Source organism: Clostridium sp. 'deep sea' (assembly GCF_014931565.1).
Taxonomy (GTDB): Bacteria; Bacillota; UBA994; order PWPR01; family PWPR01.
Genome location: NZ_CP063353.1, coordinates 3,460,287 through 3,575,629, shown reverse-complemented (window position 1 = coordinate 3,575,629; position 115,343 = coordinate 3,460,287). Strand labels below are relative to the sequence as shown.

The window sequence follows — 115,343 nt, the reverse complement described above, 5'->3', positions numbered from 1 at the left end:
AAACAAGTATGAAGATAATGCCTACAATTTTGGCCATCTCATACCATATTTTTAGACTAATTGATTTAAACCGTTTATTCATGTTTTTACTCCACTTTTAAGATATAACCGTAACCATAAATTGATGATAAAGGTAGTTCAGGAACCTTTTTGCGTAAACGTTTTATGGTATCATCTACTACTCGCTCTGATCCAAAATAGTCTGCTCCCCAAACTTTATCTATAATTTGGGTACGGCTAATAGCTAATCCTTTATTTATAACTAGGTAGTTTAATATATCAAATTCTTTTACAGTTAATTGAATCTCTTTATCATTGCTATTTATGGTTCTATTTTGCCTGTTAAAATTACATGTTCCTATCTTTAAAATGGTATTTTCTTTGGGTAATCGCTCTTTTTGTAATATTCTATTAACCCTAAGTACTAGTTCTCTGGGTAAAAAAGGCTTAGGTAAATAGTCATCGCTGCCCATTTCTAAACCAATAACTCTATCTAACTCGGCACTTCGAGCTGACATAAAAATTACAGGGATGTTTGCGGAGAGCTTTTTAATTTCATTAATTAACGAATATCCATCTATTCCAGGCAACATAATATCTAAAATCCATAAATCTGGTTTATCTTTAATATGATTTTTGGCTTGTAAACCATCTTCAAAAGAGGTAACTTGATAACCAGCATCTTTTAAGTATGATACTAGTAAATCTCTTAAAGCTTTTTCATCTTCTACTAAATATATTTTACTCAATTCATTCACCACCTTGTTTAGACTTATAAAAGGCTTTATATGATACATTTATTATACCTTGTTAAGTGTAGTTTTCACCATCAACTACTTTATTTTCGTATTTTATTATTTAAATATTATTTACTTTAAATATTTGACTTTGATTATTACACTTAGAGTTATTTTGCCTTGTATAGTATTATTAATATTGCCTATGTTCATTTTACCTGTTAAAACTACCTAAATCACGTTTTACTCATGTGATAATTAAGTGATTTTTATGGTTTTTATACATTAAAATGAGAGCCTTAAACAAGTGCTCTCATTAATAGACTTTTTAATTATAATATAAATAGTTTATTATGGAAAAAACATAGCTAGTATATATTAAAAAACATAATTAGGGTTTATAGTTTCGGCAATAAACACAAGTCATTATTGAGTATATCTTGTAGCCTACTATAGTTTTCATTGCAGTATTGCATTAACTTAGCAAGCTCAAACAATAATTTTTTTTCATTAGTTGATAAGTTTTTAGTAGCCTCATTATAGCTTGTTTTTCCGCTCCAATAAAGTTTATTAGTAATTGGGGTTTTGGGATTATACCAGTATTCAGCTTTGCATAAACAAAGTAAATCTAGGTTTAAATACATTATAATATATGAAAATCCCCAATTATCATCACAACCAAACTTTAAGGCATCCTTTTTACCTGATAAACAATCTAAATATACATTGGCAACATAGCAAAACTCACTTTTATCAAAATCTATTTTGAGAAAATCAGCATCCAATAATACCCACCTTTGCTGCTGTTTAATATAACACTCACAAATAAAATGATCTATATTAATTTCTTTAACAATATAGGGAGCAAAACCTGCTCGTGCTCTTGCAGGTATACCTTTATGTCTCAATATTGATGTTAATAAAAGGGTAAAACCCCTACAGGTAACAATTACTTTTTCATTATTTGCTCTAGCATTAACTAAGCTGGTATTGTTCTTTTTTGCTAATTTTTTTAAAATATCAAATACTGTTTTTGGTTCGTTATTCCATATTTCAGTTTCATTAACATTGATATCTGAATATTTTGAAAGCTTAGAAGGATGGATTAAGAGGTTGTTAACTATTTTAACTATACTACAAATATCGTTTGGAATATCACTGTATAAATAAGCATATTGGTGAGGATTTGTATAGGTTGTTTGCTTTATATAGTTGCTAATAAATGTATTCATATAAGCTCCTAACTAAAGATATTTTTTTTATAATAATCAATAAAAATATATTAGTCAACAATAAATATACTTTAAAATACTGTGTAACAACAGCATTGTTAAAGCTATATTTATTTTCGAAATTAAAATTAATTTGAACTATAAGTAATTTATTACATATAAGAAAAATCTAATTTAAAATAGGATTTAAAGAATATTAAAATGTTACCGAAATATTTTGTAGTGAATAATAGTAAATTTTTTGTTTAGGGAGGAAGTTAATGAATATTACAGCAGTTTCAAGCTCAAATAAATTCTGTTATTCTACAGATAATAATATAAAAATACTTGAAAAGCAGAAAATGCAGTTGCAAAAGCAGCTAAAACAAGTTAATGAAAGTAAAATGGACCCAAAAATAAAGCAGGAGAAAATCAAAGCTATACAAGAGCAAATTGAGTCAATTGAAACACAAATTCAGCAACAAAGTAAAAATAAAGTAAAATGCAATTCTAGTGAATCAAAAACAGTAAATATCTCTAATAATGAGAAGAAACAAATACAAAGAGTAGGAACTGTAGCAGATATAAATTCAGCACATATGCTTTCTGCAGTATCAGGATACTCATATTTACAAACTATGGGTAAGGTACGCACAGAATTAAAGAACAAGCTGAGGATTGCAACCAGTAGCGGTAAATATCCAGCAGCTGGTCAAAGCATTGAAGAGAAAATTGATAATCTCGAAGATAGTATTATTAAAAAATCTAATAAAATAAATAATGATTTAAGAAAAACTGCCAAGAAAGTGGAAAAAACAGCAAATCAAGATCTTAAAAATACGGAAACAGCTAAAATCAATAATAACGATAAAGATGAAGTCAAAAAGAAAGTTAATGGTACTGAAAATACTGATAACCAAACAATAAAGCCTGTTGCCAATAACAAAGTAGCTACTCAAAGAAAAAATTCTGTTAAACAGACATCAAAAATTGATATACTAATATAAGATTACTGTAAAAAAACAAGGTTAGGGTAAATTTTGCACTTTTTAAGTAGCACTTTTACCTTAACCTTTTATTTTTTTAAATTTATTTTAATGGTCTCAAATATTTTAAATTGATAATAAGCCTATTGCTTCTCTTTTTTCTGATAATTTTTCATGAGCCTCTTTTAATTTTTTAATTATGTTTATTTCTTGTGGACATTGTTTTTCACAGGCACCACACTCTATACATTGGCTAACATCTGTTTTATTAGCAATCATTTCGTTTTGATAATACTGATTATCTATGTGGTTAGGAGCTACTGAAATTTTATTATATAGGCTTAGTATTTTAGGTATGTTAATGTTTTGCGGGCATGGCAAACAGTATTTACAGGTAGTGCATGGAACAGCATAGCTTTTTAAAAATGCCGTTTTTATATTTTGCAGTAGTTGTTGCTCTTTAATGTTTATGACATTAGTTTCAGCCTTGCTAAATATTTTAATATTATCTTTAAGTTGCTCTATATTGCTAACTCCACTTAATACAACCGAAACCTCGGGCATATTATACAAGTACCTAAAACCCCATTCTGCTATTGAGCGTTTTACAGGAAAGCTATTTATTAAGTCATGTACTTTTTGAGGAGCATATTTAACAAGGTTTCCACCCCTAAGTGGTGACATTATTGAAGTGGGCATATTATAGTTTTGGCTAACATATTTTAACCCTTTAACCCCAGCTTGAATGTCGGTATCTAATAAACCTACTTGCAAAGTCATTAACTGAAAACTATGGTTATCTATTACTTGTTTAAGGTGTTCAAAAGAGCCATGTACTGAACAACCATGGTATCTTATTTTGCCTTTTTTCTTCATGGATTCGAAGAACTTTTTATAGTTTAGCTTTGCTACTTTATGGTATTTTTTAGCATCAATATTATGAATTAAGTAAATATCTATGTAGTCTGTTTGTAGTTTTTTAAGCTCTATGTCTAGGTATTTTTCGAGGTCTTCATACTTTTCACAACTAGCTAAGGGTGATTTTGTTACTAATATGGCTTTATCTCTATAGCCATTTGTAAGTGCTTTACCAACAATTTCTTCGCTATTGCCATAGTAATAAGCTGTATCTAGGTAATTAACTCCGTTATCTAAGGCATACCTTATAAGCTTTATAGCAGATTGCTCTCCATCATCAATGAATCTGACACATCCTAATCCAAATCTTGACGCCTTTAAACCAGTAGCACCTAAGGTAACATACTTCATGTATTTTCCCTCCTATATTAGACACTAGTTACATATAGTAACTAACTTAATTATATTTTATATTGTTTTAACACACAATAAGTTAACTAAAATAATAAAAATCACTAATCTTATTTGCAAAACAGTATTAATAGCTTTTTAAATAAAATTAAGGGCAAAACATTTTACCAATATATTTTACCCTTAGTTCTTATTTATTTTATTTAGTGATTCAGAGAATTATTTAAAAAATTGTGTAATTAGTTTATTTAATTTCTCAAAGTGATTATAAGGTATGTCATGGCCAGCATTATTTATTTCTATAAAGTTACTCGATAACTCTTGAGCTGATTGTTTTACAACCTTAACCTCATTAGCACCTACTAATACCCTTGTTTTTTCATTATTTACTTTACCAAACTTAAAACTCATATTTTCTTTATAAATATTTTTTAATGATTTATAGCTTAAAAATTTTGAGGTTACAAAATAATTTTCAAATAACTCTTGTTTAATATTAAGTTGGCTAGCATTTAATTTGGCATACCATTTATATTTAACAAAAGGCATTGAGAGCTTTATAAAAGGCTTTAGGATTTGGTACATCAGTTTATTTGGCTTATTTAGGGTGCTTATAATTATGGCTTTTTCTATTAACAACTGCTGCTGAGCTAGTAAGCTAATTTGAGCCCCTAGGCTAAAGCCAACAAGGTATACTTTAGCTGTACAATGGTCTTGCATAAGTTCTTTAAGCCTGTTTATTTCTGTTTGCATGTTAACAAAGTGTTTATTATCTGCTGTATGGCCAAGATAGTCGAAGGTAATTAGTTGATAATCTTTAAGGTTTTTTATTTGTTTAGTCCACATCCACTGACCTACTCCTGCTCCATTTAAAAAAATTATTGTATCACTTTTTTTTTTATTGTATATAGAATAATTCATTAAATTACCTCCTCATAACCCCAAACTTTAAGACCTCTACAAGCATATCTAATTTAGCTAAAATATCTTCAATTGTATTTGTGTTTTTAATGCTAGCGTTAATACCTGTACTTATCCACTCATAAATCTCTAACATTTGCTGTTTTGAGTAGTGATAGTTTTTAAAATTTATCCCTTTGAGCAATTGATTATGATAATTTTTTAATACCTCATTTTTTAAGCCAATCACTCTTTTGTAAACCACTGCCGAGTAGTCAGTTAAGCCGTTTAAAATAAAGTTATATACGTGTTCATTTTGCTGATAGTATAACAAACTTAAGTGTGCTAACTCTTTAATTCGCTCTAAAAAATCTGTTGTTTTTGCATTTAAGTTATCTGCTTGATAGCTTACTAGCTCGTTAAGGTATTTTTGATATAAATATAAATATAAATCCTCTTTTGAGTTTATATACTTAAACAAACCTCCTTTAGAGATTCCACTTTGTTTAACTATATTATTAAGCGATGCTTCATAATAAAAGTGAGCTGAAAACTCTGCTAAAACTGTTTTTTCGATTTTTTGTCTTTTGCTTTCTGCTATTACAAAATACTGTTTTTTCAATTACTTCACACCCCCAAAGAGACCACGCAGTCTCTACAACAAAGAATACTACTAATTTACTTGTTAGTCAAGCAAAGTCTTTAAAAAAAACAAAAGCCCCTCTTTAAGCAGAGTGAGCCTTTATCTTTATGTTTATGTATTTATTTACTTCCACAAATTTTACATACTTTTTGACCATCTGCATCGGTCCACATTAGTTTTACCCCAGTTCTATTACATACTGGGCATTTTCCTCTCCATCCTGGAGTTTTTTTAATATTTTTACCTCTATTAGTTTTACCCATAGTGTCCTCCTAATAGTTTTTTTACTAACAACTAATGTTGTTAATAATTTTTAAAAATATATCATTATTAAGCAAATTAATCAAGCTACCTCATTATTATGTAAATTTTTGTAACACAATATTAATATTATGATGTTTAAGTTACTGTAATGGTTATTATTATTAATTCTATACTGCTGTATTGACTAGAATAAGCTTAGTTAATTATATATTTTATTAATTTTTTTAATATGATACTTAAGATACACGCTATTAATAGTACTTTGTTTTAGTTGTTTTAGTTGTTTTACTGCTATTTATGACAATAAGTAAACCAGAACTTACTACCGATAGTATAACGGTAGAAAATTTACTCAAAGTACTAATAATAAACCATTATAATGGTAAAATTTATGATAAAATAATAACTGATAATACATAAAAGGAGTTTATTTAAGTGAAAAAACTATTGTCATTTATTATAGTTATGATATTAGTAATGAGTTTAACAATAACAGCTTTTGCCCAAATAAATACAAATGAAGCAACTAAAATAACCGAAGATCAGGCTATAATTAAGGCAATTAATTTTATTAAAACAGGCTGGAATTATAGTATTAATAGAGATGAAAAGGTAACTATAAATTATAAAAAAAGCTATTTAAATATTAAAAATGATACATGGGATATTAACTGGACTATAAAAAATGATTTACATACCTTATATTTAAAAGTAGTAGTAAATACTTTAACAGGAAGTATTGAAAGGGCTGTATTTGATAAGCACCCCATAGTTAACTGTAATACTCAAGAAAAATGTAATATTACTACTTTAACTGAAGCCAAAGATATTGCAGACAATTTTTTTAAAAAAGTAAATTACAGTATTTATAAACAAACTAAATATAAAAATTATGTTTTAGACGAAGCGTACAATGATTTACTTAACTATAATTTTGCCTATTTAAGACAATATAATGGTAAATGGGTGGTAAGCAATGAGGTATTGATTGAAGTTAATGCAAACACAAAAGAGGTTACTAGTTATTCTTGTTGTTGGGATAACAAGGCTGTACTAAAGCCTATTAAGAACAATATGTCTAAAGATACAGTTAAAGCTTTAATAGAAAAGAGTTTAAACTTACAGCCCAGATACAAACTTGTAAACAATAAAGCTGTTACTACTAATAAAGATTATATTGTAACTTATTCTACAACTTTACCAAATGCCTATGCTATTGATGCTGAAAAAGGCGTTCTTATTGATGAAAACGGTACAATACGAAACTATGAAGCAAGTTTAGATATAAGTAAGCAACAAAAAGAACAACTTTTTACAGAAGTAGCGATAACTAATGCCACAGAACCAACCAAAAAAGAGGTAGCTAATTACTTTATTAACAACTACTTAAAATATTTTTATGGCAGTAATTTTAAGGTTATTAGTACTAACTATGTTGGTAAAAAAAATGTTTTATTAAAACAACTATGGCATAGTGAATTTATATTTACTAAAAATGATGAGAATATTACAGGTGACATATATATAGATGCTTTAACTTCGCAATTGCTATATGTTTTACTTGATAATCCACCAAATATTGAACTAAATGATGTCCAATGGAGTAGTTGTTATAATAAAGCGCTAGAGGTTGTGTCTAAATTTTATCCTCAAAAATTTAAAGAACTAAACTGCCAACAATCTTTAATTAATAAAGATCATGGTGTTTTTACTTTTACTAATATTATTAATGGAATTGAATATCCCTATAATGAAATAAGCATATTTATTAACCCAAAGGATTTAACTGTTTTTGCTTTTACTTGTAATTGGAATGATGCTGAGAAATTGCCTAATAAAAATATAATTACAGCAAAAGAAGCCTTTGAAAGATACCTAGAAGACTATAATTATGAGTTATGTTATGCCAAAGTTAATACCAGTAAAAATATAGATAAACCTACCTATGAGTACAGATTGGTTTATAGAATGCCTCAAAATTATTATTTTAGTAACATCGTTGATGCTGTAGATGGATCACTTCTAGACTTTAATGCCTTATCAACTAGATTAATAGAGGTTCATAAAAACATTAGCAGAGCACAAGCAGTAACAGCAGTTGTAAATAAACTTAAATCTGCATTAAGCAATAACATAGCAGAACTTGAGGAACCTCTATTTTTAGACATAAGTAGAGATACTAAGTATTACCAAGAACTAAAGTTTGCTGTTAACTATGGTTTAATAGATAATAAGGTTGTTGACTTTAACGGTAATGAAGATATTACTAGAATAGAATTAGCAGAGCTTATTATAAGAGCCTTAAAGTATGAAAAAATAGCTAAGGTAAGTAGTTTGTACAAGGTCTCTTTTACAGACAGTAAATTAATCGCTAAAGACTGTTTAGGTTATGCCGCTTTTTGTGATGCCTTAGGTATTATTAAGTCAGAGAATAAAAGATTTATGCCTAATAATCCAGTGAGTGATGCAGAATTAGCAATTGCCTTATGTTACTTATATTATTATTATGAGTAGGTTATATTTTAACTAAATAAGTAAATAAATATTAAAGAGGACTTAGCTTGCAGTTTATTGCTTTGACCTCTTTTTGATATTAGCTATTTATTTAATTTTATTAGCTAATTTTAGATTACTAACTAACATGCTCTCTTTGACACAGACTTAATAAAGGACAGTTAGTACATTTTGGGGTTTTAAAGCAAAACTCTGTAGCGTGTTTTACAATTAATGCGTGATATTCATTATATTTATATAAATCTGGAGCAATACTTTGCTGAAATAAATTTTGAATTTCATTATACTCGTTTGGCAGTTTAAACCCTAACCTAGTTAAGAGCCTTTTTGTATAGGTATCTATAATAAATGAAGGCTTTTTTAAGGCATAGGTTAATATGCAGTCGGCTGTTTCTTTACCTACTCCAAAGATACTTAAAAGCTCTGTACGTAACTGAAGAGTTGTTTTATGTTTTGTGTTTAAAATATTAAAGTCATACTGCTCAAACCAGTCAGTTAAAGCCTTTAGCTTTTTAGCTTTTTGATTATAATAGCCGCTGGGTTTAATGGTTTGGGCTAAGTCATTTATACTAAGTTGTTTTATTAATTGGGCTGTTAGCTCTTGTTTAAAATTACTGATGGCTTTTTCAACATTACTCCAACTAGTATTTTGAGTTAAAATGGCTCCTACCATTACCTCATAGCTATTTTTAGCAGGCCACCAATTAAGAGGGCCGTAATGCTGTAGTAATACATCATATACCTCATTAAGCTTTTCAGTATTTAGTAACTTTTGCTTAATTGTTAGTCCGTGGGCGTATCCTGTTAGTTTGCCGTTGCTACCAATAACCCTATGGCAAGGAATAATTATTGCTAGCGGATTTTTGCCATTAGCTGCCCCAACAGCCCGCGAAGCTTTAGCATTGCCTATGTTGATAGCTAGTTGTTTATAACTAATAGTTTGGCCATATGGTATTTTTAATAACTCTTGCCAAACCTGTTTTTGAAACTCTGTGCCTTGGGGGTTTAGTTTTAAGGTAAAGTGCTTGCGATTACCAGCTAAATATTGTAAAACTTGCTGCTTAACCTCGGTAAAATAATTATTGTTTAGTTGCCATCTTTTACTTAGCGTAAATTTACTGTTAGTTTGATTAGTCTTGAGATGAAGCATTTGTAGTCCTTGCTCATCTCCTACAGCTATAACCTCACTTATAGGGGTGTTAAATATTGAATAATACACTGCTTATTCCTCCATTTTACTAGCATAGTTCCATAAACATAGGGTTGCATAGGCTCTATATGGACGCCATTTTTCTGCTATTTGTAATATTTGTTTTTGGCTTAATTTATGCTGGCTTGGGCTTAAGGCCTTAATTACCCATAAATCACTTGCCGGAAAGGCGTCTACCATAGCTAAAGCTCGCATAGCTACATAGTTAGCGGTCCAGTTGCCTATTCCTTTAACGCTAGTAAATTCATTTATAAACTGATTGTAAGGCTGACTCATTTCTAAAGTAAAAACACCTTTTATTAATGCCTGTGTTGCCGCCATTAGGGTTTGTTGTCTGGTTTTAGTTAAGCCTATATTTGTAATATCTGTAGTTAAAAGCTCTTGAGGCTTAGGAAAAAAGTGACTAAGTGAATTAGGATAATTTGTTGTTGTAATGTTGACTTTTTTTACTAACCTACCTGCTAACGTGGTTGCTGCCTTAACTGTAATTTGCTGACCTAATATAGCCCTTATTACAACCTCATAGGCATTAATAGATACAGGCAAATTAGGTATTTGATTGTTAATTAAACCTTGCTTTAAGATTGGGTCTTTGCTGAAAATTGACCTAATAACACTAAAGTTTGTATATAAATCAAATAACCTCTTTACCTTATTTACTATTGGCATATATACCTTTATATTATCAGTAACAATTTTTAGCTCTAAGGCAGATTTTGCAGGATTATTTGTTACTGTAAAATAACCCTTGATGTTATTTAATCTAAAGGTACGTGAATAGCTATTATTAGTGACCTGTTCAACCCCACTTATAGCTCTTAACTTTAGGTAGCTAAGTATTTGATTGAAGTCAAATGGTTTTTGGTATTTTAGATATAAAACATTATTCTGTGGTACATTGCTACTACTTGTTTTGTTTTTAGTATCAGTTGGGGTTACCCCAAATATATTTTTATAAACCGCATTGAACTGCCTAATAGAGCCAAAGCCGGCCGCAAAGGCAATATTTGTAATAGATAACTGTGAGTTACTTAGCAGCTTTTTGGCAAAAATAGCACGGTGGTATAAAGCAACCTTAACCGGTGGTAGCCCAATGTTTTGGTTAAATAGCTTACGTAATTGGCGATCAGAGATATAAAACTTTTTTGCTAAATCTACCACAGAATTAAAGTTTAAGTAACCATCGTATATTAGTTTAAGCGCTTCGCTTACTATTTTACTTCCATCAATATTACTATTATAATAGTCAACATTTAAATCAGGTCTACAACGATAACAGGGTCTATAGCCTTTATTTAAGGCAGAAAAAATACTGGTAAAGTACTCTACATTGTGTTCTTTAGCTATAGGAGAAGGGCATGATGGACGACAAAACACACCAGTTGTTTTTACAGCAAAATAAAACTTACCATCAAAGTTTTTATCTTTAGTTACTCTGGCTTGCTGATAGCTTTTAATACTACTCATACAATTCCCCCTAACTCTTTTATATAATATAATAATAACTTTTATAGTGCCAGTTTTATAGCGGTTTTCGGATACTGCTTTGAAAAATAGGTATGTAAATAATAAAAACTCACTCATTTTTTATGATGAGTGAGTTTTTATTATTTATTTAACTTGCTATTTTAATATCTTTATTAAACGATAAATTTTTAAACTCCTTATAAACAAATAATGCTGTGATTATAAACGCTATTGTGTCAGCTATTGGTCCTGCTAATAATATTCCTTTAAATTTGTAGAAGTGAGCTAAGATTATTATTAAAGGCATTAATAACAGTACCTGTCGTAATAAGCTAAGCAATAACGACTGCTTGGGCTTACCCATAGCTAAAAAACACGATGATCCTACAAATTGTAAGCCAAGTAAAGGCATGCCTAGTAAAAATAATTTAAACATTTTTGTGCCAACTACAACAAGCTGAGGATCGTTTTTACTAAACAATAACATAATAGACTTAGAGCATATAAAGATTAAAATATAGCCAAGAGTTGTTATAATAGATGCCCAAGCACTTGCTAACTTTACAACCTGTTTAACTCTATTTGCCTTGGCTGCCCCATAATTATAACCTAAAATAGGTTGCAAACCCTGATTAATTCCGTAAATAGGCATTAACAATAACATTGATGTGGTTGTAACTACACCCATGGCTGAAACTGCGATATCACCCTGATACATGCCTAGCCATTTGTTAAGAACAATAGTTACCACACTAGCAGCTAGCTGTGATAAAAAAGGAGCTAATCCTATAACAATTGTTTTAATACTACGGTTAATATTTAATTTACAGTTATGAATACTAAGCTTTAACTTACTGTTGCCTCTTGTAAAATAGCATAAAACTAAAATAGCAGTAAGGCTTTGGGCAATAACTGTACCAATAGCTGCTCCTCTTATTCCTAAATGCATTACAAAAATGAAAAATGGAGTAAGAATAATATTGGTAACTGCGCCTGTTAACATTATTGCCATAGACCTTTTAGGATTTCCATCTGCTCTAATACAGTGATTTAATCCTGAGCCAATTCCTTGAAAAAGCGAACCACTTAAAATTATCTGCAAATACTGCTTTGCATAAGGAAATACCTCACTACTTGCACCAAATAATTTTAAAATATTATTAATATTTAAATAGCAAATTACTGAAAATGCTATAGATATAATTGTAATTAAAACTAGGCTATTATTTAAAATATGCTCAGACTCTGCCATATTTTTTTTACCTAAATTAATAGATATTAAGGTTACTGAGCCAATTCCTACTAAAAGCGTTAAGCCCACAATAATATTCATGATTGGAAAACAGAATGTTACACCAGCTATTCCTAAAGTGGCTACTCCCCTACCTATACAAACTCGATCTACAACGTTGTATAAGGCATTGACTAACATAGCAATAATTGCTGGCATAGAATACCTAAATAACAGCTTTGATACTTTCTCTTGCTCTAGTTTTAAACAATGATTCATAAAATAAATCTCCTTTTATATTGTTTCAATAAAAGAAGTTAACTGCTTAAGATTATTAATCGCTCTTAAGATTTCTTTTTCCTCCACGTTTTTAAGCATTTTACTGAGCTCATTTTCGTACAAGGTTAGTTTAGCGTTTGTATATTCAAGACCTTGTTGAGTTAGTTCAAGCCATCTTTTTCTTCTGTCATCTTTATCTGAAATACGCTTTATTAAGTTAACTTCTTCTAATGAATCTAATAGACTAGTAAGTGCACCTTTACTTAAATCCATACTCTTACCTAAGTCTTTTTGAATAACTCTGCGATATTTTTTTATAACAAATAAAGCCTTTTTTTGATTTTTATTGCACAGTGGTTCATCATTATTGTCTACAGTAAAAATGTGACCAATTCTGTGATGGTAAAGCGTTATATACTCAAAAAAGAGCTGATTTAACTGCCCTACATGATCTTTGTTCATGATTTTACCTCCTGCTTCGTTTGCAACGTAATAGTTTAATTTTAAACTGTTTAAAATTGAACTATTACAGAATAATACAATAAGTACAACAAGTCAATTAAAACTTTAAAACAAATATAAGGATACTACATTACATAGCATCCTTATATATCACTATTAAAATAGCTTATTTTAAGGCAATATAAATATCTATAGTTTGATTATTCATATCTTCGTTATCGTAGTGATATACCTCAAAATCACAAGTAAACTTTCTGTTTAACTGCATTTGCCAAATCTCCTGCCAAGCCTTCATAAGATCGTTTACAGGGTGGCCTTTAATTGTAAATTTGCCATACTTGCCAGCTGGAATGGTAATAGCATTAAGCTCTGGATTTTTATTTTTAGTTACTTCACAACCGCATAGAAAGGTATAAGAGCCTAGTGCATCTGATTCATAATTTGCATAAAGACCAATGCCTAAACTTGTAATTTTGTTATTAATAGAATTCATAATACTCTCATCAAAAAACCTTTGCCAAGTGTTACCTATTACAAATGCTTCTTCTTCACTATTATCAGCTTTTACTGCTAATCCTACAATTTGCATTTCAGTTAAAGTTATAAGCTCATATTTCATATAATTTACCTCTTCAATTAATTTATACTCGAGTAGATAGAGTATATCAAAGCAAATAAGACATCACTCTGTCATATTATGCTTAATTAGTAATTGAGAGAATTTTTTTGCCGTTAAAATTTCATTGGTCTCAAACTTACCATTGAAGTAAATTGCATAAGATGTAAATGGATTAGGAGAATTTTGAGCCTTAAGGTAACTACTAAACTTAATATCTTTAAACAAAATACTGTGATTTTGGGCAATTTTTTTAATAATATTAACATACATCTCTGAATGAGGGCACTGATTAGAGTAATAAACAACTACACCTTGTTTTTGCACAGATGGCTGTTTTACGCATGGTTTAAAACGGGGAACTTGAGATATATTATTCAATGGTAAATACAAAAGTTCATAATAGGGTTTTGCTGTATCACATATCTTAAAACCTTTGTATTTTAAAAAACTTGGATCAGATAAAAACGGCTTTTTTTTAGTTGATGAGAGAGTCACTAAGCCAGCCTTACCCTTAGCTTTAGCATCTGTAATACACTCAGACAAAAGTTGATTAGCATAACCCTGCTTTTTATACTTACCAGATACCCATAAACAATTTATATACATATAATTATCTGCTTCAACAGGTGCAAAAGCTTTTTCGGCAGGAATATATTCAATAAAAACTTTGCCTCTTACTGCTAGCTTTTTAAAAATTAAACCATCACCAAATCTCTCTCGAAGCCAATTCTTTTTTAGCTCAGCTCTTGTATCAGACTCTGAAATTGCACAACAGATATGCTCAGAACTAATATTATAAGAATCAACAGTAATAATCTCCATATATTATCGCCTCCTTCATAACATTAATATTACTACATTGTACTTGACACAAGTGTGTCATATTAACGGGGTCAGGCTAGAAACTAGTAATTTACTTATTAACTATTTTCGATATTGCATGATGAGAAATACCCAAATAATCAGCCAATTCTACTTGCTTCATCGCCTTATTTTTTATTACTTCAATAACAAATTCATTTCTAATATTCCTCAAATCAGGTTTGTAATGTTTTCCCTTTAAAACATCACAATCAATATTATATTTTTCCTCAAACTCACTTTTTATCTTATTAAAAAATTTGGTTATATAAAATCTTTCATTCAAGTCGATATCATAATCTTTAACATTTAATAAATAATCTAACTCAGCTAAAGGCTTAATATCATCGTTCATTTGCATAAATCTTAAATATCTTTTAATCGCCTTATCTTTGTTACTATCAAGCAAAGATAAAGCTTCATCTATACTACATAGTGATGCAATACCAGTACTATACTCTTTATGGCTACTAAACATATAATTAATGTCACTTATTTGTGCTTTAACTGGATTATTATGTATGTACTTAATAAGTACTAATAGGTATTCATCTTTATCAACTAGGATACTCTTATATCTCTGCTCAAAAACATGACCACTTCTATTATATTTTTTATTGTAGTATGCAGTATAGGTTTGCTGTATAAGTTGCATAACTTTACCTAACGGAACTTCAGAAACCTGCATTAACAAATGACAATGGTTGTCCATAATTGCATATGCAAAAATTTTAGCATTATATTTACTTATGTATTTTTGAATGCGCTTTATGTATTGGTGTTTATCTTCGTTATTTAATAAAATATTATCTTTATTATTGCCTCTTGTAATAACATGATATAGGGCTCCATTATAGTGAAGCCGTTGTCTGCGTGCCATAATACACCTCCTGTAGTTAATATTACATACAATATTATATCACAAAATACGTGTTTCTAGCCTGACCCCAAAGTAGAAACTGCAAAAAAAGCAACCTAACATTATTCATGCTAAATTGCTTTTTATTCTAAAAATGTTTTATTACATAAGCACCTTTTTGACAGTTTAAATGGTCTGCTATTGATTGGCATTTGGCTTTTAGTAAATAGTAGATTCGGGGATCGTGTAGGTCGCTCAGGGTTTCATAGTTTGCTTGACCTTTGCAAATTATTAGATCTGCGCTGTTAAATGTTTGTATAAACTCTTCAGAACAGAGCTCTAAGATCGTACCCTGTGCTTCTGCACCATTGTGTATTACTTTTACTAAATCTGTCATGCCTACATCTATAGCATCTTGCATAGTGGCATCATTTACTATTGCAGCGCCTTTTACTACGTAAGTTATCTTATGTTTTGGCATTTGATTTACTAGCAGTTTATCAAAAACTATTTCTCCTGAGTTATCACATAGTATAAGGATGTTTTCTGCTTTATTAACAGCATTATGCAATTCCTGAATACTGTTACATGCTATCTCAGACTCTAGGCTTTGTTGAATTGAATCGTAAATACCCTGTTTTTTTAGAGTTATACCTAAGCCAAAGTCAATTATATTGCCTGCAATTGCGAGTCTACAGGCTGTATCAAAAGGGTTATCACTCTTAGTAACCATTTTTGGCAAATCAAGTTCATAACAAAGGTCTTCTGCTATTTTGTTATATTTTATTTTTAGTTCTTTATAGGGGTCTTGGTTTCCTGTTATTTGTTTAGCATATTTATGGATATGTCGTGCTAAATACGGAGCTGTTTCATTAAATGTTATGTCGCATAGTTGCTCTAAGGTCTTTTTGATTATTTTTTGTTGCAGTTCTTTTTTATTGCTCATAAGTTCAGCTACTTCGACTGACTGACGAACAAGGCAAGGTATACATTCATGGCATATCTTCATTTTTTCCTCGTATCTGTTTAAATGATAGAATAAACTTTTTTGTTATTTTATACTTTATACAGTTTTAATATAGCACAAGTATTCTATTTATGTAAGAACGAGATTCTTACACCTAGACCGCATATTGTCTATTTTAGGTCTTAATTTATTTATAAAGTTTTTTGATAATAAAAGTGTGTTTTTGTGTTTAAAATAAAATAAAGGTTCACCCAATTCAGAAGTGAACCCTTAAATTTATATTTAGTATAGTTTTATTTTATAAACAGCCATACGCCTAAGGCAATAAATCCGGTACCCCAAATGTAAAAGAAGATGTTTGTTCCTGTGTTTCCTAATACCTTTACAAAGGCTTGGATTTTGCCTATGCCCCATAGTTTGGGGGGCTTAGTTATTGTGAGGAAATATACAAATAATCCATAAATCACACATAACAGACCTAACAGTACCTTAATCTTCATAGTGACCTCCTTACTCAAAACCCTTTCGTATTTTTGGCGATAATATAAGGTAAACTACACCTGTTATTGCCACTATTAATCCTGTGTACAGTAATATGTTTTGCCAACTAGCTGTATATGATAATACTGCATTGTTGCCTTTATATGCCCAGTAAAATGGGCTCCAATAAAAGAACTTTTGCCACTTAGAAGCTAACAGTTCAATCGCAACTACGGATGCCGCTAGTGGCAGAAATATTAGTTTTACCCCAGCAGCAGCACTCATAATATCGTCATTTCGAATACCTTCTATAAAACCAATTAACATACTCAGTAATGAGGATGAAGCAATTAATAATATTGCCTGACCTATGTTTACATTACTAAATCCGGTAATTAGTAGCACAGCTATACTACCGATAATTGGTACTAAAATACCCATTAAGCTTTTACCTAGTATAAACTGCATTCTAGATACTGTTGTAACCTGTACAGCTTTAAGGGTGCGGTCAGTTTTTTCTTCTACTATATTAAAGGCAATTAACATACCTCCTAAGGCAGCTGTAAACATCATAATAACGTTTACTAAAACCTTTTTGAGGGGAGGAACAGTTCTGCCAAAGTCCCTTATTTCAGCATTTGTATCTTCTAAACTTATGCCCAAGTCATAAAAAGATTTTAAGACTTTAGCGTATTCTACTACTTCTGCACCTTCATTACCCTGAGTTAAAATATAGCCCCCATTTTCTGCTGGCATAAATCCAACAATGCTATCTCTTTTTTCTACTCTACGCTGCATACTTTCTACATCTTTAAAGAGCTCTACTTTGGCAAAGTTTTTATAATACTCCACTTGGGCCGCATTATCGCCCTCTACTAGTGCTATATTGATTGTTGTATCATTAATTCCTGGCGCAAAAATATTTACTGCAATAGCTGCTAATATTGGAAATACAATTATATATAGCGCCATAAAGTCTCTTAAGTTAACTTTTAAATCACGTAAAAATACGTTCCATATATTCTTTAGCATAATTACCCTCCTACACCGTTAAGGTCTTTTTATAGCGTTTATTAGCTAATAAGAATAGTAGAAAACCACTAACAAAAAAACCTGCTGAGGCAAGTAATACATAAGATGTACTTCCGTTTATCATTATTTCTTTAAAGCCTTGTATCATAGGGTAAGTTGGAATAAACTTTACCCAAACTGGCTGCCAACTGGCTATAAAGTACGAGAAGCTAGGCACTATTAATAACATCATTAGGGTATACATTGTTCCAAATGACTGCATGATATTATCGTAAAAGCTTGCTAATAATAAACCCAATGATGAGGCAAAAAAGCCTGTTGTTAATAAAAATATAATTAGCAATAAATAGTTAGGTTGTAAGCCCATTATTGGTACAACAACAATTAAAGAAGATATAATTGTTGTAAATAATATTACGCCTACTTTACTCAATAAATACTGCCATACAGATGAAGCTGTTACAGCATAGGCCTTAATAACTCCCTCTTTTTTGTCTAAAAAGATATAAGCTGCAATTATAAAAAATCCCATTAAACTACCATTAAACACTAGTAAAGATGGCACTGAGTTTTGTCTGTCATTTAGTATTTTCACTTGGGTGTTAAGGGCAACAACTTTTTGCTGATCCATGTGTTCTTTTAATGCTTCTAGATCCTTTACATGTAAAAGCTGTAAGGCATTTTTGTACCTTTCTGACTCATAACCCTGAGTATAATATCTATAAATCAGTTGCCCTTGCTCATTTGTTGTTACTACAGCACCAAGCTTATTTTTGTCTTTTGCTATCTGCTGTATTGCCTGCTCTGTTTCGAGCAGATAGGTTATTTTTTCTTCGTCTTGATAGAGCTTAGCCTTGTATACCTGTTTGCCACTCTTTATCTCTACATCTTCTAACTTATGATCTAAATCATGCTCAATAGCTCTTTGCATAAAAGCCTCATGAAGTGGGGCTGGTAATTCAAGCGCTACATACTCTGTTGTAGATGAGGTTATTTGCTCTGGTACGGCAAACATTAAAACTACTAGTATAATAAGTGCCATAAATAATTCTATATAAAAGTAAAATCCTTTTGAGGCTAGTTTAAGCTCTTTTTTAAAACTATGCCATAGTTTCATTTTATACGAGCTCCCTTCCTGTCACCTTTATAAAGATTTCTTCTAATGTGGCTTCTTTACTATGCATTGTTTGGATAGAATATTTGTCTATTATTTGTTTAAGAAGCATCTTATCGTTGGCTTCAATTGTAGACAATGATTGTTTTACTACCTGGTTATCTTTTATATACTCAACATCAACAAATTTTTCTCCATATTGCAGTTTAAGACTTTTGGGTGAATCAATTAGTTTTAATTCACCATCTACAATAAAGGCTACTCTATCGCACAGCTCATCAGCAATATGCATATTGTGGGTAGTTAAAAATATTGTTACTCCTTGTTTGTTCTGCTCTCTTATAATCTCTTTTATTTCAGATGCTATAGCAGGGTCTAAACCTGTTGTGGGCTCATCTAAGAACCATAACTTTGGGTTATTAATCATTGATCTAGCAAAGGTTAAACGATGTTTCATACCTTTTGAAAAATCACCGGCTTTAATATTCTCTTTACCATTAAGTCCCACCATTTTTAATAAATCTAAGGGGTTACGGGTTGGCACATCAAACAGCTTACGATAAAACTCTAGGTTCTCTTTAGCTGTCATTTTGTTATATACATTAGATTGTTCAAAAGACATTCCGATTTTGTTAAACATTTTACGTTGTATGTTACGCATGTCATAGCCAGCCACCTCAACCTTACCTTGTTGTAACTGTAGCAAACCTGTTAAAACTCCTTGGGTAGTAGACTTGCCTGCTCCCGATGGTCCCAAAAAACCAAATACCTCACCCTTTGCAACCTCAAAACTTACATCTTTAACAGCATAGTTCTTGTCATTAGCATATGAATGATACAAGTTCTTAACTTTAATCATCACTTTTACCTCCTGTTTGTTTTCCTATCCCGTTTTTAATAAAGTCAATAAATAAATCTACAGTCTCCATTATGTCCCCATCATAATCACTTATAACCATTTCTGTATTTTTTACTACATCAAAGTAATACTCTATGGTTGCAATGTTTAAGGCAGTTATAATATAGCTTACAAACTTTGTATCAATATTAGCTCTTACATTTCCCTGCTTAATGGAATTATTGAGCATGCTTTCTATAAAACTATAGGCATATTTAATTGTGTCGGCTACAGCTTCTTTATATACTGGATGGTCCTTGTTTTTTAGTATTTGATTCCCCAAATAGGCTGCGGCTGAGTTCTCAGCTCCAAATCGCAGTCCACTTATATACATTTCTCTTAATAATACAAAAAAATCTAGCTTATAAGGGTTTTGTAACTTAGGTGAAATATATTTTAGTTTTTTATCAGTAAGTCTTTTTAAAAGGTGTTTAAACAAGTCTTTTTTATCTTCGAAGTATTGATAAAAGCTACCCTTAGCTATTTTGCAGTTTTTTACTATTCGATTTACACTAGCTTTATCATAACCATATTCAACAAACTCATGAGTAGCGATATCTTCAATTAAAAATCTTTTATCTTCTGGCAAATTGTAAAATGTGTCTTTAGGCATTATGTCACCTTAATTCATTATATTTTAGTAGTTAATAGCATATGACTTTAAGGTCATGTGACTTTTGAGTCATGTGACTTTATAGTCACATTATAAGCATATTTGCTACTTATGTCAATAGTCTTATACAAAACAGCTAAAAACACTACTTGTTAACACACTAATATGCTTTATTACTACAATATCTTCATATTAATCCATAATTTTATTGAAGTGATTTAGTAAGTAATTTATAATATACTATATAATTATATGAGGTTGTTTAGTTGTAATATTGCATTTTTTTGGGAACAAATTAAGCAATTTATTAGTCTAAACGTAGTTAAATCTGAATTTAATTGGGTTCATTAAGAGAAAAAATAAAGGAGTCTATTATGAAAAAGTGTTTATCTTTTATATTAATTGTTGCTTTAGTTACCGGCACTATGTTAGTAGCTAGTGCTGCTAATGATACTGTTTTAACAGATATAACTAAGGATCAAGCTGTATCTTCAGTACTTAAGTGCCTAAGAAGCGGCTGGAATGTAAACCTTAATGCTAAGCAGTACCAACCTACTATTAAATTAGTTGCAAATTCAGCTCAATTAGTAAACAATGAGATTGATGTGCGCTGGAATTATACTGAAAACGACACTAAAACTATTGTTCATGCAACTGTTGATGGTGTTACCGGTTTTGTTAACAAAATATTTTATGAGAATTATTTCGTAAACTCTGAAGATAAAAACAAAATATTTACTGCTATGAGTGATAGTGAGGCTCAGAAAATAGCTGAAGATTTTGTTAAAAAGGTTTTTCCCACTAAGTTTAAAGATTTAGAGTTGGTTTCTAGCAAAGTTAGTGCTGGTTATAATGCTATTAATTATGAGTATGTTTTTTATCGTAAACTTAATGGAGCTTATGTTAATAATAATTACATCAGTGTTAGTGTATCTAGTGATAATAAACAAGTAGCTGGTTACACAAGTAAATGGTATGAAAATATAAAGTTTGAGAACAAAAAAGGTATTATTAATAAATACCAGGCCCTAAAAAATGTTAAAGAAAGTATTCCTATAAACTTAAGATACTTTCCTATAATAAGAATTAATGATTATACTACTAAAACTTATTTGCCAATTTATAGCACAACAAGCTTAAATGGCTATGCTTTAAATGCTAAAACAGGTGAAATTATTGATCATGAATGGAAAAAGGCACAACAAACTGAGGTTTTTGATATTACAGCTGAAAAAAGAGCTGAAATTACTAAAGTTAAAAGCCAGTTAAAACAAAATGAGCAACCAATTTCAAAAGAGCGTGCCACTGAGGTTGTTACTGATTACATTGAAGGTATTTACGGACAAGGATACCAAGTAACAGAGTTAACTCTGATAGATAATTCTGACGATAATTTTGCCAATGTAATGTATGAGTGGAATGCATCATTTAAAAAAGAGAACGCCAAAGGCAAATTACATATTAATGCCTTAACAGAGCGCCTACTTTTAGCAAGTGTTAATAACATTGAACTAAATCCTGAAGATATAAAGAGTACAAGCCAAGAGGCTTATAATAAAGCTATAGAGGTAATTAAAGAATATTATCCAGACAAAATTAATGATATTGAAACAAAAATTGAATTAGTAGAACACAAAAATAATCAGTTTGTTTTCACCAGAAAAGTTAATGGAGTTCTTTATCATTACAATGGTGTTGCCATATTATTTGATAAAAACAATACAAATATAAGGTACATTGATATGACTTGGGATAAAAATCCGCCTGAATATTCAGATACTCTAATAAATGAATCAGTTGCAGTTAAAAATTACTTTGAAAACTATAAACCTGAGCTGTACTACGTTTTATACAATACAACACCTGAAAGTGAACAAAAATCTTTTGAAATGCGTTTAGTATATAATTTACCCAATAGCTACTATGATAACTTTATGGTAGATGCAACTAATGGTCAGCTATTAACCCGTAATTTAACCAAAATTGACAGTAATCATAGTACCAACTTTATTAAAGATCAATATATTACAAAATACGATGCTGTAAAATCGCTTTTAGGATTTAAAGAATATTATGTAGGTAAATTAAATAATAGTGAAAATATAGAGTTAAAGTTTACTGATATTGGTGAAAACAGTAGCTATTATGCTATGTTACAAAATGCTTGTCAATTAGGCATGGTAGATAACACCGAAACAGCCTTTAACGGGCAAAGTTTTATAACTAGAACAGAGTTAGCTAAAATGATGATTAAGTTATTAGGTTATGATAGATTTGCAGAACTACAAAATATTTATAAACTATCATTTGCAGACAGTGGTAAGATAAATAAAGATGATTATGGATATATTGCTTTAGCCGTTGGATTTGGTTTATTACAGCCTGAGAATAATAATTTAAATACTGAAGATTATGTTAACAAACTAGACTTATTAATTGCATCTTATAATTTAGAAAATCAATTTAAAAAATAGTTAAAAAACTCGCTCTAGGAGCGAGTTTTTTTATTTTAACTAACTATGCTTTGCCAATACTTAAAGAAATTTTCATAACCTTTTTGGTATAACTCAGTAATATCTCCACCACCATTAAGATAGTCAACAATTGTGAACAAACCACTAATAGATATGTATTTGCTCCAATATGAACCAGAATTACCGTCAATTAAATTTTGCTGAGTTATTTCAGACTTTAATACTTCTTTAAGGGTGTTATATACTTGTTGTTTATATTGCACATATTGTTTATCACTATGTAAATCTTTTAATTTTAAAAACGATACATAGTGGGCAAAACCCTCATCAAAGAGCATTTGTTTTAATACTTCTTTGCTGTTTAAATTGCAGTTATAAAGCTGAAAATCTCGGTGGATAAGCGTATGAGCTACTTCATGAGTTATAATTCCATTTATAACATGTGCTGGGTTAGTTATATTAATTAACCTTTCAACATCAAATACCATTACATTATTACCACTTTGATCTTTCCTAACAAAGGCATCATATGGTTCTGGGGCTCCTACTATTAACATAGCTATTTGCTCAGTTGTTGAGTTTAATCTATCGCCAAATAGAGCTGTCCATACTTCATTATTTGTTGGCTCAAAGTTTTTTAATTTTTTACTTATTAAAGAACGATTATTTATTATTTTATTAAGATGTTTTAGTGGTGGATCTGCAAATAAATGTTTCCCCTCAACAATTTTATTAAAAATCCAATGTTTTTCGATTTCAACTGTTGACTTAGTACGTATGTATTCATCTATAAGTGTGGTATCTAATAACATAGTTTCTCCTTTCTGTACTTATTTAAAATGTTTACTTAATTCTATCATTAATTTTAATTAATACAAAAAGATTATGAGATTATTAATAAATTTTATTGCAAGTTAATTGAGGGGCTGATATGGTCACTACAAAAAATAAAATTTAACCATCTAAAGCCATAAGCTTAACTATTTTTTGAGGGATTTCTATGCCAGTAGCATAACAAAAAGCTACAATTTGTCCTACATGCATTTGTTCATGACTTATCATTGCAGAAAAGTGCTGAACAATATTCCAAGGTTCCCCATGCCATATTATAGTTTTTGATTCACTACAACATTCAAGTAACTGTAATAGTTGATTGTCTAGTTTACTCATTTTTGTTATTAAACCCAATTTTGATACATCTTCTACAGGTAAAATATTAAACTGCATTTTACCACTATTAATAGCATTAAGATAACATTGCTGTATTTGAATTAGTTCAATACATTGTTTTCTAATAGTGTTTAAATATTTCCTAGGAAATAATTTGTCGAGATCTGTATTACTAACTAAGTTTATAAAGTCTTTTACTATTTCTCTACCATAGTTCCAGTTATTTAACAAAGCTTGTAGTGATTTAATCATAATTAATCCTCCAGTATTTACTTTAAGATAATTATACAAAACTAACTACGACACCATTATGTCATAGTATTATTTATTTTTATTTAAGCCACATTGTAGCCTATTAAAAAATTCCTGTTTTACCCACTCAGGCTTTAGTATTTTTATAAACGGTACAAGACTTAAAAATAAGCTGTACAGCCACTCGTCTACAGGGTATGCTATATTAATTAATATTTTGTCTTTAACTATTTTACAGTTTTTATAGCTAAAATAATCTGGTATTCTTGCTAACATACATTTATCTAACTCTAATTGTATAGTGGTATTAGCTCTTTTTGAATCCATATTATTATGCCAAGGCAACTCTTCTTCTGTTTGATAAGGTAAGCTTTGTTTATTAAACTGCTCACTTATGACAGTACAATCTACAATTCTATTTATTTTAAAAACCCTATAGTGCTCACGTAAAAAACAATAGCCATAGATGTACCAAGCTGAACCCATCATAACTATTGTTTGAGGTGCTATAGTTCTTGTTGTTTTTTTTAAGTTTGAATCAATATAGGTTAGTTTTAATTTTAACTCATTCTCTAAAGCTGTGGTTAATTTTTGTAGTAAATGATTAAAGTGCTTTTCATCAACATGAGGATTCAGCTTTATAACTACTTTGTTTTGATTATGGTTATTAGGATACAAAACACTAAGCTTGTTAAATAAAGATTTCATTTCTTGATTAGGCACTGTACTTGATAAAGCTTTTAAAAATGCCACTAAAGTTGTAGCCTCATTTTTGTTTAAAAAGCTCTTATCAATTTTATAGTTCTTTAATAACTCGTATCCACCAGTTTTACCAACAGTAGCAAAAATAGGAATACCAGCCATGCAAAGACTATCTATATCTCGTTGAATGGTTCGTACTGAAACATTAAAATAATTAGCTAATTTGGTAGCAGTTATTTTATTTTCATTTATAAGCATCATTAAGATTTCAATTAATCTATCTATTTTCAAAATAATTACTTCCTAATTCTACATATCTACTCTATTATTACATTATTTATCAATTTACAATACTCTGTTACTACAGCTCTAGCTAAACACACAGCTGAATCTATAATATTAATACTACTGTTATTATTTTTTATAACACTTAAATCTGTACATCCCAATACAATATTAGTTACCCCAGTATCCGTAATATCTTTTATAAGTTTATTCCAGCTAACTAAAATATTCTGTTCACTTTCTTTGTTTTTTATCATATAAATTATCTTATTGACCTCTAACTGCCAATTTGGTAGAAATACAAATTCACAATTTTTTGCTTGAATACCCTGCTGATATAAATTACTTGCAATAGTAGACTCTGTTGCTAATACTGTAACCTTGCTGTTCTTGGGAATATGTTTCATAGTCTCATTAACTATGTGAAGTACCTTTGCAGAACATTCATTTTTAATACTAGTAAAATATTTATGAGCTGTATTACATGGAATTGCTATTATGTCTACATTAAATGAATTTAGTCGAATGGCACCATCTATAATAGATTTTTTAAGTTGGTCATTATCAATTTCTCTATCTACATAAAATGGAGTTGGTAGAGAATAGATTATGATATGAGGATAATCTATATCGTATTTAGCACTGTATTGCTTTTGACACTCATCTAAAACTAATTCTAAAAATGGGGTGGTGGATCTAGGACCCATACCAGCTAATATTCCAATACTTATATTTCTCATAGTGATCTCTCCTTAATTTTCTACAATAAGTATACCAAATTTAAATAGTTATTTTCTTTTACAATATTTCTTAATAAAAATACTACAGTTGTCTCAAAGCAACCACTGTAGTATTTTTATTTAATTAGTAAAAAGTACAACTTTTAGTTATATTTTTTATTCTTTTTTGTCTTTTTTTCTCTTTCCGCTTTTCTCTCTATTAAGCGATTTGCTTCTCTTACTAGTTTTTTATATCTTATATATCTATCTTGTGATAATGTATTATTATTTAAGGCTTCTTTTATAGCACAGCCAGCTTCGTTTTTATGACTGCAATTTTTATATTTACAGCTTTTTTCAAGTAACATTATATCTTTAAACAGATATCTTAAATCACTTATTTCCAGCCACAGCTGTAATTCCTTTATGCCAGGCATGTCAATTATCATACAGTTATTCTCCAAAAAAAACATTTCTCTATGGGTAGTAGTGTGTTTACCTTTTCCTGAAGAACTACTTAAAGCTTTGGTTTTTTGCACTTCTTTACTGCTTAAATAGTTTAGTAATGTAGATTTACCAACACCAGAAGAGCCTATTAAAGCAATAGTATAGTAGGGCTTTAAATAACTATTTAGATTATTTACTCCTGCACCAGTAATTGAGCTTACAGCATAAACAGCTAACTCCCTGTCTATAGCGTTAACTTTATTAACATAACTTTGGTAATCTTGGCATAAATCTCGCTTAGTAAGTATGATAACTGGATGTAAATTTGAGCTTTTAGCCAATAAAATGTAGCGTTCTAATCTTGCTATGTTGAAGTTTTGATCTAAAGCCACCAGAATTAATACATAGTTAATGTTTGCCGCCATAACCTGCTCTTCTGTAATTCCCCCATCAATTACTCCTTTATATAACTTTCTGCCTCCTGATATTGGCATTTTTCTTGAAAATTTATTTTTTCTTTTTAGTACTTTATTAATGCTAAGATAATCATTATTTTGTACCTTGCAAAACTCAACATAGTCTCCTACTACCGGGTAGTCTTTTGGTGCTTGTATGTTATGAATAAACTTACCAGTAAGTTTAGCTTTTTGCTTTCCGTATGTTGTTAATAAACCATATATTGTTCCTTTGCATGAGATAATGCGTGCAATATTTTCACAATTATTGTTACACTGATTAGTAAAAAATTCTCTTATAACAGTGTTAATAATATTTTTATTCATATAATCCTCCGAAATTTCTTTTAAAATATAAAAATCGCAAAGCAAGTTGCGATTCGTTCATTAGTTAGGTGCAAAATAAATTACACCTTTAGTTTTAAAAGTGTTCAATGAGCGATAATGCTTTGTTATAGTTTCTTTATTCTATTAGTAAATAATCACCATTAATTTACTTTTGTAAGTTGCCATATCACTCACTCCCTTCGGATGTTCTAAAAATATTATACAAGATATTATGGATTATTTAAACTAAACTTCCATTAAACATTTATCTGTTAACAATATTATATAAGAACAGCAAAATAGATAGGTGCCATATTTAGATTTCCATCTTTGTGTCCTTAGAGTTCTTAGTGTTTTCAAAAAATATTAATAGAAAATCACTTAAGAAGGTCTCCTCTTTTAATCATGATAAAACATCTGCTTTATTTCGGGCTTCTTTATGTCCTTGTTGAATAGCTTTATGTTGCTCTTCTGCTGTAAATCCAGTTTTATCTACCAGTATTTCATGAATATGTTTTATGCCCAAAAATCTAAATATGTCTTTTAAATATATTCCGCCATGATTAATTTTTCTTTCAATTAGCCAGGGAATAGGCCCTCCTGAAGATTGAACATAGAACAATACTCTTTTTTTATCATTAAGCAAACCACCAATATTATCTTTTTCCATTTTAATTGTGATATCTTTTTGAATTATACAATCTAAATATTTTTTTAGAGCAGCTGGAAATAGTAAACTCCACATTGGAGCTACTACAATATAGTAGTCAGCATTTTTAAATTCAGTTGCTAAATTTTTAATAGTATCTACATCTTTTTTTTGATTCTTTGTTAGTTTATCGTATTCACCCATACTTACTACTGAATTTCTGCCCTGAAAATACTCATAGCGTAATTCTGGTAGTTTCATTTCATATATATCCAGTTCTTTAACCGTAATATCAGTGTTTTTAGCTAAAATAGAGTTTAATAGCTCTCTGGCAACAGTTTTACTAGCAGAAAGCTCTTCTGGCTTTGAATGACAGGTTATGTATAAAAGCGTTTTCATTTAATCACCTCAATAGCTAGTGTTTCATAAAACAGCTTTTATTATTACTTAATTAAACTAATACTCCCCTTAAAACAAGCAACGTAATAATATATGTTATTATTTTATTTATAATTAAAGGGTTGCTTATATAGGCAACCCTTAACATCATTATAAAACATTTTGAACAGGATAATATTTGGCTACTGTCATACCAAAATAGGTTGGTACTTGGTAGGATAAAAATTCACCCTTCATAGGAACTATTTTTGTTGCTCCATATAATATCAGCATTTGCCAAAGGCTATCGGGCTTAGCATTTGCAACAAAGTTTAAATCCATGTTAACTAACTCAGCTAGCTTGTTTTGCTTAATTAACTCTGATATTTTATCATCATATTGTTTAGCTGCTTCATGGTAACCAAAGCTTGCATGTTCTTCATCGTGGCAATGGGCCTGATCAGCACTTGCTATTAAAGCAACATTTTTATTACTTTTTATAATTTGCTCGGCAATAATTTCACCTAATCTTACTAAATCAGTTAAAGCTATATCTCTGGTTGGACCTATTACAACTATCTCTGGCTGATAGCTTTCATCTTGACAAAACCAAAGTGGTATAAAGGTTCCCCAATCCATATTTATGTTTGAGCCAATACCACTTAAGGAACCATAGTTGCAACCTACCGAGGCTATATTTTCTGCTGTAGCTTGCTCAAGTATTTTTAGTGACAAATCCTTATCACATTTATAAGATAAACTAACAGTATTATTATTAGCACTTAAACTACCTCTACAGTATGCTGTAGTGTAAATAGCATTAAAGTCTTTAAGCCTCATGCCATGAGGTGTTAAAACTACAATAGTATCTGGTTTAGTACTCATTATGTGATTCCCTAAGTTTATCATTGCATCTCTAGTTGGTTTAAATAGCTCTAGCTCTTTACCAGCAATTTCAGCTATGATTGATGATCCGTGCGGAGCAATACCTGCGCTCACTAATTTACCCATATTAGACCTCTCCTATTTATCTTTAATATCCACTTTAAATTCTCTGTTAAAATCCATAAACCTTTTTAATCTTTGTATCTACTCAGTTATATATGTGATTTATAAACTTATTAGTTATAGATATAGAATAATAATTTGATTTATCTAGTACAATTCAATCGCAGTTCCTTTATAAGTTTTTTATGTTTATTACTTTTTTATCTTGACAGTTTATTGATGTATTTGTTATGCTTTTAAATGATAATAATTATCATTATTAATATTTTTTTTATCACAATGTATGCCTAGCATACAAAAGGAGAACTTTATGAAGAAACTAGTAGTTATCTTAACTTTATTGGTGTTTTTAGTCGGTTGTAGTAACAGTGATATTAAAACTGCGGATAATATCAGAGAAGTAGTAGATTGTAGCGGACATAGTGTTGCTATACCAAACAAAGAGATAGAAAGAATTGTAATATCATCTCCACCATTGCTAACAATGGTGGATGCTTTATTGAATGAACAAGAAAAAATTGTTGGAATACACCCCTTTACTCTAATAAATGCTAATCAGCAATTATTAAAGTTGAAAATAAGTAATGTAGAAGAAAAAAATCGCACATACATTAAAGGATTTAATATTGATGTAGAAAAACTGATGAATTTGAATCCAGATATTGTCTTTTGTTATGGAGAGCAGCAAAGAAAAGGCCTAGAAAATTTAAATATACCGGTAGTAGATTTTTATATGGCAGGAGAAAAAAACGCTGCAACAATAGTAAAACAGTGGGAAAAAACTATCTGTGAAGTATTAAATATAACACCAAAGTTTTCTATACTAAAAGAGGTTGAAGAAGCAGAGAAATTACAGGTTAAGGACAATGATAATAAAAAAAATGCCTTAATTATTTTTAATAATACAGGTAGCAAATTAACGGTAAGTGGTAGCAATACCTTTGGTGCATATTGGCTAAAGTATGCTGGTATTAACAATGTCGCAAAGGATATTGAAGGAGAAAAAGAAGTAAACATGGAGCAAATATATAAATGGCAACCAGATGAAATATATGTTTATATGGGTCCTGGTGCAAAAAAATATAAAGATAATTTTAAGGCTCAAGATTGGAGCAGAGTAAACGCTGTTAAAAATAATAAAATATATGATATCCCCCTTGGCTTATACAGTTGGGTTGCGCCAGGCATAGATACACCACTTATGATGAAATGGGTATTATTAGAGGATAAAAAAGATAGTGACTTTGAAAAGGTAGTTAAAGAACACTATAAGAGATGTTACAAAATTGAGATTGATGATAAATTAGTAAAAGCAGTGTTAAATCCAAAAAAAGGTAAGTAATATTATGAAAAAAAATCGAGCTTTTTCTATTATTGTTCCAGTCTGCATATTAGCTTTAGCATTTGCTTCATTAACCATTGGAAAGTATTCGATGTCATGAAATGAAATACTTGATAGCTTTAAGTATATCTTCAAAGATAAAAGTGAGATGCCTAATTATGCATTTGTTTTGCTCTCAATAAGATTACCAAGGGTATTAATGGCATTGCTTATTGGAAGTAGTTTAGCTGTTTCCGGTGCAAGTATGCAATCACTTTTAAGAAATCCACTTGCTAGCCCTAAGATTTTAGGTGTATTCTCTGGCTCTGCTTTTGGCATAGCTCTTGGATTAGTATTATTTCATAATTCTTTATATGCCTATATTTTAGGATTTATTTTAGGCATATTGGCTGTATGGCTAACTTATAGAATTGCTAATAAAGCCATAAATAATTCGATATTAGTTCTGCTTTTATCGGGTATGGCTGTCGATGGTATGTTTACAGCGCTTTTAGCGTTGGTTCAGTATAATGCAAATGTGGAAACAGAGTTGCCTTCCATAGTCTATTGGCTTATGGGTAGCTTATCTGGAGTTACCATGGATAATGTAAAGTGGGTAGCTGTTCCTATTATTATATGTGTTAGTATACTATATTTAATGAGATGGAAATTAAATATTTTAAGTATCTCAGACGAAGAAGCTATCTCAATGGGTTTAAATCTTAAAGTATACAAAGCACTCATAATTGTAATTGTTACAATACTTTCAGCAATCTCTGTTTCTGTTTGCGGTATCATTGGCTGGATTGGCTTAATTGCTCCTCATGTAGCCAGACTTATTTTTGGCAGTGATCATCGAAAATTGATTCCAGCCTGTATTGCTCTTGGTGCAATTTATTTATTATTAATAGATACAAGTTGTAGAAGCTTATTTAAAACAGAAATACCACTATCAATTTTAACGGCATTAGTGGGAGTACCATTTTTAATATATCTTATTAAACGTAGAATGGGGGCAATAAAATGATATTATCAATTAGAAATGGTTGTTTTTCACACGGTAATACTAAAATATTAGAAGATATCAACCTAGAAGTAAAAACTGGTGAATTACTCACTATTCTTGGCCCAAATGGTGCTGGGAAAACAACTCTATTAAAGTGTTTATTGGGCTTTTATAAATGGACAAAAGGTGCAACTTATCTTAATCTTAAAGAAATAAGTAATATAAAATACCTTTGGAAAACTATTAGCTACGTACCTCAAGCTAAAGAAATTCCTTTTAATTATACGGTTGAAGATATGATACTAATTGGCAGAAATCCTCACATAGGGTACTTTGGCAAACCTAAAAAAAGTGATTACTTAGCTGTAGAACGGGTATTAGATTTATTAGATATAAGTAGTAAAAGATATTCTTTTATGTATCAATTAAGTGGCGGACAAAAACAAATAGTACTGATTGCTAGAGCTTTGGTATCTGATCCCCAAATAATTATTTTAGATGAACCAGAGCTTAACTTGGATTTAGCTAATCAAGACAAAATCTTTTCTACTATAAGAAGACTAGCAGATGAAGAAAATATAGTATGTATAGTCAACACTCATTTGCCCTTTAATGCTATTAAATATAGTGATAATTCATTATTATTAAAAAAAGATTTAACAAGTATTTATGGCAAAACAAAGGATATAGTTACCTTAAATAAGCTAGTAGATATTTACGGTTTACCAAAAGATTATTATAACATTGGATATAATTATCGCAGTCTTATTATGCCTGCAACTTAAAATAATATTTTTTGAAAGAGGAAGAAATAATGAACACAATGATGGATTACTATAAAAAATTACACGATTATAAAGAAATACAATTATTGATTGCTGCACTTAATCTTAAGGTTTTTTCTTATATGGAAGAGGCTATAACTGCCAAGCAAATTGCTGAAAAATTAAATTATAACTCCAGAAATTTAGCACTTTTTTTAGATGCCTTAGCTTCTATAGGGTTAATTGAAAAAAGCAAAAACGTATACAAAAATACTGCTGCTAGTAATAAAATGTTAAATGAAAATAGTGAGCTATATATTGGTGATGGAATTTTGTTCAAAAAAACCATGATGTCTTTAGACGATGTTGAAAATAAAGTTAAAGATGGTCCTGCTACTAATTTAAAAGATGGTGCAGAACTATATGACTTTTATGAGTTAGCAAGAGTAACTAGAAATGAAATGTATTATGGAAGAGTACAAGAAATCATAAATTTACTAAGTAACTTGTATAATAAAGATGATCATTTTAAACTCTTAGATTTAGGCGGAGGCTCAGGAACCTTAGCTCTTGAGGTAGCAAAACATTTTAAAAATAGTAGAGTTGTTGTATTCGAACATGAAATAGTTGCTAAACTACCTCAGCAATTAATTAAAGAAGAGAATTTAAGTAAACAAGCAGATGTAATGATAGGTGATTTTAATAAAGATGATATTGGTAATAATTATGATTTTATTATTGCTGCAGGTATAATGGATTTTGCAAGCCAGTATTTAGATAATGTAACTTGTAAACTAAATAAAAGTTTAAATAGTAATGGCTATTTATATGTTATTACTCATGGAGTATCCCAAGACTATTTATCACCAACCCAATCTATTATTGGTTGGCTCTCAGGAAGATTAGCTGGTTCGGACTTATTGTGTGATGAAAAAACTATTTTAGCAAGCATCTTAAATAATGACTTTAAGGAAATTAACATGCCAAGTACTAAAGATCGATTCAATAAGTATTTATTTCAAAAGCAGTAGTGAAATGCTATAATTAGGTTATGAAAGATAAAGCAAATTATATATTGAAGAATTTTGTTCAGCTTGTTGAGAGTGCTGCAAATGGAAAAAAGAAAGTATTAGACTTTGGCGATGGTATGGTATTTCATAGAAGAGAAATACACATTATTAAGGTTATTGGAGATTTTCCCGGTATATATTTATCTGAAATAGCCCAAAGATTTAATGTTACAAGGGCAGTAATATGGAAAGCCTTAAAAAAGCTAGAGGCTAGAAAGCTTGTTTATAAATGTTCTTATGAAGGTGACAAAAAGAAACAAAGCATTTATTTAACTGAACAAGGTCAAAAAGCCTATTACGCTCACCATAAGTTTCATGAAGAAAATGATGCACAAATTTTTAACTATCTCTTAGCGTTATCAGAACATGATTTAAATACCATAAGTCATTTTGTTAAATTAGCAAAAGATATGGTTAAAAATCATATGTAAGTAGAATAAAAAATATCAAAAGCACACTGCAATACATAGCCAGTGTGCTTTTAAACTTATTATATTTTTTATTTAAGTATCATAACTGTAAAGGGTCTTAACAGAGAGTTGTCTTGTTTATAAAATTGCATTTGTTTTTTAAAACCAACATTTTCATAAACTCTAATAGCTCTTGTATTAAAACTAGCTACAGTTAAACGAATTTTAGTATGTCCTAGTTCTTGTGCAAACTTTATTGCATTTGAAAAAAAGTTATATCCATAACCCTTACCACATAACTCAGGCTTTAAACCAATACCTATATCAATATAGCTACTATCTGCATAGGCATTAACCTCATTACCAGCAGGAACTTGCGCTGATTTTCCATAACAATAAAAGCCTATTAAATCGTTATTATTATTTACGGCAAAATAATTATTTGATAAAATTTCTTCAACCTCATTATCACTACCACTGCCATTGTAAATATTATAGGGTTCATTATACTGCCACTCTGTAATTTTTTTTGCTTGGGCATTGCTTATTTCACTAATTTCAAGTTTCATTTTGTTTTTATAACTCCTAAGCCTGTCTCTCTAATCTCATTAAGTTCTGTTGCGGATAAAACACCATTATTATAAAGGTTTAAGTATTCTTGTGAAACACTTTGATTAAATATTAACATGTCATCTGTATTTATAGTTATAGGTATACCATTTTCATGCAGTATACTTATGGGGTGTTCTCTATAGCTATTTACCAAACTTAACATTACATTACTTGTAGGGCAAATGTTAAGCTGAATTTTGTTATCTGCTAAAAAGTTCATAACCTTTTGAGAATTTACAGCTGCTATACCGTGTTGTACTTGATTAAGGTCTAAGGCCTCTACTACATTTTTAACTGATAGTGCATCACTAAATTCACCTATATGAGCTTTGCGTATTAAGTTATGTTGTTTAGCTTTTTTATATATACTTTTAAATTCATCCACTGCTATATTTTCATCACCTATTAAATCAATAGACTTAAAAAAGTTGTATGATAATAATTGCTCAAAAATTTCCTCCATTTCAACAATATTTTGCGTACGAGATAAACTTAACTCTGGTATAAAATTTATTTCAGGAGCTATTCGCTGGTGGATATGTTTTATGTCATTTATATAATCTTTATAACTATTATTGTAATGTATACTGTCGGCTAAACCAAAACTCAAAACTAAAGTTTGTACACCATCATCTAAAGCATGTAAAAATGCTGCTTCAATTCTATTAACAAATCCATGTAAACCTTTACAGTGTAATTTAATATTGGCTTCATACCAACTTTGCATATCAGTTAAATTAGTGAATTTTTTAGGTAAATTTGCTAAAACTTCTTCACTGTTTTTTAAAACATACTTTATATTACCACCTCTTGTAGCATGGTTGTGTAAATCACTTTTGGGTATTTGTTTAAGCGTTGCTAAATCATTATTTTGCAAACTGTTAATAAACTTTGATTTCATCTTAGATGTTCACTTCTCCAATCCTTGTAGCTTTATAACTACATACTAAGTTTTTACCCCAAAACTCACTTCTTAAATCAAATATTAGTAAATTTTTTAGTCTTATGTAAATGCTATTCTACAACTAGAGAGCATTGTTTCTTTTCCACCCTATTCAAATTGTTATTAGTGTAATAACATATATGTTCATAAATATTATTTTCATTTAACATATAAGGCAAAAAAGAAGGAATATTATTAACTACCCCTGTATTACGTGGGTTTAAAATCCAAGAAAGAGATTTCCAATCTAAAATACCCTCTGGGGTTTTTATAGGGGTTTTATAGTTTACATTCTCTGCTATTTCTGCAATATAAGAATACATACCTCCATGATACTTGTCGTCATAAATCCAAGTAACTAAACCCTTAAATACAACATTATTTATTTTTAAACCTGTTTCTTCATATATTTCTCTTATAATGCACTGCCTTGCTGTTTCATTTTCTTCTATATGTCCCCCTACTCCATTCCAGCGGCCCATCCAGCTTGGTTTTTCTCTGTTTAAAAGCAGTATTTTATCTCCTTGCTTTATAAAGCAGATTGTATATTTTATCATAATGGTTAATCCTTTACTCCTACTTTTTTTACTTTAATCCAATAGTTCAATTTTACAATAAAAAGCCTTAAAAGTAAACGTTTGTTTGCATGGATAATTACTATAATATAATGATTTTTATATGATAAATAAAAAAACAGCTGCTACATTACCAAAAATAAAAATGATAGTGAAACAGCATATAAAAAAAACTATAATTGCTCTTTTCAGCCTATTTAGTGAATATATAATCAAAACCGTTTTTAAAAACTCTTTTGTAGTTTAATTATCAAATAGGTTGGTGTATTTATAAATCCTGTGTATCTTGTAGGTGTATCTATACTCCATTGTTTGGGTGGTTCAGGTTCACTTACAGATATAATATTTAAATTAACGTTTATAGCGTTATTAACATAATCAGCAAATGTATGATGATAGCTTATACTTAGGTAGTTTTTAATATTGTCATTAAATTCTATCCAAGGTTGAACATAGGCTCTTAGCTCTTTATTTAAATACCTCACCTGCCAATCATCATCTTTTGGAAACTCATTGTTTTGAGCTAGCGGATAATGTGATGTATATATCGGATGTATCACAGATAAAATGCAAACTCCATTTAGTACTAAAACTCGTTGTATTTCACTCATTATTTTGTTTAACTGAGGCAAATAATGAAGTGTAGTAGATGAAAATACTAAATCATAACTATTATCTTCTAATATAGATAAGTTCTCTATATCTGCCGTAAGAAACTCAACTTTTGACTGTTTCGTATTAGCTATCTCTTTAGCTTTATTCAACATTTGCTGAGACAAATCTATTGCAGTAATTTTTCTTGGATTTAATGATTCAAGTAAAAAGCTAAATCGTCCTGAACCACAGCCTAAGTCTAATATTTTTTTATTCTGTATATTTGGCAATAGCTGCTTAATTGATGGCCATTCTATAGCTAAGCTATAAGAGCTGGGCTTATTAGTAAACTGCTCATAAGCATCAACCATGCTATTCCAATTTTTTTCTATTTTCTTTTTCATGTTAATCACCCATTTTATTGTTTACACTATTATATAATTTATTTTAGATGTTCAGTAAACCTAATCAAGCCATAAATAAAATAGTTTTATACCAATATCCAAAATAGTATCTATGCAACAATTTTATTACAATACTAATACATAGTAATATCTATTCATCTTTTATTAGATACTTAATTAAAATATCACCAGATGATGTCTGTATATTTATTTTATTATCTGCACTTATAACAGTGCCGTTAAGCACATCATCTTCCTGTTTACCCTGGGTTAGGATTGGAAAATCACATACTATATTACCAGAACTAACTTTAGCAGCTAAGTTAAACTCAGCAGTATTTGGCAAGTTAATTGTCACATCACCAGACGTAGCCTCAATAGCAATTTCATTATCAAACTCTGAATAATTAAACTCAATATCAGCTGATGATCCTTCACCGCATATATCACCCCTAAATTTCTCTATTTTTATATCACCAGATGTAACACCATACTTAAATGTATCTGTTGTTAATTCATTAGCTGTCAACATACCCGATGATGCTGAAAAATCAAAGCTGTTTGCATCTACTTTGTCTATTGTGGTATCACCAGAGCTGATAGCTAGACTGAGTTTATTGCTTGTGATATTTTGTAAGCTACTATCCCCCGATGATAAATCTAACGCTAGATTATCTAAAGTAAAATCTTTAATTGTTATATCACCAGATGATGTAGTAAGATCCATGCTTTGGACATAGTTTTTAGGAATATGAATATCTAATTTAAAATCTATGCTTCTTAAACCACTTAGCTTGTTAAAGTCTATTAATATTTCTAAACAATCATCTACCTTATTAACTTTTAATTGATGTTTTACATTTTTAGACTTTTCTCCTGTTAATTTAATTAGAATATTATCTCTATCATCAGCAACTAAGTTTATATTTGTACAAATCACATCAACTTTTATTAAATCGAATATGCCAGTCACATCATTTACTGTTTCATCTACACTTACCATTTCATATTCACCAAACAAATCTATGTTACAACCAACCAATATGACAATCATAAATAAACTAGCTATTATTACTTTTATTCTACTCTTCATAAATTTAATCTCCACTAAACATATATTAATTTATATTAAAGCCTATATAATATACTACCATAAGCTCAAACATTACACATTAATATACATTAAGTATTACTGCTTTTTAATAAATTACTTTATAGGGTATTGGGATTAAATCAGATGTATAAACTATAGTAAACATTGCAAATATATTTATTTTATAATGAATATTGATTTATGGATATAAGTTATCTATAATCAAAATAATATAATAAATAAAATCCTATTTATCATTAAAGAAGGTGTGTATATGAACCAAATCAACGCAAACATCTTAGAAATCTCTAACAAAAACATGTCTCATAAACATGCTTATGCCCAAATAGTAATCCCCTTAGAGTCTAATGTTTACATTCAAACTAATTATGGAGCATTCACCATAGATAATAAGTCACTTGGTTTTATACCACCTAACTGTTTTCATGACTTTAGAAGTGAAGCTGGTGAAAAATCTTTAGTAATAGACATTCCAATGAGCATGATTAAAAAAAGTGATCTTGAAAAATTCAAGGCAAGTAGCAAGGTTTTAATAAACGAAAGTATGTCTTTATTAATTAGGCTTATTATGTTAGAGATAGATAACAAAACAAACCCCTCTACAATTAAATACCTATATTTTTTCTTGTACGATAAGATTATTGAGCGTAATATTTCAAAATCTATAGACTATATTAATAAACATTATAATGAAGATTTAAATATAAATAAGCTTGCTGAAATTGAACATTATAATGTTAACTATTATTCAGAATGGTTTAAAAAACAAGAGTCTATGAACCCCAAAGACTATATTCAAAAGTTGCGCATAGAAAAGGCTAAAGAACTTTTACTTACAACAAAATATAGTATAAGCGAAATATCTAATCAGGTTGGTTACAGCCATAGTTCATCTTTTTGTAGGGTTTTTAAAATTATTGAAAAAATGTCTCCAACTGAATATCGCAAAAAATATAAGCTAAGTCGAGATTAATTTATTTAATCTCGACTTTTACTAATTGTTAATAATGTAAATATACTTTAATACTTATTTTTCAAAAAGTTTCTTTGTTTGAATTTATTTCGATATATACTAAATTAAAAGCATTAATATTTTTCATGTCAATAACTAATATGGTGTAAATTTCATTAATTATTAATTAAATACTGTCAACAATTCCAAAACATAATATAATTCTATAAATTTCTTAAATAAAATTGCTTAATGATATTGCTACTGGGAAACGGCTAATAAGCACCTGTATTTTTGTATAGATAAATAATTATTGCTGCTATATAATCTTGGGTGATTTAGTTTGTTTAGGAGGTGTCACATGAAAAACAGAAAATTAAAAGAAGCCATTTATACACTATTATTTATTACGTTAATAGGGCTCTTTGTTGGGTATTTAAGTGTGAATATGGGTGTAGCAAATTTATTTTCATCTCTTATGAAAACAGCACATACACTGCTTCTTGATACAGCTTTATATATACTAGCTATCTCTGTTATTATGGGAGCCTTAGGGAACCTAGCAAATGAATTTGGCTTAGTAAAAATCTTTAACCGCATATTTGCCCCGTTAATGAAACCACTGTATAACCTTCCGGGGGCTTCATCGCTTGGTATTGTAACTACTTATTTATCTGATAACCCTGCCATTATAACTCTAGCCAATGACGAAAATTATTTAGAATACTTTACCGAAGATGAAGTGCCAACGCTATGTAATTTAGGAACATCATTTGGAATGGGACTAATATTAACCACTTTTATGATGGGTTTTGGTTTTTTTAATGAGGCCTTAATTGGTAATATTGGTGCTATAATAGGTAGTATCTTTAGTGTTAGAATTATGGCACACTTAATACAGAAAAGAAGAAACAAAAAAAATCCTACCACTATTAAACACACCAACAAGATTAAAAAAACAGAAGATGAGCAATACTCTGATGATTCATTTTTTATTCGCTTTATGACAGCTATGCTTGAGGGTGGTAAAAGTGGTGTGCAAATGGGCATTGCTATAATACCTGGTTTATTATTTGTTTGTACAATAATCATGATGTTAACCTTTGGCCCTGCTGATCCAACTGTAGGATACCAAGGTTTAGCCTTTGAGGGTGTAGCCCTGCTACCTAAGATTGGCAATTTATTTTCACCAATTTTAACTCCTTTGTTTGGTTTCACTAGCCCAGAGGCAATTTCTTTTCCAATTACTTCTTTGGGTGCTGTAGGAGCAGCTATTAGCTTAGTACCTAAGTTTTTAGAGTTAAACCTTATTGGTGGCAACGATATTGCAGTATTTACAGCAATGGGAATGTGCTGGAGTGGTTATTTAAGTACCCATGTTGGCATGATGGATGCCCTAAAAAGACGAGAATTAATTTCATCAGCCTTAATTAGTCACACAATTGGGGGATTAGTTGCTGGTATTACTGCTCATTTTATATATATGTTAATTGTTTAAATCTATAATCGCATGTGCATGATTTTGATTTTGTTTTCAACTGTTCTTTTTGATTTAAGAGACTTAACATAGGTACCTATCGTAGGGGTGAAGCTGGTCTTCGCCTTTTTTATTTGAGGTATTAATACAGGCGAACACAAGGTTCGCCCCTACAAAGTTGTGAGTAATCGTAATCTTTTAATCTATTAGGTTTTGCTTGCTACGCCTTAGCATTTATTTTGAGAAAAGCTACTATTGTAGGGAATGTGCCTCTGTGCCATTCCTTCGTATGTTATTTATTTCATATTGTAATTGAGTTAATAAACTAAGTTCAGTTACAGATATTTTTTGGCTTATATTGCTAATCTCTTTTAAAATGTTTTTGTTAGCTGTTTGGTAGAGTTGCCACATTAGTTCTGATATGATATTCCACTTCTTTGCTTCTTGCTTATAGCTATAACCTAAGTTCTGAATAACAGTGCTATTTAAGAGGGCGGCACTCTCAACTAAAAAGTCTGCAAACATCTCTCTAAACATACCCCCACCTGTACCACCATCGGCACTTATTTGAAAGTAATTGTTTATTCCAGCTAATTTCAATTTCTCTATCTTAAATTTATTCCACGTTAGTACTTCTTTACTGAATTTATTAATGCCATTAATACCTAATAACTTGGCAGGTGCCTTAAGCATTTTGTTGCAAGTTAAAGTAATTGAGGTTACTACACTTTGCTCAGTAACACCTTTAAAATCAGTTAAATCTATATCTAGGTATTTATTGTTAGCAGGAAACGGTCTATATTTACTGTTTCGAGCTTTAGCTAACTCATTGTAGCTTACTAAATGAAAATCGCTTTTAATAGGCTGTTTTGGAGTTCTTATCGCAAAATTTGAGTTATCTCTGTCACTTATATAGTAGTGTTGTTTTTCATCATCATAGCCAAATAATACTACTGCATGTCCTCCAAAGTGACTCTCTTTATTTAGGTTTAGGTATTTTAAATAAGCCATGTCCACATAGATTATAACTGGTTTATTATTGTTAATTATCTGTTTAGTTTTTTTAACTGCATTTGCATTACTAGTACTTGATTTACACTTTATTTTAATGTTTAAGTTATCTGCTAGCATTTTTTCGAATACAAAGGGTTTGTTTCTACCTGATATCATAGGAAAGCTTGCTAAATTTAAATAAACAAAATCAAGACCACAGCCTAAACCAAACAACATTTCCTCAGATATAAAACAATTGTAATAATCAAAGATTTGTTTTAAGGCTGTAGTAACACAGTGTTTGCCACCTAATGTTTTAAAATTATCAACTATTTTTTTCATTTATATCACCCAAAAAAATTTAACACATATAACATGACAGCTATATGTCGCCTTTGTAATTTATAATATTAATTAAGATAAACAACCCGTTAAGCAACTCACTATTCTAATAATTTCCCTAAATAAAAAGAACCCTAAATAGGTTCCTCTAAAAAATATGTTAAGAACTACTTACATCATTTGCTCTTATTATTTCAGCACGTTTTATATGTTTATTAAGGTACCTCATTTTACTTTTTTCATTTCTCATTCGAATGGCATTTTCAGGGCACAAATTTGTACATGCCAAACAATAATCACACTTATGTAAAAACTGAACAGTTCTATTAACAATAATGTTGTTTACTGGGCAAACCATTTCACAAACTCTGCAACTATTACAATTATCGGTCACATAAAAATGTTTGTCATAGCTACCCTGCCGTTTTGTAAACCAGCTGTAAACTACTTTAGTAATAAAATTAACAATAAAGTTACTGCTAGGTTTTTTAGTTTTGCCCCTTAGTACATCTCTAACAATCGTTATTATTTTATCATTAATTTTGTTTTCATCTTTTTTTTCTAGTTCTTTTTCTATTTTAAATAGTGGAATAAAATTATCTACCATTTTCACTTTGTTAATATACTTAATATCTATATTATTTTTAAGGGCAAGTTGTTTAAGCATATTATAGGTTCCCATTACACTACTACCGTAAGTAATTATCACAAAAACATAATCACTAGTTAGCTTTGCCTTAGATAAAAACTCTTTTACAATACGTGGAACTCCACCAAAATAGCATGGAAAAATAAGGCCTATTTTATCATCTTGGTATGTTAGTTTGCTGTTATTAAGCTCACTGGGTATTGAGTATAAATTGGCTTTAAATGTTTTAGCTACATATAAGCTGTTACCAGTTGCTGTAAAGTAAAATATCTTCATAATGCTCCCCCCTCTACTATCAGTATAACAAAAACAATTAGCAATATATGTAAAATGCTCATAAAACCGAGGGGTGCAAAAAAACAGCCTGCCCAATGTTTAAACTATCTATTCTTTTTTATTTATAACTAACTACCTTATTTTTACCTTCTTCTTTAGCCTGATATAAAGCTTTATCAGCATCAGCTATTATACAATTAGTGCTAACCTGCTCTTTGGGAATACATCTGTAGCCAATACTTACAGTTAAATTTAACTGATCATTAGGTATACTAAATACATGATTTTCAACACTTTTGAGAATTTCATCACAGAGTAGTTGGGTTTCGCTAATATCGTTTACAGATGAGATTACATAGAACTCGTCCCCTCCATATCTTCCTAAACGAGCCCTACCTTTAACTACAGTTGAAACAACAATTGCAAGCTCTTTTAGAATAGCATCTCCAGCAATATGCCCATATTTATCGTTAATATGTTTAAAATGATCTATATCTAACATCACAAAAGAGAGCATTTTTTTACTTGTATTTTTTAATTCCTTATCAATTATCTCTTGACAAGCACTATGATTACAAACACCTGTTAAACCATCTTTAAAAGATCTGTTTTTTAAGGTAATAAGATGTTTGCGATGCTTTAAAGCAGAAGCAACTCTTGCTAATACCTCTATGTCATCTATCGGCTTTTTAATGTAATCATATGCTCCAACCTCTAGTGCTTTTTTAAGGGCTCTACTTTCTACCCGTGCAGTAACCATAATAATAGGTATGCCTACTGTTTCACTAGATTTCTGCAGTGTTTCACATACACTATAGCCATCTAACTTAGGCATCATTATATCTAGTAGTACAAGATCTGGTTGAATATTAAAAGCTTTTTTTATAGCTTCTTCCCCATCGTAAGCTCGATAGGTTTCATAACCTTCATCTTGTAATATATCCTCTAATAGTCTTATATTATTCTTATGATCATCAACTATCAGTATTCGTTCATTCATAATATATACTCCTCATCCTCTAGCTATTTGTTTATTTCCAATAAAATTTGAGGTATTATATCTTCTATATTTAATCCAGATTTTCTTAATATTAAATCTGCCGCATCCTCTAACTGCTGTTTTTCTTTATCACTTAAGTCTTTCGCCGTAATAACTATTACTACTATGTCATCAAGTAACCTATTTTTCTTTAAATACTCCAGTACTTCAAATCCATTATATTTTGGCATCATTATATCTAGCAATAAAATGGCTGGTTTCTTTTCTTTAATTTTTTGAATTGCAATTTCACCATCACTAGCACTCCTAATATCTGTAACATAATCACTAAGTACTTGTTCTGCTAGACTCACAAAATTATCATCATCATCTGCTATTAAAATGTCCCTTTGAAAATCATTTAACAGGTCAACTTTATTTATGGCCTCTATTAGCTCTTCTCTTAACACTGGCTTAACTAAGTAGTTATCTGCTTTAAGATGATAAGCAATTTTCCTTTCATTAAGCACTGAAACCATAATCACAGCTATATTTCTAAGTTTATCACTAGATTTAATATGGGCTAAAATATCCCATCCATCTTTATTGGGAAGCATTATATCCAGTAAAACTGCCTTTGGCATAATTTCTTCAATAACTCCTATTACATCTTCTTTGCCAGTCAAATAAGTTACATTGTTGTTTTCTTTATCAAAATACTGTTTATACAGCTTATGCATAGCTAAATCATCATCTACACAAACAATTTTGTTATTTGTAAACTTATAGGCTCTGTCAATAATTATGTTTTCAACGTTTTGCTCTGTATTCTTTTTGTATACTTTTGGTAACACAACCGTAAACTCACTACCAACGTTTTCTTCACTATTAACAAATATTGATCCTTGTAATAAAGTAGTCATTTTTTTCGTAATAGATAAACCTAAACCTGTACCCCCAACTTTTCTGGTGTAAGAGCCATCTACCTGCCTAAACTCATCAAAGATATTTTGGATATCTTTGTTAGAAATACCTATTCCTTCGTCTATCACTTTTATAATTAATTTATCATTTTGCTCTGTTACACTAACTATAATCGTACCTTTCTCAGAATATTTAAAGGCATTACTAATTAAATTAAGTAGAATTTGTTTTACCTTTGTTCTATCAGATAGAATAGGTATATTGTCGCTATACAGCTCTCTTTCATAGTTTAAAGTGCTATTTTCTAAGGTTATATTAAACATATTACTGATTTCATCTATAACACTTACTAAGTTGAAGCTCTCAATGTAGGTATCCATGCGGTGTGCCTCAATTTTTGAGTAGTCTAGTAAATTGTTAATTAACTCTAAAAGATGCTCTGCTTCACTCATAACTATAGCAAGGTTTTCATACTGAACTTTTGGTAAATTATCTTTAGTTTTCTTCATTACTCGACGGGTGAAACCAATAATAGAGTTTAGAGGGGTACGTAATTCATGCGACATATTTGCTAAAAACTGACTCTTTAATTTATTTGCTTCAGCTGCATTTTTCTTCTCTTCTTTAAGCTGTATAATTAACTTGTTGAAGCGTTGTTCTCGCTCCACAATTTTAGTTTGCATTTCATTTATGGCAATCACCAAATCATTAAGCTCATTATCTTCAATAATTTCTATCGGCTGAGCCTCTTTTAGTTGAGGGTTGTTGTTTGAGAAGTTTTCTACACTTTTAATAATTACATTTAAAGGTTGAATAAATTGCAAGCTCATCAGAAACGACAAACATATGCCTAATGTATATACTACAAAAGCTATTAATATAACAATTTTAACTAATGAAGTATATGACACCATTGCCACTTCATAATCCGACTCAACTATTACACCTATATTTAAAGAGTAAATCCACTCATAAGATCCAAATACGTGAATATTAAAAATATCATCATAAGTTCCTGATCCTTGAGATTTTGATTTAAGGGCTGTAATAGCGGTTGAGTTTCTTTGTAGTTTATTTGGGACTTTTTTAGCCATTAGCTCATTATAATAATTTGTGCTCACTATATTATGCATTTCATCAAGCAAAAATACCTTATTATTATTTTTATTAGTAAAATTTTCTATTATTTTTTCCATTTTACTAATAGCAATTGCACCAAATAATACATGCCTAGTGTTGTCACTAAGATTTATTGGTTCAGCAATAATCATTATTGAATCACCATTTCTTTTACTAACCAAAAAACCACTAACAGAGGATATGTTGTTCATACCATTTTTAAAATAATCACGGTCTTTTAAATTTATGGCATTCATATCTTCAGTTAAGTTACTATTTACAATTATGCCCTCTTTATTGATAATGCCAAAGCTTCTAAAATTATCTTGATTAAGAAATTGCTCATATAGATAATTTTGTATTTTAGCAGACTTAATTTCTGAGGTGTTGTATTCTTCTAGTGATATTACATAAGACTTAATTTCTTGTATTCTATTAGATAAATACCTCCTTAGGTCACCCACTACTTGCTCTTTAGAAAGTACAGTATGTTGCAGCACTTGCTTTTCTAATGATTGCTTAGTTATTACCGTAATTGCAGATAAAATAACTGTAAACATAAAGGTAATTAAAACAATAAAATATAAGAATTGTCTTCTAAATATTTTTGTTTTAATAAGCTCTAACATTCTCATCCCTCACTAGCAATTTATTTCTATTAGATATTTATATTAATAGTTTTAGATATAGTAAGCTATATGGTAATATATTGAATGACCACAATAATATATATCGTAGTATACTATCGTATTGTTTTAATAAATTCTTTACTTAAATATGAAATTATTCTTAAAATAATTAATGTTTTTTTGCTATTTTAAAATAACATAAAGAATATTGCTAATATAAGGAATATGATATAAAAATTTATTATATATAGTATATGAGGTCTAGAGTGAGTATATTAGTATAACAACATCATGATCACTTACATTTTTTGCTAAAGAATACCTTAATTACTTTGTTAATAATTTTATAATATTTAGTAATGTAATCGTTTATACAGCAAAAACTAGGGGCATAACTGCTATAGTTAAAAAAAGAGGTGATATTTTGGAGAAACATGAAGCACAAATAGCTGTTATAGAGGCAGCTAAAATACTTTTAGAAAAAGTATTAGTAACTAATACAGGCGGCAATGTTAGTTTAAAAATCAATGAAGATTACTTTGCAATTACCCCAAGTGGTAGGGATTACGAAACCCTTTCAGTTAACGATATAGTTGTTGTAAATATACATACTCTAGAATATGAAGGAGACCTAAAGCCTTCATTTGAATGCAAACTACATGCTGCATTGTACAAACTTAAGCCCCAGATTAGAGCAATTATTCATAGCCATTCTATATATGCAAGTATTGTAAGTGTAGCTCATAAAGAGGTACCTTGTATGTCTGATAAAATGTTAAGTTTTATCGGCAGTAAAATACCCATAACAAAATATGCTGTCTCAAGCTCTAAAAAACTTATTCATAACACCATAACTGCTATTGGTAATAAAAATGCAGTTATTTTAGCTAATCATGGAGCTTTTTGTGTGGGCACAGATATGAATATAGCAATTGATACATGTTATATAATGGAGCAGTCCTGTAAAGACTTTATTAACAGCTATAAGGAGGTAAAATAATGAACACCTCTAACGGTAAACAGGAGATTTTAAAATACATTAAGCTTTTAAAAGAAATAGGTTTATTTAAAAATAAGCTAGGCTGTATAAGCCTTAGAGTAGATGAAGATAATATATTAATATCACCGTGTATTGAGAATAAATACTTTACATTAGATGATATAAAAATTGTTTCTAAAAGCAATGTTTGCAAAAATATTGCTACTGAAGAGTTAGAGATTCATAGAAATATCTATAAGTATAGAAAAGATATAAATGCAATTATTCATTTATTTAGCGATTATGTTTTGCAAAGTAGCTGTAATAATGAAAACATTCCTCCAGTTTTAGAGGATATGGCTCAAGTTATAGGACCAACTATAAATATTAGTAATAAACAGGCACTAAACGTGGTTAAGTGTTTAAAAGGTAGATCTGCTGTTTTAGTAAATGCAGAAGGTGGTTTATGTACAGGTAAATCCTTACATGAGGCTTATTTAACTTGCCAGATATTAGAAAAATCCTGTACAGTGTTTAACGAGTCCAAAAAAATAGGCGGAGCAAAACCCATTAATAATGCTATAGCCTTTGCTATGCATCAAGTGTATTTACGTAAGTCTAATAAAAGAAAACTATAATCATAAAATTATTTAGTTATTTTCACTAAATATTATTATAGTAGGCACTACAGCATACAACAAATATCCACTACTTAGTTATATGTTCTCATAAAAATAGGAATAATGAAGTTGAAAGGTTTTTAATAAATCTATAAAATTATTTATAAGTAAGTTTAGGGGTGAAAATAGTGAAAAAGACAAAAAAGCAGAGTATTAAAATTGCTGTTGCTCAGGTAGCTCCAGTAATAATGAATAAAACTGAATCTATCAAAAAAACTGTATCAATAATAAGACAAGCTGCTAAACAAGGTGCAGAATTAATTGTATTCCCTGAGTCTTATATACCCGCTTATCCTCGTGGATTTTCATTTGGCATGGTTGTTGGTAGCAGAACTATGGAAGGTCGTGAAGACTGGAAACGTTATTATGATAACTCAGTTCTGGTTCCTAGTGATGATACTGATATTATTGCAGAGGTAGCCAAAGAAACTGGTGTTTTTGTATCATTAGGTATTACTGAACGTGATGAAAATAATTACACTCTTTACTGCACAAATCTTTTTTTTGATCCTGTAGTAGGTTTAATAGGCAAACATCGCAAACTAAAGCCTACCGGAACAGAGAGATGTATTTGGGGTGAAGGTGATGCTAGTACCTTAACAACTATTGATACTGAATACGGAGTTCTTGGCTCACTGATATGCTGGGAAAACTATATGCCTCTTGCAAGAACTGCTATGTATAAAAAAGGGGTAAGTATCTATATAGCACCTACAGCTGACTCACGAGAACAGTGGCAAGCAACAATGAAACACATAGCCCTTGAAGGCAGATGTTTTGTAATAGGATGTAACCAATTTGTTACAAAGGATATGTATCCAACTGACTTAAAGTGTTACAATGAGCTACAAAAAGAGCCAGAATTAATGTGTGCTGGTGGAAGTTGTATTGTTAGTCCTTTTGGAGAATATGTAGCAGGCCCTATTTGGAATAAAGAAGATATTCTTTACGCAGAGCTTGACCTTAATTTAGTTGTTTTGAGTAGAGTTGATTTTGATCCCTGTGGTCACTATAGTAGGCCAGATGTATTTGAGTTAAAGATTAATCACTAAATTATATCTAAAAAAAATCCTATATCTCAAAAAAAAGGACTTGTGTCCTTTTTTTATTTTTATATATGTATATACTATAAATAGACCCTTAAGGGAGGCTAGCAATGAAAAGATTTATTTGTAGTCAAAAAATTTTTGATTACTTACATGAGTTTAATTTATTGGAGCACTTTAGTAAAGAACTTATTAATAATATGGAGCTTTTTATTTATCAAAAAGGTGAGCTTATTTGCAAAAAGCACACTGAATTAACCCATATTTTTTTTCTGGTAAGGGGCAAACTAAAAACCTATAACCTTTATGATAACGGTAAATCTCTGTTACTAAAGTTTAACTACCCATTAAGTGTATTTGGAGATGTTGAATTATTTTCTCATCATAAAGTTCATTGTAGTGTAGAAGCAATGTGTAAATCTACTTTAATTGCCATAGAAGTTAGTAAGGTAAGAAAAATAGCTGGTACTGATTATAAGTTTTTAAGGCTTATTTTGCAGAATGTTTGTGATAAATTACACGGTACATCTAGTTCAGCATCTTTAAATCTGCTATACTCTCTAAAAACAAGAATTGCTAGCTATTTATTATCTATGAGTAATAGTTGCCAAAGTAATGAATTAGTATTTACTATACCTAAATCAATCGAGCTCGCTCAGCTTTTAGGCACAAGCTACAGGCATTTAAATAGAACACTAAAAGAACTTATTACTAGCAATATCATATGTAAAGATAATAAACAAATTACTATTTTAGATTTAAACAAATTAACAGAGTTAGCTAAAGGTAACATCTACGAGACCTAATAGAAATGGAGACTAGCGATGCCTGGAATACTATACCCCTTACTTGCAGGAATTTTTATTGCCCTACAAACAGTTTTTAATGCCCGCATTAGTGAAAAAATAGGGCTTTGGGAAACAACTACTTATGTTCATATTGTTGGACTTATTGTTGCTGCAAGCCTAATGTTTATTTTTGGAAAAGGCAGTTTAGGTAAATTAAACGAAGTTAATAGACTATATTTAATATCTGGTGCATTTGGGGTAGTTATAGTTTATAGCATTGCCAAGGGTACTTCTCTAGTAGGAGTTTCTTTATCTATTTCAGTGCTTTTAATATCACAATTGCTGGTAGCTACTTTAATTGATATTTTTGGTTTATTTGGTACTGAGGCTATTAAACTACATTTTACTAAGCCATTAGGTTTAGTTTTAATGATTGCAGGTTTAATAATTTTTAAACTAAAGGGTTAAAAAAGCTTGGCTCGGTTTGTGCCAAGCTTTTTTATAAATAGCTACCTAAACTTATTAATAAACATTATTGTAAACAACAAAATAAATACGCACAAATAAATTAATATTATTAAGTTAAAACCCTTACTTAGTTCATGTTGAGATTTATAGAACTCTTTATGACCTAGGTTTTTACGCTTGGGCAGAATTGGTATCAATAAAGATAATAATATTACATTAGCAAATAACATTAATTCATCATATCTTAATAGGCCACTTGAGTTAGCAAATATCTTTAGTTCTAATACAACACTAACTGTTGCAATAACACTAATGATAACAGATAAGTAAAGCATAAAATTTGCTAAAGTTTTATTACGAATATTTAATCGAAAGCCAAGGTTAACTAAATCTAAATAATATAATACTATTGCAATTATACAAGTAAATTCTAAAGCAGTAATAACTGAATAAATACTCACTATTACAATATTATTTAACAAGCAATAAAAGAGATAAATAACGGTACCAACTATAGCTATTAATACTGCTGACCTAAGAGCATTTGCGAAAGCCTGTTGCTGTAATTCATCTTTTTCCATTAGTAAATGCATTAAAAATACTGCGATTATTAATGACATAATTAAGGGTTGTGCAGATTGCAAGTTTTGTAAAATTGCCATTAATCATTCTCCTCCTCTAGTGGTTCAAATACTTCATCTACTGTTTTATTAAAGTAGTTTGCTAATGCAAAGGCTAACTTCAATGATGGATTAAAGGTTCCACGCTCAATCTCCAAGATAGTTCCTCTATTCACCCCTATATCTAAAGCCAAATCATTTTGGGTTAAGTTACGCTCTGCTCTTAAGGCTTTAATTTTTGTTTTAAATAGTTTTTTACGTTTAACCAATTTATCTCACCTCGCCAAACAATAATAACATCATTGTTGTATATAGTCAACATTTTGTTTGTTATATGCAACATTAAAATCTTATATCAAAAGTACTTGTACTAATTTATGTTTACAACAACAATAGATTTTAAATATTATTTTATAAGAGTAAGGAAAAAATGATTTTTAAACTATAATGTTATAAATATTGTTTTCTTTTTGCAAAAGGGCCTTAATCTCACCAATTTCAAAGAGCAGTACTTTATCATTTTGCTGTTTAGGTTCATTTTTCATTTTAAAAGATACCTTTTTGATTTTAGCGAAATTAGTATTATGTTCACAGATTATAACACCCTTTAGTACAAGCTCTTGGTTACCAGCTTTAATCATTAAAAAGTGTTTATGTAATATTTTATTATTTCGTGAGACAATATTCATAGGGTCATAACCACGCAACTCTATATTTCCACTAATATTAACTGTATAACCCTGTTGTTCATTAAACATGTTAAAGTTATCTTCTTGCTTTTGTTTATAATTTTTTATTATTAATTCCGCACAATCTTTGTTTTCATTTATCAGTTCACTTGGTTTAGGACAGTAGTATTTAAGCAATAAATCATATAATAATATGTTAGTACTCTGAAACTCTTGCTGCCAATCTCCAGCTATTTCATCTAGTAATAAACAAATAAACATCCCGGTAGCATACAAACCTTTTCTAAAATGTTTAATAATATCTTTTGGTTTATATAATTTATTCCACATAAAACTTGCAAGATGATCTTTAGTATTGCCACTTATCATTTTTAAGGCTTTATACTCTACAAAACTAGCAGTGCCTTCATGACTTTCAATAGTTAAATCATATAAAATATCTTCCCTATTTAGGGATATTCGTTTAGATCTACATACAATAAATGAGTTAATGTAGTTTTGTTTTAGCTTGTTATCTGTTTCCATTACTGCTTGATATAAAAATTGCCTTTCCATTAACATTAACTTAACTACTTCTTTAGTAAATGTATATGTAGCTGCTTTTAACTCATTGGCATAGTCCTTTTTGCAAAATACACTCTGATAACCGTGAAATAACTCATGCACAATGCTAGCAAATAGTCTATCAAAATTTGCATTATGACTAAGAGTATTTAAATTCCATATTCCTAGGTATTCGTTATTATATAAAATACAGGTGTTACCGTAATGCTGTGGATTCCACTCAATCTCTTTCACTAAGGATTTATCTTCACATGTACTGCTTAAATAACCTTTGTTTTCCTTATATAAAGCAAACCTAGTTATATTGAACCCTTTCCAAATTTTATTTAGTTTTTCTAAAGTAATTTGCTCACTTATTTTCTCTACTAGCCTTTTTATATCATTATCGTTGTTAATATCCATTACAATCCTCCTTTAATTTTGGTTAATTTTAGTATATATATAATAAATACCTATATCAATATTTTTTATGTTATTAAATTTATTGAATTAATAACCAAAATTAAGCAATATGTTACTAGTTTAAAAAATCACTAATTTAGTGATCTTTGGGTTTTGCTAACTTATTAAACTTTGCTAACCATGCTTCTTCTCCAAGTTCTTTTAACAGATACTGATTATTTATTAAATCCTGACCTAGCTTAAGCCAAGTAGATGCAAATTTTTTAAATCTACTACAAGGAAATATATTACATTGATAACAATAGCTTAAACCTTTTTTTTCTATACAACAAACATAAATACCTTTACATTTTCTAATCCTGCAATGTTCAGTAGCCCCAGCACAAGAGTTTTTTTCTCGTATATAATTTGCACATGTTCCACAGTATATACCACAAGGGGGTATATATCCTACATAATCACTCACTTAATCACCTCTTATTTTAGAATTAAACTAAACATAGATTAGTAAAAACAACACTATTAGAGTTTTAAAAGCATAATACAACTTATAAAGCGATTTAACACGAATAATTACTATTATATTAACTATAAGTGATTATAGTTTTAATGTCTACACAAGCCTTTAAAACACAAACCAGCAAGTATAATACTCACTGGTTAATTAACTATGTTTATTGTTTTGTTATTTTCCAACCACTTGCTTGTTCTCTTTTTTTCCAATAATCAAAATACTGACCTTTATTATTCATTAACTGTTGATGATTACCCTTTTCAATAATTCTACCTTTTTCTAATACTAATATTTGGTTAGACTTTTTAATTGTTGATAATCTGTGAGCAATAACAATAAGTGTTTTATTTTTTACTAACTCGTCAACAGCCTGCTGAATATATTTTTCATTATAAGGATCAACATTAGCGGTAGCTTCATCTAGAAGAATTATTGGAGCATCTTTTAATATAGCCCTGGCTATTGAAATTCTTTGTTTTTCTCCTCCTGAAAAATTTGATCCTGCTTCATTGATAACTGTATGGTATCCATGCTCTAGTTGGGTTATAAAATCATGGCAGCGTGCTTTTTTACAGGCTTCTATTACCTCACTCATGCTGGCATTAGCTTTACCAAACTTAATATTATTTAGTATAGTGTCATTAAATAAATAAACATTTTGAAATACGATACTGATATTTTTAAGTAAACTATCGCAGGTTAATGTTTTTATGTTAACATCACCAATCTTAATTTCTCCATGTTCAATATCCCAAAATCTTGCTATTAAGTTTGTTATGGTTGTTTTTCCACAACCCGAATGCCCCACTAAAGCTGTCATGCTTTTTTCAGCAACCTTAAAGCTTAAATTATTTAAAACATTTGTTTTATCATACGCAAAGCTTACATTATGAAACTCTATATCAAAGTTATTCAATTTTGTATCTGTACCATCTTTATCAATAACTTTTATGTTCTCTATTTCACTGTATCTATCAAGGCAGGCATCCATAATCCTAATAAACCCGGTAAGTACACCTATTGCTTGAAAAGGCTGATAAACTTTAAATATAAAAATTAGCAAAACTAAGATTATAGGTAATGATATTTGCTTATTTATATACAAATATATTGATGTTAATATAGTTAAGCCTATACCAATAGCAAATAATATATCACAAAGGGTATTAGGGTAAATAATTTTTTTTTCGAACTCAATGTATTTATCTCTTACTCTCTTAAAAACAGATTTTGTATGACTCAACCTATCTCCAACTAAGTTAAATGCTTTTATAACAGACATTCCTTGTAGATATTCTAGTACAGCATCTACAAGCTCACCCTGAGTATCCTGCCTTTTACGTGAGTATCTATTTCCTGTTTTTTGTAAATTTATTAGTATTACTATAACAGGTATAGTTATACTTATGGCTACTAGTGAAACTCGATAATCTAGGTAGAACATAAATATAACACTAATTAAAATTCCTGCAAAAGAGTTTATTACTTTATCGAGATTGCTCATAGAATACATTTCTACAAAAGTTAAATCAGAAGTTATTATGGACGATATATCTCCGATATTTCCATTGCTGTAATATCCCATTGCAATACGTTTAAAATGATTGCCCAGCTTTATTCTCTCTTCACAAAATATTTTGTAGCCAGATGCACTTTGAAAATGGTAAATTAATAAACGTAAAAGGTACTGTGTAACTAAAGCTATAAAAATTAATAAAGCACATTTATTAATATAATTAAGGCTCAAAATATGTTCATTTGCCTTATTTAGTACTCTTACAAGAATCATTAATGTAACTACTAATGGTATATTTATAAACATACTTTCTAAAAAACTAAAGATAAAAGCTAGCTTAATATTTTTAGCATGTTTAGGTGATAACTGAAGTATTCTTTTAATAACTCTCAACATTATTTTTCACCTCCATTAACAGACATAGACCAATCTTTAGTGGCTATATGGGCGTTCCACATTCTTTTGTATAGAGGAGATTTGGCTAAGAGTTGCTCATGAGAGCCTTTAGCAACTACATCACCTTTATCTATTACTAAAATTTGATTAGCATCTACTATAGTGGATAAGCGGTGAGCAATTACTATTAAAGTTTTATTACTAATAAGTTTATTTATTGCCTCCTGTATTTTGTCTTCATTTTCGGGATCAGTAAATGATGTTGCTTCATCTAATACTATAATTGAAGTATTTTTTAGCAAGGCTCTGGCAATAGATATTCTTTGTTTTTGTCCACCACTTAATTTATTTCCTGCGTCACCAACATTGGTATTGTATCCTTGTGGTAACTCGGTAATAAACTCATGACATTGAGCTATTTTAGCAGCCTCAATAACCTCTTCATCAGTGGCATCTGTCCTACCAATTCTAATGTTTTGTTTAATAGTAGTGTTAAAGAGGTAAATATCCTGAGATACGTAACTTATATGTTTATTTAGCTCACTAATTGAGAGGTGAGCAATATTAATATCTCCAATGCAAATTTCGCCTTCATTAACATCCCAAAACCTATTAAGTAACTTAGCTATAGTTGACTTACCAGATCCTGATTCACCAACTAAAGCTGTAACTTCATTTTCTTTTGCTTCAAAACATATATTATTAAGAACATTTAATGAGTCATAGGCAAAACTTACATCCTTAAATTTCACATTATAATTAGATATTTCATGATCACTGCGCTGTGATTTAAACTGCTTTATACTTAAAATTTCACTAATATTATTTTCTTTTTCACTAATGATATGTAAATTATCAAGGTGCTCAGAAAGCTTAATTATAGGTGTAGTTAAACCCATTGATAAGAGAATTATTAAAACATAATTACTAATTGCTAAGCTTGCCTGCGAATATAGAAATGCCCCAAAGGGTACCACAAAAGCTAAAGTACTGGGTAATATTACAGCATAAGCTGCCATATAGGGCCATGAGTACCTATGCCACTCTAGGGCATAATCTCTATAACGTTTAACTGAGTCAGTATACTTGCTAAAAGAGAATGTTGTTTGGTTAAAGGTTTTTATTACTTGCATACCGTTAATATACTCTACTATGGTGGAGTTCATATCATTAGTAGCTTCAAAATACTTTTTTGTTTTTTTGGTGCTATCTTTCATCATTAGCTTATAAAAAAAATAGCCTATTGGAATAGTTGCCAATGAAACTAAACCCATTTTAATATTTAAAATAAATATAAATACTAATGTAAAGGCAGGTGCTAAAAAGTTTGAGATTACCTCAGGAATCATATGTGCAAGCATTATTTCCATAGATTCAATATCATCTACAAATACATTTTTGAGGTTGCCTATAGTTCTTTTTTTAATTTCTCCCATAGGTACATTAGCCAAAGTTGAAGTAAGCTTATTACGCATTTCCATTAAAATATCATACGCACACTCATGTGAAAAAATTGTAGATTTTGCAAATAAAATTGATTTTAAAATTAAACAGCAACTAATAGCTATGCATAATAATAAAAAATTATAGATATTACTATAGCTTTTATTAATAAGCATAATGATTATTTTATGTACTAATAAATAAGGAACAATGCCCATAATAACACTTAAGGTTGCACATAAAACTGAAACTATAATTTTATTTTGATATTCTTTTGCATAAGAATATATTCGTTTTAACTTTTGCATTATAACTTTCTCTCCTTTATCATTTATATAGTACTTTTCTTAGTAGGCTATCTCAACCCGAACAGGAATAGTAAAACCCCAATATGGGATAAGCATGTATTATAATATTGACGTAGCAAAATTATACTGTTACAATCACATTAGTTAATTGATAACAATTATCAATTAACTAATAATTAAGATAAAGGTGGATATTTTATGCAACAATATGTATTTTTGAATCCTGATGACCACCAATCAATGAACTTTTCTAAGTTGTTAACTAAATCAAACCATAGGAGTAAGTACTATAAATTTAATAATTCTTCAGGGGCAGGAGTTTCTGAGCATATCCGCTTCGACAATGGAATTGATATTTTTTTACACAATATGATGTTAAAAAATAATTTTGAGTATAAATATACCCTTAAGTACTATAATTACGAAATAGTTTACTGTTATGAGGGAAGCTCTGTAGGTGGAGATTGTGATACTAGTGACACCTATTCACTTAATGCCGGAGATATTAAATTTTTGAAAAACGGCTGTTATAATAGGTGGGAAAAATTCAGTAACTCTAGCAATTGGAAATCTGTTTCTGTTTGTTTTAGCGAGCAGTTTTTTAGTCATTTATTAAATGCCAATAAAGATGTTACAGATACAGTTACCCAAGATATCATAGATTCTTTATTAGATAACATTATGATAGATGTTAATTCTCCCGACATTAAAATTGCTTTTAATCAAATTATAAATAATAACATGCCTTCTAACTCTAATAGTAGGTTATTATACTTACAGAGTAAATCGATTGAAATTATATCGTTATTTATTGAAAATAAGCTATTAACAAAAGCTGCCTGTAAGAATATTATTTGTTTAAAAACAGAAGATATAGAAAAAATAAAGTATGCCAAAGAGGTTATAACTAATAACTATGTAGATCCTTTATCTGTTGAGCAATTAGCTAAATATGTAGAGTTAAATTCTTACAAACTAAAGGTTGGATTTAAAAAGATATATCATACTACTATTTATGGTTATATTAGAAACCTGAGAATGATAAAAGCTAAAGAGTATTTAGAGTCTGGTGAAAAAAGTGTTATAGAAGTGGCTAACTTAGTTGGTTATGCAAACCCTAGTCATTTTTCAGCGGCTTTTAAAAAAAAGTATGGTATCAATCCTAGTGAGTTAAAAAGCAAGTATTATTTTAGTAGACTTTAGTTTATAGCTATTTTACTTTAATAATAATACTTTAAGTTTAATACAACAAAGGGTCAATCAGTAAAATAATAAATTTCCTGACTGACCCCTGTAGAGATATATTCATTACTTTAGAACTATATTTCTCAGGTATAACTCCCTTGTTTGATCTTCAAAAATATAATCACTAATTTTGTTGCTATTAAAAACTATACTATCTTTTGTATATGATATTGGTAAGTTTATGGCACTTTTGTGCAGGGTTTTTAATATAAAGCTATAACACTCTTGTATCTCAGTTTTATTTATTGTATTAAATATTTTTGTTATACTCTTATCTAGCTCTGGCTTTTCTTTTAACCCCTGCTGAGCTGGATTGTCTGCACTATAATTAAGCATTGGACTTAAAAATGTATGTGGGTCGTAAGGAATACCGTAAGTATCGTTTACTGTTGCCTGAAACTGTCCTTCTAAGGCTTTACCATACCAAGCCATCACCTCTAAACCGGTAACTTTAACTTCAAATCCAATCTTTCTCAGCTGATTAGCTACTGCCTGACAAATGTCTTCTTCGGCACCCCAACCAGTTCTAAATAGTATCTCAAAGCTTAGCTTTTCACCATTCTTTTTAAAAAAATTATCTTTACTATCCTTAGTATATCCAGCCTCTGTTAAGAGTTGCAGAGCTTTTTTTTCATTGTAATCATATGGTATTGTAGACACATTACAATACGGCAAATCTTTATTGAGTATGTAGTCGGCTTTATCTTCTAAACCATATAATAAGTTGCTGCAAATTATTTCTTTATTGATAGCATGCTGAACTGCTAAACGCACATTAAGATCATTAAAGGGCTCTTTTGTTGAATTAAATAGAATATTTCTGGTGCAAAACACAGCATTAGAAACCTTAGTGTTAAAGCCCTGCTTATTTTTAAAATCTACAAAGGAATCCTGAGATAAATTTTTTTGACCATAAATAATGTCAATTTCACCTAGCTGTAGTGCCAACATTCTTGATTCGAGATCTGGTAAAATCTTAACTGTAAACTTATCAACATGGGGGCAGTCACCCCAATAATTTTCATTCTTTATAAAGGTATAATATTTACCTTGCTCAAAGCTCTCTATTAGGTAGGGGCCAGTACCCATAGTTTGAGTATTTACAATCTCTAAAACTTGATTATTTTTAAAACAACTTGGTGACATAATTGCCATAGGACAACTTACCGTAAAATCTTGTAATGCAACTATATAAGGGCTATCATAAACAAACTCAACCTCATATTCACTAATAACATTAATTTTCTGTAGTTTTGAGACCCCTGCAAACCAAGACATTTGCTCACCTATTGTTTTTTTCATTACCTCAAAATGTGTTTTAACAGCTGTGGCATTAAAATCACAACCATCAGAAAACTTAACATTTTCACGAAGCTTAAAGGTTATTTTATTTTCATTAACTTGCCAAGATTCTGCTAACCATGGTTTCACCCCATCTTTATCATAGATAACTAATGTTTCATAAATGTTAGCTGTATAATGAAATAAACTAGAATTATCGTCTCCTGATATTATGTTAAATCCACCAGTAAAATCTGCACAGTCACCTATAGTAATCTCTTTTGGCTGGTTATTGTCAGTTGGTATAGTTTGCTGACATCCTACTGCAACAACCATTATAATTAAAATTAATAATGTAAAACTAGTTTTTCTTTTCATCTTTAACTCCTCTATGTTTTTTATTTAATAATTCCTTGTATATCCTACTATATGCATAAGCAGAAGATGCTCTTGCTAACCTTTGAGCATAACTACTAGTAAAATCGTTAAGCATTTTGGCATTAGTTCTCTTTTCTACAAATCTACCACTTCTCATTACGATTATGTTTTGAGACATATAGAGCGCTACATCTAAATCATGTGTAATAAATAAGTAGGTACTTTTACTATTTTGCTGTAGGTTTTTTAGTAAATCTAGAATGTTTTTTTTTCGGGTAGAATCAATGCCACTTACAGCTTCATCAAAAATAATTAGCTCTGGATTTGTTGCAATAGCTCTAGCAATACATATTCTTTTTTGCTCTCCTCCACTAAACTGATGGGGATATTTATTTATGCTTTTAACTGGTAGCCCCACAGTAGTAACTAAATACTCTATTTTCTCTCGCTCTAACTTTTTGGGTAATTTCTCAAAGTTTCTTATTGGTTCAGCGAGACTCTCAGATATTGTTAAGCGAGGATTAAGGGAGCTGTAGCTATCCTGAAAAACAAACTGCACCTTTTGTCTAAATGCCCTTAGCTGTTTTTTATTAAACTTCCAGATGTTAAAATTATTAAAACTTATTACCCCCTTACTTGGTTTTTCTAGTCTTAAAATTAGCTTGGCTAATACTGTTTTTCCTGCCCCACTTTCACCAATTAAGCTATAACAGCAATTTTTATTAAGCTTTAAGGTAATGTCATGGAGTGCAGTAGTTTTTACTTTTTTTCTATTGCTGTCTTTCGAGTTATAAAATTTATAAACATTTTCAATTTCTATCATTCATTATTCCTCACTATGAAGAAGTTTGGCATTAAGTAATTTCTTAGTATAAGGATTTTTAGGACTTAAAATAATATGCTCTAGTGAACCCTGCTCAACTATCTGGCCTTTATACATCACTAAAATTTCATCTGCTAGCTGGGTAATTACCCCAATGTCATGAGAGATAATAATTAGGCTATTATTCGATGCCTTACGCTTTTTTAATTCTTCAATAATAATAAACTGATTTTCGGTATCAAGTGCAGTTGTTGCTTCATCTGCAATAATAATTTGAGGATTTAGCATAAAGGTTAAAACTATCATAATTCGCTGCAACATTCCGCCACTCAACATATGCGGATAACTGTTTAAAATTCTTTCAGTATCTGCTAAATTAAGTTGCTTTAGTTCCTCAGAAAACTGTACAATTATTTCCGCTTTTGATAGCTGTTTGTGCTGACATAATGTTTCAGTAATTTGATTTTTTATTCTATAAGCAGGATCAAATGCGGTGTGTGGGTTTTGCATTATAAGCGCAATTTTAGAGCCTCTAATATTTTGCATTTGTTTTTCATTTAACTGCAAAATATTTTGGTTATTATAATTAATACAACCTGTTGCTATTAAATTATTAAAAGATAAAAGGTTAAGAATTGCTTTGCAAATTAGGGTTTTACCACTACCACTTTCACCAACTATTCCTAAAGTTTTTCCGTGTTTCAACTCAAAATTTATATTATTTACAAGCTCAATTTTATTACCTGATTTAATGTTTAGGTTTTTCACCTTTAATACTGTATTATTAATGTTTTTCATACTTCACCTTACTATCTATAGCATTAATGTCTCTTAATGCTTCACCAAAAATATTAAAGCCAATTGCAGTAAAGAATATACAAAAGCCAGGATATAGAGCCATATAAGGCTTACTATAAATAAACTTTTTTGCAATACTTATCATTGATCCCCACTCAGGTAGACTACTATCTACCCCTAATCCTAAAAATGAAAAAGATGATATCATAATAATAATATCGCTTATACTTAGGCTAAAAAAAACAACTAAAGAAGGCATAATATTAGGAATAATATGCTTTATTATTATTTTAAAATTACTACTTCCTGAAATTTTAGCAGCCAAAATATACTTTTTGTGACTCTCCGCTAAAACAAAGCTACGAACAATTTTTGCATTCCAAAACCATAAAGCAAAAACTATGGCAATAATTAAATTGGCAATGCTTTTACCAAGTGAACCAACTAAGGTTAACACTATAATCATAGGTGGAAACGCCATACCTATGTCACAGATAGCCACAAATACTTGGTCAACTATACCCTTGTAATAGGCAGCAATTGTTCCGGTTATAATACTCAATATTGCTGTTAAAATCAAAACAGGTATTGCAATTCCTATGGAATAACGTGTTCCATAAATCAACCTAGTATAATTGCATCTACCTAATTGATCCCCTCCTAATGGATAATTCATGGATCTTTTGGCAAACCTCATACTTAGGTCTCCCTGAACAGGACTATTAGGGCTTATCAGTGGGGCAATAATCATAACTATTATTACAATGCCTATCATTATTAACCCAACTAAAGCTTGTTTATTATTTATTATTTGTTTTAGCATTTGTTATCACCATGGCTTACCATTTGAGGATTAAGCATTATGTTAATTAAGTCTGCTACTAAGTTGAAAACTACAAAAACCACTGCCATTAAAAATACAAAGGCATTGATTACTGGTAAATCACGAGCTAAAATTGCCTTAAGCAAATAATTGCCTAAACCATTCCAGGAAAATACCTGCTCTACTATGGCAGTACCTGCAACCATATAGCCAATAGTTTGTCCAAATACAGTGATTACAGGGGCTAAAGAGTTTTTTAAGACATGTTTATATATTATTTTATTTTGTGATATGCCTCGGGCTCTTAAATAAGTGACATAATCAGTATTCATATTTTCTAACATTGTGGCTCTTAACAACCTAATACTTGAAGCAATTGTAGGTGTAGCTAAAGTGATAGCAGGTAAGTATACACTAGTGGTTTTAGTTATATTTAAGATGGGAACCACTTTAAACACAACTGCAAACAGATATAACAAGATAAATCCCAGCCAAAAGCTAGGTATTGATATTCCTAACAAAGATACAATTCTAATACATTTATCTACTAAGCTATTTTTATAAATAACACATATTATTGCTAAAGGTATTGATAAAGATACACACAAAAACATTGTAAAAGACACCAGTTTTACCGTAAGTGGTGTTAGCTTTTTAACTTCGGTAATTACAGACTTATTAGTAACTAACGAGGTACCAAAGTCTGCCTTAGTTATTTTTGAAACCCAAGTAAAATACTGAGCAATTATAGGCTTATTTAGACCCATTTCTTCCCGTATTGTAGCAATTTGCTCATTGCTAGCAATTTTACTATTTCGACGAGCAAAGGCTTCAGCGGGATCAATAGGAGATATATTTGCTAATATAAATGATAGAATAGTAGCTCCTATTATTACAAAAATTAGTGATATTAATCTTTTTCGCAAATACACTCTCATTTGATGTACCCCATTTCGAATGGATTATACAGCTTATTGATAATTGTTATCAACCCCCATAAGTATTTTAAGTAACAGCTAAGGTATTTATTGATATATATAAAAAAAACTCTGCAAGAGAGTTTTTTTGGCAAACTTAGTTTTTATATACCATATTCATGTAGCTATAAGTATGAAAATAACATATTTTTTAATCATAATTATCTAAGGCTTAAATCTAACATATAATAATTATTTAACTTAATTTCTCTATCTTTAATAAGCTGTAAAGGCTGTGAGAATATTGGTCCATCTATAACAGCAGTATGAAACTCACCATTTTCACCACACGGGTCTATTGCTAAATCTTCGAATTCTTTAATTAATTCTTTTGTAAACTCTCTGCCTAGGTATTCTTTAGCAATGTAATCTGTATTAACCGTAACTACAATTGATTTAAAGCCCTTATCTATAAATTGCTCTATTATACTTCTACGATTTTCTTGCCATAAAGGATGCAACACCTTTATATTAGTATGGTTGCAGGCATTAACCACCCACTGGCGGTGATCCTCTATATCTATATCACCAAAAACTCCAGCCTTAACATTAAGGCTTTCAAGCTCTGTCATAGCTTGTTTAAATTCATGTTCATAATTGTTCCAAGTAGCTTTTTTAGATATAAGCTTCATATTAAGCAATTCAGCATATCTAGCCATAATTTCCGGTTTTAAGCCATGACTTCGTGAGCGAGCACCGTCTTCTTGAAACATGGTAAACAAATATTTCAGTTGATATCCTTGTTGCATAGCTTTATACATTGCTAAACAGGAGTCTTTACCTCCACTCCAGGAGCAAAATGCTATTTTATTCATAATTAAATTCCTCTTTACTTAGATTTTTGCTTTTCTATTTTAATTTACCGCGGCAATCAACTGTTATTTTTTCTACCACTACACTATTAGATACTAAATAAGCGTTTTCATGTAAATTTACAACTGGACAAATGTGATTGGGAATAATCTCTAGTTTATCTCCTACCTTAAGTTTACTACGCATTTCTTTACTGTATATTATGGTATGTTCATCAAACACCTTATTTACTTTAATATCCTTATATCCTTTAATAATTCCTAAACCTGCAGTTTTAGTAATTCCTGTACTTCTTGTTTGAGTAGTTAAAGCCTTTGCGCCTGCATCGGCAATAATTCTTTCATTTGTTGGTAAACTTATTACTGTTACTAAAACTGAAGCTGCACAATGGTTGGTGGTTTTTAAAGCATTGGCTTGAGCAGCATCCATAAATATATAAGTTCCGGGTCTTATTTCAGTTATGCCTTTAAGTATAGGAAAATTAAACATTAATGAAGGTGTAGAACCAATACTAATGGTTTGTAAATTAAACCCAAATTGAGTGGCAATATTTGCAAAATTGAGGGTTCGTTTTTGACTGTTTAGATGGATTTGTTTACACTGTTCTATTGAAGAAGCTGAATAGGAATTGCCATCATGAGAGAATATTCCCTTAAGGTAAATATTGTTGCATATGTTAATGTGATTAAGCAACTCTATAAAATACAATTCAGATATAACCCCAGAACGATTTTCTCCTACTTCAATTTCAATTAATACTTCTGCCTGTTTATCACAATCAGCAAATACTTTTTCAATCATATTTACCTGTTCAATGCTATCTATGCCAAAAGATATTTTTGTATTATCTGCTAACTTTTTTATGCGATTGAGTTTAAGTTCTCCAACTATTTCATTGGCTATAAAAATATCTTTGAGACCTTTGTTAGCCATAACTTCTGCCTCACCAACTTTAGCAACAGTAATACCTTTAGCGCCAATACTCTCTTGTAATAAGGCTAATCTGGACATTTTATGTGTTTTAGTATGGGGTCTTAAGTTAACTTTATTTATATTGGCATAACGTTGCATATTATTTAAGTTACTTAACATGACATCTTTATCTATTATTAAACAGGGTGTATCTAGCTCTTTGTATATCATATTTACTCCTATCAAACTTTTATAGATTTAATATTAAGAGAGCCAGATACTAAACATCAAAATGTTGTTTAATCCGACTCTTAATCATGTATTATCTTGTTCCTATGTAATTATAGAACTTATCGTAAACTGTAACATCTATAACTTTGGCATTATGGCTTGCAGGTAAAGCATACCTATAAACATCCATAAATACCTGCTCGTTAGAAATATCTTTTACTATATCTTGACCATTAATTGATATTTTATAATAAGCAATATTTTCATTTGTATTTTTACCATATACTACTAATGTATGGGGTTGATTTGAGTTTGGCACTTTTAAATATTTTTTACTTAACTCAAAAGACGTTTTATCGCTGGCAACATACTCAAATTTATTATAGAACATTTTTTTTGTATATACCGCAAAACCCACAGAGCTGTTTATTTTAGATGAAAAAGAGAAATACTTTTCGTTTCCAATATCCTCAACCTCTTCTATATTAATTATGGTATTTTCATATAGTTGGATATTGCGCTTTATATCTTCTAGAGCTATATATTTATTTCCTACCATATAGTAAATAAAAACTAAAGATACTATTACTGCAAAAAACAAGCTAAAGTAAATATATTTTTTCAAGTTACCACTCCCAATTCTTTAACCTGCATATTTATAGATTATAATCTACTATATTATATAGCAGTTTTACGTTAACTTATAACATAATTAGTACATTATGTACACTCTTTATTACATTATTATCTTCAGTTAACTCAAGCAATAAATATCACCTAAAAGCTATGCTGTATTATCTAACATGTATCCATTCAGTACCATAAGCCCTCATAACCTTAAAGGGGTTGTTTTTAGTTTTATCAAACACAATTAAAAATAAATCTTTAGCGGTATGTCCATAATAAATTAAGTTATCAATATTAGTAAATTCATTACCATTATCGTCTTCATCTCTAATGGCCAATATGCAATTATCTTTTTCGCTAATTGAATAGATAAGATAGTTATTTTTTTGTTTACTTACTACAAAATTCACGTTTAGATCAACTTCTATTTCGGTAATCTCACCCTCAATATTAGTATTTATTTTTCTTGTATAAACTTCCTTGTTCTCAGCTAAATCTCTCTTTATTAATTCTTGGCTTTCTTTATTTTGCAAATAAATATATAAATGTTCTTTATTACTAGGATACTCCCTTTCTGCATAAGCAGAGATAAACTCAAGGTTTTCTAAACTCTGTGAATTTATAAACTCTAGGGTACTAAGATTAAACTGATAAAGAACATTGTTTTCATCTATAAATGATGTTATATAGTTATTATTTTTATAATAAGCTCCTACAACTTGCAGAGTACTTAGTTTAAAATTATTATTGAATTTTACGGCCTTTTTTACCTCTTTATAATCTGCTGAATTCTCCAATAACATTAGCATATTTTTATCATAATCTATTAATATACTTGCTAAATAATTAGATATGTCTACATAAAATAAGTTAGTACTGCATTGTTCACTAAAATCAAAAGAGCTATATTTTCGTTCTTCACTAGAGTTAACCTTATCGATATCCTCTAATGAGAAACTTATTAATTCACCATTTTTAGTTAATAACTGCCAATTACTAAATAACAGCGGATTCTTTACTTTGGCAGTAAAGTCTAAAGAACTCAAAGTATTCTCTTTAAATTTAAACCTATAACTCTCTAATTCCTTTTGTTCTGTATAGGTGTTTTTGCTAAACCAGCTACTACTATTTAAACTACAGCCTGTAATTAAAAACGCTTTTAATACAATTATTATTACTATTTTCTTCATAAAGACACCTTGCTTTACCCTAATTTAAGTATTTGCTGCGCATACTCTCTAATTTCTTTTGTTTTAATATTTGATTCAGAGTTAACTAATAATTCTTCAGCAGTAACTACTCCATCTGCAATCCTTGTCAGCAATTCTATAGTAGGTAAGTGATTAGCCTTTACCAAAAACTCTGCACAAGCATATAGATACTGCCATTTATGGGTTTTAACCAACTCAGCAGCTATGGTAATTAGCTGTGGACTTGTGTTAAAATTGGTGTTTTTGTTATTAAATGAACTTAATAAAACTGCCTTGAAATTATTGTCATTTATTTTATATACAATAATATCGTCATAAATAAAAGACTTTAAAGTACTAGTATTTGTAATAGTTATAAACTGTGATTTTACTAACTCACCTTCTTTTTTAAACTCTAATATGGTTTTTTTATTACTATTATCAACTACTTTAATATCTGTATGAATATCTAAAAAATATTGAGTTTTATATTTTAAAGTAAAAATATCATTATTTTCAGTACTACATATTATTTTTCCTGTCACAGAATTATCTAAAAAATTAATTTTAGCTGTTCTACAACCAATAAGTATAGCTATAAACACAAGTATTATTATACATGAATGTTTTTTATTAGGCATTTTTACTGGCCTTTTTATGAAGTGAATAAAACTGCCTACCTCCAATTTTTATCATTAAGTGGCCTTCTCTTTTGGTTGAATCTTTTAATTCGGTTATGGGGTACAGAACTACTTCGGGTTCAGTTAATTCTATTTGCTTTTGAACTGCATTCCTTAATTCATATTGATTATCGTTACCTAACTCATATTCTTCGAATTGTCCACCCTCTAAAACAATTTTTTTAGTAATTGTTAGTTGCATTAAGTTTTCATGTACAATTTGCCAAGTTCCTTCTAAACTTATTAATCTATTTTCTAAATCATACTCACTTGTTTCGTACTTGAATTCGCCATTAGAAAACAAGGTATACATTTCCCCATCACCAGCTGCAATACCTGGTGAATCATTCCAGGTTCCTACTATATTTTCAGTTAAAGAACTAGCTATTCTATTACTGTAACTTTGCTGATTATAAACATATTGTCCTGTGGCAAATCCTACACTTAATGCTGCAAGTATAATAACTATAGTCATTAATATATTTCTTTTTTTCATTTAACTGCTAAACCCCTTTTTTGATTGTTTATTTATAATATTTAGTATAATACTATATTAAAAATTTGGCAAAAATATACTAGTTTATTTTTACCCTTTAAATATACTACATAAACAAAAAAGCAAATAATAACAATAGTAAAAAATTTAGTAGGTAAAATCATAAACAGTTTATATATGTCTTTACACATTAGTATTTTTAATATACAATGTAACGCAATATCACATGACTGGCGGAATTGTGGCGTTTACCACAAGGGAGTGTGAATAATAAGAATGCCGACCGCCTGGGCTTTAAGCTCAGGTGGTTTTTTGTTTCCTGAGCTTAACATCAAAATAGGAGGTATTTTGAATGTTAGCAGAAGCATGGAGATTTTTTAAACAAGGTAAATGGAATACTGAAATAAATGTTAGGGATTTTATTCAGTTAAACTACTGCCCCTACAATGGCAATGAGGATTTTTTGCAAAAGGCCACCAGTAAAACCAAAAATTTATTAAATAAGCTAGTAACTTTACAGCAAAAAGAGCAAAAACAAGGGGTATTAGATATTGATTTAGCTAACCTTTCTGGAATAAATAACTTTAGTGCAGGTTATCTTGATAAACAAAATGAGCTCATTGTGGGTTTACAAACAGACACAGCTTTAAAAAGAATGATAAATGCCTATGGTGGAGTTCGTATGGTAAAAAGTGCTTTAATCGCATATGGATACACTGATAAAAACAATTTGCTTAAAAATTTTAGCAAGTATCGTAAAAGCCATAACGACGGGGTTTTTGATGTATATAGTCCTTTAACTCGCAAGGCTAGATCTGTGGGATTGTTAACTGGGCTTCCTGATGCTTATGGCAGGGGTAGAATAATTGGAGACTATCGCAGAATAGCATTATATGGGCTAGATTATTTAATTCGTGAAAAATTAACTAACTTTAATTTAATAACTTCGCCAATGAATGAATTTAATATTAGGTTAAAAGAAGAAATTACAGAGCAAATTAAAGCACTTAGGGCAATAAAAGAAATGGCCTTGAAATACAAAATAGATATTTCTAAGCCAGCAACAAATGCTCAAGATGCAATTCAGTACTTGTACTTTGGTTATTTAGCTGCTGTAAAAGAAAACAATGGGGCTGCCATGTCACTGGGAAGAGTAAGCACATTTTTAGACATCTATATAGAAAGAGATTTAGCGCAAGAGTTAATAAGAGAAGAATACGCCCAAGAGCTAATTGACCAGTTTGTTTTAAAATTAAGAGCAATTCGCCATTTACGAACCCCAGAGTATAATGAACTATTTGCCGGAGATCCTAACTGGATTACAGAGTCTATTGGCGGTATAGGACTAGATGGCAGACATTTAATTACCAAAACCTCCTATCGGTTTATTCATAGCTTAACAAATTTAGCTGCTGCTCCAGAGCCTAATATTACTGTTTTGTGGGCTAAACAATTACCTGTAAACTTTAAACAATATTGCTGTAGTATGAGTATTAAAACCTCATCCATACAGTATGAGAACGATGATATTATGAGACCGATTTATGGTGATGATTATGCCATTGCTTGCTGTATTTCAGCCATGAAAATAGGTAAAGAAATGCAATTTTTTGGGGCACGTTGCAATATTGCTAAGGCTTTACTTTATGCTATTAATGGTGGCGTAGATGAAAAAACAGGTGAAAAAATAATTGATGGTATATCAAACCTAAGTAATAACAGTCTTAAATATGAAGATGTACTAAGAAACTATAAAAAAGTTTTAGCTAAAGTAGCAAAAATATATGTAGATACAATGAATATAATTCATTACATGCATGATAAGTACGCCTACGAAGCAAGTCAAATGGCCTTACATGATATAGATATTAATAGATATATGGCCTTTGGGGTTGCTGGTTTATCTATTGTAGCAGACAGCTTAAGTGCCATAAAATATGCCCAAGTAACTGCAATTACAAAAAACAATATTGCAGTTGATTTTGAGGTTAAAGGAAGCTTTCCTACTTATGGAAATGACGATGATAGAGTAGATTTTATTGCCAAGGAAATACTTGAATTGTTCATAAAAGAACTCCGAAAACATAAAACCTATCGAGATGCAAAACATACTTTATCGGTATTAACTATAACCTCAAACATTGTTTATGGTAAAAAAACAGGTTCAACACCAGATGGCAGAAAGTTGGGCGAACCCTTTGCTCCAGGAGCTAACCCTATGCATGGGCGTGACAATAGTGGGGCTTTAGCTAGCCTAAACTCAGTTGCAAAACTAAGTTACAAAGGGGTTTGCGAAGATGGTATCTCTAATACCTTTACTATAGTGCCACAGGCAATAGGAAAAAAGCTAAGGCATCAAATAGCTAATTTACAGGCAATTTTAGATGGCTACTTTAGTTTAAAGGGTCACCATTTAAATGTTAATGTAATAGATAGAGATATTTTGCAAGATGCCATGGATAACCCTCAAAAGTATCCTAACCTTACCATTAGAGTCTCGGGTTATGCTGTTAAATTTAATAGACTAACCCATGAACAGCAAATGGATATTATCAAAAGAACTTTTCACAGCAAAATGTAAGGTAAAAAAGAGATGGGTAGAATTCATTCCATAGAAACCTTAGGTACTCTTGACGGGCCTGGTATTAGAATGGTTGTTTTTTTTCAGGGCTGTACTCTGCGTTGTTTGTATTGCCATAACCCAGATACATGGCAATTTAATAGCGGTCATAAGATCACTTGTGATTTTATTGTAAATAAAGCCTTAAACCTAAAACCCTACTTTAGTAATTGTGGTGGCATAACCTTTTCGGGAGGCGAACCATTGGCACAGCCTAAATTCTTGCTTAAGTGTTTAAAAAAGTGTAAAGAAAAAGGTTTACACACAGCAATAGATACAAGTGGAGTTGGCTTTGGCAACTATGAGGAAATCCTCGAGTACTGTGATTTAATCATTTTAGATATAAAACATGAAGATGCAAATACCTATAAACAAATAACCAATCACAGCATAACTGAATACCTTAGCTTTAAAGAAGCTGTTATAAAAAGTAATAAAAAACTATGGCTAAAACATGTTGTAGTTCCTAAGCTAACCGACTCAATAACTCACATTGAATGTTTGGCTAAAGAAATAAATAGCTTTAATAAAAGTAATATAGAAAAGGTTGAGTTATTGGCATATCATTCCTTAGGCGTATATAAATATCAAGAATTAAATATTCCTTATAGTTTAAACACGATTAATGACATGAACTTGAATAAGCTAAATAAACTCCAGAAAATATTAAATGAGTTGATTTAGTACAATTTACACTTAAAACCCTGTTGCCAAAACCATGTAGTATAATGCTTTTGGCAACTTATTTTTATACTATATTTTTGGATTGTCTTGCTCTTTTTTGAGATACTTTAATTCACCATTAAGTATCGCTCTAAATTCTTTAGTTGTTTTAAAATGATCTGTAAATTGTAAACCTTCTTTTGAACTATATTTTGGATTATAATTAGGAGGATTTTGGGCTTGAATATACTGGGTTATTGTCTCTAATTGAGCTATAGCCTTTATGAATATTGCCTCTTTAGTTTCTGCTTTGTTGTATTCTTTCCATAAATCAATTACTTTTTTAGAAGATGCAATGGGTAAATAGCTAGCTATTTTATGAATGTTTCGTAACTCGTTCTTATATTTTAGCGTGTCTTTGTCTTGATTTTTAGCAGTATACTCTTCACAATAAAGTTGACCTAAGTCCTGAACTAAACTAAGCTCAAGCACTCGACTAATATTTAAATCTTTTTCTGATTGAGCTAGAACGTAGGCCATTACAGCTACTCTCCAAGAATGTTCAGCCAGACTTTCTTGTTTTCCATCGCTTGTATAAGTATTTAGCATGCGGTTTTTCATTTGCTCTAAATCTTTAACCAATAAATAGAGATTAAACATTTTTTCAGTCTGCATTATATTCCCCCTACTCCAAATTACTTACTATACTTATTTAAATGTAAAAATTCGCTAACCTCTTTGCGTTTTGGAGCAACAGGTTGCTGTGCAGGCTGCCCAACAGGTATTATAGCTGCAATTTGAATATCTCCACTAATATTTAAGATTTCAGCAGCTCTTTTATTATCATACGATCCCACAATAACACTACCTAAACCCATTTCATGTAATTTTAAAGATAGGTTTTGGCATGCCATACCTAAATCAAACATAGCCCATGTACCAACATTGTTCCAAGAGTTACCTTTATAAAAACCAGATTTTGTAGTATCATAACAAGCTACTAAAATTAAGGAGCTAGTAAGTGATGCTTTACTTGCAGGATTTTTTGCATAACATTCTTCTACTAATTGTTTCATTAACCCTTTATCTCTAATAGCTATAAAGTGCCAGCACTGCGTATTTGCCCAAGATGGCGCAAAACGTACAGCTTGCATAGCTTCATTTAACTGTTCATCTGTTACATAATAATTAGTAAATTTGCGAATGCTTCTTCGCTGTTTAATGGCATTATCTAAGTTCATTTTGAGTTACCTCCTAGGTTAATTATTTATTAATTAATAGCAGTATATTACTTATAAACTAAGTATACCATTTAGCAATAGTTTGTGATAAGAGAATCTTAATAATAAACTAAACAACCAGCAAATTAGTATGCTGGTTGTTTTATTTGTAGTTATTTCTAATCTTTTATTTTTAGCTTATAATAATCTAAAACTTGGTTAAGCTTTTTTTGCTGACTTGAGCTGAGTTTAAAATCTTTATAATAATCATCACCAGAGAATCTAAACTTCACCTCTTTTGCGTTAGCTATTTTTTTTAAGTTATCATAACAAGGATCAGTAATAGATATCCACTCTTGTACACCGCTTAAGCTAACTTCCTCTACTTTATCTTCAAAATAATCAAAAGTAATAGTAAATCTCTCTTCATCTGCTTTTACATCAATTTTATTAAAAAATACCCAATCAGATATACTAAACCCTGTTGTGAGACAAAGCCAATATTTACTGTCTCGTTCTCCTACATAGGTATAAAATGTGAAATAATCTATTGTTTTAGATGTATTCTTAGCATAATGCCATGTAATATTGCTCATTTCATCATAGTTACTAACTATATTACTTTCTATATGTTCAGCTAACTTAGCTAAATACTGTTCTTTAAGTTCTTTTATTTCTTTACTTTGTTTAAATTTTAATGCTTCATTTAATCCCTCTACAGCCAGTTTATACTCTTTTGAATCATATAATTCTTTAGCTCGTTTAACATATCTTTGAGAAACTACACTATTGAATTGGGGAATTAACTCTGCCATAATATCTTGAGCGTTGTTATAATTCAACTTATCATCAATAAGTACCTTGTTAAAGTTTTCTATGGCATTGTCAATAACTAATTGCTTTTTAGCTAATTCCTTTACATCAGCTATTTGACTATAGTATTCTTGACCTTTAATAAAGTATTCATTAGATTCTTTAATACTATTTATTATTATATTATTTAGATTTATGTAGTCTTTTAATTCATCAACTCTAGTTAATTTTTCTAGTAAGTCAATTGCTTCTTGATATGATCCTTTATCTAAAAAGACTTGAACTTGCTCATCAATCTTTAGTTTAAACTCATCAACAGTTTTGCTGTTGAGGTTTTCAAATAGTTGCGGTAGTTCACTAGGGTTGTTTTCAACTAAGTTCATAGTCATTTCTAAATACTCTGCTTGAGATGTACATCCAGCAACACTAAACATAAGTAAAAAAGTAAAAATACAAGCCAAAACCTGTTTGAATTTCATATAGTTTTCTCCCTTGTTTTTAACAAATTATAAATATATCAACTATAATAGTTGTTTTTTAGCTGATTATTTTATTTATAATATGTTGTATAAAAAATAATCTAAAATCTATTATATTCCTATAAAATTTTATATCAACTATTTTTTAAAGAAAGTTCACTTTTCAAACATAAACCAGTTAAAAACTGGTTTCTTAATAATCTATAATGTTATTTTTAGTTTAACACCTATATAATTATTTTGAAAACAATGCTACTAGTTAGTTTTTTATTTATATTACTGTTATAGGTATTTTCTACATTAAAAACTGCAAGGCTATCGTAGAATAATTGCTTTCACTATATTCCTGATCGCCGTAAATACCTATAATTTTACTAAATCCCTGTTTAAACCAAAAATTAAGGGCTGGCCAATTCTTTAAATACACTGCTAAACCAATTCTTTGCGCACCTTTTTCTTTGGCTTCTTTAATAATATTATTAAAACACTCTTTGCCATAACCAGCTTTTCGATATTTTTTAGCTATTATCATCATACCTATCCATAATGTATGTTCATTAGGATAACCCATATAATAATCATAATAACCAATAATTTTGTTGCTATCTTCATCAATAATAACTTTAATAGTGTAGTTATCTTTTGAGGCACCCTCAATTGGCGGTAAATCACCTTCGGTTACACATTTATAAATATAGTTTGGTTTAAAACCCTGCCCTCCCATAAGCTTATAATCACTCCAAGAGTAAGCTATGTTAGTTAAAATCTCACAGTCATTTATACCAGCAATTTTATAGCTTAATCTTTTATTCATACAAAACCCTCCAAACATAAATCTATTAATATTAAAACATAAGTAATGTTTGTTTGATTATAACATGATTTTTAGTAGTTTTAAAGATGTATAATAATATTGCCTACAAGTTGATTTTAAATTAAGTTTTATATTGCTGTATTTTAGTCAATTATCAAATTAATTTATATTTTAATAATAGTAAATAATTAGGTAGTAGTAATTTATGATATAATTATTTATCAATAACTGCTTTCAAATTAAGTGAAGGAGATTATATATAATGGCAGTAATAGGTATAGACTTAGGTACAACTAATAGCTTAGTTGCTTGTTATAAAAATAACAATGTAGAGATTATACCCAATTCGTTAGGTGATAATTTAACTCCATCTGTTGTTAGTATTTTAGAATCAGGAGAGGTTGTTGTGGGCAAGGTCGCTAAAGAGCTCTCAGTTAATAACCCAAAACATTCAGCTAAAGAGTTTAAACGTTTTATGGGAACCAATAAAAAGTATTATTTGGGTGATAAAGAATTTAGTGCCATAGATTTATCTGCATTAGTACTAAAATCGCTGGTAATTGATGCTGAAAACTACCTAAACGAGCCTGTTGAGCAGGCTGTAATAAGTGTTCCAGCTTACTTTAATGAGCAACAACGCAAAGCTACTATCCAAGCTGCTTTAATAGCTGGCATAAAGGTAAAAAGATTAATTAATGAACCAACTGCTGCTGCAACAGCTTATCACTTACATAAATCTAAAAATGATAAAACAGTTGTTATAGTAGACTTAGGTGGTGGAACGTTTGATGTTTCCATATTAGAGATATTTGAGTCTATTTTAGAGGTGAGGGCAGTAGCTGGTGACAACTACTTAGGTGGTCAAGATTTTGATAAAGCATTAATGAATTATATTTGCACTAAAATTAATGTGCCAAAAAATTCTTTAACAACATATGAAAAAGCAAAGCTTAAATTTTTAGCTGAACGTTGCAAAATGCAATTAAGTGATAATAACACAGCTACATTTAATATTTGCATAAATGACACAGAACATAATACTATAATTTCTAAAGACGAGTTTAATAATGTTATTAAAAATATAATGTTAAAAATGAAGTTACCTTTAAAAAAAGCTATTAGAGATGCCCATATAAAACTAGATTACATAGATGAAATTATTATGGTTGGTGGTTCAACTAAAATTCCTGCTGTCAAAAATTTTTTAGCAACATTGTTTGCAAGACTTCCTTTATGTTACTTAAACCCTGATGAAGTTATTGTTAGGGGGGCAGCTATACTTGCTGCAATGAATGCTCATAATGAGGAATTAAAAGACATAGTTTTAACAGATGTTTGTCCCTTTACCTTAGGAATAGCAGTAGCTCAAGCCATAACACCCAATGAATATAAAACAGGTGTATTTTCACCAATTATTGAACGCAACACTATAGTACCATGTAGTTATTCACACAGCTATGTAACTACTAGAGATAATCAAGAATCTATTAATGTAGTTGTGTATCAGGGTGAAAGTAGAATGGTTTCTGACAATCTTAAACTAGGTAAAATAAGCATTAAAGTTCCACCGCTACCAAGTGGATTAGCAGAAGTTGGTGTAAGGTTTACCTACGATATTAATGGAATATTAGAGGTTGAGGTTACATCTACTAATACAGGTGAAGTAAAAAAAGAGATATTACTAAACAAAAACAATTTATCACAACAAGACATAGAAAAACATCTAAAATTAATTGAAAGCTTAAAATTGCACCCCAAAGATCAAGATGAAAATTTATTGCTAATAGCTAAAGGTAATCGTTATTATGAAACAACCTTAGGAGAATTACGTAATCAAATAACCTTTGAAATATCTTTATTTGAGTCGGCTCTAGAGAGTCAAAATCGTACCATAATAAAGGAAGCCAAACAACGCTTGTTAGAATTTTATGAGTTTGTGGAGGATCAGTACTAATGGATAGCAATAAAAAATGGTGGGAAACTCTTAATATAAAAAATGATGCTAGCCAAAAAGAAATTAAAAAGGCCTATGCTTTGTTAATAAAAGAGGCTAATAATAATGATAACCATACTTTAATGTTAGAAATTCAGCAGGCTTATACTGAAGCTAAAAAACACCTTAAACATCAAATTAAAAACAATAGTTCTGTAGCAGAGAATGGAATTGATGTAAGTAATAGCTTGCAGTCCGAACTTCAGTATAAACAAACAGAACCTAGTATTCAGTACCCTAACTTTAGCAGTTACCTTAGTTTACCTACCTATGAAGGATGCAAAAAGATTTTAGATAAGGTATATTGTGATTTTTCAAAACGTAGTAAAGTAGCTGAATGGCATGAGCTCTTTAATAGCTTAACTTTGCATGAAGAAACTATTGTTGATGCCTTTGCAAGCTCTTATTTTGGTAAAAACTATTGCATAAGTATTGCAGTTTGGCAGTATTTAAATGAACACTTTTTATTAGAAGATACTAATACAACCTATGTAACTTTAGTAAACTATCCATTATATGATGATATTATTAGTTTTAAACATCTTGATAATTTATCATATCAAAAAAGTGAAGAGTTTTATCAGTGTTGGCTTAATGCCTACTTGCTTTTTTTAGAATGTGATTATTTAGCAGTTATTAATAATTGCAATAAAGCTTTAGAGCTTAATAATAACCCAAATCTTTATAAGCTTAAGCTAATGAGTGAATATGAGCTAGAGCTGTATGACGAGTGTTTACAAAGCTGCCAAATATTTAAGGCTTTTAATGTGGATAATGATGTTTTAAGATATGAAGCAAATATAATGTATAAAAAAAAGGAGCTTAAAAGAGCCTTAAAAACTTATAAAGCTTTAGCTAAAAAGAGTAAAAAATCAATTTTCGCAACTAGAGGAAAATTAAAATGTTACCTTGCAAGTAAACGATTTATAAGTACTTTTATTGCTAATTTTAATTACAAACATGCTCTTACAGACCTTGAAATAGAATATAAATTAGCATCTCCTTTACAAAAGTTACTTATAAAGTTAGGTTATAAAAAACTATATAACTGGATTTACGTAATAAGAAATGTTGCTCTTGCAATATTAGTATTAATTGGCTTATTTGCTGCTTTAGCAGCAGGGGCTGTTGTTTTTATAGTTTCAATACCATTATTAATTATTGGCGTATTTGTTTACGCCTTTGTGCATGCTATTATAGAAACCAGAGCAGAAAAGAGAATGAAAAATGAACAATAAAACTCAACTTTGGGCGTTATATTTAGGTTCCTTGTCTGCTTTTGGTCCTAAATTCGACATGATGACCATAAAAAAACATAAAGGATTTTGGAAAAAAATTAATAATGCTTCGTTTAAACTACCTAAAGCTATTATTTGCGGAGTTCCAGAAGACAACATAGAAAAGTTAAACGAGTTTACTAAAAATAGCGTTTATGAATACGTACTTAACTTTAACAAAGTAACAGATAAACTGAGTTTACTATACAAGGTTAACAACTTAGTTTATAACCCCCCTCAACATTTAGTTAAAAAAATACAGCAATATAAAATAATGAACTACGATAAAAGAGAACAATTAATAAAAGATACAGATGATAAAAACGTTAAAGAATACTTGTCTTTAATGTTTGCTAATCTGGATAGCATACCTAAAAACAATGTATATGCTTATTATTTAGCTAATGCCATTACCCTGTGTCGCTTAGCAGCAGTGCTAAATATTATTTCTATTGATGAAACACTGCAAAATGTTAATGAAATAGCCAAAATAGCCTTTTCAAAATATAACAATTATGAAGAGTTTGCCTTAGCAGCTCGAATTGGATACTCAATGCATAAAACCGAAATGTCCCTAAAAAATGAATACTATAGTTTTTATGTGAATACAAATATCATTATTGACCTAAAATGTTTAGTTTGGAATCATATTAAGTGGCCTGAGCACTTAAATTGATACTTTTATTTATAATAAGGGGTTGTTGTATATTAGCAGAAATAAAAAAGCTAATGTAATAGACTATTTACAATAAAAAAACAACTGTGTTTTCTTATAAATTTCAATACAAAATTTGAAAGTCCAAAAATTCATCTTTTAAGCAATGAGCTAGTAAAGACACTTACTAATTTCATTGCTTTTATATCTAAACATATTAATAAATGATTAATGACTTTAATTAAATACATTTATAAAAAATATTCTGTACACCTCAGCATATTTGTATAGTTAATTAATTATTTAAATATTTATTGTAAAGTCTCATTCCATGTAATGTATACCTTACCTATTAAAATCCAATTACCATAATCTTAAGCGCATTATACATTTTTATTTTTATAATATAAGTTAAGTAGCGGGTTGTTTTTTGTAGTCATTATGGAATAATTCAAGTAAATCAACTGAAAGGACTTATATATGAATAGTTTTTTTTATAAATTGGATAAAAGTAAACAGCAAAATATTATAAATGCATCTCTAACTGTTTTTGCTAATAAAAGCTATAAACATGCCCTTACTGATGATATAGCTAACAAGGCTGGAATAGCTAAAGGTTCCCTTTTTCATTATTTTAAGAATAAACAATGCCTTTACCTACATATATACAGATATTGTCTTAAAACTTTAAATGCTGATGTTAAAAACATGTTTAATTTTAATAATACTGATTTTTTTGATTTAGCTAAACAAGGAATGATTATCAAAATTAAATTGTACAAAAAATACCCCAAACTATATCAGTTTATAAAAAGAGCTAATGAGGAACAAAATTTAAAGGTAGCTACCGAAATATGCAAGATAAACATAACAAATAACAGCAATTATGTAGAGCAAATTTATAAAAATGCGGATTACAGTAAATTTAAACCTGAGACAGATATAGGGTTACTATTTAGAATGATTGACTGGTGCGGAAAAGGTATCATAGATTCTAGCTATTATAAAAACTATACACTAGATAAGATGTATGCTGAATCTACAAAAATACTAAACTATATTAAACAAGCTACTTATCAACTACAATATTTATAAGATGGAGGTTTATATGAGATTTTTAAAGTTTGGTAACATCAACAATAAAGCAATAATTTTGATACATGGATATGGAATTTCTTGGAAAATGTGGCAAAAATACATAGACCGCTTAAAAACAGACTATTATGTAATTGTCCCTATTTTACAAGGTCACGATTTAGATAATAATACTACCTTTACATCCGTACAACATTCTGCCTCTAAAATTGCAGATTATGTTTTAGCTAGTTACGGAAAGCAGGTATATGCAATTTGCGGAGCCTCACTTGGAGGAACAATTGCTATTGATATATTAGTTCAAAATAAATTAAAGGTTATTCATGCAATTATAGATTGTGGTCCTGTTGTAAAAATGAGCAAAATAGTTTTAAGTTATGGAATAAAGACAAGGCTTAAGCAAATATCAAAAATAAAAAAAAATCCCCAATATATTAAACAACTTCTTAGTAAAACCTTTTACTCAGATATACTCATTAATGAGATTATAAAAATTGGACAAAACATGAGCGAGCAATCCTGTAAAAATGCTCATTTATCTGTCTTTAACTATTACCTACCAAAATCTTTTGCCAACTGCAAAACACATATAGCGTACTGGTATGGCTCTAAAGAATGGTTTTGGGGTAAAAAGTATGCTAATGCTATTTTAGCACTTAAGCCTACTACCAATATAAGGGTTTTTACTGGCAAAAAACATTGTGAGATGTGTATTTCGAATACTCACTTATATCTACAGGAAATAAAAGTATTTTTAGAAAATAAATATTAGCTGCATATAAAAGGTCATATATGTTATAACTTAAAGGGGCTGTTACATTGGTAGGTTCAAGAACTACTAATGTGATAGCCAAATCAATTCTATAACAAAACAGGGTCTGCCTTTTCTGTAACTACTGCCCAAAAAATTCTGTTATATTAGTCATATAATCTACAATTTTTATGCCAAAAGGGCATCTTTCTACACATTTATAACATTTTATGCAATCGGATGCTTTATGTTTAAGATTAAAATAGTGGTTGGCAATATAATTATGTTTACCCTCACTGACTCTTGCTATGTCATAGTATTTTATAACAGCGGCTATATCAATATGTTGTGGACAAGGTAAACAATGATTACAATACATGCAGTTTAGTTTATCTTTTTGAAAACTAGAACTAGCCAAGGCATCAAAAACATTAGTATGATTTTTTATTATATTATAGTACTGTTTAAGATTAGCTACTTCATTTACATTTTTACAGCCCACCATAGCTGTTGTAACAGCAGTATTGCTTAAACAGTATTCAATACATTGCTGTACACTTAAGGGGATTTGAAAAGGTGATAACTGTTTATTTAATAACATTCCTCCACCTAAAGGCTTCATAGCTACTAAAGCTATCTCTTTTTCTAAACATAAATCATAGAGCTTTTGCCTTTCTACTTGCATTGTATACCAATTATTAACTGCGTGTTTTTCCTTATCAAAGATATCAAAAATATTTTGGCTTTTAGGCATTAAATCAAAAGCAGGATTAATGGGGAACATTAAACAGTCTATAAGTCCACTATTTATAGCAGTAATTGCTACATCTATATTATGAGTACTTAAACCTATTAAGTGTATTACTTTTGACTTTTTTAAAGATAAAGCATATTTAGCAATAGAGCCATCTAATATTATCTGCAACTCTTCTAGCCTATCAACAAAATGCAAATAGCCTATATCCACATAGTCTGTTTTCATTCTTGTTAAAAAATCATCAAAAAAACTTTTAACACTATTCAAATCTCTTGATACCGCTGGTTGATTATTGTTTATTACTGCTCCTAAATGTCCTTGAATTACAATGTCTTTTCTTCTTCCAGCAAGAGCATTACCAATATTACTTCTGACACTTGCTTCTGCCATAAAAATATCTAAAAAATTTATTCCACTATTAATAGCTGTGTCAACTATATTTTTAACCTCTTTATATTGCAAACCTACTAGGTGTTCACAGCCAAGTCCTATTTCACTAACTTTTATGCCAGTATTTCCTAATATATTATACTTAATAATAGTAACCCCCTGTTTTTTATTGGTAGTAAAATAGTGCCTAAAACACTGTACGACCAATTATAAAACCAATAATTAATAGTATAGAGTAAATATTAGCTTTAAACTAAACAAATCATAGGCGGTTTTTATTTTCTTTAAGCCATAACTTTAAATTTATCTGAAAATAACCTAATTGCTTGCTCATCAATATTTAAGATATTCTGTTTAGTACTCATTACTGGTTCTTTAGGATTATGTTTAGCAGCAGTTTTCATAATTAACTTAACTAAGTTTCTTTGAATAAAGCCCATATCACTATATCTTATTTCTCCACCAAAGCTATTTTTGACAATAGCAATCTCTGTAAGCTCATGCGGAAAAGCGTTATTAAGTTGCTGTAAACCTCCCGTATGTTTCATACAGCTAATAAACAAACCTATTTTTTTGCTTTGCAAAACACCCAAATTACTAACACAAAACTCCTTTACTTCTTTTAACAAACTACCAGCATATACTGGGCTACCAATAATAATATTTTTATAATTATTTATATCTATAATGGCACTCTGCTTAAGGTTGATTACGGTAACATCAGCTCCTAAATCTTTTACCAGCTTATCAACACATTTTTTTGTTGCGCCATGTTTAGTAGCATAAAGTATTAATGTTTTCACTTTAATTCTCCGTTTCATTATTTAAGATTTTTAGCTTATTAACTAGCTTATTAAATGCTGTGTACATTACATTAAGCTCTTCTACACTTAAATCTTCAAATAAAGCCAGTATAAACTGCTGATCTTTGTTTTTACGATTACTCCAATACTGCTCATATTCTTTTGTTAGTTTTAAGGCAGTTATTCTACTATCGTCTTTTTGCTTAACAAATTGCAGGTAGTTATTTTTATGCAACTTTAATGCTAGCTGTTTTACATTTTGGCGGGAGCTACCCATCGCTTCTGCAACCTCACTTAATGAAGGATTATTGTCCAAAAACTGAGAGACAATTACAGTTAAAAACCACTGTTTTGTAGTAATGTTACCCTGCAAATGTTTGTCGCCTATAGTTTGTAGCTTATTGGCAAGTAAAAAAATAGTACCAAACAAGAACTTTTTTTGTTCTAAGTCATTCATAAAATCACCCCTAGTATAAGTAGAACTATTATATATATACGTAATATATTACTGTTTACTTAATTTGTCAATAAAAAAGCAAAAACAATATTAATAATTTTAAAAAGCTTGTTTAGTGCTTTATAATGTTTATAAATGTTTTTACTAGGTAAACAGTGTTATAAGCTAACAGTTATAATTTTATTCTTTACCACTCAATGTTTTTTACAATAAACTTATAGTTTAAGCTAAAGGAAGGATGTATAATTATGCCTAAAATTTTTAATAAGGATTCAGTAGAATACCAAATCAACCAAAAAAGATGTGCTGACTTTTCATGGATGTCGGCTGGTAATTTAGCCAAATTAGTTAATGCTAAACACTTAAATTTTAGTATTCGTTGTCTTAATTCTGATAAATTTTCTTACCCCTATCATTATCATCATAATGCAGAAGAAATGTTTGTTATTTTAAGTGGAAAAGCCCAATTACGTACTACTACAGGCATAACTGAAATTTCGCAAGGGGATATTGTTTTTTTTGAAATGGGAGAAACTAGTGCTCATCAACTGTATAATCACAGCGATGAATCTTGCGTTTTTTTAGATATTTGTACTAACATGGGTTTTGATTTATGTGAATACCCTGATTCAGGTAAAATGGCTAACTTAAGTACCAAGCAAGTATTGCAAAACGGTAAAGAAGTTGATTATTTTAAAGATGAAGATAAAGTGAGAGAAATATGGAGTAATCTTAAAAGTTAACAAAGGAGCAGATAAAAAATAGTTATTAAATATCAGCTAGAACATTTTGATGAACGGTACGGAGACACATTCACTATTTATAATTGTTGTTATCTTAACGATTCAGTTGAATACTTAGCTAATGTGTATAAATTACAATTCTATAAAAAAAGACAGCCAGCAATTTAAAAAATCTATTTTCCTACTATCTCCTTTGCTAATGGCCTCTTAAATCAAAGAAGGTAGGGTATCCGCTATCACTAATTACTACATAGTATAAGTTATCATAACTAGATTCATTTTTTATACAGTTAAACACTAATTCACCATGCTCTAAATACATACTGTTCAGTTTGTAACTATTGGTTTTAACAACATCAACATTTACAGAATATCTACTTTTTTTAGCATTTTTAAACTTTATATTACTAAAAAACTGTTGTAATTCTAGCAAGGATAACTCAGATTTAATTAAAGCACAGCTTAAAAAGTCCATACCATTACCATTACCTGTTAGTTTTCCGCAAATACTATTAATATTTAAAATACTTGTATGATTTGGTAGTTTGATATCCTCTATTTGCGTGCTAAACCTATTTAAAACAACATTATTAATAAGTGGCGTAACAAAAAAGGCGGATATGAATAAACATATTAGCACTCCTATAGTAATACCTACTATTGTCTTTGTTTTCATAATAAGCTCCTATTTCAGTTTTATAATGGTTCATCAACACTTTACCTAAAAATGTTGTTCTAGTTGTTTAGTATAACAAAGTTAACCTAAATGTAAAGGAAAAACTATTTCATTTAATTTAGGTATTATTGTTGAATTATTTTTGTATTTATTGTAAAATATTAGTGTTAAATCTATTTTCAAGAAGCAAAAAAACCATAATGCATTAATATTCGATTTCCCTTAATCTTATTATATTTTAATTTTTTTCTATCTCAACTCTTCTTAACACATTACTCAATGGCTTGTTTATTAACAAGCCTATTTTTTTTAGTAATAGCGAAATTAATCCTTGACACACCTTTATATTTGTGTTATGATGCTCGATGTTATGTTAATAAGAAGTTAGTAAGGACACAGAGTATTAATTTTTTGCATTTAATCTTATCGTTTTATTCAAAATTATATGTACTTTTCATTTTATATGAAGTAAGCCCCACTCTTTTCACAGATGAATTTCCTTAAAACTCGCTTAACTTAATAGTAATTAGCCCGTTAACTTTAACAGGTTTATTTATTAATGCCTATAGGTGTTCTATAGGTATGGTTCAAGTTTATTTTAATGAGAGGATGTGAAAATATGAACCAAGAATTATTAGTGGCTTTAATAGGACTCTTTTTGATAACATCATTTACAAATGTGTTAGCCACTCTAAAAACTATCTTAATGTCTAAAAAAATTATGAATCCTGTTTATATAGTAGTATTTATTGATGCCATGATATTTGCAACAGTTGTTACTAAGGTAACTAGCTCAAATGGAATTCACTTTACAATAGCTTATGCCCTTGGTAAAACCCTTGGTGTTTTTATAGGTAACAAGTTTGAAGAGCGTTTAGCTTTGGGAATTTTAGAAGTAGATATCTTTGTAAAAAATAAAAACAAAATGATTGCTATTGCTGAAATGTTAAGGACTGAGGGTTACTCGGTTAATAACTACTTAGCACGGGGAATTAATGGCGACAGAAGATATAAAATTGAAGCAGTTATAAAAAGAAAAGAGTTTAAAAACTTAGAGCAAATAATACATGACTGTGGTGTAAGTGAGCCAACTTTAAAGGTTAAAAACGTTAGTAAAGTTAATGGCAAACTTACTGTAAGTAGAGCTAAGTAAAACTAAACTTTATACATCATATTAAACTGATTGCCTAAAGCAATAATGATTCTTAAAATATATGTGTTACATATTATACTTTTTCTCATATTGCATAAGTTGATTAAGTTACTAAAGCTTAAGTAGTTTAATATTAAGTGCGGATTTTTAATATAACTCTATAAATATTGGTTACAATAAACAAAAGTTATGCTTCAAACTACACATTACAGGATAGTTTGAAGTATAACCTTAAAAAAGAAATTGCCATAGTCTCCTCATATCCTAAATATGAATCTTAAAATTCTCAAACTCGAATATTCCCTCGCCCTGTTTTAGCTTATTTTGTTTTTGTATATTGCAAAAAGCCTCCTGAACTTCTGTTATTAAACTTACGGGTATGTTAAGGTCATTATGAGCAGGTAGTATTTTGACTACATCCTTATATTTTAGTAGCTTTTCCACAGATTCTTTAAATTTTAGCGGATTAGTAGTAGGATAAAACGCATATAAAGTTCCTTTATAAATTAAGTCTCCTGTAAATAATAACTGGTATTTTTTATCATAAAAACACATATGACCTGGCGAGTGACCTGGGGTATGAATAACCTCTATTTCTCTATTTCCTAAATCTATTAGGTCTTGATTCTCTAGTACATTATTTGGCTCTCCTGAAAATACTACATACTTATTTATGTTAAAACCTGTAGGTAATTCAGTTACACCTTTTACTACCATTTCTTTTACTGCATTTAGGGGTACCCCTATTCCTTTAGTAATCCATTTATATTCATCTTTATGTACATAAATATACTCAAACTCATGATGATTGCCAATATGGTCCCAATGCATATGGGTAGCAACTACTCTAATAGGTAAATCTGTTAGTTTACTAATTTCATCTTTTATGCTAGCAATACCTATACCAGTATCTATTAGTAAGGCAAATTCATTGCCTATTAATAAGTAAGAATGGACCTGCTCCCAGTGTTTATATTCGCTTATTGCATATGTTTTTTCATTAATTTTATCAACTGTAAACCAGCTCATTGTGACTCTCCTCCCAAATGTTTGTGTTAGCCTAGGCTTGCTAATATTTTATGTTTATAATTCAGTATATCTCAATGATAAAATTGACGCAATTTAATTTAATTAGGTATAATTAAGCCCAGAAAGTATTAGGTGATGAAATGGATAAACGTGAATTTATAGTAAAAACAGCTGCTTGTTTAATACATGAGCATGGCTATAATAATGTAGGTATTAAAAGTATTTTAGAAAAGGTATCTATACCTAAGGGCTCTTTTTATTATTATTTTAAGAGTAAAGAAGAGCTTGGTTTAGCAGTTATAGATTATTATATTAATGATATTATACTACTTACCAGCAATGCAGATAAATCCATACAGGGTATTTACAATTTGTTTAATTTATTGTTTAAAAGATTTATTAATAATCAATTAAAAAAAGGTTGCCCTATAGGTAATCTTATCCTAGAACTAGCTGATGAAAATGAGTGTTTTCGATTAAAGTTATTGCAGTGGTATAGGGTACTAGAATGCTTTATAGAAGGTATCTTAATAAATAATAATATAAAATCTTCTCACAATAAAGCTAAAGCTATTATAGCAGCATTTGAGGGAACAGTTTTATTAGCAAAACTAGAAAAGGATATTAGTCATGTAGAGGCTTTTAATAATTACATGTTTAAGGCTATATTAAACAGTTAATTGTTTATAGCCTTTTTTACTTGAAGTATATAACTAATATCCTACCCAACCTATTATCTGTTATATGCTATTATAATATATTTATTGTTTAAATCCTGCTCTAATTTTTTTATTTTGTTTAAATCGTTGACACTTAGGTTAGCTAGTTTAACATTTTTATCATTAAGCATTATATAACACCCCTCTAAATAAGGCTAAATTTAGTTAATTTTATAACTATCTTTAATAGTATTAACATCTTACGCATAATTATATATTAAAAAAATATTTTAATAATAGACCAATTATTTAGGATGATTGTATGAAAAGATCTAGCTTTGTTTTAGGTTCGTTTATAGTTGCTCTCTCTAGTGTTTTAATTAGAATTATTAGCTTTGGTTATCAGGTATTTTTAATACGCTCAATAGGGGCTGAAGGCATTGGCATTTTTCATATGATATTGCCTATTTTTATGATTGCATTAACAATAACCAACTCTGGATTACCAACAGCTATCTCCAGACTGGCCTCAAAAAGTAAAGCAAGTAATGATGATTATTACATAAGAAGATCCTTTAGCATAGCTATATCTTTTGTTTTTATACTATGTATTATTGTAAGTTCTGTTTTGCTCTTAGGCGCTAAAAATATAAGTTTGTTTATGTTTGGTAATAAAAAATATAGTTCACTTATTATTCTATTAATGCCTGCTGTACTATTTGTTTCTGCTAACTCCCTCTTTCGTGGTTTATTGTACGGACTAAATAAAATGCTAATTGCCAGTATATCGGAGTTTATTGAGCATATAACACGTTTTATTAGTGTAATTTTATTAGTAGTGTTTATTATTCCTAACAACTCTAGTAACTTAATAAATGTAGCGTTTATAGGCATTAGTATTGGTGATTTTTTTGCACTTTTGTACCTCTATAAAAATTACAAAAAGACCTACCCCAGTAGGTATAAGATTATATCCAGAAAAATAAGCTATTTTGCAGTTATCAAAAGCTTAGTTTTATCTTCTATTCCACTAACTCTTATTAGTGTAAGTAGACTAATCAGTCAATCTGTCACAGCAAAGATGCTGCCAGCTATGCTTATAAAATCAGGCTTTACAGCTGTATTTGCTACTGAAACTTTTGGCAGAATTATGGGCATGACAATGCCTATTATCTTTGCCCCTTTTATGTTTACATCTGCTATTGTAATTAATTTAATACCAAGCCTAACACATCAAGCTGAGCAAAAAAATACTACTGCTATAAAAAGAGACATAAAAATAGCCAATCGTTTAATATTGGCTATTACCATACCCTTAGCATTATTAATTTTTATATTCAGTAACGATATTGGTACATTTTTATTTAATGATATTTACGTTGGATCTTATATTAAATATCTTAGTTTAAGCACAGTTTTTTTATCTGTAAATCATATATCTTTTGGCATTTTATATGGTTTGCAAAAGGGTAAATTTGCTACTTTAAATAGGCTTATAGGTACTATTATATTGCTTGTTTCTATTTTTGTTTTGGTTCCTAATCCCCAGTACAATATTTATGGTTTTATTTATGGTTTTACCGCATCAGCTGTCGTAACATTTATCTTAGACAAAATAATTATTAAAATCTCATTTAAAAATTAGCGTATTATTAACTTTATTCTCATTTTTTAATGTGTGTAACATTTTAACTTACACTTCACAATGCATTTTTTGCTCAGCTTCATACCAAACTACATTAAAGCTTTTACCTTTACCGCAAAATACCGAAGACGAACTATACTCTCTATCGGCCTCTTTACTATAATTTATTGCTTTTATTACCTGCTCACTATTATGGCAAACATCATAACCACCAAAAACTAACCGAATCATGGCCTTACCGTTAGTAAATGACCTAAGTTGCAAAGGATAATCCATAAAACAGGCTACTGGTGCTCTTCCTATAATAAGGGCAGTATTATTTAAAACTTGTGGAGACTCAAACTCTCCATTACGCTTTTGAATATCAGCTAATACCCTACCCATATCATTATTACTAACCTTAATTTTAAAATGATAATATGGCTCCAAAAGTACATTATCTGCTTTTTCTAAACCCTGCCTTAGTGCCCTAAGAGTTGCTTGTTTTAAATCTCCACCACTGGTATGTTCTTGATGTATTTTTCCTGTTAATAAAGTTATTTCAACATCAGTTAGTGGACTTCCAGCTAATAAAGCCCTATGGCTTTTTTCTAATAGGTGTTGTTTTACAAGGTTTTGACTACCTATATTAAGTTTATCTATATGACAATTACTCTTAAATAAAATACCACTATTTCTTTTCCCAGCTTTAATTTGTAAATGTATTTCAGCATAATGACGATAAGGTTCATAGTGTCCATAACCTATAACTAAATTAGAGATTGTCTCTTTATACAGTATTTGAGGCTTTTCGAAGGTAATTAATAAGTTAAATCTTTTTTCTATTATTCGTTGTAATACCTCTAGTTGAATAGGACCCATAACTTGTATACTTAACTCTTGTAGCTGTTCACTCCACTGTACATTTAAAGAGGGATCTTCTTCATTCAGTAAATTAAAAATTTCAATAACTTGTTTACTGTTTACTGATAAGTCATAACTAACTCTCGACTTTAAGGTTGGCTGAATTTTATCACTGTTAGTATTATTTTTAATATTACCAATAATTAACCCTGGATAACTACGGTTTAAACCTGTAACAGCAACAAGTTGTCCTGCTGTTGCTTGGCTTTTATTTAGATATTTTTTACCATTATACTCTCTAATTGAGGTCACTTTGTCATTAAACTTTAGCTTATCCTTGCTATAGTTAATTTCATTTCTTACAGCAAGTTTTCCACTCATAATTTTTAGGTGTGTTACTTTGGCATTGTTGTTATCGTGGCTTATTTTAAAAACCCTACAGCTAAAGCTTGTATTACTGTTATATTTACTATTTGCAAGTTTTGTGACTGTGTCAAAAAACTCTTTTACACCTATATCTTTTAAGGCTGACCCACTTTGGCATATATGAATTTCGTTATTTGCAATTAATTCACTTATTTTATTATGCCAAATTTCTTTACTAAAGTTGTTTTCACTATAAAGATCTAAAAGCTGTTCATTATACATAGCTGAAAATTCAAAGAGGTTTTTATCATTAAGATTATTTATAAAACAAACATCTTGGCTTAAATTATCATGTATTTCTTGTATAACTTTATTTATATTTGCTCCAGCTCTATCTATTTTATTAATAAAGAAAAAAATTGGTATTTTATGTTTTTTTAGTAAGTAAAAAACTGTTTCAGTATGACCTTGTACACCCTCTACAGCACTTAAAATTATTATGGCATAATCCATTATTTTAATAGCTCTTTCCATTTCAGTAGAAAAATCTATATGACCTGGGGTATCAACAAGGTAATAACTATTGTTGTTGTATTTAATTACTGCTTGCTCAGTAAAAATTGTTATTCCTCTGTTTTTTTCTATTTCATGGTTATCTAAAAAAGAGCTCTGAAAGTCTACCCTCCCCTTGTTTGTGATTGTATTGGTATAATAAAGTAGTGACTCAGAAAATGTTGTTTTACCTGCATCAACATGAGCCAAAACTCCAATTGTTATATTCATTTTAACTCCTGTTTAGTTAATAAGGCACTTAACTGTTCAACTGAATCAACCAGGTAAGTTGGTGAGCATTGTGTTATTTCTGGCAATGAGCCATAACCATAACTAACTGCTATGCAGTCTATTTTATTATTAATAGCACCTAACATATCATATTTACGATCACCAATCATTACAACGTCTTTTAAATTTTGAACATCTAATTGTTTTAGGGTGTGATTTATGATTTTAGTTTTGCTAGACCTTGAACCATCTAAATTGCTGCCCACAATTATCCTAAAGTAAGTGTTTAATTTAAAATGATTTAACACTCTCTCAGCAAATACGGTAGGTTTTGAGGTTGATACTGCAACTATTTTATTTTTTTCATTAAGTTGCTTTAACAGCTTAGCTATTCCTGGGTATAATTTGTTTTCAAATATACCAGTATCTTTAAAATATTCACGGTAATAATCAATTGCTTGATATGCCTGTTTTTCGTTAAAGTTGTAAAACTGCATAAAGCTATCTTTAAGTGGTGGACCTATAAATTTTTCTAAGTTATCTAAATTAGAGACGTCTATACTAAACTTTTTTAGAGCATGCTGAACTGATTTTGTGATACCAACCTTGGGATCTGTTAAGGTTCCATCTAAATCAAATAAAATATATTTGTAACTCATAGCTTCTCCTTATTACTCAGTTTTTCACTTTTAATATATCACATATTTCTCTATAACAGTTATTAATATTAGTCTAGGAGCAGAATTTTATTTACTATACTGCGTAAGCTTTATAAATATTTAGCTAAAGAAAAGTAACACAGCTGATTAACTAAAGCCAAAGCTCATATAAAGCTTTGGCTTTAGTTTTTAACCTTATTTAGGTATCCATATTAACTTTCACCGTTAATAAGCTACTGAGGCTTAGTTTTTCGTACTGGCATCCATAGTTCACATTCGTAGTTATCACAAGAGGTGTTTCCTGGTGGAAATACTAACAATTCATAATCTAAAATTTGCTCATAATTACTGTTTGGTAACCATTCAGTTGTAATCTTTGCCCAAACTGCAGATATAGGGTGTAAGTTATCTGTTAGTTTACCTTTTGCTGTAAATACAGCCCAAATACCTGCAGGTATTTTACATGTTTGCAAGTCATCATAATGATTTTCATCTTGTTCAGCGCCTATTGCTATTACTGATTGACAGTTTTTGTTGTATTTAGTAAAGCCCATTTGCCACATAGGGGATCTGTAAAGCTTATACTTAGCCAGCTTTTTATCGATATCCTTTCCTAAAAACTCATCCCAAATCTGCCATTCTTCTTTCATCGCTTCTTTCCAACTAATAGCCTGTTTTCCGGTAGTTTCATTAAGTACTTCATTAATGGTTTTGCTTTTGCATGTACTTACTACTCCCACTAAGTTAAAGCTTTCTTTTTCAACAATTCGATATTTCATATTGCTTACTCCTTCAACAGATATTTTAAAGGATATACGAGTATATGATTTTAGGCTAAGACCTTTGGTTCGTGCTAAAGTAGGAGTTACACCATGCATATTTTGAAAAGCACGTGTAAAAGAATCAGGAGAGTTATAACCATATTTAAAAGCAATATTAATTACTTTTTCATTACTAGCTAATACATCTAAGCCAGCAAGGGTTAATCTCCTTCTGCGGATATACTCAGATAATGAGATGCCTGTAATATAAGAAAATACTCTAGCAAACTGATTTCTAGAACAGTAGGCAATTTTAGCTATCTCATCGTAATCTATATCGTTGAGTAGATTTTGCTCTACATAATCTATAACTCCTTTAATCCTGCTTAACATATTACTCACTCCTTTAATCACATAGTACAATATCTGTTTGTTAAAAACCCTACAAGAATAATCTTTTAGTGCATGTTTAAGTTTTTAATTATTATAAAGGTGGGTCTTAAAAAGCCCACCTGATACAAAACATAATTATATTTTAACTGCCCAAAAAATTGATCTTGGTAATTTATGTTGATATGGCTCACAGTTATAGTTACCGTAATGATTTATAATTCTAAAGCCATTTTTTAGTAACCAGCCCTGAACTTCTGCTGTGCTAACAGGATGTTTTTGCTGAATATAGCTGCACTCTATTACCTCTTTATTAGGCTTTACTACTTTACAATACCTCTCAAACTTGCAAATACGTTTTTTAACATTAAAACTAATTAACTTACGAGTAGATTCTATAATAGAACCATCTTGAGCTGTTCCGCAAATAGACCTATGAGTTATACCAGTATCCTGCCAGTTTTTTGCTAAATCACCTTCCATATGATCATTATCTACATATAAGTAACCACCAGCTTTAAGGCTTTTTGCAGCTTTCTTTATACAACTTTCTTGCTCAACTGGTGTAGCCAGTTCATAAAAACAGTTACATGCTAGTAATACCAAATCAAAACCTACCGGCCATTGTTCTTGTATAACATCTTGGCATATTAATTCTACTTTATCATTTATATTTAACTTAACTATTTTGAGCTTAAACCAATCTAACATACCTTTTGCTTTGTCTAAACCTGTTACAACATGTTCATCTAAGGCTAAGGGTATTGATATCCTTCCTGTGCCACAAAAAGGCTCTAGTATTTTATATTTATTATTCTTTATAAGCTTTTTCAGCAAAATAACATCTTTTGTGCCTGTTTCTATTTGGTCGTAAATATCAGCTATATAGGTTTCTACATCATACATATTATTTCTCATTAAGATCCTCCTAAAATATTAACACCTCACTATAATTAACATTATATTTTCTTATTAATCATTCACTATTCTATTTAGGTTGTAGAAAAAATTTTCTGGTAATGTATGCGTAATAAATAGCTAACGGACTAACAATAATTAGTTGTTTAGCTAATCCTAGAGTATTAGGTATTAATACTCCTAAAATACATGCAAAAATAATTATTAACATATCGCTAAGAATTACCTTAATTGTTTTATTTTCATCTTGAACCAAAGTGTTTTTTATAAGTAACAAACATCCTCCTATAAATGCTACTGCAATCCAAAGTGTTTTCGGATGTTGTACGTTTGATACCGGTATGCAAAAAAAACCTAAAATAGATGCAAAGCTTGTTAAATATGATATAACAACTAACATTGGTATTTTAAATTTTATACTTTCTTGTTGTAACGTTTCGGCTTTAATCACATCACTACTTACTAATTCTTCAACTGATATATTAAAAATTTTCGCAATTTTTAGTAAATTATTTGTTTCTGGCTTAGATAATCCGTTTTCCCATTTGGAAACTACCTGCCTACTTATACCTAATAACTCTGCTAGATTTTCTTGAGATATTTTATGTTGTTTTCTTAATTGTTTTAACTTTTGAGATATATTAATCACTCTCACCTCCATACTTATTGTAGTGATATTTGTAGTTGTTTACTACCAACCACAAAAAAAATTTTGTCAACTAGAGGTTGCAATCTTAAAATATATTATATTTATATACTTTTAGTACTAAACTCTCTGTTAGTGTTTCTTTTTCTATATAACCGCGGTGTTAATAAAGTATAGCTTTTAAAGACCTTAGAGAAATATGCGCTATCTTTAATTCCCACACTTACAGCAATATCTGTAATACTAAGGTTTGTGTTTATCAGTAAACTTTGAGCTTTATAAACTCTTCTTTGGTTAATATAATTAACAGGTGATATTCCTAAATATAATTTAAATTGTTTTATAAAGTAATTAGGATGAAAGTGCACTTGTTTAGCTAAAAAGCTTATTTTTAAATCTTCAGCTAAATGTTCTTCAATGTATAACATAATATGATTGATCCAACTAGATGATTGTGTTAAATTTATATTTAAATCAATTTCATTGTTATCTAACATAAATGCTAATAAATTTAGCAAAATTGCTTTAATTTTTAGGCTTGAACTTAGCTGATTACTTTTATTAAGTTTATAAATAGCCTTAAACATATTACTTATTTTTGTAAACTGTTTAACATTAAGCTGCAATATAAAAGGCAATTTTAAAATATCAAAGAGATTTAGCTCACCTATTTCAGCAGTAAAATGACACCAGTACTTTGTAAAATAATTTTTATTAACGCAAGAATAAGATTGCAGTATATTAGCAGGCATATATATTAGCTGAAATTTTTGGGGGTATATTTCAACATCACCAATTTTTAACCAACCTTCTCCACTCTCAATAAGGTAAAGCTTGTTGAAACTAGGAATGTAATTTATATCTCTCCAATCCTCATTAACAGTTAAATAACCACCTGTTAAAAAGTTAACTTTAATATTATCTAGGTATTTTTTAATTAAAGCTTGGTTCATAAGAACACCCCCTTAGTTATTTTATCATAAGCTAAAGGGGTGTTAGGTTTAATTTATAATTAATTATTTCAAAAATACCTCTATTACAGGAACCTCCACATTTGGTTTACGAACAGGTAGTTCAAGAGATACTGTATTTTTACCCGTTTGAGGTGTTAACATAGGGTAACTATCTTGAACTAGTTGGTTAAACTGCACCTCTGAGGCATCATTAAGTAGCTGAGCATATTCAATTTTACCAGCCATATTATCTAGGTGCAGGTATTTAAAAGGCCAGCTAAATAAATGAACATACAGCCTATTTTTTTGCGCATTATAGGTTAAGCGACAATCCTCTGGACAAGTATATTCTGGGGGAGCTTGAGTACAGCCATAAATTGCTCTATTATGGCGTTTCATCCACTCACCAATGCCTTTTAGCCTACTAATAGCTCTTTCATCAAACTCTCCTCTACCAGTTGGCCCTACATTTAATAGCAAGTTTCCACCTTTAGAAACTGAATCAATTAACATTTTAATTAACATTTCTACACTTTTCCAAGAGTATTCATCTCTATAATATCCCCAAGATCCACTAAAGGTTTGGCAGGCCTCCCACACTACGGGCTTACCATTAACTTTTAACCATTCTCGAGGCTGATATTGCTCTGGGGTTTTAAGGTCTTGGTCAATCTCTAAACGATCATTTAGTATTATATTAGGTTGTAACTCTCTTACTAATTCTATGAGCTTTTCACTCTGCCATACCTCTTTACCTTTACCCTTAAAACCTTCTTTAGGGTCAATAGAGAAATCAAACCACATAATATCTATAGGACCAAACTTACTTAATAGTTCTTTAGTTTGATTATGTAAATATTCAGCATATCTTGTTAGATTTCTATTAATATCGTTGGCTTTATATTGTGAATTATCTCTCATAGGGTGATATATGTCTGCTGTATAATCTTCATGATACCAATCTAATAAAGAGTGATAAAAACCTACTTTTAATCCTTCATTTCTAAAACTCTCTACCATTGGTTTTAATAAATCTTTACCATAGGCAGTATTTGTTGATTTGTACTTAGTATACTTGCTATCCCATAAACAAAATCCTTCATGGTGTTTAGTGGTCACTACAAAGTACTTCATACCAGCATTTTTAGCTAATTTAGCCCAAAGTTTGGGGTCATATAAGTCTGGATCAAAGTGTTTAAAGTATTTATTATACTGCTCTTTAGAGATTTTTTCGTAACTCTGAACCCACTCATGACGTGCTGCTAAAGCATATAAACCCCAGTGGATAAACATTCCAAATCGATCTTGGGTAAACCACGAAGTATCACCCGGTGTTTTAGTTGGAACAAACATCTTATTACCTCCATTTAACTTGTAGTAAGTATCTATAATTATAAAAGATTATTAAAATTATTACCTGTAATTTATTAAGCTTTTATTGGAAAATAATAAGATGAATTTTTATTAGTCTCAAATTTAATATAAATAGTTTATAACCCTAGTTAAAGCTTTAAAAATCAAATTCAATATTAATAATGTAATATTTTATGCAACTTAATAGCTTTACTAGCTCTAATTTTGGGTTTTCAAATAACTATTTAAACTTATAACAATTATAAGTTTAAGTTTTTTGCTTATTTAAGCAGTTTATACATCTCATACTGTGAAAACTGCTCAAACTTCATATTAAGTTTATTGCAGAATGTATGTAATAGTGAATTGTTGGCATAAAAGGCTCTCCAGGTTTTACTATTTAAATCTATTGCAGACTTTTTAAGCAATGCCTTAGCAATGCCCTGCAATCTATAATTTGGATGTACCCATATATATATTATTCGATCTTTAGTAGCAACTAATCCCGCAATAATTTTATTGTTTTGTTTATAACAATAGTATTTAGCAGGAGATTCTTTAAAATAGGTGAACTGTCCTTGCCAAGGTAAGTGACTAAAATCTACTTTTCGTAGTTTTAGTATTTCATTATAGCTACTATCTTCAATTTTGTTATAGATATCTACATTTACATCTTTAAAGGGTGAATCAGTTAATTCTAATTTACGGTAGGTTAAGTTATATATTATTTCGTAATTTAATTTTTTATAAAACTTTATAGCCCTATCGTTATTACTGAGCACTTCTAAAAATAGCTGTTTGCAATTAAGCTCTTTTGCTAATTGCTCATGATGTTGCATTAAATCTTTAGCAACTCCTGTTCCTCTTTCACATGCAACAACCGCCATACCACCACATCTTAGGGTTTTTAAACACTCTCCTGTCTTTATACCACCTAACACTATACCTACTAGTTTATTGTTTTTTAGTGCTATAAAAGAGTATTTTCTATCGTTACCTTCTGCTCCAAAGAATCTATTTATAAATGTTGGCTTGTCCATATTAAATTTTATTATGTAATCACTAAAGCCCTCACGAAAAGCCTCAAAAATTTGCTGATCGCTTACCTCTGAACATTTTTTTATGATATGCATTATTTTTGCCTCCTTAAGTTGCTGAGAAATACTTCACAAATAACATCTATTTGCTGATCGGTTATTGGTCTACAAAATGGTCCCGAAACTAACGCAACTCCAATAATTGTACTTACTATACAATAGGTAACTAAATCTAAATTAATATCTTTTATAAAAACTCCTTTAGTAATGCCATTGTTTATTAACTGAAAAAAGTCTTGTTTAAAAGCAATTCGTCTTTTATTAATTATTTGCTCTATTTTAGGATTTTGGCGGGGTAGTGACCAAAACTCTGAGGATAAACATATCCAGTTACGGTATTCAGTATTTTGGAAAGGTTTTAATCTCATATACAAGTAATCTTTAAAGGCTTGTTCGGGATGGTTATTAAAATCTATTCTTTTTATCAGGTCATATTCCATAAAATCAAAACGTTCTTCTAGTGCTAAAAAAATTTCGATTTTATTTTTAAAGTAGTAAGCTATTTCTTGCCTACTGACATTAGCTGCTTGCATTAAGTCACGTAAACTTGCGGATGAATAACTTTTTTGTGAAAATACTATGTAGGCTTTATCTAGTATGTGGTTTTTAAGCTTTGATTTTTTTCTATATAATTCTTCTTGCATCTTCTCCCCCCTAAATTTTATTGTTGCTACAGCCATTGTAACATTTACCACAATAGTAGGACAATAGCTAGATATGGGTGAAATAGAAAGCCCTAAATAATTATTTTATTGTTAAATATTAAAAGAAATCGCCTATAGCGACTCCTCTTAACATTATTTTAGTAAATACTTATATATTATGTTAGTATTTCTGCACCGGTTTCAGTTATTAAAATTGTATGCTCCCACTGAGCAGATAACGATTTATCATGTGTTACCACAGTCCAATTATCCTTTAAGGTGTCGCACCAAGGCAAACCTTCATTAATCATTGGCTCCACAGTTATTGTCATGCCAGGTAATAATATCATTAGCTTTTCATTGGCATTAAAATGGGGAATGAATGGCTCTTCATGAAACTCTAACCCTATACCATGACCGCCATAGTCTTGTACAACAGAAAAACCAAGTGAATTTGCATGTTTTTGAATTGCTTTACCAATATTATTTATGGGCTGATAAGGTTTAGCATTTTCAATGCCTAAATACAAACACTCTTTAGTACATTCAATTAGTTTTTTTGCTGTTGGAATAACATCTCCGACCATATATGTTCTACTTGCATCAGAAAAATAGCCTCCAAGAATAGTAGATATATCTACATTAATTATATCACCATTTTTAAGTACTGTATTTCCAGGTATTCCATGACAAATTACTTCGTTTATTGATGTACAACAACTCTTAGGATAACCGTTGTAGTTTAAGGGAGCTGGAATTGCCCCATTTGCAAGGGTATAGTCATATACAAATTTATCTATTTCTTGAGTTGTAATACCTGCAGTTATTTTACTCTGTAGGTTATCTAATATACTTGTAGTAATAACAGCACTTTTTCTAATTCCTGCAATTTGCTCTTTAGTTTTTATTAGTGCTGTTGGTGGTAAAATGTATCCCTCTCTCACTAAGGCACTTAAAACGCTATCTTTTTCTATATGACAGTGTTTATACTTTTTACCACTACCGCACCAACAAAAATCATTTCTATTTAATAACATATTACTTTCACCACTTAACTGATTTTAGTTATTTGGTATCCTACCTCTCTCTTTAAGTAATTATTAAGTTATTGTATTTTTATTAGTATATTCCATTTGCATGTTAACGTAAACCATTTAATCTTATTTAACTTAATGATTTTACGATATAAAATATATGCATATGATATTATTAATATTTTTAGCTATATAAATAGGAACGCATTATGATTATATGCGTTCCAAATAACTATTTAATTTCTTTTGTTAACTCAGCCAAATACTCTTTTTCTGGAGTACTTAAGTATGGAGCAAGATTATTATAGACCTGATTATGGTAATTATTTAACCAACTTAATTCTTCTTTGCTTAATAATTCTGGCAATACAGGTTTAGTATCTATAGGAGTCATTGAGATGGTTTCTAATTTATAAAACTCTCCAAACTCTGTTTTTTGATGCTCTGCAACTAACACTGTATTTTCTATTCTTATACCATGACGGTTATCTTTATAAACACCTGGTTCATTGGTAATAATCATACCTAGTTTTAAAGCAACGTTATTTTGACCACATCTTATGCTATGGGGGCCTTCATGTACACCTAGTAAAAATCCAACGCCATGACCTGTACCACATTTATAGTCTAATCCATTGTCCCACATAGGTTTACGGGCTAATATATCTAAGTGTGGTCCACAAGCACCCCTTAAAAATTTAGCCATTGCTAAGCCAATATGAGACTTAAGAGTAATTGTATAATCAAATTTTTGCTCATCACTTAGCTCTCCTAAAGCATAAGTACGAGTAATATCAGTAGTGCCATCGTAGTATTGACCACCTGAGTCTAGTAATAAAAATCCGTTAGGTTTAAGGTATGAAAAATTTTGCTGTGTTGCAGAGTAATGCATCATTGCAGCATTGCTTCCATAACCAGCTATAGTATTAAAGCTTTCTCCTATATAAAGGTCTTGCTCGGCTCTTAATTCTTTAACTTTTTGGGCTACACTTAGCTCTGTTAAATTGCCACTGTTTACGTTTTCTAAAAGCCATTTATGAAACTTAAACATAGCAACACCATCTTTAATATGACAATTGCGAAGGTTTTTAATTTCTGTTTCATTTTTAACAGCTTTTAATCTGGTTGCAATGTCACCTTTTGCAACAGTTTTAACAGTGTTTTGTAACGCCTTAATCAGTGATACACTGGTGTACGCTGGAGAATAAAGAATTTTATTTACACTAAGTCCATTAAGGAATGGCTGAATATCTTCGTACCTATGAATAGTAACCCCATCATTAATTAAACTAGTTAAAATACTCTCGGGAACTTTACTTTTATTAATAAATAAGTGGCTTTCATTTTGGGTTATTAAAGCATAAGAGATTACTACCGGGTTATACTTAACATCATCTGCTCTAATATTAAAAATCCAACAAATATCATCGAGGTTTGGCACTAAGTAAGCATCTGCTACCAATTTACTCATTTCTTGGAGTATTTCTTTTAGTTTATCTGTATAAGATTTTCCAGCATACTTAAGCTCTAACGCAAAAACCTGAGTAGCTGGAATGTCAGTTCTGTTGTGCCAAATAGGGCTTATTAGATCATGCTCATAAGAGATTTTTAGGTTTTTTAGTGCAAAAGCTTTATTAAAATTATCATAACTCTTCATCGACATTACATTACCATCAAAGCCAACACATTGCCCCTCTGCTAAATTATCTGTAATCCATTTACTAATAGTAGGTACACCTTGCAAACCCTGCTTAATTAGCTCATATTCGCTTCCTTCTAGCTGCTTTAAGGCCTGTACATGGTATCTTCCATCTGTCCACAATAGGGCTTTATTTTGAGTTATAACAGCCGTGCCAGCCGAGCCAGTAAATCCTGTTATCCACTCTCTGCTTTTCCAATGATTTGCCACATATTCTGATTGGTGGGCGTCAAAACTAGGTATTATGTAACAATCAATATTTTTTTCTTTCATAAGAGATCTTAATTTTGCAACTCTTTGATTAATCATTTTTACCCTCCTGGATTTCTTTTCTCTATGACTATTATGGTAATAATATGGTTAAAGTGCAATAGTTATTTTTAAAGATATTATTATTATTTAAATAAAATGAATATATTTTGAATATTATAAGAAAAACTGGCTCAAAGTAAATTACTTACTTTGAGCCAGTTTTAGGCGGAGGAAATAATCGAAAATAAATTATTTCCAAAAGAATAAACTAGTTAGGATCTGTAGCACACAAAAACTCTGTATTGACACTGTAATTTCTTAAATTATTAAACTCTTTTTTTACTAATACAATTACTGCAAGTATTATTACAAAGTCTATCAAAAAGGTTCCATAATAAACCCACTGAATTCCAAACATTCTTGGCAATATCATCATTACTGGTACATAAAATATTAGCTGACGAGCAATACCAATAATAGCTGCTGGTTTACCTTTATTAATTGCAGGATAAAAAGTCATCATCATAAACATTACTGGTAGTATTGGCAAGAGCATCATGTGCACCCTAAAGTATAATAACGAGGCAGCATCAAATACTCGTGAAGTAAACATTAAACCCAGTACTGCTTTGGGGGCTGCCATAATAATAAGCCAAAATGGTAACATCATTACAGTAGCGCCAATTGCAAATATTTTAAAGCTCTTAATAACCCTGCCGTATTTTTTGGCTCCATAGTTGATACCTATAACAGGTTGTAGAGCTCTCATAAGTCCAAAAACTGGAGTTAAGAGCAAAGTAAAGATTCTATAAATTGCCCCATAAAGAGCTAAGTCGTATGTAGTACCTATTCTGGATATGGCATTAAATACTACTATGGCTTGTATAATACTCATTACAGACATAATAAGAGATGGGATTCCCATAGATAAAATATCTTTTATAACTTTTTTGTCTTTTTTTATAGCAAAGGCATCAGTTTCAAAGGAAGCTTTACCCCTCTTAAAGTAGTATAAACCTACTACTGTATAAACTAACATACCAAGATTTGTACCCCAAGCGGCACCCTCTACACCCATGCCCAGAATTACAATAAAGATATAGTTGGCAATAACATTTACAACTAAACCAAAGCCCATTATAACAGCGGCAGATTTCATTTTACCCTCAGCACGAACAATCATGTTTCCGGCTAAGCCATGTACCCAAAATAAGGTACCAATTACGGTAATTCTAAAATAGGCATTTCCTAAGGCTAATATTTCGCCTGTTCCACCCATTACTCTAACCAACGATTTAGAGAATAACAAAGCCAATATAATATAAACTATGCTAACTAAAATGCTAAGATAATTTACATTTCCTAATAGCTTTTTTTGAGTTTCTTTATCGTTTGCCCCTAGAGCAATACTAAGAGCTGAACCAGCACCTACACCTATTAGTGAACCCAAACCTAAGGTTAATTGAGATAAGGGATACGCCAGCGATACACCCGCTAAAGCAGATTCGCCTACAAATCTACCTACAAATATGGCATCAAATACTGTATTTAACCCGTATAAAACCATTGCAATAACAGCTGGCCATGATATATTAATCATTACCTTCCACAGGTTATTATTTAATATCATTTTCTTTTGCTTATCTTTATTGTTCATGTATTCACACTCCTATTAAGTATATTCTGTTTGATAATCTTATTGATAATTATTATCAATATATACATTGAGTTCATTATAATATATATGCTAAGCAAATACTCTTCCATTTGGTTGAAAACTACTCCAAAAAGGGCACAAATAAATTTTAGTAAATTTATTTGTGCCCTTGGTTTGTATGAATGAAACTTTTTAATAGTAAGAGATTATAGAAAGGTTTTACAGATTAGCTTTAGTCTTAAATTTTTAGTTGTTATCCATTCCCATTTATCGTTTTATCGTTTTTCAAACAGGATTCATGTGAGTAGATATAATATATTCTCCAATCTAATGAATACTTGTCATAAACGACACGTATTACTTAATACATAAGTTTATTTACTCATAATAACCCATACCTAAATGATCAACACAATGAGCATCAGATCCATATACTTTAGGAATAGTGTACTTATCTGCTAGTTCTAAAAATAAGCCACTTGGATAGGTTTCTCCGCAATAAGGCTTACGTAAACCTGTCATATTATAGTCTATTTCATAGTTATGTTGTTTTAACTCTACCATTACTTTTTCTAGTAATGTTTTGTTAGTATAATTGTAAGGAACCTTTTTATTAAAAATGCGAATTAATGTTGGGTGTGCTATTCTTTTAGGTTTATGAGGGCCTAAATTTACTTTTATAGATTTCAGCATGGTATCAAAATACTTATCATAAAGCTCTCTTACCCCTCCTAACATATCAGCTAGTTGCATAAACCTTTGTGGAGACTCATCTAGGCAGTAAAACTCTCCCTTAATTTTTAAAAAATGAATAGCTAATAAACCATCTTCACAACCATATTCATTTAACAGGGTCTTAGTAAACTCTTCATAGCCTTCAAGAAAATGTTCTGTAAATGTTATTTCTTGTAGTCCTATTTTTAAGGCTTTTTCTATATACATTTCATAGCTATCTTTACTGCCATGGGGGCAGATAGGGCTATGAACATGTCCATCTTTTACTACTTTTTTGTTCATATTACTATTCTCCCTTGTTAATTAGCTCTTGTTGTATTTTATTGTTATAAAACTCTGTTAAGCTACTATATTGATTAAGGGCATCTCTACCAGCCTCACTTAGCTCATATTGTCCCCTTTTAATTCTTGTGTACCAGCCATAAAAATTCATATTAAGAATAGACAAGGTTTTACTTCCGGTCCCTATATTTCTGAGCTGTTTTGGAGATAAAACTCCAAGCTGTTTTAAACAGCAGGCGATATGTAAGCAGTTTTCTTTATAAGCAGTCATTAATTTTTTGCCTTTGCTACCACCTACATTATAGTTATTGTTTCTACCACTTACTTCGCAGATAATACTATTCTTTTTCCGTTGAGATAACCTCTTACTTTGTTTTCTGTTAAAGGGCTTAGGGTGGTGAATTACTTGAACTAAGGGTTTTTCAGCTGTAAAAGACACCACAATTACACCCAGCTCGAGTCTACGGGTTAAATACAGCTTGTCTTTCCATTCTCTGTAGTAGGTTTTTTTAGGGCGAGGCACAGCTAGGTAAACCAAGTCTGTTAAACGTTGTCTTTTGGCACCTTGTATTAAAAGCTTCATGTTTAAGGATTTTTTAAGTTCAATCACAATTAACTCATTATCTTTTACAGCAGTAACATCTAAAGTTTTTACCTCACCATCTACTTTATAACCAAGCTCGGTAAAGTAATTGTAAATTGGTAAATATAAATCTGTTTCTTTTATGTTCATTTTTTTATCCTAATTTTAATTGTAGTTATAGTATGTTAAACATTTAAACCTATTGTGTAAAAGCAAAAGACCTTACCTAAACAACATAGCTACAAACATAACCATTTTTGCTGTACTAGCTATAAATAACTTTACATTTAATATTAACATATATTATCTAAAGTGATAATAGCCTGTAAAATACATAGCTTGCCCTCTTTATAAAATAACAAGTTAAAGTCCACAATAATATAATAAGTTATTAATTTGGTCTTATAAAACTAAACCAATCCTAAACTTTAATACTACTATTCCAAAAATCAGTAACTAATTTTTTTATGTTTGAGCCATCTGTTACATACCTAGCGTATTTCCATTCTGGAGGAAATAGTTTTTGGTAATAATTATGGGCAAATCTGGTATCTATTAAAATAACAATCCCTGTGTCGGTACTGGTTCTTATCACTCTGCCAGCTGCTTGCAGCACTTTATTCATCCCAGGATACATATAGGAGTATTGAAATCCTGTGCCATATTCTTTATCAAAATGTTGCTTTATTAAGTTGCGCTCTAAACACAGTGAAGGTAACCCTACACCAACAATAATAGCTCCACTTAACTTCTCGCCTTTTAAATCAATTCCTTCGCTAAACATGCCCCCCAAAACTACAAAGGCAACTAAGCTATGCTCTAGGTTTTCATTAAAAGCATTTATAAACTCTTCTTTTTCGTATTCGTTAAGATACCTCTCCTGCACCATTACCTCTATACTTTCATTTACTTGTTGAATATATAATTCATAAACGTCTAACATATATTTATAAGAAGGAAAGAATACTAAATAGTTTCCTTTTTTATTATTCACAGCACTGTGTATAGTGTTAACAACTTGTTGATAAGTGTGCTCTCTATCTTGATACTTTGTGGATATTCCTTGGTTCACTACTAAACAAAGATTACTAGCATTAAAGGGAGCTGCTAGACTCAAGCCATAACTATTTTCATCACCACCTAATATTTTAACAAAGTAGTTTATAGGCGTAAGGGTAGCAGAAAACAATACAGCTGAGCTGGCATTATTAAGGTAGTTTTTAAGGTTATTTGAGGGGTCTAGGCAAAACAATCTCATTATAAGCTCGTCTTGTATTTTTTCATATATGGTTACATAACGCTCATCATATAGCTCTATTTTCTTTAAAAAATCATAACAGTCAAAATAAAACTCTAATAATGCATCAAGATGTTGCCAATCTACTAACTGCGCAAAAATTTTTTCGGTTCTATGAATAACACCTCTCACTAAATCCACAAACTCTTCGTTATAATTCTGCTCAACAATTGTACTTGTAGTTTCACATACTTTTCTCTGTTCTATTAACAGCTTGTTCATTTTATTTAGGTATTTATATAGAAACTTATCTTTATCTTTTAGCTTCTTTTTTTGCTCTAAAATAGCTTTTTTTGATATTGAACTTGAGTACATACTGCGAGCTCTATCAACTAAATTATGCGCCTCATCTATTAAAAATATATAGTTATTGTCTCCATCATAAAACCAGCCATTTCCTTCAACAAAATAACGCTTTAAAACAGCGCTTGGGTCAAAGGCATAGTTATAATCACAAATAATACAATCGCAATATAGTGATAAATCTAGCGTTAATTCATACGGACATACAGTAAAAAGCTCAGCATACTGCTGTATAACATCTCTATTATAGTGATTGGTGTATTTTAGTAAAGCCAATAAAGCCTCATTTACTCTATCAAAGTGTCCTTTAGCATACTTACAATACTCTGCATCGCATTTTCGTTCACAGTTTAAACAAACTTTATCTTTAGCTGTAATAACAATTCGCCTCATAACTAACCCATGCTGTTCAAGTAAATAAAATGCCTTTTCAGCAACATCTCTACCTATTGTTTTGGCCGTTAAATAAAATATCTTACCATTTTGTTTGGCCAGTGATTTAACCGCAGGAAAAATAGTTGCCATTGTTTTACCAATACCTGTTGGGGCACGTACAAAGAGTTTTTCTTGCATAAGAATAACTTTATAAACACTACTAACTAGTTTTTTTTGCCCTTTACGATATGAGCCAAACGGAAAAACCAACTGCTTAATGCTTTGTTCTTTTAGACAGTTATACTCCAGTTGCAGCTTAGCAAACACTAAGTAACTCTCTAGCGCTTTTCCTACAAACTCTCGTAGCTCGCTTACCTCGTATTGTTTATTGAACTGTTTTGTTTCATAATTATTTAACTCTACATAAGTTAATTGAACTATTATTTGGTTTAAGTCATTTTGCAAAGCATACATTAGGGCATAAACTTTGCACTGCGCCCAGTGTAATAAACTATAGTCTTCTGTTATTTCGGCTAAATCTATTGCCACAGATTTAATCTCAGTTATAGTAGGTATGTTATCTTTAAAAATTCCATCAATTCTGCCATTTAACTCGATATTAGTGTTTTCTATTGTAAATTCATGTTTAATGGTTATCTCCGACTCAAAATTTATATACTCATTTTTAAATCTTTTTTGAATTTTTTGATGGGCTTTAATGCCATCTACGGCTCTATTGTTGCTTAAAAATACTGATTTTATATCACCAGACTTAAAGGCAAATTGCACAAAATCACCAACAGAAATTTTAATTTTATTATTTATCATTTTTACACACCTACGAAAATATGTTTGCTTTTATTGTAACATAATATTAATTATTACTCTATTTTATAAACATAGCTTTATTGGCTTTAGGAAGTTCTTAAGTTTTTAAAGCCTGACCCCATTTATTTAATAAATAAAAAGCCCTAAGAATATTCTTAAGACTTTTTTGCTATCTTTATTAAGTTATTTTACTTAAACTTGCTAAAGAAATTATACATTATTATATATGAATGTTCATAACTTAAATGTTGTTTCGGAGCAAACTTATTGTCACCTACTCCATTCATTATTTTATTTGAGGCAACAAAGTTAACACCAGATTTTGCCCATGTAAACATTTCATTTTCATCTGTAAAGTTCATATTCTGAGAGCTTGTCTCTAGTTCTAAAGTATTTGCCACATTTAAGAGAATAGCAGCTGCTTGTTCTCTAGTTATTAAAGCATCTGGATCAAATAGTTTATTGCCTACCCCACCCATTATTTTTAAGCTTTTAAGATTAAATATACGTTTATCGGAGCAATCATAGTAGGGATAGTTAGACCTTGTACGTTCTTGTACACTACCATCGGCAGCGGGAACACCCGACAAGCTTCCACACATATACCATGCTACCGAAACACCTTTTTCTTCACAGTACTCTTTAAGGCTTTTACCTGTTTGTTTTTCTATTAAGTTTGCTACCAATAAAGCAAAATCTTCCCGAGTTATATCTTTGTGATATAATGCTAAAAATCTATTATCATCTGGTATAATGCCAGCCTCTTTTGCTTCATTACAGGTATTAACAGCATAACTATGTGGAGCTTGTGGAGTTATTGCTCCCCATATATTGGTTAAAGTAGCTGGTGTTACACTCTTAGTAGTTTTTACTAACACCTTATTCAATAACTCTATCTTTTTAAGTAGTGGCATGTCTGGTTTTTCCAAATAATGTTTACGAAAACCCCAATTATTGTTTTCTGATAACGCCTCAAAAAGTGTTGCAAAATCCTCAAAGTAGTTTGTTAAACTATATCTTCTTATAAAGTAATCATCATGTTTATCCGACCACTCATCTTCATTGTATTCTAAGCCATCATTTATGCTTGTCCATTCACTTTTAAGTTTATCAAAACCATATTTAGCATGTAGATACTTATGTACATAGTGTCCCATTTCATGGGCTATTACCCAGTCACCAAACTTACTTGTGATGTCGGGGTAATAATATAAGGTTACTCTATTGCCTTTATCTGAAAAAGCTCCACCTAGTCTTGTTTGTTTGTAAACAAATTTCACATAGGTGTTTATGCCTTTAGATTTATAGTATGAGGTTATTTCTTTTATTAAACCCTCTGGAAAAGTTCCATACATTCTCTCTATCATGCTTAAAGCATGTTGCTCTTTTAAAAAGCCCTTTTCAATACTAATTTTAAGCCCATATTTTTCCTCTAAACTGGCTTTACTAATACTAGGAAATTTGGGTTCATAATTATCGTCTGTACTAACTTTATCTTCAAATTTTTTGCCTAAGAGCTTTGTTTCAGCACCTTTTTTTATATCATTCATAAGTCTTCTGGCTTCGGTTTTTGATACAATTTGAATATAGGTCATATCCTGAGGATAGTGTGATAAAGGTAAAAAAACTGTTGCTACATAACTTTTACCCTTATGATGGCTCAATTTTAATTCTGAAAAATCCACAGGTTCATCTTTACTAACAAAATGGTCAAAGTCTTTATTTACATAAAACTCTCCATATTCAATCCAGCCATTTTTATGTATGCTTTTTGTAGTAGAGCTACTATATCTCTTTTCGTATTTAGAGACTTCTGTAAAACCAGTTGACATTTCAGTATCTTTAAAAGTCTTGTCGGGAACTAAACCTAAAAACTCAACCTTAATTGATCCACCATCTACTATAGGGATGATACACTTTTTATTATCATGCTCTTCTTCTTTAATATATGTATTTACCTTCCCATCAGATACCTGAGTACCAACAACCCCTGTAAGTGTTATTCTGTATTTTTGAACATCTCCCCAATTACTAACAATTCCTTCCCACACAAGTGTGGCATATTCATCTTGTTTTGCCATCGCTACATTGGGAACAAGTAAAACTAATAATACTATAAACGCAATTATTCTCTTCATGAATATAACTCCTATTTATTTTTTTTAATAAAGCTATATAGGATTCTGTATGTCTCCACCTAACGCAACAGTGTAATAATTCTTTATTTTTTAACGCAAAGGTATTATATTAAAATTATCCAAAGTTCTATATTTTCATTTTTACTTAGTCCCTCCATACTTAGCTCTTTGATTCACAGATATATATACCACTAATACATTAATCCTAAACATGATTAGCTATTATTTTATCATCTAAATTGTCTTATTCTATTATACTATAATTAGCTACAAATCATATTATTAAAGAATTAAGATAGTCTTTTAAAATATAGTATTTCTCAAAGCTATCATTATTAGATAAACCATAGTGTATACATATTCCAGTATCTATTAATGCAATATCAGCAATGATTTCACTAGCAGATCTCTTATTTGTAAAATAATTATTTGCCTGTGCTTTAATCACAATTTGCATTGCTTTATTGAATATTAACTCAGTTGCTCTGGCTTTAGGCTTTTTACGCATGATAATTTGTTTACCTAAGGCAGTTTTTAAATATGATTTTCCTCCTATCTCTTTAATTAGTTCATTTTTCTGTTGAATAAGATAAAGTAGTTGCTCATCTGCTTCAAGTTTCTCATTTATATTATTAATTAAGTTTTGATATGGCTGAAGAAAGATATCTGCTGCATTGAGTACTACATCTTCTTTGGAGTCATAGTATACATAAAAAGTTCCTGCACTTACACCAGCTTTGTTTACAATTTGCATTATTTTTATTTCTTCATATGCATGTTCTTTTAAAAGTTGAAATGTGGCATTGAATATTTTTTTCTTAGTTTCTATAGCCTGAAGTTCTTTTTTAGTTGGTTTTTTCAATACTCAGAAATCCTTTCTTTTTTTAGTACATAAAATAATTTTTACTATTATAAATCTAATAATTTAAGTAATAACATAATACCTTAAAAATAAGATTAATCATATATATAATTGCTTATCATAACTATTTAAATTCTCTTATTGACATAATGAAACTTTTTCAATATTATTATGTTGAAAAAGTTTCATAATAACAATTACTACAATAAGGCTAAAGAGGGTGAATATAATGTTTGGTAATTTAAAAGAACTTCCCATTCCTAATGGTAAGTATAATGTTGGCATAACTCAAATTGATTTTGTAGACAAAAGCAGAAAAACTGTTTTTGGTTTTAAAAATGAAGGTGTTAGAAAAATTCCTGTTAAATTTTTTTATCCAGCTGATAGTATTAAAGGTAACACTAGCGCACCATATACTTTTCCAGAGGCAATTGAGCCCTTAAAAAAAATGACTCTAGGATTATTGAGCAAAAAAATAACAAAAACTAAAACCCATTGTTATAAAAATGTTGCAGTATCAAACAAGCAAAAAAATTTCCCTGTTGTTTTTTATAATCACGGTTATTCATCATATGCTATGCAAGATACTACTTTGTGCTCAAACTTAGCAAGCTCAGGATTCATCGTGGTGTCACTTGCTCATCCTTATGAATCAAGTGCTCTTAAATATTTAGATGGAAGCATAATAAAGATACATAAAAGTCATCTTAAGAATTTAACAAAGTCTCCAAAAGGCTATAAAAAATATATAAAATCAGTTTTTAAAAAAAATTGCACTTACTCTAACAAAGAGGCTATGGAGATTGCTGAGGTTTTGTTTAAAAAGTATAATTGTAAACTATCTAATCATGTAAAAATATGGGTGGATGATTCCATATTTATTGCAAATGAACTCGAAAAGCTAAATACAGGCATTATTGAATCTGTATTTAAAAATAAACTTAAACTAAATCTGGGATTTGCAATAACTGGACAGTCATTTGGAGGTTCGGTTGCTGCTCAAACATGTTTAGTTGATAACAGGTTTAAATGTGGCATAAACATTGATGGAGGCACTTATGGAGATTATCTATATAAAGACTTAAAAAAACCTTTTATGGTTATCGGTACTAATATTATGCGAGATACTTCAAGAACTACCTATATCTATAATTCAGAAGATAGCTATATGGTATTAATTAGTGATACAGCTCACTACGGTTTTTCTGATGCTTTATTTACTTGCAGACAGTTAAATATTTTAAATGTACTGGGAAAAAGAGATAAATTTGAATTTCATAATATATATAGCCAATACCATTTAAACTTCTTTAAAAAGTATTTGCTTAAAAATAATACTGTTAATTTAAATAACTTAAATTATAAAGGTGTAGAGTTTTATTATAAAAAGAATAGCAAAATTTAAGAGTCAATCTATCAAGTATTAAACTAATAAGGGGTCACAACCCAAAAAGTTAATTCGGTTTATGACCCTAAAATTATTCCATAGCCATTCTTAACATTAAGTATTCTTTATCTCTATTGCTTTTTAGCTTTCTAAAGCTCTTAGAATGTGTTAGTAATGTATTAAGTAATAAGTCTATTTTTTTCTTGAGAGCACTGCAATTTTTACCCACAAGGTTACATTGATATCCTGTTACAGAGATTTCAGATAACAGCTCTACAACGGTAGCAAAATCCTCAGCATAATTTGTTAAACTATACTTACGTACAAAGTACTGCTTATGTTGGCTTGTCCAATTCTTTATACCGTATTTTAAGCCGTTATTTAAGTTAATCCATTCGTTTTTTAATTTTTCAGAACCATGCAGGTCATTTAGGTATTTATGTACTAAATGGCCGAGTTCATGACCAATCACCCATTCTCCAAATTGGTCTTTGCTTTGAGGATAGTAGTAAAGAATTATTTCTTTGCCATTAAAATAAAAACTACCACTAACCATAGACTCTTTATTTAAAAACTTTACATAGGTTTTTATACCACAATTTTTGTAGTAAGTAGTAATTTCTTTTATTAAGCCTTTTGGAAATGATGAATATATTTCATTTAACATTTGCAGTAAGTCATCATATTCACATGGTTTATGTTGTGCAGATATTTGTAAGCCAAATTTTGCTTCTATAATTGACTGATGTAATAAACAATAACGAGCCTGTTCTTCACTAATGTTATGCAAAACTATACCTTTTGTAAGCATTATTTTCTCCAACTCTATGTATGCAAAAATACTTACTGCTTTTTTTATCTTGTATACAGTATTTTTTATTAACCTAAAAAAGTATAAATAGTAAACATGTTTATGTCAAACATAAAAACTTTATTATTAGCATTTTACATAAAATAGTTAAGGTAATTATTGTACTTTTAGCTCACATGTTAAAATTATCAAGATTTTTTGGCAAGTTTATTATTTTTAAATTTATTTTCATTTTCTCTTTTAAACTCACTATATCCCATATAAACAATCCACACATATGCTAAAGTTTTAGGAATCATCAAAGCACCAACCCAGCTTATAGTTTTAGCCCATAAAACTACAGGAATATAAAATCCAAAAGACAACACAATTGCTAACCACATAAATTTAAATTGACTATCGTTTTGGCGATTAGATTCAATATAAAACAGGATAAGAATAATAAATCCCATAATTGCAAAAGGTAGGTTACGATATATACCCCAACTAACAGGCTGAAAATAATTAAGCCAATCATTTTGAGGCAAAAAGCATATTAAAATTCTAACAATAGCTAATAAATAAATAGTATTTGATAATATTTTTTTACCAGTAATTTTATAACGCATTCTCCAAACTAAATATAGCATAACATAAAAAACTGTCATCGATATTGACGTAATAAATTTACCCACTCCTAAGGCAACTGCATTGGCTTCAAGTCCAGTTGTAAATAAAGCATAAGATCTTGGTATAAGATGAAACGCGTCTCCTGTACCTAAAACAATAGCCATGATTGCAAAAAGTCTATCTGTTTTATTGAACTTAGATTTTTTAAACATAATAATACCAAGAGATAGTACTGATGTAAGGTATGCTACATTAAAGATTGTTTCCATTATTGCTTGCATTGGCTTTTCTCCACTTTTATAATATTTGTTATGCTCTCTAATTATACTTTCATGTGTAATATTACACACATGAGTGTAATTGATAAATTAATTATAATGATGTAAAGTAGTTTTGTAAAGTTTTTTATTATTAAATTAAAGAGAGGTTATTATGAAACCATTAAATAGAACTGAGAAAAGAAAGCAAGAAACAAAAGATGATATCATAAATGCAGCTATAGAATTACTTAAGAACACAAATTCTACGGATCTAAAATTAGAGAGGGTCGCAGAAAAAGCTGATGTAACCAGAAAAACGATCTATAATCACTTTTCAAGTAAAGAGAAGCTACTCAGTGATATAATTAATCCTATGTTAGAGTATTGTATTGAATGTGTTAGAGAAATTAATGCAGAGAAAATTACAATTAACGATATCGCAAATTTATGCCTTAAAATATACCGAAAATATGGTTCAAAACTTAACTTAATGTATAACATTAATTTTAATAACTTAAAAATTTCTTATGATCTTCATAAAAAATATACAATCTTATTTATTGACCTTTTTAAAAGAATTGAAGACTTAAATTATCATAAAGTGAATCATAAAAATGCAGCTTTTATTGTATTTAAAATGTTTGTACCATTATTAAATAGCCTTAGTAACTTAGATGATTACGAAAGTTTATTCAATAATGCATTATGTGGTCTTTTAAAAGGTCTCGAATAATACATCTTTAATTTTATTTAGTAACTATACCTACATATCCAATAGCTTGTTGCATATGCAGGTTAACAGTAATATAAAACAAAGTATGTTACTTTTATTATTTATCCAGTTACTAAAGTATAGAATTAAAAGCAGCTATGGCAACCTCAATTTGTTCATCATCTGGCTCCTTTGTTGTAAAATACTGAAAACAAATCCCCAATTTATTTACAAACCTTGTTAGCTTATTATTGTACTTATAAACTAGTTTAAACACCTCATATGAAACTCCAGCTACAAGAGGAACAAGCAATAGCCTAATTAAAATATTGATAAATATATTATGCCAACCTGTTACAGAGAATAATAGTATGCTAATGATTATTATTAAAAACAAAAAAGATGTGCCACAACGAACATGTTTTGTACTATATTTTTTTACATTGTTTATGGTTAAAGCATCTTTGTTTTCATAACAATGTATTACCTTATGTTCAGCACCATGGTACATCCATACTCTTTTAATGTCTTTTAAAAATGATGTTAACACTAAGTAGCCGATAAATATACTTAGTTTAATTATTCCCTCTAAGATATTATTTAGTAATACATTATGGGGTATTTTAAATAGGCTCACTATAAGATTAGGCAATAACATAAACAAAGCTATACTAAATAACAAAGACACTGTAACAGTAAGATATAAAAATGTAGTTAATCTACTCTTATTCTTTGCTTGAGTAAAGCTTTCATCTGCCTGTTCAGCTGAATACATTATGGCCTTTACCCCTAACACATTAATATTAAAAAACTCCACCATACCACGTAATATTGGTATTTTTGCGAATTTATTTTTTTTAACTCGTTTCTTGGTAACTTCTATTTCTCCGCTTTGTTTACGAATTGCTATTGAGTAGTTTTGAGGACCTTTAATCATTAAACCTTCTATTAATGCTTGTCCACCATAGTTTATTTTGCTCATGAAACATTACTCCTTGTTAGTTTACTTTAATTTTTAAAAATAGAATAGCTAATAAAATTATAAATACTATAATTAAACCAGTAACAACTGGATATTGATCATTTCTTTTC

Annotated in this window: 111 protein-coding genes, 2 pseudogenes and 1 riboswitch (1 of these 114 only partly in view); of the genes and pseudogenes, 30 read left to right on the top strand and 83 right to left on the bottom strand. The window is 29.9% G+C overall.

Translation table 11 applies throughout. The features are described 5' to 3' along the window. The 3 genes from IMX26_RS16525 to IMX26_RS16515 all read right to left on the bottom strand — a co-directional run. A protein-coding gene (locus IMX26_RS16525; protein WP_195159460.1) for a HAMP domain-containing sensor histidine kinase crosses the window boundary here: on the bottom strand, nucleotides 1-82 show its 5' end (the start). 1,256 nt of this gene lie to the left of the window's left edge; the window shows 82 of its 1,338 coding nt (coding positions 1-82); it begins with the start codon at nucleotides 80-82; its stop codon lies off the left edge, out of view. A 4-nt stretch (nucleotides 83-86) separates the two neighbouring features. Further along, complete coding sequence (locus IMX26_RS16520; protein ID WP_195159459.1) at nucleotides 87-749, bottom strand: response regulator transcription factor; 663 nt, start codon at nucleotides 747-749, stop codon at nucleotides 87-89. Between the two features lie 386 nt (nucleotides 750-1,135). Next, on the bottom strand, nucleotides 1,136-1,969 hold the full coding sequence (locus IMX26_RS16515; RefSeq protein ID WP_195159458.1) for a transglutaminase-like domain-containing protein: 834 nt from the start codon (nucleotides 1,967-1,969) through the stop codon (nucleotides 1,136-1,138). A gap of 260 nt (nucleotides 1,970-2,229) precedes the next feature. Between IMX26_RS16515 and IMX26_RS16510 the strand changes: the two genes are divergently transcribed. After that, nucleotides 2,230-2,955: a FlxA-like family protein gene (locus tag IMX26_RS16510; RefSeq protein WP_195159457.1), complete on the top strand. Its 726-nt coding sequence runs from the start codon at nucleotides 2,230-2,232 to the stop codon at nucleotides 2,953-2,955. A 105-nt stretch (nucleotides 2,956-3,060) separates the two neighbouring features. Here IMX26_RS16510 and IMX26_RS16505 read toward each other — a convergent pair whose 3' ends face one another. The 4 genes from IMX26_RS16505 to IMX26_RS16490 all read right to left on the bottom strand — a co-directional run bounded on the left by IMX26_RS16505 (nucleotide 3,061) and on the right by IMX26_RS16490 (nucleotide 6,009). Further along, on the bottom strand, nucleotides 3,061-4,203 hold the full coding sequence (locus IMX26_RS16505; protein ID WP_195159456.1) for an aldo/keto reductase: 1,143 nt from the start codon (nucleotides 4,201-4,203) through the stop codon (nucleotides 3,061-3,063). A 219-nt stretch (nucleotides 4,204-4,422) separates the two neighbouring features. Further along, entirely contained in the window at nucleotides 4,423-5,124 is a 702-nt protein-coding gene (locus tag IMX26_RS16500) for an alpha/beta fold hydrolase (protein WP_195159455.1), read from the bottom strand. Nucleotides 5,125-5,128: 4 nt separating this feature from the next. Continuing rightward, entirely contained in the window at nucleotides 5,129-5,725 is a 597-nt protein-coding gene (locus tag IMX26_RS16495; RefSeq protein WP_195159454.1) for a TetR/AcrR family transcriptional regulator, read from the bottom strand. Between the two features lie 140 nt (nucleotides 5,726-5,865). Continuing rightward, nucleotides 5,866-6,009: a hypothetical protein gene (locus IMX26_RS16490; protein WP_195159453.1), complete on the bottom strand. Its 144-nt coding sequence runs from the start codon at nucleotides 6,007-6,009 to the stop codon at nucleotides 5,866-5,868. 298 nt (nucleotides 6,010-6,307) lie between these two features. On the opposite strand from IMX26_RS16490, the gene IMX26_RS18220 reads away from it, so the two are divergent. Then, complete coding sequence (locus tag IMX26_RS18220) at nucleotides 6,308-6,430, top strand: hypothetical protein (RefSeq protein ID WP_279324870.1); 123 nt, start codon at nucleotides 6,308-6,310, stop codon at nucleotides 6,428-6,430. Nucleotides 6,431-6,445: 15 nt separating this feature from the next. Next, complete coding sequence (locus tag IMX26_RS16485) at nucleotides 6,446-8,524, top strand: YcdB/YcdC domain-containing protein (protein WP_195159452.1); 2,079 nt, start codon at nucleotides 6,446-6,448, stop codon at nucleotides 8,522-8,524. Nucleotides 8,525-8,642: 118 nt separating this feature from the next. Here the strand turns inward: IMX26_RS16485 and IMX26_RS17995 are convergent. From IMX26_RS17995 to IMX26_RS16420, 14 genes and pseudogenes are all read right to left on the bottom strand, one after another. Further along, nucleotides 8,643-9,182 (bottom strand): annotated as a pseudogene (locus IMX26_RS17995) (endonuclease); the annotation flags it as partial. An 87-nt stretch (nucleotides 9,183-9,269) separates the two neighbouring features. After that, nucleotides 9,270-9,743: pseudogene (locus tag IMX26_RS17990) on the bottom strand (methylated-DNA--[protein]-cysteine S-methyltransferase); the annotation flags it as partial. Between the two features lie 3 nt (nucleotides 9,744-9,746). Continuing rightward, a complete protein-coding gene (locus IMX26_RS16475) occupies nucleotides 9,747-11,201 on the bottom strand; it encodes an AlkA N-terminal domain-containing protein (protein ID WP_195159451.1) in 1,455 nt (484 codons plus the stop codon). A gap of 148 nt (nucleotides 11,202-11,349) precedes the next feature. Continuing rightward, nucleotides 11,350-12,711 carry an MATE family efflux transporter gene (locus IMX26_RS16470; RefSeq protein WP_195159450.1) on the bottom strand — a complete coding sequence of 454 codons (1,362 nt, stop codon included), beginning with the start codon at nucleotides 12,709-12,711 and terminating at the stop codon, nucleotides 11,350-11,352. A gap of 15 nt (nucleotides 12,712-12,726) precedes the next feature. Continuing rightward, a complete protein-coding gene (locus IMX26_RS16465; protein ID WP_195159449.1) occupies nucleotides 12,727-13,173 on the bottom strand; it encodes a MarR family winged helix-turn-helix transcriptional regulator in 447 nt (148 codons plus the stop codon). A 166-nt stretch (nucleotides 13,174-13,339) separates the two neighbouring features. Then, nucleotides 13,340-13,792 (bottom strand): GyrI-like domain-containing protein, encoded by a 453-nt coding sequence (locus tag IMX26_RS16460; RefSeq protein ID WP_195159448.1) that lies wholly within the window; start codon nucleotides 13,790-13,792, stop codon nucleotides 13,340-13,342. Between the two features lie 63 nt (nucleotides 13,793-13,855). Then, on the bottom strand, nucleotides 13,856-14,614 hold the full coding sequence (locus tag IMX26_RS16455) for a GNAT family N-acetyltransferase (RefSeq protein ID WP_195159447.1): 759 nt from the start codon (nucleotides 14,612-14,614) through the stop codon (nucleotides 13,856-13,858). Nucleotides 14,615-14,705: 91 nt separating this feature from the next. After that, nucleotides 14,706-15,533 carry a transposase gene (locus IMX26_RS16450; RefSeq protein WP_195159446.1) on the bottom strand — a complete coding sequence of 276 codons (828 nt, stop codon included), beginning with the start codon at nucleotides 15,531-15,533 and terminating at the stop codon, nucleotides 14,706-14,708. A 127-nt stretch (nucleotides 15,534-15,660) separates the two neighbouring features. Continuing rightward, nucleotides 15,661-16,521, bottom strand: a complete 861-nt coding sequence (locus IMX26_RS16445) for an ARMT1-like domain-containing protein (protein ID WP_195159445.1) — start codon at nucleotides 16,519-16,521, stop codon at nucleotides 15,661-15,663. 251 nt (nucleotides 16,522-16,772) lie between these two features. Continuing rightward, nucleotides 16,773-16,979, bottom strand: coding sequence for a hypothetical protein (locus IMX26_RS16440; RefSeq protein ID WP_195159444.1), 207 nt, complete (start codon nucleotides 16,977-16,979; stop codon nucleotides 16,773-16,775). Between the two features lie 10 nt (nucleotides 16,980-16,989). Then, nucleotides 16,990-17,991, bottom strand: a complete 1,002-nt coding sequence (locus tag IMX26_RS16435) for an ABC transporter permease (protein ID WP_195159443.1) — start codon at nucleotides 17,989-17,991, stop codon at nucleotides 16,990-16,992. A gap of 10 nt (nucleotides 17,992-18,001) precedes the next feature. Then, entirely contained in the window at nucleotides 18,002-19,108 is a 1,107-nt protein-coding gene (locus IMX26_RS16430; RefSeq protein WP_195159442.1) for an ABC transporter permease, read from the bottom strand. A 1-nt stretch (nucleotide 19,109) separates the two neighbouring features. After that, nucleotides 19,110-19,964 (bottom strand): ABC transporter ATP-binding protein, encoded by an 855-nt coding sequence (locus IMX26_RS16425; protein ID WP_195159441.1) that lies wholly within the window; start codon nucleotides 19,962-19,964, stop codon nucleotides 19,110-19,112. Next, entirely contained in the window at nucleotides 19,957-20,616 is a 660-nt protein-coding gene (locus IMX26_RS16420; protein WP_195159440.1) for a TetR/AcrR family transcriptional regulator, read from the bottom strand. The genes IMX26_RS16425 and IMX26_RS16420 overlap by 8 nt, the downstream gene beginning before the upstream one ends. 374 nt (nucleotides 20,617-20,990) lie before the next feature. Here IMX26_RS16420 and IMX26_RS16415 point away from each other — a divergent pair, with 374 nt between their 5' ends. Continuing rightward, a complete protein-coding gene (locus IMX26_RS16415; RefSeq protein ID WP_195159439.1) occupies nucleotides 20,991-23,090 on the top strand; it encodes a YcdB/YcdC domain-containing protein in 2,100 nt (699 codons plus the stop codon). A gap of 35 nt (nucleotides 23,091-23,125) precedes the next feature. Here IMX26_RS16415 and IMX26_RS16410 read toward each other — a convergent pair whose 3' ends face one another. The 7 genes from IMX26_RS16410 to IMX26_RS16380 form a co-directional block, all read right to left on the bottom strand. Next, the gene (locus IMX26_RS16410) at nucleotides 23,126-23,902 is read right to left on the bottom strand and encodes a hypothetical protein (RefSeq protein WP_195159438.1); all 777 of its coding nucleotides are present in this window, start codon (nucleotides 23,900-23,902) and stop codon (nucleotides 23,126-23,128) included. Nucleotides 23,903-24,044: 142 nt separating this feature from the next. Next, nucleotides 24,045-24,512: a hypothetical protein gene (locus IMX26_RS16405; RefSeq protein ID WP_195159437.1), complete on the bottom strand. Its 468-nt coding sequence runs from the start codon at nucleotides 24,510-24,512 to the stop codon at nucleotides 24,045-24,047. A 69-nt stretch (nucleotides 24,513-24,581) separates the two neighbouring features. After that, complete coding sequence (locus IMX26_RS16400) at nucleotides 24,582-25,505, bottom strand: YafY family protein (RefSeq protein ID WP_195159436.1); 924 nt, start codon at nucleotides 25,503-25,505, stop codon at nucleotides 24,582-24,584. A 26-nt stretch (nucleotides 25,506-25,531) separates the two neighbouring features. Continuing rightward, nucleotides 25,532-26,239, bottom strand: a complete 708-nt coding sequence (locus IMX26_RS16395; RefSeq protein WP_195159435.1) for an amino acid racemase — start codon at nucleotides 26,237-26,239, stop codon at nucleotides 25,532-25,534. Between the two features lie 143 nt (nucleotides 26,240-26,382). After that, nucleotides 26,383-27,447, bottom strand: a complete 1,065-nt coding sequence (rsgA, locus tag IMX26_RS16390; RefSeq protein WP_195159434.1) for a ribosome small subunit-dependent GTPase A — start codon at nucleotides 27,445-27,447, stop codon at nucleotides 26,383-26,385. A gap of 403 nt (nucleotides 27,448-27,850) precedes the next feature. Further along, on the bottom strand, nucleotides 27,851-28,495 hold the full coding sequence (locus IMX26_RS16385) for an NAD(P)H-dependent oxidoreductase (protein ID WP_195159433.1): 645 nt from the start codon (nucleotides 28,493-28,495) through the stop codon (nucleotides 27,851-27,853). A 150-nt stretch (nucleotides 28,496-28,645) separates the two neighbouring features. After that, on the bottom strand, nucleotides 28,646-29,485 hold the full coding sequence (locus IMX26_RS16380; RefSeq protein WP_195159432.1) for a hypothetical protein: 840 nt from the start codon (nucleotides 29,483-29,485) through the stop codon (nucleotides 28,646-28,648). Nucleotides 29,486-29,792: 307 nt separating this feature from the next. Between IMX26_RS16380 and IMX26_RS16375 the strand changes: the two genes are divergently transcribed. From IMX26_RS16375 to IMX26_RS16355, 5 genes are all read left to right on the top strand, one after another. After that, nucleotides 29,793-30,824, top strand: a complete 1,032-nt coding sequence (locus tag IMX26_RS16375) for an ABC transporter substrate-binding protein (RefSeq protein WP_195159431.1) — start codon at nucleotides 29,793-29,795, stop codon at nucleotides 30,822-30,824. Nucleotides 30,825-30,930: 106 nt separating this feature from the next. Next, nucleotides 30,931-31,830, top strand: a complete 900-nt coding sequence (locus tag IMX26_RS16370; protein ID WP_347707915.1) for an iron ABC transporter permease — start codon at nucleotides 30,931-30,933, stop codon at nucleotides 31,828-31,830. Beyond that, nucleotides 31,827-32,594, top strand: a complete 768-nt coding sequence (locus tag IMX26_RS16365) for an ABC transporter ATP-binding protein (RefSeq protein ID WP_195159429.1) — start codon at nucleotides 31,827-31,829, stop codon at nucleotides 32,592-32,594. The genes IMX26_RS16370 and IMX26_RS16365 overlap by 4 nt, the downstream gene beginning before the upstream one ends. Nucleotides 32,595-32,623: 29 nt before the next feature. Continuing rightward, nucleotides 32,624-33,604 (top strand): class I SAM-dependent methyltransferase, encoded by a 981-nt coding sequence (locus IMX26_RS16360; protein WP_195159428.1) that lies wholly within the window; start codon nucleotides 32,624-32,626, stop codon nucleotides 33,602-33,604. Nucleotides 33,605-33,648: 44 nt separating this feature from the next. Then, the gene (locus IMX26_RS16355; protein ID WP_243259200.1) at nucleotides 33,649-34,074 is read left to right on the top strand and encodes a MarR family transcriptional regulator; all 426 of its coding nucleotides are present in this window, start codon (nucleotides 33,649-33,651) and stop codon (nucleotides 34,072-34,074) included. 68 nt (nucleotides 34,075-34,142) lie between these two features. Here IMX26_RS16355 and IMX26_RS16350 read toward each other — a convergent pair whose 3' ends face one another. The 5 genes from IMX26_RS16350 to IMX26_RS16330 form a co-directional block, all read right to left on the bottom strand. Beyond that, the gene (locus tag IMX26_RS16350) at nucleotides 34,143-34,622 is read right to left on the bottom strand and encodes a GNAT family protein (protein WP_195159426.1); all 480 of its coding nucleotides are present in this window, start codon (nucleotides 34,620-34,622) and stop codon (nucleotides 34,143-34,145) included. After that, nucleotides 34,619-35,566, bottom strand: a complete 948-nt coding sequence (locus IMX26_RS16345; protein WP_195159425.1) for an adenosine deaminase — start codon at nucleotides 35,564-35,566, stop codon at nucleotides 34,619-34,621. The genes IMX26_RS16350 and IMX26_RS16345 overlap by 4 nt, the downstream gene beginning before the upstream one ends. Before the next feature lie 113 nt (nucleotides 35,567-35,679). Then, nucleotides 35,680-36,165: an 8-oxo-dGTP diphosphatase gene (locus tag IMX26_RS16340; RefSeq protein ID WP_195159424.1), complete on the bottom strand. Its 486-nt coding sequence runs from the start codon at nucleotides 36,163-36,165 to the stop codon at nucleotides 35,680-35,682. Nucleotides 36,166-36,407: 242 nt separating this feature from the next. Further along, on the bottom strand, nucleotides 36,408-37,181 hold the full coding sequence (locus IMX26_RS16335; protein WP_195159423.1) for a class I SAM-dependent methyltransferase: 774 nt from the start codon (nucleotides 37,179-37,181) through the stop codon (nucleotides 36,408-36,410). Nucleotides 37,182-37,332: 151 nt separating this feature from the next. Beyond that, entirely contained in the window at nucleotides 37,333-38,274 is a 942-nt protein-coding gene (locus tag IMX26_RS16330) for a DUF4097 family beta strand repeat-containing protein (RefSeq protein WP_195159422.1), read from the bottom strand. A gap of 274 nt (nucleotides 38,275-38,548) precedes the next feature. On the opposite strand from IMX26_RS16330, the gene IMX26_RS16325 reads away from it, so the two are divergent. Together IMX26_RS16325 and IMX26_RS16320 are read left to right on the top strand one after the other, a co-directional pair. Next, nucleotides 38,549-39,268: an AraC family transcriptional regulator gene (locus IMX26_RS16325; protein WP_195159421.1), complete on the top strand. Its 720-nt coding sequence runs from the start codon at nucleotides 38,549-38,551 to the stop codon at nucleotides 39,266-39,268. Nucleotides 39,269-39,608: 340 nt separating this feature from the next. Continuing rightward, on the top strand, nucleotides 39,609-40,745 hold the full coding sequence (locus IMX26_RS16320) for a hypothetical protein (protein ID WP_195159420.1): 1,137 nt from the start codon (nucleotides 39,609-39,611) through the stop codon (nucleotides 40,743-40,745). Nucleotides 40,746-40,976: 231 nt separating this feature from the next. Here the strand turns inward: IMX26_RS16320 and IMX26_RS16315 are convergent, their stop codons facing one another. The 4 genes from IMX26_RS16315 to IMX26_RS16300 form a co-directional block, all read right to left on the bottom strand. Next, the gene (locus tag IMX26_RS16315; protein WP_195159419.1) at nucleotides 40,977-42,059 is read right to left on the bottom strand and encodes a BtrH N-terminal domain-containing protein; all 1,083 of its coding nucleotides are present in this window, start codon (nucleotides 42,057-42,059) and stop codon (nucleotides 40,977-40,979) included. 160 nt (nucleotides 42,060-42,219) lie between these two features. Continuing rightward, on the bottom strand, nucleotides 42,220-42,984 hold the full coding sequence (locus IMX26_RS16310) for an EFR1 family ferrodoxin (protein WP_195159418.1): 765 nt from the start codon (nucleotides 42,982-42,984) through the stop codon (nucleotides 42,220-42,222). A gap of 118 nt (nucleotides 42,985-43,102) precedes the next feature. Continuing rightward, nucleotides 43,103-43,984, bottom strand: coding sequence for a diguanylate cyclase (locus IMX26_RS16305; protein ID WP_195159417.1), 882 nt, complete (start codon nucleotides 43,982-43,984; stop codon nucleotides 43,103-43,105). A 23-nt stretch (nucleotides 43,985-44,007) separates the two neighbouring features. Next, a complete protein-coding gene (locus tag IMX26_RS16300) occupies nucleotides 44,008-46,635 on the bottom strand; it encodes a response regulator (RefSeq protein WP_195159416.1) in 2,628 nt (875 codons plus the stop codon). A 424-nt stretch (nucleotides 46,636-47,059) separates the two neighbouring features. On the opposite strand from IMX26_RS16300, the gene IMX26_RS16295 reads away from it, so the two are divergent. The 5 genes from IMX26_RS16295 to IMX26_RS16275 all read left to right on the top strand — a co-directional run bounded on the left by IMX26_RS16295 (nucleotide 47,060) and on the right by IMX26_RS16275 (nucleotide 50,596). After that, nucleotides 47,060-47,635, top strand: coding sequence for a class II aldolase/adducin family protein (locus tag IMX26_RS16295; protein WP_195159415.1), 576 nt, complete (start codon nucleotides 47,060-47,062; stop codon nucleotides 47,633-47,635). After that, entirely contained in the window at nucleotides 47,635-48,252 is a 618-nt protein-coding gene (locus IMX26_RS16290; protein ID WP_195159414.1) for a class II aldolase/adducin family protein, read from the top strand. Before IMX26_RS16295 ends, IMX26_RS16290 begins: the two co-directional genes overlap by 1 nt. 170 nt (nucleotides 48,253-48,422) lie before the next feature. Beyond that, on the top strand, nucleotides 48,423-49,346 hold the full coding sequence (locus tag IMX26_RS16285) for a carbon-nitrogen hydrolase family protein (RefSeq protein ID WP_279324869.1): 924 nt from the start codon (nucleotides 48,423-48,425) through the stop codon (nucleotides 49,344-49,346). 104 nt (nucleotides 49,347-49,450) lie between these two features. Next, complete coding sequence (locus IMX26_RS16280; protein ID WP_195159413.1) at nucleotides 49,451-50,146, top strand: Crp/Fnr family transcriptional regulator; 696 nt, start codon at nucleotides 49,451-49,453, stop codon at nucleotides 50,144-50,146. Nucleotides 50,147-50,164: 18 nt separating this feature from the next. Next, nucleotides 50,165-50,596 carry a DMT family transporter gene (locus IMX26_RS16275; protein WP_195159412.1) on the top strand — a complete coding sequence of 144 codons (432 nt, stop codon included), beginning with the start codon at nucleotides 50,165-50,167 and terminating at the stop codon, nucleotides 50,594-50,596. A gap of 41 nt (nucleotides 50,597-50,637) precedes the next feature. On the opposite strand, the gene IMX26_RS16270 is transcribed toward IMX26_RS16275, so the two are convergent. The 6 genes from IMX26_RS16270 to IMX26_RS16245 form a co-directional block, all read right to left on the bottom strand. After that, on the bottom strand, nucleotides 50,638-51,258 hold the full coding sequence (locus IMX26_RS16270; RefSeq protein ID WP_195159411.1) for a hypothetical protein: 621 nt from the start codon (nucleotides 51,256-51,258) through the stop codon (nucleotides 50,638-50,640). Next, nucleotides 51,258-51,485: a helix-turn-helix transcriptional regulator gene (locus IMX26_RS16265; protein WP_195159410.1), complete on the bottom strand. Its 228-nt coding sequence runs from the start codon at nucleotides 51,483-51,485 to the stop codon at nucleotides 51,258-51,260. Before IMX26_RS16265 ends, IMX26_RS16270 begins: the two co-directional genes overlap by 1 nt. Nucleotides 51,486-51,653: 168 nt before the next feature. Further along, entirely contained in the window at nucleotides 51,654-52,871 is a 1,218-nt protein-coding gene (locus IMX26_RS16260) for a hypothetical protein (RefSeq protein WP_195159409.1), read from the bottom strand. A gap of 136 nt (nucleotides 52,872-53,007) precedes the next feature. Beyond that, nucleotides 53,008-53,337, bottom strand: a complete 330-nt coding sequence (locus IMX26_RS16255; protein ID WP_195159408.1) for a DUF3795 domain-containing protein — start codon at nucleotides 53,335-53,337, stop codon at nucleotides 53,008-53,010. 208 nt (nucleotides 53,338-53,545) lie between these two features. Next, nucleotides 53,546-55,297, bottom strand: a complete 1,752-nt coding sequence (locus IMX26_RS16250; RefSeq protein WP_195159407.1) for an ABC transporter ATP-binding protein — start codon at nucleotides 55,295-55,297, stop codon at nucleotides 53,546-53,548. After that, on the bottom strand, nucleotides 55,297-57,048 hold the full coding sequence (locus IMX26_RS16245; RefSeq protein ID WP_195159406.1) for an ABC transporter ATP-binding protein: 1,752 nt from the start codon (nucleotides 57,046-57,048) through the stop codon (nucleotides 55,297-55,299). The genes IMX26_RS16250 and IMX26_RS16245 overlap by 1 nt, the downstream gene beginning before the upstream one ends. A 198-nt stretch (nucleotides 57,049-57,246) precedes the next feature. Here IMX26_RS16245 and IMX26_RS16240 point away from each other — a divergent pair, with 198 nt between their 5' ends. Continuing rightward, the gene (locus IMX26_RS16240) at nucleotides 57,247-58,251 is read left to right on the top strand and encodes an AraC family transcriptional regulator (protein ID WP_195159405.1); all 1,005 of its coding nucleotides are present in this window, start codon (nucleotides 57,247-57,249) and stop codon (nucleotides 58,249-58,251) included. Nucleotides 58,252-58,356: 105 nt separating this feature from the next. Here the strand turns inward: IMX26_RS16240 and nikA are convergent, their stop codons facing one another. The 11 genes from nikA to IMX26_RS16185 form a co-directional block, all read right to left on the bottom strand. Then, a complete protein-coding gene (gene nikA / locus IMX26_RS16235) occupies nucleotides 58,357-59,952 on the bottom strand; it encodes a nickel ABC transporter substrate-binding protein (protein WP_195159404.1) in 1,596 nt (531 codons plus the stop codon). Next, entirely contained in the window at nucleotides 59,936-60,775 is an 840-nt protein-coding gene (locus IMX26_RS16230) for a dipeptide/oligopeptide/nickel ABC transporter ATP-binding protein (protein WP_195159403.1), read from the bottom strand. The genes nikA and IMX26_RS16230 overlap by 17 nt, the downstream gene beginning before the upstream one ends. Before the next feature lie 3 nt (nucleotides 60,776-60,778). Continuing rightward, nucleotides 60,779-61,573 (bottom strand): ABC transporter ATP-binding protein, encoded by a 795-nt coding sequence (locus IMX26_RS16225; RefSeq protein WP_195159402.1) that lies wholly within the window; start codon nucleotides 61,571-61,573, stop codon nucleotides 60,779-60,781. Further along, nucleotides 61,560-62,396, bottom strand: coding sequence for an ABC transporter permease subunit (locus tag IMX26_RS16220; protein WP_195159401.1), 837 nt, complete (start codon nucleotides 62,394-62,396; stop codon nucleotides 61,560-61,562). The genes IMX26_RS16225 and IMX26_RS16220 overlap by 14 nt, the downstream gene beginning before the upstream one ends. Next, complete coding sequence (locus IMX26_RS16215) at nucleotides 62,390-63,334, bottom strand: ABC transporter permease (RefSeq protein WP_195159400.1); 945 nt, start codon at nucleotides 63,332-63,334, stop codon at nucleotides 62,390-62,392. The genes IMX26_RS16220 and IMX26_RS16215 overlap by 7 nt, the downstream gene beginning before the upstream one ends. A gap of 200 nt (nucleotides 63,335-63,534) precedes the next feature. Next, nucleotides 63,535-64,188, bottom strand: coding sequence for a diphthine--ammonia ligase (locus IMX26_RS16210; protein WP_195159399.1), 654 nt, complete (start codon nucleotides 64,186-64,188; stop codon nucleotides 63,535-63,537). A gap of 34 nt (nucleotides 64,189-64,222) precedes the next feature. After that, nucleotides 64,223-65,329 (bottom strand): alanine racemase, encoded by a 1,107-nt coding sequence (locus IMX26_RS16205; protein WP_195159398.1) that lies wholly within the window; start codon nucleotides 65,327-65,329, stop codon nucleotides 64,223-64,225. A gap of 91 nt (nucleotides 65,330-65,420) precedes the next feature. Next, entirely contained in the window at nucleotides 65,421-65,954 is a 534-nt protein-coding gene (locus IMX26_RS16200; RefSeq protein WP_195159397.1) for a hypothetical protein, read from the bottom strand. A gap of 169 nt (nucleotides 65,955-66,123) precedes the next feature. Continuing rightward, on the bottom strand, nucleotides 66,124-67,146 hold the full coding sequence (locus IMX26_RS16195; protein ID WP_195159396.1) for a hypothetical protein: 1,023 nt from the start codon (nucleotides 67,144-67,146) through the stop codon (nucleotides 66,124-66,126). A 14-nt stretch (nucleotides 67,147-67,160) separates the two neighbouring features. Continuing rightward, nucleotides 67,161-67,787, bottom strand: a complete 627-nt coding sequence (locus IMX26_RS16190; protein WP_195159395.1) for a hypothetical protein — start codon at nucleotides 67,785-67,787, stop codon at nucleotides 67,161-67,163. Then, nucleotides 67,780-68,322 carry a hypothetical protein gene (locus IMX26_RS16185; protein WP_195159394.1) on the bottom strand — a complete coding sequence of 181 codons (543 nt, stop codon included), beginning with the start codon at nucleotides 68,320-68,322 and terminating at the stop codon, nucleotides 67,780-67,782. The genes IMX26_RS16190 and IMX26_RS16185 overlap by 8 nt, the downstream gene beginning before the upstream one ends. 216 nt (nucleotides 68,323-68,538) lie before the next feature. Continuing rightward, nucleotides 68,539-68,622, top strand: a riboswitch (ZMP/ZTP riboswitch). A 52-nt stretch (nucleotides 68,623-68,674) separates the two neighbouring features. Between IMX26_RS16185 and pflB the strand changes: the two genes are divergently transcribed. Together pflB and pflA are read left to right on the top strand one after the other, a co-directional pair. Further along, nucleotides 68,675-70,903 carry a formate C-acetyltransferase gene (gene pflB, locus IMX26_RS16180; protein WP_195159393.1) on the top strand — a complete coding sequence of 743 codons (2,229 nt, stop codon included), beginning with the start codon at nucleotides 68,675-68,677 and terminating at the stop codon, nucleotides 70,901-70,903. 12 nt (nucleotides 70,904-70,915) lie between these two features. Continuing rightward, nucleotides 70,916-71,626 (top strand): pyruvate formate-lyase-activating protein, encoded by a 711-nt coding sequence (gene pflA, locus IMX26_RS16175; protein ID WP_195159392.1) that lies wholly within the window; start codon nucleotides 70,916-70,918, stop codon nucleotides 71,624-71,626. Between the two features lie 69 nt (nucleotides 71,627-71,695). On the opposite strand, the gene IMX26_RS16170 is transcribed toward pflA, so the two are convergent. From IMX26_RS16170 to IMX26_RS16155, 4 genes are all read right to left on the bottom strand, one after another. Beyond that, nucleotides 71,696-72,280: an HD domain-containing protein gene (locus tag IMX26_RS16170; RefSeq protein ID WP_195159391.1), complete on the bottom strand. Its 585-nt coding sequence runs from the start codon at nucleotides 72,278-72,280 to the stop codon at nucleotides 71,696-71,698. A gap of 20 nt (nucleotides 72,281-72,300) precedes the next feature. Continuing rightward, a complete protein-coding gene (locus IMX26_RS16165; RefSeq protein ID WP_195159390.1) occupies nucleotides 72,301-72,846 on the bottom strand; it encodes a nitroreductase family protein in 546 nt (181 codons plus the stop codon). Nucleotides 72,847-73,004: 158 nt separating this feature from the next. Further along, nucleotides 73,005-74,117 carry a hypothetical protein gene (locus IMX26_RS16160; RefSeq protein ID WP_195159389.1) on the bottom strand — a complete coding sequence of 371 codons (1,113 nt, stop codon included), beginning with the start codon at nucleotides 74,115-74,117 and terminating at the stop codon, nucleotides 73,005-73,007. A 295-nt stretch (nucleotides 74,118-74,412) separates the two neighbouring features. Next, nucleotides 74,413-74,931 (bottom strand): GNAT family N-acetyltransferase, encoded by a 519-nt coding sequence (locus tag IMX26_RS16155; RefSeq protein ID WP_195159388.1) that lies wholly within the window; start codon nucleotides 74,929-74,931, stop codon nucleotides 74,413-74,415. A gap of 262 nt (nucleotides 74,932-75,193) precedes the next feature. Between IMX26_RS16155 and IMX26_RS16150 the strand changes: the two genes are divergently transcribed. The 5 genes from IMX26_RS16150 (at nucleotide 75,194) to IMX26_RS16130 (ending at nucleotide 80,723) form a co-directional block, all read left to right on the top strand. Beyond that, nucleotides 75,194-76,885: a molecular chaperone HscC gene (locus tag IMX26_RS16150; protein ID WP_195159387.1), complete on the top strand. Its 1,692-nt coding sequence runs from the start codon at nucleotides 75,194-75,196 to the stop codon at nucleotides 76,883-76,885. Then, nucleotides 76,885-78,162, top strand: a complete 1,278-nt coding sequence (locus IMX26_RS16145; RefSeq protein WP_195159386.1) for a hypothetical protein — start codon at nucleotides 76,885-76,887, stop codon at nucleotides 78,160-78,162. The genes IMX26_RS16150 and IMX26_RS16145 overlap by 1 nt, the downstream gene beginning before the upstream one ends. Next, the gene (locus tag IMX26_RS16140) at nucleotides 78,152-78,877 is read left to right on the top strand and encodes a DUF1266 domain-containing protein (RefSeq protein ID WP_195159385.1); all 726 of its coding nucleotides are present in this window, start codon (nucleotides 78,152-78,154) and stop codon (nucleotides 78,875-78,877) included. Before IMX26_RS16145 ends, IMX26_RS16140 begins: the two co-directional genes overlap by 11 nt. A 459-nt stretch (nucleotides 78,878-79,336) precedes the next feature. Next, complete coding sequence (locus IMX26_RS16135) at nucleotides 79,337-79,951, top strand: TetR/AcrR family transcriptional regulator (RefSeq protein WP_195159384.1); 615 nt, start codon at nucleotides 79,337-79,339, stop codon at nucleotides 79,949-79,951. A 13-nt stretch (nucleotides 79,952-79,964) separates the two neighbouring features. Next, the gene (locus IMX26_RS16130; protein WP_195159383.1) at nucleotides 79,965-80,723 is read left to right on the top strand and encodes an alpha/beta hydrolase; all 759 of its coding nucleotides are present in this window, start codon (nucleotides 79,965-79,967) and stop codon (nucleotides 80,721-80,723) included. A gap of 121 nt (nucleotides 80,724-80,844) precedes the next feature. Here IMX26_RS16130 and IMX26_RS16125 read toward each other — a convergent pair whose 3' ends face one another. From IMX26_RS16125 to IMX26_RS16115, 3 genes are all read right to left on the bottom strand, one after another. Further along, nucleotides 80,845-82,056, bottom strand: coding sequence for an aldo/keto reductase (locus tag IMX26_RS16125; RefSeq protein ID WP_195159382.1), 1,212 nt, complete (start codon nucleotides 82,054-82,056; stop codon nucleotides 80,845-80,847). Nucleotides 82,057-82,133: 77 nt separating this feature from the next. Continuing rightward, a complete protein-coding gene (locus tag IMX26_RS16120) occupies nucleotides 82,134-82,652 on the bottom strand; it encodes a flavodoxin domain-containing protein (RefSeq protein ID WP_195159381.1) in 519 nt (172 codons plus the stop codon). Nucleotide 82,653: 1 nt separating this feature from the next. Beyond that, nucleotides 82,654-83,109, bottom strand: coding sequence for a MarR family transcriptional regulator (locus IMX26_RS16115; RefSeq protein ID WP_195159380.1), 456 nt, complete (start codon nucleotides 83,107-83,109; stop codon nucleotides 82,654-82,656). A 248-nt stretch (nucleotides 83,110-83,357) separates the two neighbouring features. Between IMX26_RS16115 and IMX26_RS16110 the strand changes: the two genes are divergently transcribed. Next, the gene (locus IMX26_RS16110) at nucleotides 83,358-83,852 is read left to right on the top strand and encodes a cupin domain-containing protein (RefSeq protein ID WP_195159379.1); all 495 of its coding nucleotides are present in this window, start codon (nucleotides 83,358-83,360) and stop codon (nucleotides 83,850-83,852) included. 196 nt (nucleotides 83,853-84,048) lie between these two features. Here the strand turns inward: IMX26_RS16110 and IMX26_RS16105 are convergent, their stop codons facing one another. Further along, nucleotides 84,049-84,528 (bottom strand): hypothetical protein, encoded by a 480-nt coding sequence (locus tag IMX26_RS16105; protein ID WP_195159378.1) that lies wholly within the window; start codon nucleotides 84,526-84,528, stop codon nucleotides 84,049-84,051. A gap of 619 nt (nucleotides 84,529-85,147) precedes the next feature. Here IMX26_RS16105 and IMX26_RS16100 point away from each other — a divergent pair. Continuing rightward, nucleotides 85,148-85,681, top strand: coding sequence for a DUF5698 domain-containing protein (locus IMX26_RS16100; RefSeq protein ID WP_195159377.1), 534 nt, complete (start codon nucleotides 85,148-85,150; stop codon nucleotides 85,679-85,681). 264 nt (nucleotides 85,682-85,945) lie between these two features. Here IMX26_RS16100 and IMX26_RS16095 read toward each other — a convergent pair whose 3' ends face one another. Then, the gene (locus IMX26_RS16095; RefSeq protein WP_195159376.1) at nucleotides 85,946-86,710 is read right to left on the bottom strand and encodes an MBL fold metallo-hydrolase; all 765 of its coding nucleotides are present in this window, start codon (nucleotides 86,708-86,710) and stop codon (nucleotides 85,946-85,948) included. Nucleotides 86,711-86,850: 140 nt separating this feature from the next. Between IMX26_RS16095 and IMX26_RS16090 the strand changes: the two genes are divergently transcribed. Both IMX26_RS16090 and IMX26_RS16085 read left to right on the top strand, forming a co-directional pair. Continuing rightward, the gene (locus tag IMX26_RS16090; RefSeq protein WP_195159375.1) at nucleotides 86,851-87,390 is read left to right on the top strand and encodes a TetR/AcrR family transcriptional regulator; all 540 of its coding nucleotides are present in this window, start codon (nucleotides 86,851-86,853) and stop codon (nucleotides 87,388-87,390) included. Nucleotides 87,391-87,691: 301 nt separating this feature from the next. Then, nucleotides 87,692-89,014, top strand: coding sequence for an oligosaccharide flippase family protein (locus tag IMX26_RS16085; RefSeq protein WP_195159374.1), 1,323 nt, complete (start codon nucleotides 87,692-87,694; stop codon nucleotides 89,012-89,014). A 48-nt stretch (nucleotides 89,015-89,062) separates the two neighbouring features. On the opposite strand, the gene IMX26_RS16080 is transcribed toward IMX26_RS16085, so the two are convergent. From IMX26_RS16080 to IMX26_RS16000, 17 genes are all read right to left on the bottom strand, one after another. Continuing rightward, complete coding sequence (locus tag IMX26_RS16080) at nucleotides 89,063-91,006, bottom strand: TetM/TetW/TetO/TetS family tetracycline resistance ribosomal protection protein (RefSeq protein WP_195159373.1); 1,944 nt, start codon at nucleotides 91,004-91,006, stop codon at nucleotides 89,063-89,065. Then, nucleotides 91,003-91,665: an HAD family hydrolase gene (locus IMX26_RS16075; protein WP_195159372.1), complete on the bottom strand. Its 663-nt coding sequence runs from the start codon at nucleotides 91,663-91,665 to the stop codon at nucleotides 91,003-91,005. The genes IMX26_RS16080 and IMX26_RS16075 overlap by 4 nt, the downstream gene beginning before the upstream one ends. 233 nt (nucleotides 91,666-91,898) lie before the next feature. Next, on the bottom strand, nucleotides 91,899-92,819 hold the full coding sequence (locus IMX26_RS16070; RefSeq protein WP_195159371.1) for a helix-turn-helix domain-containing protein: 921 nt from the start codon (nucleotides 92,817-92,819) through the stop codon (nucleotides 91,899-91,901). A gap of 135 nt (nucleotides 92,820-92,954) precedes the next feature. Next, nucleotides 92,955-93,734, bottom strand: a complete 780-nt coding sequence (locus IMX26_RS16065) for a class I SAM-dependent methyltransferase (protein ID WP_195159370.1) — start codon at nucleotides 93,732-93,734, stop codon at nucleotides 92,955-92,957. Nucleotides 93,735-93,804: 70 nt separating this feature from the next. Next, the gene (locus IMX26_RS16060; RefSeq protein ID WP_207729297.1) at nucleotides 93,805-94,383 is read right to left on the bottom strand and encodes a helix-turn-helix transcriptional regulator; all 579 of its coding nucleotides are present in this window, start codon (nucleotides 94,381-94,383) and stop codon (nucleotides 93,805-93,807) included. Between the two features lie 101 nt (nucleotides 94,384-94,484). Next, the gene (locus tag IMX26_RS16055) at nucleotides 94,485-95,333 is read right to left on the bottom strand and encodes an AraC family transcriptional regulator (protein WP_195159368.1); all 849 of its coding nucleotides are present in this window, start codon (nucleotides 95,331-95,333) and stop codon (nucleotides 94,485-94,487) included. 63 nt (nucleotides 95,334-95,396) lie between these two features. Beyond that, entirely contained in the window at nucleotides 95,397-96,686 is a 1,290-nt protein-coding gene (locus IMX26_RS16050; RefSeq protein WP_195159367.1) for an alpha-L-fucosidase, read from the bottom strand. A 281-nt stretch (nucleotides 96,687-96,967) separates the two neighbouring features. Then, nucleotides 96,968-97,819 (bottom strand): GNAT family N-acetyltransferase, encoded by an 852-nt coding sequence (locus tag IMX26_RS16045; protein WP_195159366.1) that lies wholly within the window; start codon nucleotides 97,817-97,819, stop codon nucleotides 96,968-96,970. After that, nucleotides 97,819-98,427: a TetR/AcrR family transcriptional regulator gene (locus tag IMX26_RS16040; protein ID WP_195159365.1), complete on the bottom strand. Its 609-nt coding sequence runs from the start codon at nucleotides 98,425-98,427 to the stop codon at nucleotides 97,819-97,821. Before IMX26_RS16040 ends, IMX26_RS16045 begins: the two co-directional genes overlap by 1 nt. Before the next feature lie 176 nt (nucleotides 98,428-98,603). Continuing rightward, nucleotides 98,604-99,464 carry a methionyl aminopeptidase gene (locus IMX26_RS16035; protein WP_195159364.1) on the bottom strand — a complete coding sequence of 287 codons (861 nt, stop codon included), beginning with the start codon at nucleotides 99,462-99,464 and terminating at the stop codon, nucleotides 98,604-98,606. Between the two features lie 229 nt (nucleotides 99,465-99,693). Beyond that, nucleotides 99,694-101,469 carry an aminopeptidase P family protein gene (locus IMX26_RS16030; protein ID WP_195159363.1) on the bottom strand — a complete coding sequence of 592 codons (1,776 nt, stop codon included), beginning with the start codon at nucleotides 101,467-101,469 and terminating at the stop codon, nucleotides 99,694-99,696. 211 nt (nucleotides 101,470-101,680) lie between these two features. Further along, nucleotides 101,681-103,069 carry an MATE family efflux transporter gene (locus tag IMX26_RS16025; protein WP_195159362.1) on the bottom strand — a complete coding sequence of 463 codons (1,389 nt, stop codon included), beginning with the start codon at nucleotides 103,067-103,069 and terminating at the stop codon, nucleotides 101,681-101,683. Between the two features lie 378 nt (nucleotides 103,070-103,447). Further along, nucleotides 103,448-104,086, bottom strand: a complete 639-nt coding sequence (hisJ, locus tag IMX26_RS16020; RefSeq protein WP_195159361.1) for a histidinol-phosphatase HisJ — start codon at nucleotides 104,084-104,086, stop codon at nucleotides 103,448-103,450. A gap of 4 nt (nucleotides 104,087-104,090) precedes the next feature. After that, a complete protein-coding gene (locus tag IMX26_RS16015) occupies nucleotides 104,091-104,819 on the bottom strand; it encodes a DUF2161 family putative PD-(D/E)XK-type phosphodiesterase (protein WP_195159360.1) in 729 nt (242 codons plus the stop codon). A gap of 271 nt (nucleotides 104,820-105,090) precedes the next feature. Next, on the bottom strand, nucleotides 105,091-107,472 hold the full coding sequence (locus IMX26_RS16010) for an ATP-dependent DNA helicase (RefSeq protein ID WP_195159359.1): 2,382 nt from the start codon (nucleotides 107,470-107,472) through the stop codon (nucleotides 105,091-105,093). 188 nt (nucleotides 107,473-107,660) lie between these two features. Further along, on the bottom strand, nucleotides 107,661-109,610 hold the full coding sequence (locus IMX26_RS16005) for an S-layer homology domain-containing protein (RefSeq protein WP_195159358.1): 1,950 nt from the start codon (nucleotides 109,608-109,610) through the stop codon (nucleotides 107,661-107,663). A 274-nt stretch (nucleotides 109,611-109,884) separates the two neighbouring features. Then, a complete protein-coding gene (locus IMX26_RS16000) occupies nucleotides 109,885-110,472 on the bottom strand; it encodes a TetR/AcrR family transcriptional regulator (protein WP_195159357.1) in 588 nt (195 codons plus the stop codon). A gap of 229 nt (nucleotides 110,473-110,701) precedes the next feature. Between IMX26_RS16000 and IMX26_RS15995 the strand changes: the two genes are divergently transcribed. Then, a complete protein-coding gene (locus tag IMX26_RS15995) occupies nucleotides 110,702-111,877 on the top strand; it encodes a hypothetical protein (RefSeq protein WP_195159356.1) in 1,176 nt (391 codons plus the stop codon). 73 nt (nucleotides 111,878-111,950) lie between these two features. Here the strand turns inward: IMX26_RS15995 and IMX26_RS15990 are convergent, their stop codons facing one another. Both IMX26_RS15990 and IMX26_RS15985 read right to left on the bottom strand, forming a co-directional pair. After that, nucleotides 111,951-112,670, bottom strand: coding sequence for a hypothetical protein (locus IMX26_RS15990; RefSeq protein ID WP_195159355.1), 720 nt, complete (start codon nucleotides 112,668-112,670; stop codon nucleotides 111,951-111,953). A 188-nt stretch (nucleotides 112,671-112,858) separates the two neighbouring features. Continuing rightward, the gene (locus IMX26_RS15985; RefSeq protein ID WP_195159354.1) at nucleotides 112,859-113,560 is read right to left on the bottom strand and encodes a hypothetical protein; all 702 of its coding nucleotides are present in this window, start codon (nucleotides 113,558-113,560) and stop codon (nucleotides 112,859-112,861) included. A gap of 151 nt (nucleotides 113,561-113,711) precedes the next feature. Between IMX26_RS15985 and IMX26_RS15980 the strand changes: the two genes are divergently transcribed. Beyond that, nucleotides 113,712-114,272: a TetR/AcrR family transcriptional regulator gene (locus IMX26_RS15980; RefSeq protein ID WP_195159353.1), complete on the top strand. Its 561-nt coding sequence runs from the start codon at nucleotides 113,712-113,714 to the stop codon at nucleotides 114,270-114,272. A 112-nt stretch (nucleotides 114,273-114,384) separates the two neighbouring features. On the opposite strand, the gene IMX26_RS15975 is transcribed toward IMX26_RS15980, so the two are convergent. Further along, nucleotides 114,385-115,233: a DUF1385 domain-containing protein gene (locus IMX26_RS15975; RefSeq protein ID WP_195159352.1), complete on the bottom strand. Its 849-nt coding sequence runs from the start codon at nucleotides 115,231-115,233 to the stop codon at nucleotides 114,385-114,387. Nucleotides 115,234-115,343 lie beyond the last annotated feature (110 nt).

Excerpts from the sequence above, each read along its gene's own strand:
- IMX26_RS16515 (WP_195159458.1), bottom strand. The coding sequence starts at position 1,969 with ATGAATACATTTATTAGCAACTATATAAAGCAAACAACCTATACAAAT.
- IMX26_RS16510 (WP_195159457.1), top strand. The coding sequence starts at position 2,230 with ATGAATATTACAGCAGTTTCAAGCTCAAATAAATTCTGTTATTCTACA.
- IMX26_RS16505 (WP_195159456.1), bottom strand. The coding sequence starts at position 4,203 with ATGAAGTATGTTACCTTAGGTGCTACTGGTTTAAAGGCGTCAAGATTT.
- IMX26_RS16500 (WP_195159455.1), bottom strand. The coding sequence starts at position 5,124 with ATGAATTATTCTATATACAATAAAAAAAAAAGTGATACAATAATTTTT.
- IMX26_RS16490 (WP_195159453.1), bottom strand. The coding sequence starts at position 6,009 with ATGGGTAAAACTAATAGAGGTAAAAATATTAAAAAAACTCCAGGATGG.
- IMX26_RS18220 (WP_279324870.1), top strand. The coding sequence starts at position 6,308 with ATGACAATAAGTAAACCAGAACTTACTACCGATAGTATAACGGTAGAA.
- IMX26_RS16475 (WP_195159451.1), bottom strand. The coding sequence starts at position 11,201 with ATGAGTAGTATTAAAAGCTATCAGCAAGCCAGAGTAACTAAAGATAAA.
- IMX26_RS16470 (WP_195159450.1), bottom strand. The coding sequence starts at position 12,711 with ATGAATCATTGTTTAAAACTAGAGCAAGAGAAAGTATCAAAGCTGTTA.
- IMX26_RS16465 (WP_195159449.1), bottom strand. The coding sequence starts at position 13,173 with ATGAACAAAGATCATGTAGGGCAGTTAAATCAGCTCTTTTTTGAGTAT.
- IMX26_RS16460 (WP_195159448.1), bottom strand. The coding sequence starts at position 13,792 with ATGAAATATGAGCTTATAACTTTAACTGAAATGCAAATTGTAGGATTA.
- IMX26_RS16455 (WP_195159447.1), bottom strand. The coding sequence starts at position 14,614 with ATGGAGATTATTACTGTTGATTCTTATAATATTAGTTCTGAGCATATC.
- IMX26_RS16450 (WP_195159446.1), bottom strand. The coding sequence starts at position 15,533 with ATGGCACGCAGACAACGGCTTCACTATAATGGAGCCCTATATCATGTT.
- IMX26_RS16445 (WP_195159445.1), bottom strand. The coding sequence starts at position 16,521 with ATGAAGATATGCCATGAATGTATACCTTGCCTTGTTCGTCAGTCAGTC.
- IMX26_RS16440 (WP_195159444.1), bottom strand. The coding sequence starts at position 16,979 with ATGAAGATTAAGGTACTGTTAGGTCTGTTATGTGTGATTTATGGATTA.
- IMX26_RS16435 (WP_195159443.1), bottom strand. The coding sequence starts at position 17,991 with ATGCTAAAGAATATATGGAACGTATTTTTACGTGATTTAAAAGTTAAC.
- IMX26_RS16430 (WP_195159442.1), bottom strand. The coding sequence starts at position 19,108 with ATGAAACTATGGCATAGTTTTAAAAAAGAGCTTAAACTAGCCTCAAAA.
- IMX26_RS16425 (WP_195159441.1), bottom strand. The coding sequence starts at position 19,964 with ATGATTAAAGTTAAGAACTTGTATCATTCATATGCTAATGACAAGAAC.
- IMX26_RS16420 (WP_195159440.1), bottom strand. The coding sequence starts at position 20,616 with ATGCCTAAAGACACATTTTACAATTTGCCAGAAGATAAAAGATTTTTA.
- IMX26_RS16415 (WP_195159439.1), top strand. The coding sequence starts at position 20,991 with ATGAAAAAGTGTTTATCTTTTATATTAATTGTTGCTTTAGTTACCGGC.
- IMX26_RS16410 (WP_195159438.1), bottom strand. The coding sequence starts at position 23,902 with ATGTTATTAGATACCACACTTATAGATGAATACATACGTACTAAGTCA.
- IMX26_RS16405 (WP_195159437.1), bottom strand. The coding sequence starts at position 24,512 with ATGATTAAATCACTACAAGCTTTGTTAAATAACTGGAACTATGGTAGA.
- IMX26_RS16395 (WP_195159435.1), bottom strand. The coding sequence starts at position 26,239 with ATGAGAAATATAAGTATTGGAATATTAGCTGGTATGGGTCCTAGATCC.
- rsgA (WP_195159434.1), bottom strand. The coding sequence starts at position 27,447 with ATGAATAAAAATATTATTAACACTGTTATAAGAGAATTTTTTACTAAT.
- IMX26_RS16385 (WP_195159433.1), bottom strand. The coding sequence starts at position 28,495 with ATGAAAACGCTTTTATACATAACCTGTCATTCAAAGCCAGAAGAGCTT.
- IMX26_RS16380 (WP_195159432.1), bottom strand. The coding sequence starts at position 29,485 with ATGGGTAAATTAGTGAGCGCAGGTATTGCTCCGCACGGATCATCAATC.
- IMX26_RS16375 (WP_195159431.1), top strand. The coding sequence starts at position 29,793 with ATGAAGAAACTAGTAGTTATCTTAACTTTATTGGTGTTTTTAGTCGGT.
- IMX26_RS16365 (WP_195159429.1), top strand. The coding sequence starts at position 31,827 with ATGATATTATCAATTAGAAATGGTTGTTTTTCACACGGTAATACTAAA.
- IMX26_RS16360 (WP_195159428.1), top strand. The coding sequence starts at position 32,624 with ATGAACACAATGATGGATTACTATAAAAAATTACACGATTATAAAGAA.
- IMX26_RS16350 (WP_195159426.1), bottom strand. The coding sequence starts at position 34,622 with ATGAAACTTGAAATTAGTGAAATAAGCAATGCCCAAGCAAAAAAAATT.
- IMX26_RS16345 (WP_195159425.1), bottom strand. The coding sequence starts at position 35,566 with ATGAAATCAAAGTTTATTAACAGTTTGCAAAATAATGATTTAGCAACG.
- IMX26_RS16340 (WP_195159424.1), bottom strand. The coding sequence starts at position 36,165 with ATGATAAAATATACAATCTGCTTTATAAAGCAAGGAGATAAAATACTG.
- IMX26_RS16335 (WP_195159423.1), bottom strand. The coding sequence starts at position 37,181 with ATGAAAAAGAAAATAGAAAAAAATTGGAATAGCATGGTTGATGCTTAT.
- IMX26_RS16330 (WP_195159422.1), bottom strand. The coding sequence starts at position 38,274 with ATGAAGAGTAGAATAAAAGTAATAATAGCTAGTTTATTTATGATTGTC.
- IMX26_RS16325 (WP_195159421.1), top strand. The coding sequence starts at position 38,549 with ATGAACCAAATCAACGCAAACATCTTAGAAATCTCTAACAAAAACATG.
- IMX26_RS16320 (WP_195159420.1), top strand. The coding sequence starts at position 39,609 with ATGAAAAACAGAAAATTAAAAGAAGCCATTTATACACTATTATTTATT.
- IMX26_RS16315 (WP_195159419.1), bottom strand. The coding sequence starts at position 42,059 with ATGAAAAAAATAGTTGATAATTTTAAAACATTAGGTGGCAAACACTGT.
- IMX26_RS16310 (WP_195159418.1), bottom strand. The coding sequence starts at position 42,984 with ATGAAGATATTTTACTTTACAGCAACTGGTAACAGCTTATATGTAGCT.
- IMX26_RS16305 (WP_195159417.1), bottom strand. The coding sequence starts at position 43,984 with ATGAATGAACGAATACTGATAGTTGATGATCATAAGAATAATATAAGA.
- IMX26_RS16300 (WP_195159416.1), bottom strand. The coding sequence starts at position 46,635 with ATGTTAGAGCTTATTAAAACAAAAATATTTAGAAGACAATTCTTATAT.
- IMX26_RS16290 (WP_195159414.1), top strand. The coding sequence starts at position 47,635 with ATGAACACCTCTAACGGTAAACAGGAGATTTTAAAATACATTAAGCTT.
- IMX26_RS16280 (WP_195159413.1), top strand. The coding sequence starts at position 49,451 with ATGAAAAGATTTATTTGTAGTCAAAAAATTTTTGATTACTTACATGAG.
- IMX26_RS16275 (WP_195159412.1), top strand. The coding sequence starts at position 50,165 with ATGCCTGGAATACTATACCCCTTACTTGCAGGAATTTTTATTGCCCTA.
- IMX26_RS16270 (WP_195159411.1), bottom strand. The coding sequence starts at position 51,258 with ATGGCAATTTTACAAAACTTGCAATCTGCACAACCCTTAATTATGTCA.
- IMX26_RS16260 (WP_195159409.1), bottom strand. The coding sequence starts at position 52,871 with ATGGATATTAACAACGATAATGATATAAAAAGGCTAGTAGAGAAAATA.
- IMX26_RS16250 (WP_195159407.1), bottom strand. The coding sequence starts at position 55,297 with ATGTTGAGAGTTATTAAAAGAATACTTCAGTTATCACCTAAACATGCT.
- IMX26_RS16245 (WP_195159406.1), bottom strand. The coding sequence starts at position 57,048 with ATGCAAAAGTTAAAACGAATATATTCTTATGCAAAAGAATATCAAAAT.
- IMX26_RS16240 (WP_195159405.1), top strand. The coding sequence starts at position 57,247 with ATGCAACAATATGTATTTTTGAATCCTGATGACCACCAATCAATGAAC.
- nikA (WP_195159404.1), bottom strand. The coding sequence starts at position 59,952 with ATGAAAAGAAAAACTAGTTTTACATTATTAATTTTAATTATAATGGTT.
- IMX26_RS16230 (WP_195159403.1), bottom strand. The coding sequence starts at position 60,775 with ATGATAGAAATTGAAAATGTTTATAAATTTTATAACTCGAAAGACAGC.
- IMX26_RS16225 (WP_195159402.1), bottom strand. The coding sequence starts at position 61,573 with ATGAAAAACATTAATAATACAGTATTAAAGGTGAAAAACCTAAACATT.
- IMX26_RS16220 (WP_195159401.1), bottom strand. The coding sequence starts at position 62,396 with ATGCTAAAACAAATAATAAATAATAAACAAGCTTTAGTTGGGTTAATA.
- IMX26_RS16215 (WP_195159400.1), bottom strand. The coding sequence starts at position 63,334 with ATGAGAGTGTATTTGCGAAAAAGATTAATATCACTAATTTTTGTAATA.
- IMX26_RS16210 (WP_195159399.1), bottom strand. The coding sequence starts at position 64,188 with ATGAATAAAATAGCATTTTGCTCCTGGAGTGGAGGTAAAGACTCCTGT.
- IMX26_RS16205 (WP_195159398.1), bottom strand. The coding sequence starts at position 65,329 with ATGATATACAAAGAGCTAGATACACCCTGTTTAATAATAGATAAAGAT.
- IMX26_RS16195 (WP_195159396.1), bottom strand. The coding sequence starts at position 67,146 with ATGAAGAAAATAGTAATAATAATTGTATTAAAAGCGTTTTTAATTACA.
- IMX26_RS16190 (WP_195159395.1), bottom strand. The coding sequence starts at position 67,787 with ATGCCTAATAAAAAACATTCATGTATAATAATACTTGTGTTTATAGCT.
- IMX26_RS16185 (WP_195159394.1), bottom strand. The coding sequence starts at position 68,322 with ATGAAAAAAAGAAATATATTAATGACTATAGTTATTATACTTGCAGCA.
- pflB (WP_195159393.1), top strand. The coding sequence starts at position 68,675 with ATGTTAGCAGAAGCATGGAGATTTTTTAAACAAGGTAAATGGAATACT.
- pflA (WP_195159392.1), top strand. The coding sequence starts at position 70,916 with ATGGGTAGAATTCATTCCATAGAAACCTTAGGTACTCTTGACGGGCCT.
- IMX26_RS16170 (WP_195159391.1), bottom strand. The coding sequence starts at position 72,280 with ATGCAGACTGAAAAAATGTTTAATCTCTATTTATTGGTTAAAGATTTA.
- IMX26_RS16165 (WP_195159390.1), bottom strand. The coding sequence starts at position 72,846 with ATGAACTTAGATAATGCCATTAAACAGCGAAGAAGCATTCGCAAATTT.
- IMX26_RS16160 (WP_195159389.1), bottom strand. The coding sequence starts at position 74,117 with ATGAAATTCAAACAGGTTTTGGCTTGTATTTTTACTTTTTTACTTATG.
- IMX26_RS16155 (WP_195159388.1), bottom strand. The coding sequence starts at position 74,931 with ATGAATAAAAGATTAAGCTATAAAATTGCTGGTATAAATGACTGTGAG.
- IMX26_RS16150 (WP_195159387.1), top strand. The coding sequence starts at position 75,194 with ATGGCAGTAATAGGTATAGACTTAGGTACAACTAATAGCTTAGTTGCT.
- IMX26_RS16145 (WP_195159386.1), top strand. The coding sequence starts at position 76,885 with ATGGATAGCAATAAAAAATGGTGGGAAACTCTTAATATAAAAAATGAT.
- IMX26_RS16140 (WP_195159385.1), top strand. The coding sequence starts at position 78,152 with ATGAACAATAAAACTCAACTTTGGGCGTTATATTTAGGTTCCTTGTCT.
- IMX26_RS16135 (WP_195159384.1), top strand. The coding sequence starts at position 79,337 with ATGAATAGTTTTTTTTATAAATTGGATAAAAGTAAACAGCAAAATATT.
- IMX26_RS16130 (WP_195159383.1), top strand. The coding sequence starts at position 79,965 with ATGAGATTTTTAAAGTTTGGTAACATCAACAATAAAGCAATAATTTTG.
- IMX26_RS16115 (WP_195159380.1), bottom strand. The coding sequence starts at position 83,109 with ATGAATGACTTAGAACAAAAAAAGTTCTTGTTTGGTACTATTTTTTTA.
- IMX26_RS16110 (WP_195159379.1), top strand. The coding sequence starts at position 83,358 with ATGCCTAAAATTTTTAATAAGGATTCAGTAGAATACCAAATCAACCAA.
- IMX26_RS16105 (WP_195159378.1), bottom strand. The coding sequence starts at position 84,528 with ATGAAAACAAAGACAATAGTAGGTATTACTATAGGAGTGCTAATATGT.
- IMX26_RS16100 (WP_195159377.1), top strand. The coding sequence starts at position 85,148 with ATGAACCAAGAATTATTAGTGGCTTTAATAGGACTCTTTTTGATAACA.
- IMX26_RS16095 (WP_195159376.1), bottom strand. The coding sequence starts at position 86,710 with ATGAGCTGGTTTACAGTTGATAAAATTAATGAAAAAACATATGCAATA.
- IMX26_RS16090 (WP_195159375.1), top strand. The coding sequence starts at position 86,851 with ATGGATAAACGTGAATTTATAGTAAAAACAGCTGCTTGTTTAATACAT.
- IMX26_RS16085 (WP_195159374.1), top strand. The coding sequence starts at position 87,692 with ATGAAAAGATCTAGCTTTGTTTTAGGTTCGTTTATAGTTGCTCTCTCT.
- IMX26_RS16080 (WP_195159373.1), bottom strand. The coding sequence starts at position 91,006 with ATGAATATAACAATTGGAGTTTTGGCTCATGTTGATGCAGGTAAAACA.
- IMX26_RS16075 (WP_195159372.1), bottom strand. The coding sequence starts at position 91,665 with ATGAGTTACAAATATATTTTATTTGATTTAGATGGAACCTTAACAGAT.
- IMX26_RS16070 (WP_195159371.1), bottom strand. The coding sequence starts at position 92,819 with ATGTTAAGCAGGATTAAAGGAGTTATAGATTATGTAGAGCAAAATCTA.
- IMX26_RS16065 (WP_195159370.1), bottom strand. The coding sequence starts at position 93,734 with ATGAGAAATAATATGTATGATGTAGAAACCTATATAGCTGATATTTAC.
- IMX26_RS16055 (WP_195159368.1), bottom strand. The coding sequence starts at position 95,333 with ATGAACCAAGCTTTAATTAAAAAATACCTAGATAATATTAAAGTTAAC.
- IMX26_RS16050 (WP_195159367.1), bottom strand. The coding sequence starts at position 96,686 with ATGTTTGTTCCAACTAAAACACCGGGTGATACTTCGTGGTTTACCCAA.
- IMX26_RS16045 (WP_195159366.1), bottom strand. The coding sequence starts at position 97,819 with ATGCATATCATAAAAAAATGTTCAGAGGTAAGCGATCAGCAAATTTTT.
- IMX26_RS16040 (WP_195159365.1), bottom strand. The coding sequence starts at position 98,427 with ATGCAAGAAGAATTATATAGAAAAAAATCAAAGCTTAAAAACCACATA.
- IMX26_RS16035 (WP_195159364.1), bottom strand. The coding sequence starts at position 99,464 with ATGTTATTAAATAGAAATGATTTTTGTTGGTGCGGTAGTGGTAAAAAG.
- IMX26_RS16030 (WP_195159363.1), bottom strand. The coding sequence starts at position 101,469 with ATGATTAATCAAAGAGTTGCAAAATTAAGATCTCTTATGAAAGAAAAA.
- IMX26_RS16025 (WP_195159362.1), bottom strand. The coding sequence starts at position 103,069 with ATGAACAATAAAGATAAGCAAAAGAAAATGATATTAAATAATAACCTG.
- hisJ (WP_195159361.1), bottom strand. The coding sequence starts at position 104,086 with ATGAACAAAAAAGTAGTAAAAGATGGACATGTTCATAGCCCTATCTGC.
- IMX26_RS16015 (WP_195159360.1), bottom strand. The coding sequence starts at position 104,819 with ATGAACATAAAAGAAACAGATTTATATTTACCAATTTACAATTACTTT.
- IMX26_RS16010 (WP_195159359.1), bottom strand. The coding sequence starts at position 107,472 with ATGATAAATAATAAAATTAAAATTTCTGTTGGTGATTTTGTGCAATTT.
- IMX26_RS16005 (WP_195159358.1), bottom strand. The coding sequence starts at position 109,610 with ATGAAGAGAATAATTGCGTTTATAGTATTATTAGTTTTACTTGTTCCC.
- IMX26_RS15995 (WP_195159356.1), top strand. The coding sequence starts at position 110,702 with ATGTTTGGTAATTTAAAAGAACTTCCCATTCCTAATGGTAAGTATAAT.
- IMX26_RS15990 (WP_195159355.1), bottom strand. The coding sequence starts at position 112,670 with ATGCTTACAAAAGGTATAGTTTTGCATAACATTAGTGAAGAACAGGCT.
- IMX26_RS15985 (WP_195159354.1), bottom strand. The coding sequence starts at position 113,560 with ATGCAAGCAATAATGGAAACAATCTTTAATGTAGCATACCTTACATCA.
- IMX26_RS15980 (WP_195159353.1), top strand. The coding sequence starts at position 113,712 with ATGAAACCATTAAATAGAACTGAGAAAAGAAAGCAAGAAACAAAAGAT.
- IMX26_RS15975 (WP_195159352.1), bottom strand. The coding sequence starts at position 115,233 with ATGAGCAAAATAAACTATGGTGGACAAGCATTAATAGAAGGTTTAATG.